Raw genomic sequence first — 83,479 nt, 5'->3', positions numbered from 1 at the left:
GCCGGCGCCGCAGGAATTCATCGCGCGTGAAGTCCACGTGCCCGAGACCATCAGCGTGGCCGACCTGGCGCACAAGATGTCCGTCAAGGCCGCGGAAGTCATCAAGCACCTGATGAAGCTGGGCCAGATGGTCACCATCAACCAGGTGCTGGACCAGGAAACGGCCATGATCGTGGTCGAGGAACTGGGCCACGTCGCCATCGCCGCCAAGCTGGACGATCCGGAAGCCTTCCTGGACGAATCGGCCACCGTGTCGGAATCCGAGCAACTGCCGCGCGCGCCGGTCGTGACCGTCATGGGCCACGTCGACCACGGCAAGACCTCGCTGCTGGACTACATCCGCCGTGCCAAGGTCGCCGCGGGCGAAGCCGGCGGCATCACGCAGCACATCGGCGCTTACCACGTCGAAACCGAGCGCGGCATGGTCACCTTCCTCGACACCCCGGGCCACGAGGCGTTCACCGCCATGCGCGCCCGTGGCGCCAAGGCCACCGACATCGTCATCCTGGTGTGCGCGGCGGACGACGGCGTGATGCCGCAGACCCGCGAAGCCATCCACCATGCGAAGGCCGCCGGCGTGCCCATGGTCGTGGCCATGACCAAGATCGACAAGCCCAGCGCCAACCCCGACCGCGTCAAGCAGGAACTGGTCGCCGAGGAAGTGGTGCCGGAAGAATACGGCGGCGACGTGCCCTTCGTGGCCGTGTCCGCCAAGACTGGCGAAGGCATCGACGATCTGCTCGAGAACGTCCTGCTGCAAGCCGAAGTGCTGGAACTGAAGGCGCCGGTCGACGCCTCCGCCAAGGGCCTGGTCATCGAAGCCCGCCTGGACAAGGGCCGCGGCCCGGTCGCCACCATCCTGGTGCAAAGCGGCACGCTGCATCGCGGCGACGTGGTGCTGGCCGGCGCCAGCTTCGGCCGCGTGCGCGCCATGCTGGACGAGAACGGCAAGCCCATCCAGGAAGCCGGTCCGTCGATCCCCGTGGAAATCCAGGGCCTGACCGAAGTCCCGGCCGCCGGCGACGAACTGATGGTGCTGTCCGACGAGCGCAAGGCGCGCGAAATCGCGCTGTTCCGCCAAGGCAAGTTCCGCGACGTCAAGCTGGCTCGCCAGCAGGCCGCCAAGCTGGAATCCATGTTCGACAACCTGGGCGAAGGCACGCAGACCCTGGCGCTGATCGTCAAGACCGACGTCCAGGGCTCGCAGGAAGCGCTGGTGCAGTCGCTGACCAAGCTGTCCACCGACGAAGTGCGCGTGCAGGTCGTGCACGCCGCCGTGGGCGGCATCTCGGAAAGCGACATCAACCTGGCCATCGCGTCCAACGCCGTGGTGATCGGCTTCAACGTCCGCGCCGAAGCCAGCGCCAAGAAGCTGGCCGAGTCCAACGGCATCGACGTGCGCTACTACAACATCATCTACGACGCCGTGGATGAAGTGAAGGCAGCCATGTCGGGCATGCTGGCGCCCGAGAAGAAGGAAGAAGTCATCGGCCTGGTCGAGATCCGCGAGGTCTACAGCATCTCCCGCATCGGCAACATCGCCGGTTGTATGGTGCTGGACGGTCTGGTCAAGCGCGACTCGCAAGTCCGCCTGCTGCGCAACAACGTTGTCCAGTGGACCGGCCATCTGGAATCGCTGCGCCGCTTCAAGGACGACGTCAAGGAAGTCAAGTCGGGCTTCGACTGCGGTCTTACGCTGCGCGGCAACAATGACATCCAGGTGGGCGACCAGCTGGAAGTCTTTGAAATCAAGGAAATCGCGCGTACGCTGTAAGGCAGCGTCCGTGAGCTTTATCTCTACATGAGCCGTCACAAGTCCAAAGCCATCCCCGGCCGCAATCTGCGGCTGGCCGCCCAGATCCAGAAGGATCTGGCCGGGATCATCCAGCGCGAGATCGACACGACCCGCGCTGGACTGATCACGCTCTCGGGAGTGGAGCTGTCGACCGACTACGCGCACGCGAAGGTGTATTTCACGGTCCTGGGCGCCGAGCCCGAGGCCGCGACCGCCTTGCTGAACGAGAAGGCCGGCTGGCTGCACTCGCAGCTGTACAAGCTGCTGCACATTCATACTGTCCCCACTTTGCGCTTCTTCCACGACGAGCAGATTGCCCGTGGCATTGAAATGTCGATCCTCATCGACCGCGCGAACCGGTCCGGCCCCCATTCGGGCGTGCCTGACGAACCTGAAGACCAGTCCTGATCGGGCTGTCGTCGCTGCTTCAACTTTCCGGATTCCGACGATGGCTAAACGACGCGGGCTTGCGCTCGACGGTGTGCTGTTGCTCGACAAACCTGTGGGTTTGTCGAGCAATCACGCCCTGCAGCGCGCCAAACGCACGGTGGACGCGGCCAAGGCCGGTCACACCGGCACGCTCGACCCTTTCGCTACCGGCCTGCTGCTGTGCTGTATGGGCCGGGCGACCAAGATTTCCGGCGCCATGCTCAACGCCGACAAGACATATCGCGCTACGCTGCAATTTGGCGAGGAAACCGATTCCGGCGACCTGACCGGCAACGTCGTCGCCACGGCCGCGCCCGGCTTCACGGTCACGGAGCAGGCGCTGCGCGATGCGCTGTCACGTTTTTCGGGCACGATCGAGCAGATTCCGCCCATGTACTCGGCGCTCAAGCGCGACGGCAAGCCGCTGTACGAGTATGCGCGGCAGGGTATCGAGCTGGAGCGGCCGCCGCGCCAGGTCACGATTTACCGCATCGAGCTGCTGTCCCTGTCCGGGACGCAGGCAGAGATCGATGTCGCATGCAGTAAAGGCACGTACATCCGCACGCTGGCCCAGGACATCGGGCGCGCGCTGGGGTGCTATGCCCACCTGGCGGCGCTGCGGCGCACGCACGTCGGGCCGTTTTCGCTGGACCGCGCCGTCACGCTGGACGCCTTGCAGGCCATGCCAGACCCCAAGCAGGCATTGCTTGCATTGAACGAATTGCCGGAGGGCCTGCTGCCTTCCAAAACCTTAAAGGACTCGCTATGACTCGCGCCCTGCGCAACGTCGCCATCATTGCCCACGTGGACCACGGCAAGACCACCCTGGTCGACCAGCTGCTGCGCCAATCGGGCACCTTCCGCGAAAACCAGGCGCTGACCGAACGGGTCATGGACTCGAACGACCTGGAAAAGGAACGCGGCATCACCATTCTGGCCAAGAACTGCGCCGTCGAATACCAGGGCACGCACATCAACATCGTCGACACCCCGGGACACGCGGACTTCGGCGGTGAAGTCGAGCGCGTGCTGTCCATGGTGGACGGCGTGCTGCTGCTGGTCGATGCGGTCGAAGGCCCGATGCCCCAGACCATCTTCGTGACCCGCAAGGCGCTGGCCCTGGGCCTGAAGCCCATCGTCGTGGTCAACAAGGTCGACCGTCCGGGCGCGCGCACCGACTTCGTCATCAACGCCACGTTCGACCTGTTCGACAAGCTGGGCGCCACGGACGAGCAGCTGGACTTCCCGGTGGTGTACGCCTCGGGCCTGTCGGGCTATGCCGGCCTGACCCCCGACGTGCGCGAGGGTGACATGCGCCCGCTGTTCGACGCCATCCTGCAGCACGTGCCGCAGCGCGACGACGATCCCAACGCCCCGCTGCAGATGCAGATCATCTCGCTGGACTACAGCAGCTACGTGGGCAAGATCGGCGTCGGCCGCATCAACCGTGGCCGCATGCGTCCCGGCATGGAAATCGCCTACAAGTTCGGCCCCGAAGGCCAGGGCGGTCGTGGCCGCATCAACCAGGTGCTGAAGTTCCATGGCCTGGAGCGCGTGGTGGTGGATGAAGCCGAAGCCGGCGACATCGTGCTGATCAACGGCATCGAGGAAATCGGCATCGGTTCCACCGTGATGGATCCGGTGGCGCAGGAGCCGCTGCCGATGCTGCGCATCGACGAGCCCACGCTGACCATGAACTTCATGGTCAATACCTCGCCGCTGGCCGGCCGCGAAGGCAAGTTCGTGACCAGCCGCCAGCTGCGCGACCGCCTGGACCGCGAACTGAAGTCCAACGTGGCGCTGCGCGTGCGCGACACGGGCGACGACACCGTGTTCGAAGTGTCCGGTCGCGGCGAACTGCACCTGACCATCCTGCTGGAAACGATGCGCCGCGAAGGCTACGAGCTGGCCGTGTCGCGTCCGCGCGTGGTGTTCAAGGAAATCGATGGCGTCAAGTGCGAGCCGTTCGAGTCGCTGACCATCGACGTCGAAGACGCCCACCAGGGCGGCGTCATGGAAGAGCTGGGCCGCCGCAAGGGCGACCTGCAGGACATGCAGCCGGACGGCCGTGGCCGCACCCGCCTGGAATACCTGATCCCGGCCCGTGGCCTGATCGGCTTCCAGAACGAGTTCCTGACGCTGACGCGCGGCACGGGCCTGATGAGCCACATCTTCCACGAATACGCGCCCATCAAGGAAGGCTCGATCGGCGAGCGCCGCAACGGTGTGCTGATCAGCCAGGACAACGGCGACGCCGTGGCCTACGCGCTGTGGAAGCTGCAGGATCGCGGCCGCATGTTCGTGAACCCGGGCGAAGCGCTGTACGAAGGCATGATCATCGGCATCCACAGCCGCGACAACGACCTGGTCGTGAACCCGATCAAGGGCAAGCAGCTGACCAACGTGCGCGCCTCCGGCACGGACGAAGCGGTGCGCCTGGTGCCGCCGATCCAGATGTCGCTGGAATACGCCGTCGAATTCATCGACGACGACGAACTGGTCGAACTGACGCCCAAGTCGATCCGCCTGCGCAAGCGCTACCTGCAAGAGCACGAGCGCAAGCGCGCCGCCCGCGAATCGGCGGTGTAAGCATGGCGCGGGGCCCGGCCCCGCGATGCGCTTCCCGCGTCGGACGTGGACGAGAAAATGCCCCTTGATCGCTCAAGGGGCATTTTCTTTGGCCGGACAATCTGCTCGCAGACGGGCTCCGGGGGCCCGCGCCTCAGCCGTGCTGATGCCGGTATTCCTGCGTCCGGCCGCCATACCCATACGCCGCGGCGCGCGCATCGATCACGTGTACATACGAGCACTCGTGCAGCTCGCCCAGTATGCCCCGGAAGGCATCGTAGATATCCTGGATGTAGCGCGCCTTCTCCGCCTTGGTGTTGGTCTCGTCGGTGACGCTGATGTCCAGGTGGAAGGCGTTCCTGCCCAGTTCGGACAGCGCCTGCCCGCCGATGAACCATTGTTCATGAGGGATGTACTGCAGCGTGATGGCGATGACCGGCAGCTTCTTGCCCAGCACGGACTGCGTCAGGCCGGCGACGGATTCGACGACGCGGCGGCTGATGGCGGGATCTGGCTGGCCGGACAGGTGGACGACGATGTGGGGCATGGCAGGCTCCTTCAAGTGGAGGATCGGATCGGAAAGGCCGGATGGCTGGAGCCAGTCTAGGTGTCGCGTTGACATCGGAAAAGCGGGAATTTACGATCTTATCCATCGTTAAATCCGTTGGATAAGGACTGCCCATGGCCGGTTTCGATCTGGATCAGCTACGCACCCTGGTCGCCGTGCTGGATGCGGGCAGCCTGACCGCCGCCGCCCCGCGCGTGTTCCTGTCGCAATCCTCGGTCAGCGAGCAGATGCGCAAGCTGGAGGAGCGCGCCGGCCAGCCGCTGTTGTTGCGCGGCAAGAATGGCGTGACGGCGACGCCAGCGGGCCTGCGCCTGCTGGAACATGCCCGCGCCATCCTGGCGCTCAGCGACGCGGCCTATCGCGACCTGCGCGGCGTGCCCATGCGCGGCGAGCTGAACCTGTGCATCACTGATTATTTCCGTCCCGGCGATGTGGCGCGCATGCTGCGCCGGCTGAACGAGCAATATCCGCAGTTGCGGCTGTACGTCAGGATCATGAAGAGCGGCGAGATCGAGAGCGCCTATGCGCGTGGCGGCATCGACGTGGGCGTGTCCATGGTCGTCCAGGAGGACGGCGCGGCGGACGGAATCCCGGCAGGCGAGATGCTGCGGCGCGAACCCTTGATGTGGATGGCGGCGCAAGGCGCGCGGCCAGGATGCGACCCGCTGCCGCTGCTGGCCCTGCCCGAGACCTGTGCGTTGCGTCAGTACGCCGAGCGCACCCTGACCCGTGGCGGCATCGCCTATGCCGTGGCGCACGTGGCCTCAGGCGTGGCCGGCCTGCAACTGGCGCTGGCGGCGGGGTTGGGCGTGGCCTGCCTGAACGAGTCGGCGCTGGCGCTGGGCATCGCGCGGCTGGATGCGCCGGACCTGCCGGCGTTGCCGCAGGCGGCGTTCCGGGTGCTGCCTGCCCGGCCCGGCGAGGATGCCTTCGTCGCCAGGGCGCGCGAGGTAATCACGCAGGCCCTGCGCTGACACGACGCCGAAGCGGCGTCCAAGGGGCATCGAAGGGGCAGGTATGGGGCAGGCAAGGCCGCCGCGAGCGGCGGCCTGCCATGCGTCAAGCTGGCAGCGAGGGCGCGTAGCGCGCGTCGGCGTTGCTGACCTGGGCGTGGAATTCCGCCACCTTGCGCACGACCTTTTGCGGATCGTCCTCGATGATGAACAGGTTCAGGTCGTGGGCGCCGATCATGCCGTTGCTCAGCAGCTGCGCGCCCAGCCATTCGACCAGGCCGGACCAGTATTCGCTGCCCACCAGCACGATGGGCGCGGGCGGCACCTTGCCGGTCTGGATCAGCGTCAACGCTTCGAAGAGCTCGTCCAGGGTGCCGAAGCCGCCCGGCATCGCCACGTAGGCGAAGCTGTGCATGAAAAAGGTGGCCTTGCGCGAGAAGAAGTACTCGAATGACAGGCTGATGGTCTGGTATTCGTTGTTGTGGGCCTCGTGCGGCAGGCTGATGTTCAGCCCGATGCTGGTGCCGCCCGCTTCGAATGCGCCCTTGTTGGCCGCTTCCATGATGCCGGGGCCGCCCCCGGCGATGACGGCGAAACCGGCCTGCGCCAGGGCCTTGGAGATGGCGACGGTGGTTTCATAGTGCGGGGAGTTGCGACTGACGCGTGCGCTGCCGAAGACACTGACCGCGGGCCCGATGTGTGCGAGCTTTTCTGCCGCTGTCCGTATCTCTGACATAATCAGCGGAATTTGTTTGCCGGCGGGTGTACTCATATCTGCCTTTGTAACCATGAAAAAAACCTTATTGCTGGTCGACGGTTCAAGCTACTTGTACCGCGCTTTCCACGCTATGCCTGATTTGCGCAACGCGCAAGGCGAACCCACGGGTGCGCTCTACGGCGTGGTGAACATGCTGCGCAAGCTTGTATCTGACCATAAGGCAGAGTATGCCGCATGTATTTTCGATGCGCGCGGCAAGACCTTCCGGGACGACCTGTACCCGGACTACAAGTCCCACCGCCCGCCCATGCCCGAAGACCTGGCGGCGCAGATCGAGCCCATTCACCGCGCCGTGCGCGCGCTGGGCTGGCCGGTGCTGGCCATCGAGGGCGTCGAGGCCGACGACATCATCGGCACGCTGGCCTGCCGCGCGGCGGAGCAGGGCGTGGACACCATCGTCTCCACCGGCGACAAGGACCTGGCCCAGCTGGTCAACAGCCAGGTGACACTGGTCAACACGATGAGCGGCGAAGTGCTGAACGAGGCCGGCGTGCTGAACAAGTTCGGCGTGCCGCCGGATCGCATCGTCGACTACCTGATGCTGGTCGGCGACACCGTCGACAACGTGCCCGGCGTGACCAAGGTCGGCCCCAAGACGGCGGCCAAGTGGATTTCCGAGTACGGTTCGATCGACCAGCTGATCGCCGACGCCGACGGCGTCAAGGGCGTGGCCGGCAACAATCTGCGCGAAGCGATTCCGAACTTCCCGCTCACGCGCCAGCTGCTGACGGTGAAGTGCGACTGCGACCTGACCGGTCATGTCGAGAGCATCGAGGACCTGGCGCCGCGCGAGCGCGACGACGCCACCCTGGTCGAACTGTACGAGCGCTACGGTTTCCGCACCTGGCTGCGCGACCTGACCGGCGACGCCGAGCGCGTGCCGGCGGGCGATGCGCGCGTCGCCGCCGCGCCGCCCGTGGCGCCGGCGGAACAGGATTACCGCATCATCGCCGATTGGGACGCCTTCGACGCCTGGATGGCCAAGGTCGCCGAGGCGCCGCTGGTGGCGCTGGACACCGAAACCACCTCGCTGGATGAAATGCAGGCCCGGCTGGTGGGCCTGTCGATGGCGGTCGCGCCCGGCGTGGCCTGCTACATCCCGGTTGCGCATCGTGGGCCTGACGGCGCGGAACAATTGCCCAAGGACGAGGTGCTGGCGCGGCTCAAGCCCTGGCTTGAAGACGCCTCGCGGTCCAAGCTGCTGCACCACGCCAAGTACGACGCCCATGTGCTCGAGAACGAAGGCATCAAGCTGGCCGGCATCGCCGAGGACACCATGCTGCAGGCCTATGTGCTGGAATCGCACCGTGGCGTGGGCCTGAACGATCTGGCGCAGCGCTACCTGGGCCGCAGCGGCGTGTCATACGAAGACCTGTGCGGCAAGGGCGCCAAGCAGATCGGCTTCGACGAGGTCGCGGTCGACAAGGCCGGCCACTACGCCGCCGAGGACGCCGACTTCACGCTGCAGCTGCATCACGCGCTGCGGCCGCAGGTCGAGGCCGACGCCGGGCTGAACCGCATCTACCTGCTGGAAATGCAGGTGTCGGCGGTGCTGACCATCATCGAGCGCAACGGCGTCAAGGTGGACGCGGCCGAGCTGGGCCGCCAGAGCCACAAGCTGGGCCAGGAAATGCTGCAATTGGAGCAGAAGGCCTATGAACTGGCCGGGCAGCCCTTCAACCTGAATTCCCCCAAGCAGTTGGGCGAGATCCTGTTCGGCCGCATGCAACTGCCGGTGGTGCGCAAGACCGCCGGCGGCGCGCCGTCCACCGACGAGGAAGTGCTGACCAAGCTGGCGCAGGACTATCCGCTGCCGCAGGTGCTGCTGGAATACCGCGGCCTGTCCAAGCTGAAGTCCACCTATACCGACAAGCTGCCGCGCATGGTCAATCCGGCCACCGGGCGGGTGCACACGCATTATTCGCAGGCCGCGGTCATCACCGGCCGGCTGGCCTCGTCGGATCCCAACCTGCAGAACATCCCGGTGCGCACCGAGGCGGGCCGCCGCGTGCGCGAGGCCTTCATCGCCGAGAACGGCATGCTGCTGTCGGCCGACTATTCGCAGATCGAGCTGCGCATCATGGCGCACGTGTCCGACGACGCGAACCTGCAGCGCGCCTTCGCGGCGGGCGAGGACATCCACCGCGCCACGGCATCCGAGGTGTTCGGCGTGTCGCTGGATCAGGTCAGCTCCGAGCAGCGCCGCGCGGCCAAGGCCATCAACTTCGGCCTGATCTACGGCATGGGCGTGTTCGGCCTGGCGTCGAACCTGGGCATCACGCGCGACGCGGCGCAGGCTTATATCGACCGCTACTTCGCGCGCTATCCCGGCGTGGCGATGTACATGGAAGAGACGCGCCGGCTGGCTCGCGAGCAGGGCTATGTGGAAACCGTCTTCGGTCGCCGCCTGCAACTGCCCGAGATCCGCGGCGCTTCGGGCCCGCGCCGCCAGGGCGCGGAACGCACGGCCATCAACGCGCCCATGCAGGGCACGGCGGCGGACCTGATCAAGATGGCCATGGTGGCCGTGCAGGACTGGCTGCAGGCCGAGGGCATGCAGACCCGCATGATCATGCAGGTCCACGACGAACTGGTGCTGGAAGCGCCTGACGCCGAAATCGAGGCGGTGCGCGAGGCGCTGCCGCGCCTGATGTGCAACGTGGCCGAGCTGCGCGTGCCGTTGGTGGCCGAGGTGGGCGTGGGCAAGAACTGGGAGCAGGCGCACTAGCGCGCTCGCGCATTGCCGTCTCTCGAGCAGCGGAAATGGCCGCCCAAGGCGGCCATTTCCGCTTTTTGGAGTGCAACAATATAATGTTGCGCTTCCTCTCCTTCGATCCCCGTTCCCATGTTGCTGCTCTGGATCCTGCTTGCCACCGTCACCGGCGGACTGCTCGCCGTCGTGGTCGCCAGCTGGCTGGCCTACAAGGTCTTTTCGCAGTATCTGCACCACATGGTCAGTCTGTCGGTCGGCGTGCTGCTGTCGGTGGCGCTGCTGCACCTGCTGCCCGAGGCCTTCGAGTCCGGCGTGGCCGACGCACACGTCCTGTTCGGGCTGATGCTGGCCGCGCTGATCGGCTTCTTCGTGCTGGAGAAGATCGCGTTGCTGCGCCACAGCCATCATCATGAAGGCGATGGCCATCATCACCACAAGGGCCATGACCGCCACGAGGCGGGCCGGGGCGGCGTGATGATCCTGATCGGCAGCTCGCTGCACAACCTGTGCGACGGCGTGCTGGTGGCGGCGGCCTTCCTGACCGATCCGCTGCTGGGCGTGCTGACGGCGGCTTCCATCATCGTGCACGAGGTGCCGCACAAGCTGGGCGACTTCGTGGTGCTGCTGAACGCCGGGCTGGCGCGGCGGCGCGCCTTCTCTCTGATCCTGTTCACCAGCCTGTGTTCAGCCGTGGGCGGCATAATAGGGTTCTTCCTGCTGCAACAGGCCCAAGGCCTGGTGCCGTATGTGCTGGTGGTCGCCGCGAGCAGCTTCCTGTACATCTCGGTGGCCGACCTGATGCCGCAGATGCACGAGCGCGTGTCGCTCGCCGATGCCATCCCGCAACTGCTGCTGGTCGGCGTGGGCGTGGCGCTGATCTACAGCGTCACCACCTTGATGCATCATGGCCATGAGCACGATGCCGCGCCCCAGGGCGCGCCCGTTGTGGAGCACGGCCACCGCCATTGAGGCAGCCCGCGACCGTCCGGCGGCGCCCTTACAGGAGTACGCCATGAGCTTTTCCGCCGCCGCCGGCAAGATCGCCCCCACCGTCATTCACACCGACGCCGCCGGGCTGGCCCACGGCGATTTCCAGCTGCCCGTGGATGACGGCGCCATCGCCGCCTACTATGCCGCGCCCGCCGGCAGGCAGAACCTGCCCATCGTGCTGGTGGTGCAGGAGATCTTTGGCGTGCACGAGCACATCAAGGATCTGTGCCGTCGCCTGGCGCACGCCGGCTACCTGGCGGTGGCCGCCAACCTGTACGAGCGTCAGGGCGATGCATCCGCCTATACCGACATTCCCAAGCTGGTCGCCGAGCTGGTCAGCAAGGTGTCCGACGAACAGGTCTACGCCGATCTGGACGCCAGCCTGGCTTGGGCCGCCCGCAACGGCGGCGATCCGGCCCGCGTGGCGGTCACCGGCTTCTGCTGGGGCGGCCGCCTGACCTGGATGTATGCCGCGCACAACCCGGCCGTGAAGGCCGGCGTGGCCTGGTACGGCAAGCTCAGCGTCGGCCACGGCCCGCTCATCAAGCGCTACGCGCTGGACGTGGCGCAAGACCTGCGCGCCCCGGTCCTGGGCCTGTACGGCGGCCGCGACGCCAGCATTCCGCTGGCCGACGTCGACAGGATGAAGGCCAGCCTGGCCGCCGGCAGCGTAGCGGCGCGCCGCTCCGAGATCGTGGTCTACCCCGAGGCCGACCACGGCTTCCTGGCCGACTATCGCCCCAACTACAACGCCCAGGCCGCCCAGGACGGCTGGCGCCGCATGCTGGACTGGTTCCAGAACCACCTCTAATAGCCCGCAGGCAAGAACGCCCTCAGCGGGGCCGCGCGGAGCCGGCTTCGCCGGGCCGCAGCGGCGCCCCCTTGAGGGGGAGCGCGTAGCGCTCGGGGGTGGGGCTTATCCTTCCGGTCCGCTGCGGCGCCCCCTTGAGGGGAGCGCGCAGCGCTCGGGGCTGGGTCTACCCTTCAGACTCTCGCAGTCGGCTCGGCAGCAGCTCGCCGTGGCGGGCCAGCAGCGGGTAGGCCGCCGCGCCCACTAGGTGGGAGTTGATGCCCTTCATGTCGCGCAGGATGTCCAGGTACAGCGCGCCCACTTCGGCGGCGTCGACTTCGCCGGCCTTGATCCGTTGCAAATGCGCGTCCGAGGCCTGGGTCTCGATGCCGCGAAAGCGCGCCTTCTCGCCCGCCAGCGCGCGCGCTTGCCGCAGGTCGTCGTTGACGAACAGGGCGGCGGCCTGGCGCTGGTTGGCGATGAGCTGGCCCAGCGTGTCTTCCAGGCTGGCGCGCTGTTCGGCCGAGAAGACCCAGCCTTGCTTGCGCAGCTTGGCGACATGGCCGAGCAGGCCGTGGTGGGCGATGTCGCCGGCATGGCCGACGTTGCTGATGAAGGCCAGGATGTCGTCCATGCGCTGCAGGTCTTCGCGCGTCATGTTCTCCTGGTCTAGCGTGGCCAGGTAGGTGGTGATGGCGTTCTCCAGCTTGTCCAGCGCGCCGTCCAGCTGGCGCGCCTGCACCATGCGGTGGCGGTTGTCGCGCTTGAAGCCGGCGCGCGCATACAGCAGCAGGGTCTGCAGCATGTCGGCCATCCGCAGCGCCTCGCGCGCCGCGTTGCCCAGGGCCACGGCCGGCACGTCGTGGGCCCATTCGTCCAGGTACTGCGGTCGCGACGGATCGTTCGGGTCGGCGCGCTTGGGCAGCCAGCGCGTGAGCAGGGCGGCGTAAGGCGCGAGCACGGGCAGGAACACCAGCGCGATCACGGCGTTGAACAGCGTGTGGAAGTTGGCCACGGCGCGGGCCGGATCGGCTTCCAGCAGGTTCATCAGCGGCTGCACCAGCGGCAGCGCGACCAGCCCGGCCAGCACGCCCAGCGCGCGCGTCAGCAGATTGCCCAGCGGCAGCCGGCGGGCGGCCGGATCATCGCCGGTGACGCCCTCGATCATGGGATTGATGGCGGTGCCCAGGTTGGCGCCCAGCACCAGCGCGAAGGCCACGTGCGGCGCCACCATGTGATGGCTGGCCAGCGACATGACCAGCACCACCACGGCCACGCTGGAGTGCGCGGCCCAGGTGAAGATCGCCGACAGCAGCACGGCCACCACCGGCTGGGTGGACAAGGCTTCCAGCACCATGCCCAGCATGGGCGCGCTCTGGAACGGCTCGAACAGCTGCACCAGCTGGTGCAGCGACAGCAGCAGCAGGCCCAGGCCGATGAAGACGCGGCCCAGGTCGCGGGTGCGGCCGGGCGGGTAGCGACGGAACATCCAGACGCCGGCCAGGATCAGGATGGGCGCCAGCGAGGTCAGGTCGAAGGACAGCAGCTGGACGATCAGGGTGGTGCCGACGTTGGCGCCCAGCATGGCGGCCAGGGCCGGGACCAGGCCGACCACGCCGCCGGCGGCGAAGCCGGTGATCATCAGGCCGGTTGCGGTGCTGCTCTGCAGCGCCGCGGTGATGCCCAGGCCGGCGGCGAAGGCCCGCAGGCGGGTGCCCAGCGCACGCCCCAGGGCAGCGCCCAGGGCCGCGCCGAAGGCGCGCTGCACACCGGTCTGGACCATGTGCACGCCCCAGAGCAGCAGGGCGACGTAGCCGGCGAAGTCGAGCAAGGTGATGAGTGCGGACATCCTGGCGTGTTCTTTCTATGACAAGTAATAATTTTGTAATGATCGCATGCCCGGCGCCTGCCGGGGCAAACCGTCCCTGATAGAGCATACGCCCGCCAGGGCCATGCTGCCCGCCGGCGGGGCTTGCGCGTATCATTGCCGCATCTTCTAGATTGCATTGGGGTGTGGGGTGGCAGTTTCCGTATTCGATCTGTTCAAGATAGGCATAGGCCCGTCCAGCTCCCACACCGTGGGGCCGATGCGGGCGGCGCTGCTGTTCGCCCAGGGCCTGGAACGCGACGGCCTGATGGCGCGCGTGGCTTCGGTGCGGGCCGAGCTGTACGGTTCGCTGGGCGCCACCGGCAAGGGGCACGGCACCGACAAGGGCGTGCTGCTGGGCCTGATGGGCGAAGCGCCCGACACGGTGGACCCGGCCGCCATCGCCGGCCTGCTGGCCTCGGTGCGCAGCAGCCGCCAGCTGTCGTTGCTCGGACGCCACACCGTACCCTTCATCGAGAAGGAACACATGATGTTCTACCGGCGCGAAGCGCTGGCCGAGCATCCCAACGGCATGAAGTTCCACGCCTACGACGCCGAGGGCGAGTCGCTGCGCGAGTCGCGCTACCTGTCCGTGGGCGGCGGTTTCGTGGTCACGGCCGGCGCGTCCAACAGCCAGGTCATCGCCGCCCATGACCAGCTGCCGTTTCCGTTCCGCACCGGCCGCGAGCTGCTGACCATGTGCAAGGAAAGCGGGCTGACGGTGGCCCAGCTGATGATGAAGAACGAACTGACCTGGCGTGACGAGGCCGAGGTCAACGGCGGCCTGGATCGTATCTGGCAGGTCATGCAGGACTGCGTGGCGCGCGGCTGCGGCATCAATTACCCCGAGGCCGATGGCGAGCTGCCCGGCCCGCTGCGGGTGCGTCGCCGCGCCCCCGAGCTGTACCGCAACCTGACCCAGCGCGCCGAGCGCACGCTGTCGGATCCGCTGTCGGTGATGGACTGGGTCAACCTGTACGCCATGGCCGTCAACGAGGAAAACGCCGCCGGCGGCCGCGTGGTCACGGCGCCGACCAACGGCGCGGCCGGCATCATCCCGGCCGTGCTGCACTATTACGACCGCTTCATTCCCGGCTCGAACCGCGAGGGCGTGCGCGCCTTCCTGCTGACCGCCGCGGCGGTGGGCCTGCTGTACAAGTACAACGCCTCGCTGTCCGGCGCCGAAGTCGGCTGCCAGGGCGAGGTCGGCGTGGCCTGTTCCATGGCGGCGGGCGGTCTGGCCGCGGCGCTGGGCGGCACGGTCGAGCAGGTCGAGAACGCGGCCGAGATCGGCATGGAGCACAACCTGGGCCTGACCTGCGATCCCGTCGGCGGGCTGGTGCAGATTCCCTGTATCGAACGCAACGCCATGGCCTCGGTCAAGGCGGTCAACGCCGCCCGCATGGCGCTGCGTGGCGACGGTCAGCACTACGTGTCGCTGGACTCGGTCATCAAGACCATGCGCGAGACCGGAGCCGACATGAAGACCAAGTACAAGGAAACCGCGCGCGGGGGGCTGGCGGTCAACATCGTCGAGTGCTGAGGCATGGCGAGCGGCAAGGGAACGGGTTCCGTCACGGTCGATGATGTGGCAGCCCAGGCGGGCGTGTCCATCAAGACCGTGTCGCGCGTGCTCAACAACGAGCCGAACACCAGCGAGAAGACGCGCGCCAAGGTTATGGCCGCGATCGAGCTGCTGAAGTACCAGCCCAATCCATCCGCGCGCCGGCTGGCCAGCAAGCGCTCCGACCTCATCATGCTGGTGTACGACAATCCCAGCGATAACTACCTGATCAACATCCAGCAGGGGGCGCTGGACGCGTGCCGGCGCTATTTCTACAGCCTGCTGCTGCAGCCCTGCGACTACCGCGCCGAGGGCCTGGCCGAGCAGATCGCGCAGGCGGCGCGCCAGCGCGCCTGCGCCGGCGTGGTGCTGACGCCGCCGGTGTCCGACGTGCCGGCGCTGATCGACGCGCTGGACCGAGGCGACATGCCCTATGTGCGGCTGGCGCCCAGCTATCCGAGCGTGAAAGGGTTGGAAGTCAGCACCGACGACCGTTCCGCCGCGCGCGACATGACCCGTTATCTGATCGGCCTGGGGCATCGACGCATCGGCTTCGTCGCTGGCCATCCGGACCACGGCGCCGCCCACGAGCGCCTGCGCGGCTATTGCGATGCGCTGGCCGAGGGGGGATTGCAAGTCGACGACAGCCTGGTCGAGCAGGGCCTGCATTCCTTTGATTCCGGCGTGCATTGCGGCGATCGGCTGCTGGATCGCGCCGACCGGCCCAGCGCCATTTTCGCCGGCAACGACGACATGGCGGCGGGCGTGCTGTACGCGGCGCATGCGCGCGGCATCAAGGTGCCCGACGAATTGTCGGTGGCCGGCTACGACGACACGCCCTTGTCCCGCCAGACCTGGCCCAAGCTGACCACCTTGCGCCAGCCGATCCGCGACATGGCCTACGCGGCCGTGGAACAGCTGGTCTCGCGCGAACCGCAGGCGCGGGTGCGCACGCTGGGCTACGAGATCGTTGTGCGCGATTCGACGCGGGCGCTGGGCTGAGTCCGCCGGCGCGCCGCGCCCGACGCGGACCTCGACGCAGCGCGAGCTGTCAGGGCGCGGCGCGCAGCCGTTCCTGCACGTCGTCTTGCGGGTCGTAGCCGATGCTGGCGCGTCCGCCAGCGACATCCCAGGCGCTGCCCCGGTTGGCGGAGACTCCGTTGACGATGACGCTGCCGCCTTCCCAGTTGGACGAGTCGGCCGTCAGCGCGGCGATCAGCAGCCGTTCCAGGTCGCCGTTGGACAGCCACATGTCGCGGAACCAGGTCAGGGCGCGGCGGCTGGGTTCATCCAGCGCGCCGTCCGCGGGCGCGCGCTGGTGCGCCACGCCGGAATAGGTGATGTCGCGCGGGTCGTTGCCGTCGGGCAGGATCCAGCCGATGCGCGCCGCTACCGTCGACAGGCGGCCTTCGGTCACGGCCGAATAGGCGCGGCACAGGCGCTCTCCCATCACCTTGGAGGTGCCGTAGGCCAGCGAATGCACATCGCGCTGGCCATCGAACCAGCGCGTGCCGGGCGCCGGCTCGGTCTGCGCGGTGAGCTTGCCGGGGCCCATGCGCGCGGCCAGCGGCTGGTCCTTGTAGCCACCCATGGCATGGTTCGACGATGAGAACACCAGCCGGCGCGCGCCATGCGTGGCCGCCGCCGTCAGCACGTTCAGCGTCATGTTGTAGGAGCCCAGCGCCTCTTCCCAGCTGGCGTCGGGCGTGGAATGGCGGGCGGCCAGGTGCAGCACGGCGTCGACGCCCTCGAAATGGCGGGTCCATGCGCCATCGGGATCCTCGAGATCGGCGGCGACCAGCGTCAGGCGTTCGCGCAGCTCGGGCCCGAACAGGGTGTCGTCCGCGTGCAGGTCGATGCCGACCAGGTGTTCGCACCAGACCTGGCGCGCCAGGATGGCCAGGGCCTTGCGGCCGATCTGGCCGGTGGCGCCGGTGACGACGATGCGGGCGGGAGGAAGGGATGCAGTCACGTTGAGGGTTTCCGGTTCAGGGCAGCAGGGGGCACAGGCTGACGGGCGAGCGCAGCGCGAAGGACGCGCCGGCGCGTTCGGGCATGCCGGTGACGGGGTCGATGCGCAATGCGCGGATGAGATGGTCGTCCTGCGATGCGATCAGCAGGAAGGCGCCGTCGGGCGTGAAGGCGATGTCGCGCGGCGTGCGCCCGCCGGCGGGGAAGTGGCCCAGCGGCTCCAGCCAGGGCGCGTCGCGTCGCAGGCGGAAGGCGGCGATGCTGTCGTGGCCGCGGTTGGAGACCATCAGCAGCCTGCCGTTCGGGTGCAGCCGGAGCGCCGCGGCCCAACTGGCGCCGGTCCAGCCGGGCGGCAGCGTGCTGGCGTGCGCCAGTTCGCGGGGCGGGGTTCGCGCATCCTCGGCCTGCCCGTAGACGCTGAGCGTATTGGACAGCTCATTGACCGCGACGATCAGCGCGCCGGCCAGGACCAGATGGCGCGGCCCCGAGCCGGGCCGCGCACGCAGCGTCCAGTCGGGCTCCGGCGCCAGGCCGTCGGCCTGCACGCGATGGCGGACGATCGCGTCGGTGCCCAGGTCGCACAGGTACACATGCGCGCCGGCGGCATCGGGCATCGCGAAATGCGCGTGCGGGCCGTCCTGGCGGTCGGCGCGCGGCCCCGAGCCCTGGCGCCTGAGGGCCTGCGGCTCGCCGTCGGGCAGGCCCTTGTCGTCCAGCGCGTAGCACAGCAGTTCGCCCGAGCTGTAGTTCGAGACGTACAACTGGCGCGCCACCGGATTCACGCTGACGTGGCAGGGGTCGGCGCCCGGCACGGCGGCGCGGCCGATGGGGCGCAGGCGCGCGCCGCCGTCCTCGATGGCGCTGATGTCCAGTGCCGCGTCGCGGCTGCGTTCGCTGACGCTGTAGAGCCGGTCGCCCCATGCGCACAGGTAGGAAGGATTGACCGGGCCGGCCAGGATCTGGCGTTCGCGGAACGTGGCGGATTCGCCGTCGAATTCCAGCAGGTGTATGCCCAGGCCGCGTCCCTGCACATGGGGCAGGATTTCCGTATAGGTGCCTACCGCCAGCAGGCAGCTGCCCGGCGCGGAGGAATGTTGGGATTTATGCACGTTCGGACCTCGTCGCTACGTCTATCCAGACCGCCAGCACCAGCACGGCGCCCTTGACGATCATTTGCCAGGAAGTATCCACGTTCATCTGCTGCATGCCGTTGTCCAGGCTGGCCATGACCAGCGCGCCGATCAGCGCGCCGTACACGGTGCCCGAGCCGCCGCGCATGGACGTGCCGCCGATGAAGCAGGCGGCGATGGCGTCCAGCTCGCCGCCCACGCCGGCCGACGGCGAGCCCGCCGCCGCGCGCGCCGTGGTGACGATGCCGGCGAATGCGCACATCAGGCCCATCAGCATGAACACCATCAGTTTCACGCGTTTGACGTTCACGCCGGACAGCCGGCTGGCCTCGACGTTGCCGCCCACCGCGTAGACGTGGCGGCCGAACACCGTCTGGCTGGTGATCCATGAGAATACGCCAAGCAGCGCCAGCAGGATGAGCACCGGCAACGGCACGCCGTGGGCCTGGTTCAGCACCAGCACGAAGCCCGCGGCCGTGGCGGCGATCGCGCCGACCTTGAGTCCGTCGGCCCAGGCCGGCGCCAGCGCCAGTCCCAGCCGGCGACGCTGGCGCCGGCGCGACAGGGCCAGGCCGCAGGCCAGCGCGATGATCAGCGCCACCATCAACCAGGACAGCGCCGGCGGCACGAAGGCCTGGGCGATGGCGCCCAGATCGTCGGGCACGGGGGCGATGGTGACGCTGTCCGTGCTCAGCTGCAGCAGTCCGCGATAGGCCAGCATGCCGCCCAGGCCGACGATGAAGGACGGCACGCGCAGCCGCGTCGTGAGGCAGCCGTTGACCAGGCCCAGCGCGGCGCCGGCGGCCAGCACGGCGGCCACCGCCAGCCAGGTGTTCCAGCCCAGGTTCACCGTCAGGATGGCGGCCAGGCCGCCCAGCAGGCCCAGCAGCGATCCCACCGACAGGTCGATCTCGCCGGCGATGATGACCAGCACCATGCCGCAGGCCAGCATGCCGGTGACCGACATCTGCAGGAACAGGTTGGAGATGCTGTTGGGGCGCAGGAAGGTGCCGCCGGTCTGGTGCCAGAAGAACAGCCAGATCAGCGCCAGGGCCAGCACCATCGCCAGCAGCTTGTGGCGGGCGAAGAGCTGGCGCAGGGGCTGGCGCGCGGCCTTGGGGCGGGGTTCGGCATAGGAAGAGGCGAGGGTCTGCTTCATGGCGTTCAGGCGGCGTGCCGCAGCGGTTCGGTGTTCAGGGCGGCGGCCAGCACGCGTTCCTGCGTCAGGCCCTGGATGGGGAATTCGGCGGCGACGCGGCCGGCGTTCATGACCAGCACGCGGTCGCTCATGCCCAGAATCTCGGGCAGCTCGGAGGACACCATGACGATGGCCACGCCGCGGTCGGCCAGATCGAAGATCAGCTTGTAGATGTCGTACTTGGCGCCGATGTCCACGCCGCGCGTCGGCTCGTCCAGGATCAGCACCCGGGGGTTCTTCAGCGCCATCTTCGCCAGCACCACCTTCTGCTGGTTGCCGCCGGACAGGCTGGCCACGGGCAGGCCGGGGCTCGCGGTCTTGATGCGCAGGCGCGCGATCTCGCGCTCGACCGCGGCCAGTTCCGACTGCGCGTCGACGCGGGTCGCGCGCGCGTGGTCGGCCAGGGTCGCCAGCGTGATGTTCTCGGCCACGCTCATCTGCGGCACGATGCCATGGCGCTTACGGTCCTCCGGCACTAGGCAGATGCCCTGCGCGATGGCGTCGGCCGGCGAGCCGATGCGCACGGGGCGGCCCTGCACCCAGACCTGCGCCTCGCTGCGGCCGGCATAGGCGCCGTAGATCGCGGACACGAGTTCGGTGCGGCCCGCGCCCACCAGGCCGGCGATGCCCAGGATCTCGCCGGCGCGCACCTGCAGGCCGGCATCGTCCACCCGCTTGCGGCGCGGGTTGGTGACGTCCCAGCAGGTCACGCCGCGCGCTTCCAGCACCACCTCGCCGGGCTGGCGCTCGGTGCGGGGAAAGCGCGAGGTCAGTTCCCGGCCCACCATCAGGCCGATGATGCCGTTCTCGTCCAGCGCCGCCGCCGGCCGGGTGGCGACATGCTCGCCGTCGCGGATCACGGTGATGGTGTCGCAGACCCGCTTGACCTCGTCGAGCTTGTGCGAGATGTAGATGCAGGCCACGCCGGCGCGCTTCAGGTCCTCGATGATCGCCAGCAGCACCTCGATCTCCTTGGCGCTGAGGGAGGACGTGGGCTCGTCGAAGATCAGCAGGCGCGCCTGCTTGGCCAGGGCGCGGGCGATCTCGAACAGCTGCTGATGGCCGTTGCCATAGTGCATCACTGGCGCGCCCACGTTGACGTCGTCCAGCTTGAGCCGCGCCAGCAGCTCGGCCGCGCGGCGGTGCATGGCCGGGTAGTCCATGCGCCCGCCAGGCAGCTTCAGCTCATTGCCGAGGAAGATGTTCTCGGTCACGCTCAGCTCCTGCACCAGCATCAGCTCCTGGTGCAGGATGACGATGCCGGCGCGCTCGCTGTCGCGGGTGGAACGCGAGCGCAGCTCGCGGCCTTCCCAGAGGATCTGGCCTTCGTAGCTGCCGTGCGGATAGACGCCCGACAGCACTTTCATCAGCGTGGACTTGCCGGCGCCGTTCTCGCCGCACAGGCCCAGGCATTCGCCCGGCCGCACGGCCAGGCTGACGCCGGACAGCGCGCGCACGCCCGAGAATTCCTTGACGATGCCGCGCATTTCAAACAGGGGCTGCTGTTCCATCACCCATCTCCTGTCGCGGCTACTTGCCCGCGATCTGTTCCGCCGTATAGAACCCGTCCTTGACCAGGATGTCCAGGTTGTCGCGCGTCAGCAGCGTGGGCTTGAGCAGGATGCTGTCCACCTGGCCCTTGCCGTTGTCGAGCTTGGCGTTGAACGCGGGCTGCTTGCCCTGCACCAGTTCCACGGCCACCTGCGCGGCGGTACTGGCGATGCTCTTGAGCGGTTTGTAGATGGTCATGGTCTGCGTGCCCGCCGCCACGCGGCGCACGCCCGCCAGGTCGGCGTCCTGGCCCGACACCGCGACCTTGCCGGCCAGCTTCTGGCTGGTCAGCGCCTGGATCGCGCCGCCGGCCGTGCCGTCGTTCGAGGCGACGATGGCCTGGATGTTGTTGCTATTGGCGTTCAGCGCGTTCTCGATGATGGCCTGGGCCTTGGACGGATCCCATTCCGGCGTCCATTGCTCGCCCACGATCTTGATGTCGCCCTTGTCCGCCAGTGGCTTGAGCACGTTCATCTGTCCTTCGCGGAACAGGCGAGCGTTGTTGTCGGTGGAGGCGCCGCCCAGCAGGTAGTAATTGCCCTTGGGCACCACGTCGATCACGCCCTGCGCCTGCATTTCGCCGACCTTGACGTTGTCGAACGAGACATAGGCGTCCAGCGGCGCGCCCAGGATCAGGCGGTCGTAGGCGATGACCTTGATGCCGCTCTTGCGTGCCTTGGCGATCACGTTGCTCAGCACCTTGGAATTGAAGGGCACGATCACCAGCGCGTCCACGCCCTCGGCGATCAGGTTCTCCAGCTGTGCGATCTGGCGCGCCTCGTTGGCGTTGGCGGATTGCACGCTGACCTTGGCGCCCAGGGCGGTCGCGGCCTGCACGAAGTAATCGCGGTCGCGGGTCCAGCGCTCGACGCGCAGGTCGTCGATGGAAAAGCCGATCACGGGCGCTTCCTTGCTGGCGTGGGCGGCGGCGCCGGCGTACAGGGCGGCGGGCAGCGCCAGGGCGCAGGCCAGCAGGCGGCGGAAAGATAGGGTCATGTCTGTCTCCTCGTTGCGCTCAGAAGGTGATGCCGGTCTTCAGCCCGATGATGAAGGCGTCGTGGTTGCTGGACGTGCCACCCGGATGTCGGATGTACTGCAGGTTGGGCCGCAGGTAGATGGACGGAACCGGCGACCAGCTGTAGTAGGCCTCGGCCACGTACTCATAGCCGTCGCCCACCGTGGTTCGCGTGTCCAGCCGCTGGTCCTGCTGCCTCACGTAGCGCGCGTAGCGGCCATTGTTGTGGGTTGCGCCGATGGCCACGCCGACCACGTCGCGCGGCTGCCCGAAAGGCCCTTTGTACTGCAGGCCCAGCGCGAGCTGGTGATCCTGCGCCGCGGTGGCACGGTCGGCCTGCGAGAAGTTCAGGAACACCGAGGCGCCGCGCGCGCCGGCGGCGCCGCTGACCTGCTGCTCGAAGTTCAGGTAGAAGCCATACTGGCCGTTGCGTTCGCGCGGCGCCAGCCCGGTGAGGCCGCGCGCGTCGCCGTTCACGTCCTGGTACAGATCCTTGCCCTGCGAGGTGTTGTACCAGGCGCCGAACTTGTAGGAGCCGGGCAGTCCGTTCCAGGACGGCAGCACGCCGAATTCCAGCGGGATCAGCGCGCCGGTGGTGCCGCCGGGATTGTCCAGCGACAGCCCGTGGCGGCGGGCGTAGCCGTCGTCCACGTACTTCGGGTTGACCTGATAGACGCCGGCCTGCAGATAGGTCTGTTCCGACGTGCTGACCTTCAGGCGCGTGGCCCACTGGCTGGTTGGCCAGTTGACCCAGTAGCTGCCCACCAGATTGCCGGGCTGCGAGCCGCAGAAGGTCAGGTTCTGGAAGTCGCAGGAGAAGCTTGCGAAATCCTCGCCTACCGTCATGCGGCCGAATTTCCATTGCACCCGGTTGTCCAGGAAGGACTGGTTGAGCCAGAACTGCGTCATGTGCCAGGTTTGGCCACGGCCGTAGACCTCCTGGATCAGCATGTTGTTGCCGATGCCGGCGTCGGCGCCCAGATTGCGGCCGTTGCGGTCGGTGATGGTCATCTGGAAGGTGCCGCCGCGCCAGCCCCAGAGCTTGTCCAGGTTCAGCGTGGCGCCGAAGACCCACTGGTCGGTGTAGCGGGTCAGCTTGTCCTTGCCGCCGCTGAAATTGTGCGCGGCCTCGCCGGTATAGCCGAGGTTGAGGTCGATGCCGCGCTCGGACAGGCTGGTGCGCAGGCCGCCCCAGTCGCCGAACAGGTGCGGGCTGGTGGTGATGTCATACGCCTGGGCCGCGCCGGCGGCGCTCAACAGGCCGGCCATGAGCAGCGGCCGGAGGAAGGGCAGGCGCATGGGGGAGCGATGCCGGAGGCGCGCGCCAGCGCCGTCCGCTGCCGGGGGGCAGGGAGGTGTTGCCATGACTTGTCTCCTGTCGCCGCGTGCCGCGGGTGGGCGGGTCGGCTTGTATGTCGTTGGCCGACGGCTTGTCGGCGAAGCTAGTTTCAGTGTAATTGACAGCGCTGTCAATTCACTTGGCACCTAGGGATTTCGCTAGGAACGGGGCAGGGGACCTTCGGCGCCGCAAGGGCTGGATGCGTGCGTATCGCAGGCGCGCCGTGGCTTGCGGGCAGGAAAAAGCCCGCTTGCGCGGGCTTTTTTTCTGTGGACCATCAGCGCCCTCGCGGGCGCCGGAATCAGGCCGGACGGGCTTGCTGCAGCGCCGCGATGCGGGCCGGGATCGGCGGGTGCGAGGCGAACATCGCGGCCAGGCCGCCCTTGCCGGTGATGCCCGAGGCCTCGAAGGACTTGGGCAGTTCGCCGGCTTCGACGCCGCCCAGGCGGGCCAGGGCGCGGATCATGGGTTCGCGGGCGCCCATCAGGTGGGCCGAGCCGGCATCGGCGCGGTATTCGCGCTGGCGCGAGAACCAGGCGACGATGATCGACGCCAGGATGCCGAAAATGATCTCACAGACCAGCACGGTGACGTAGTAGCCGATGCCCATGCCGCGCTCGTTCTTGAGCACGACGCGGTCGATGAAGTAGCCGACCACGCGCGCCAGGAACACCACGAAGGTGTTGACCACGCCCTGGATCAGGGTCAGCGTGACCATGTCGCCGTTGGCGATGTGGGCCACTTCGTGGGCCAGCACGGCGGCGACTTCCTCTTCGGTCATGCTTTCCAGCAGACCGGTGGATACCGCGACCAGCGAGTCGTTCTTGAACGCGCCGGTGGCGAAGGCGTTCGGCGCGCCTTCGTAGATGGCGACTTCGGGACGGCCGATGCCGGCGCGATCGGCCAGTTGGTGCACGGTATCGAGCAGCCAGGCCTCGCGCTGATTGCGCGGGGCGTTCGGATCCAGCACTTGCGCGCCGGTGCTCCATTTGGCCATGGGCTTGCTGATGAGCAGCGAGATGATCGCGCCGGTGAAGCCGACGACGACCGAGAACACCAACAGCGCCTGCAGGTTCAGGCCCTGCGCGGTGATGTATCTGTCCACCCCGAGGATGCGCAGCGTGGCCGACAGGACCAGCATCACAGCCAGGTTGGTGATGACGAACAAGACGATGCGTTTCATGCTTTTTATGTTCCTCTGCGAGCAGGATAGTTCGGCTTGGACTGCAAGGCGGGCCGCCAGTTCCCCGACCGCCGGCGCCGCCTCCGGTGACGGGGAGTATAGTATCGCTTTCCCTCGGTTCCCTTCACTTTTTACCTAGCGCAGGTCCCCATGCAGGCTCTCTGGATGTTGGTGGCGTCAGCCATGTTCGCCATCATGGGGTCGTTCGTGAAGCTCGGCACCGAGCACGGCGCGTCGCTGCCGCTGGTGGTGCTGTTCCGCGGCCTGCCTTCGGTCATCCTGCTGCTGATCTGGGCGCGCGCCGGACGCCAGTCCATCGTGCCCACCAGCTGGAAGCTGCACCTGTGGCGCAACCTGTCCGGCGTCACCTCGATGTGGCTGGGCTTCTATGCCATCGCCCACCTGCCGCTGGCCACCGCCACCAGCCTGAACTACACCGCGCCGCTGTTCATCGCCTGCTGGATGCTGGGCTGGGGCGGCGCGCAGCGCGACGCCGTGCGCATCACCGCCGTGGCGCTGGGCTTCCTGGGCGTGATCGCCGTGCTGCGTCCCAGCATCAACGACGACCAATGGCTGGCGGCGCTGCTGGGGCTGACGGCCGGCGCGATGTCGGCCGTCGCCATGATGCAGATCCGTCAGCTCGGCCGCATCGGCGAGCCCGAATGGCGCACGGTGCTGTTCTTTTCCGTGGCGGTCTGTCTGTCCAGCGCCGCCGGCCTGGGCTTCGACGGCTGGGGCCAGGCCGACTGGCCCGGCTATGCCGCACTGGTGGGCGTGGGCGTGGCCGGCCTGTTCGGCCAGCTGGCGATGACGCGGGCCTTCGGCCTGGGCTCGGCGCTGCTGACCGCCGCCCTGCAGTACTCCACCATCATTTTCGCGGCGCTGCTGGGCATGGGCCTGTGGGGCGACCGCCTGGACGGCCTGGCCTGGGCCGGCATGGCGCTGATCATCTTCGCCGGACTGCTGTCGGTCTGGCGCACCATGCGCGATCCCAAACCGGCCTGAGTCCCGGCCGTCCATCCGAATTCAGCAAGAGGAGTCCGACCGATGACGATGACCCTGATTTCCGCCGCCGAACTGGCCGAGCGCCTGGGCGGCGCCGACCTGCGCGTGTTCGACGTGCGCCACGACCTGATGAACCATGCCGCCGGCCGCCAGGCCTATGAGGCCGGCCATATCGCCGGCGCCCGCTACCTCGATCACGAGACCGAGCTGGCCGCCCCCCGCACGGGCAAGAACGGCCGCCACCCGCTGCCGTCGCGCGCGGAATTCGGCGCGCTGATGGCCGCTCACGGCGTCACGCCGCAGACCCTGGTGGTGGCCTATGACGCCAGCGGCGGCATGTACGCCGCCCATCTGTGGTGGATGCTGCGCTGGCTGGGCCATGAGCGCGTGGCGGTGCTGGACGGCGGCTGGCAGGCCTGGACCGCGGCCGGCCTGCCCGTTTCGACCGAGCCGGGCGTGGCGGCGCGGCCGGGCCAGCCCGTCGAGCCGGGCGCGTCGCTGGCCGCGACGGTGGATGCCGCCACGGTGCTGGCCAATATCGCCCAGCCCGCCTTTACCGTGATCGACGCGCGCGCCGCCAACCGCTATCGCGGCGAGGTCGAACCCATGGACCCGGTGGCCGGCCACATCCCGGGCGCGCTGAACCGCCCCAACGGCGAGAACCTGCGGACCGACGGCCGCTTCAAGGCGCCGGAGCAGCTGCGCGCCGAGTTCACGGCGCTGCTGGCGGGCCGCGATCCGGCCGCCATCGTGCATCAGTGCGGCTCGGGCATCACCGCCTGCCACAATCTGCTGTCCATGGAAATCGCCGGCCTGTCCGGTTCGCGCCTGTATCCGGGCTCGTGGAGCGAGTGGTGCAGCGACCCGTCGCGTCCGGTGGCCACGGGCGCCGTGGCCTGAGGGCGGGGCGCCGGTCCTTGCCGGCCGGCATGAAAGAGAAAAGCCAGGGCGATGCCCTGGCTTTTTTTTGCTGCGTCCGGCCGGTCTTGCAGAGCGCCGACGCCGACCCGGGCGCGAGGCAGGCGCGGTTTTCTAGTGGATCGCCGCCAGCTTCGCCCGCGTCGACACGCTCTCGGCGATCTCCAGGTAATGCTCCAGCGAGGGCGTGATCAGCCCCGGCACCTTGGCCATGTCGTCCCAGCGTCTCAGCCGAATCGCATCCGGCGCGCCCGGCAGGCTGGCGAAATCCAGCGCCTGGCCCGCATCGAAGCTGCCCCCCTGAAGCGCCAGGCTGCGCTTCGAGTCCTCCGAGAGCGACGCTTCATAGTGGGGCTCCAGATAGCAGAGGTAGCGCTTGGCCTCGACGTGCAGCCGGATCGGCTCCAGCACGCCCGGGCCGAACAGGCCGCGCAGGAAGGGCAGCACGAAGTACTGGTGCTTGTCGTCCAGGCCGCGCAGCGTGGGCGTGCCGGGCCGGTCGGCGATCAGGTGCCCCAGGTCGTGCAGCAGGCAGGCGGTGATCAGTTCGGGGCCGGCGTGGTGGCGCTCGGCCAGCGCGGCGGTCTGCAGCGCGTGGCGCAGGTGGCTGACGGACTCGCCGTCGTAGGAGCGATGTCCGCGTTCAAGGAACAGCTGCTCGATGTCTTGCAAGGTCAAGGCCATGGTTGTCTCCTGAGTGGCCGCAAGGGGGAAGCGCTCGACGGCCGGGCTCAGCCGGCGGCAGGCGCCATCTCCAGAAAGCGCGCGATCAGCTGCACCGGTTGGCGCTCGCGCAGGCAGTACAGGTATTCGTGCATCACGATCTCGGCGCCCTCGATGTCGAGGGCGGCCAGGTCCGGATGGGAAGGGATTTCGCGCGAGGGGATCAGGCTGATCCCCAGGTCGCTCAGGATGGCCTGCCGGATCGACTCGCGGCTGCCGATCTCCAGCGTGCGGCGCACGCTGACGCCGGCCTGTCGCAGCGCTTCCTCGGTGAGCTGGCGCGTCATCGAGCCGGGCTCGCGCAACAGCAGGGCGTGTTCGGACAGGTCGGCCAGCGACACACGGCCGCGCCGCGCCAGCGGGTGGTCGCGGTGCGTGACCACGCGAATGGGGTCGGCGGCGATCAGGCGCCGATACAAATGCTTGTCATCCATCAGAAACGAGGACGTGGCAATCTCGATCTGATAGTCGTGCAGCGCCTGCAGCATGCTCTGCGAATTGCCGATGACCAGCGTCAGGTCGATGCCCGGATAGCGCTGGTTGTACCGCCGCACCGTGTCCATGATGTAGAACGGTCCGGTGGCGCCGACCCGCAGGTTGCCTTCGCGCAGGTCGCTGGCGTCGCGCAGCCGGAAATCGATCTCGGTTTCCTGCTGCACCAGCTTCTCGACCATCGGCATCAGGCTGTGGCCGGCGTCCGACAGCCGCATGCCGCGCCCTTGCCGGTGGAACAGCTCGACGCCGTAGCGCGATTCGAGCTGGCGCAGCTGGCCCGTCACCGTGGGCTGGCTGACGCCCAGCTGGGCGGCGGCCTTGGTGACGGTTCCGCAGCGGGCCACGGCATAGAAGGATTTGAGTTCGGCGACGAGCACGGTACAGGCGAGGGGAGCGCGGATTTCGCAGGATCGCCAGTACACCAAAATAATTTGATGTTTTTATTACTACCTTTGTGCGAAGTGTCATAAACGCACAATAAGCCGCTCCCATACTGCCGCTGTTCCCCTACCGGAGGCGTCATGCCCCAACACGACAGCGACTCTATTTCGGCGGCAGCGTCCCCGGAAACGCCGCCCTCGGCGCGCAGCGGCCAGCCCGGCGCGCGCGGCGGCTTCCTGACGGTACGCAACCTGGTCAAGCGCTTCGGCGCCCACACCGCATTGGCCGATGTGTCGCTGGATATCCGCGCCGGCGAGCTGGTCTGCCTGCTGGGCCCCTCGGGCTGCGGCAAGACCACGCTGCTGCGCGCCATCGCCGGGCTGGAACGCCAGGACAGCGGCGTCATCACGCTGTCCGGCCGCGACATCTCCCATGCCGAGCCGCAGGAACGCGACTACGGCATCCTGTTTCAGTCCTATGCCCTGTTTCCCAATCTGACCGTGGCGCAGAACGTCGCCTACGGCCTGAGCGGCAAGCGCGCGCATCGCAAGCACGTGGCGGGCAGGGTCGAGGAAATGCTGACGCTGGTGGGCCTGGCCGGCGCCGCCAATAAATATCCGGGACAGATTTCCGGCGGCCAGCAGCAGCGCGTGGCCCTGGCCCGCGCGCTGGCGCCGTCGCCGTCCCTGCTGCTGCTGGACGAACCCATGTCGGCGCTGGACGCCCGCGTGCGCGAGCACCTGCGCATCGAATTGCGCGCGCTGCAGAAGCGCCTGTCCATCACCACGCTGATGGTCACGCACGATCAGGAAGAGGCCATGGTCATGGCCGACCGCATCGCCGTCATGAACGGCGGCGTCATCGAGCAGTTCGGCACGCCGCGCGAACTCTACCGCCAGCCCGGCTCGGCCTTCATCGCCGACTTCGTGGGCGAGGCCAACTGGCTGCCGTTCGAGCGCATCGACGCGCACCGCGCCCGCGTGGGCCGTCAGGAACTGGCCGTGGACGAGGCGCTGGGCGCCGCGTCCGGCCGCCTGTTCGTGCGCCCCGAGGCCGTGCGCGTCAGCGCCGTGCGGCCGGAACAGCCCAACGCCATGCTGGCCGACGTGCTCGACGGCGTGTTCCTGGGCCGAGGCTACCGCCTGGCCTTGCGCCTGGAAGGCGTGCCCGGCGCTACCGTGCATTCCATCGTGTCCCCCGAAACCGGAGACGCCCTGCTGGGCCCTCACGCCGCCAGCCGCTGCTGGGTGGAGCTGCCGCGCCATGCGATTCGCGCCTACGCTTGACGCGGGTTCCGCGCCCGCCGCCGACGCCGCGCCCGCCGCCGTGAGCCAGCCGCCCCTGACGCCGGCGCCCCCGGTGACGCCCGCCGCCTCGTTCCCCGCGCTGGGCCGCCGCCCGCTGCCGCGCTGGGTCGGCTCCGCCGGCCTGGGCCTGGGGCAGGGCGCGCTGGTGCTGGGGCTGGCGCTGTTCCTGGCGCTCCCGCTGCTTGCCATCCTGATCAAGTCCGTGACCGACGGCGACGGCGCCTGGGTCGGGCTGTCCGTGATGACCGGCATCATCGCCGGCGACGGTTTTCTCGCCATGGTCGGGCGCAGCCTGGCCGTGGGCATGGTCACCACGCTGCTGGTGGTGCCCGCCGCCTACGCCTTCGCCTACGGCCTGACGCGCACCCGCCTGCCCGGCAAGGGCCTGTTGCGCATCACGGCGCTGCTGCCGCTGCTGGCGCCGTCGCTGCTGCCCGGCATCGCGCTGGTGTACCTGCTGGGCAACCAGGGCCTGCTCAAGGGCCTGACCGGCGGCGCCACCATCTATGGTTTCTGGGGCATCGTGGTCGGCGAGGCGTTCTATACCTTCCCGCATGCGCTGATGATCCTCCTGACCGGCCTGGCCCTGGCCGATGGCCGGCTCTACGACGCCGCCCGCGCCATGGGCGCCGGACACTGGCGCACCTTCATGACCGTGACCCTGCCGGGCACGCGCTATGCGGTGTTCTCGGCCTGCTGCGTGGTGTTCACGCTGACCGTCACCGACTTCGGCGTGCCCAAGGTGGTGGGCGGCGATTACAACGTGCTGGCGATGGAAGCCTACAAGGCGGTGGTCGGCCAGCAGAACTTCTCCAAGGGCGCGGCCATCGGCCTGATGCTGCTGCTGCCCGCCGTGCTGACCTTCGTGCTGGACCGCCGCCTGCGCGCCCGCCAGGGCGCCCAGATGAGCGGTCGCGCCCAGCCCTACGCGGCGGGCCCGAACCGCCGGCGCGACGCGGCCTTCCTGGCGCTGGCCTGCGTCATGGCGGCGCTGATCCTGCTGATAGTGGGCGTGGCGGTGTGGGCCTCGTTCGTGAAGATGTGGCCGTACAACCTGTCCATGTCGCTGCGTTCCTATGACTTCGACAACATGGACGGCGGCGGCTGGCTGGCCTGGCGCAACAGCCTGGAGTTGGCGTTCTGCACGGCCCTGCTGGGCACGGCGGCGGTGTTCAGCGGCGCCTGGATGATGGAAAAGGTGCCGGCGCGCGGCGCCGCCGCCCGTGGCCTGCGCGGCCTGGCCGGCATGCTGGCGCTGATGCCCATGGCGGTGCCGGGGCTGGTGCTGGGCCTGGGCTACATCTTCTTCTTCAACAGCCCGTCCAATCCGCTGAACCTGCTGTACGGCACCATGCCGCTGCTGGTCCTGTGCACCATCGTGCACTTCTACACCAGCGCCCACCTGACCGCGACCACGGCGCTCAACGCGCTGGATCCGGAGTTCGAGGCCGCCTCGGCCTCGCTCAAGGTGCCGCGCCTGACCACGTTCCTGCGCGTCACGCTGCCGATGTGCCTGCCCGCGGCGCTGGACGTGGCCCGCTACCTGTTCGTGTCCGCCATGACGACGGTGTCCGCCGTGGTGTTCCTGTACAGCCCCAAGACCGTGCTGGCCGCGGTGGCGGTGCTGAACATGGATGACGCCGGCTTCATCGGCCCGGCCGCCGCCATGTGCGCCGTGATCATGGCCAGCTCGGCGGTCGCCTCGCTGGCGCTGCATTTGGCCAGCCGCGCCATGCTGGCCCGCACTCAGGCCTGGCGCCGCCCGGCCGCCGCCTGACCGCAACGATTCAAGACAAGGATGACTACATGACTGCCAAAACCCTGCCCGTCCGCCTGGAGGCGGTGATCTTCGACTGGGCCGGCACGCTGGTCGACTTCGGCTCCTTCGCGCCCACCAAAGTGTTCGTCGACGCTTTCGCGCAGTTCGGCGTGGAGATGTCGCTGGAAGTGGCCCGCGGCCCCATGGGCATGGGCAAGTGGGACCACATCCGCACGCTGTGCGACCTGCCCGCCATCGCGTCCCAGTACGAGGCGCGTTTCGGCCGCCTGCCGACCGATGACGACGTCACCGCCATCTACGAGCGCTTCCTGCCCATGCAGCTGGAAAAAGTGGCGCAGTACTCGGCCGCGATTCCCGGCGCCGCCGAGCAGCTGCGCGCATTGCGCCAGCGCGGCCTGAAGATCGGTTCGTGCTCGGGCTACCCGGCCAGCGTGATGCGCCGCGTGATCGAGCGCGCCGCCACCGAGGGGCTGGAGCCCGAATGCATCGTCGCCAGCGACGAGGTGCCGCGCGCGCGTCCCGCGCCGGCCATGGCGCTGAAGAACGTGATCGAGCTGGGCCTGTCCGACGTGGCCGCCTGCGTCAAGGTCGACGACACCGCCCCCGGCATCGAGGAAGGCCGCCGCGCCGGTATGTGGACGGTGGGCCTGCTGCTGTCCGGCAACGCCGCCGGCCTGACGCTGGAGGAATACCTGAGCCTGGACGAGGCTGGTCGCGACGCCGCCCGCGCCCGGGCCGACGCCGAGCTGTCCGGCGCCGCGCCGCATTACCTGATCGACACGGTGGCCGACCTGCCGGCCGTGATCTCCGACATCGAACGCCGGCTGGCGGCGGGCCAGCGTCCCTGAGCCTGCCTGCGCCGGATCCCCTTACCACGACGTTTTCGCACGACCTGCGCGGCGGCCATCCGGCCAGCCGCGTGACCTTCATCAGTCTTTTTTCCGCTCATCCACGGAGTACACACATGAATCGCTACAAGCTGCTTGCCCTGGCCGCCGCCCTGTCGGGCGTGATGGGCGCCGCCTCCGCCGAGACCACGCTGACGGTCTACACCGCGCTGGAAGCCGACCAGATCAAGGCCTATCAGGCCGCGTTCGAGAAGGCCAATCCCGACATCAAGATCCAGTGGGTGCGCGATTCCACCGGCATCATCACCGCCAAGCTGCTGGCCGAGAAGAACAACCCCAAGGCCGACGCCATCTGGGGCCTGGCCGGCACCTCGCTGGGCCTGATGGACAAGGAAGGCATGCTGCAGCCCTACGCCCCCAAGGGCCTGGACCAGATCGCCGCCAACATGCGTGACGCCAAGGCCGAGCCCTCCTGGGTCGGCATGGACGGCTTCGCCGCCGCCATCTGCTTCAACACCGTCGAGGCCGAAAAGCAGAAGCTGCCCAAGCCCACGTCGTGGCAGGACCTGACCAAGCCCGAGTACGCCGGCAAGATCGTCATGCCGAACCCGGCCTCGTCGGGCACCGGCTTCCTGGACGTCAGCGCCTGGCTGCAGATCTTCGGCGAAGAGAAGGGCTGGGCCTACATGGACGCCCTGCACAAGAACATCGGCTCTTACACGCACTCGGGCTCCAAGCCTTGCAACCTGGCCGCCTCGGGCGAGTTCCCGATCGGCGTCTCGTTCGACTACCGCGCCGCCAAGCTGAAGGCCGACGGCGCGCCGGTCGAAGCCGTGTTCCCGTCGGAAGGCCTGGGCTGGGAAGTCGAAGCCACCGCCATCGTCAAGGGCACCAAGAATCTGGAAGCCGCCCGCAAGCTGGCCGACTTCTCCGCCAGCCGCGAGGCCAACGAGCTGTACAAGGCCAACTTCGCCGTGCTGGCCATCCCGTCGATCGCCACGTCCAACCCGAACCTGCCGGCCGATCTGACCAAGCGCATGATCAAGAACGACTTCACCTGGGCCGCCACCAACCGCGACCGCATCATCGCCGAGTGGACCAAGCGCTACGACGGCAAGTCCGAGCCGAAGAAGAAGTAAGCAGGCAGGCGGCAGGGCAGCGCCGCGAGGGCGCTGCCCGCTTCATCCCGGTTCACCTTTCAGTTTCACCTTTCCGTTCTTCGTCGCGTTGAAACGCTTCCCGCCGAAGCCGGGCGGGGCCGCACGGAACCGGCTTTGCCGGTCCGTCGCGGCGCCCCCTTGAGGGGGAAGCGCGCCAGCGCTTCGGAGGTGGGTTCTCTACACATGAAGAATTTTGACGTAATCGTGGTGGGCGCGGGCATGCTCGGCATCGCGCATGCCTGGGCGGCCGCCAAGCGCGGGCTGTCGGTGGCCGTGATCGAGCGCAGCCGCCAGGCGCACGGCGCCACGATCCGCAACTTTGGCCAGGTGATCGTGACCGGCCAGGCGCCCGGCATGATGCTGTCGCATGCGCAGCAGGCGCGCGAGCTGTGGCTGGACCTGGCCGCCAAGGCGGGCTTTCATGTGCGCGTCAACGGCGCGCTGGTGCTGGCGCGCAACGCCGACGAGGCCGACGTGCTGCAGGAGTTCGCCGACACGCGTCTGCGGCAGGAAGGCTATCGCGCCGAGCTGCTGTCGGGCCGCGAGGTCGCCGCGCTGTACGACGGCCGCCTGGCGCACCACTGCGCCGCGCTGCGCGGCCTGGACGATCTGCAGATCTATTCGCGCGAGGCGCTGCCCGCCATCACCCGCTATCTGGCGGAATCGCTGGGCGTGACCTTCATCACCGGCACGCTGGCGCGCGCGGTGGAGCAGGGCCGGGTGGCGACCACTGCCGGCGAGTTCCGTGGCGATCATGTGTTCGTCTGCCCCGGTCATGATTACCTGACGCTGCTGCCGGAACGCTTCGCGCCGCTGAACCTGGAAGTCACGCGTCTGCAGATGCTGCGCGCGGCCTTCGAGTCGGCCCCGTTCGCGCTGGACCGGCCGCTGTTGACCGGTCTGTCCTGCGTGCACTACGGCGCGTTCTCGGACCTGCCGTCCGCGCTGGCGCTGCGCGAGGTGATCCAGGCGCGCACGCCCATGCTGCTGGATAACGGCATCCACCTGCTGGTCAGCCCCACGCCCTATGGCGAGCTGATCATCGGCGATTCGCACCAGTACGGCCAGGACGCGCCCCCGTTCAACGACGAGGCGGTCGACAACGCCATGCTGGACCTGGCCTCGCAGGCGCTGGGCGCGCGGCTGCGCGTGGTCGAGCGCTGGCAGGGCGTGTATGGCGCGCACGGCCCGGCGCCGTTCTCGGTCATGCCGGTGGACGATGCGACCACGGTCGCCGTGATGCACTCGGGCGTGGGCATGACGGTGGGCCTGGCGATCGGCGAGCGCACGGTGGCGGGCATCACCGGACGCTGAAGCCGGGCCACGGGCCGCAAACGCGCAGGGAAAAGACAAGGGCCTCGCGGATATCCGCGAGGCCCTTGTGCGTGAGGCGGCTCGGAAGCAGGCTTGGGGGCGGGCTTCAGGGCTCTCCCATGGTGCGCCGGTACCATTCATGGAAGTGCTGCATGCCGTCTTCCATGGGCGACTGGTACGGGCCGGTCTCGTTCACGCCGCGCAGCATCAGGGCCTTGCGGCCGGCGTCCATGCGCTCGGCGATCTCGTCGTCCTCGATCGCCGTTTCCATGTAGGCCGCGCGCTGCGCCTCGACGAACTCGCGCTCGAAGGCGGCGATTTCCTCGGGGTAGTAGAACTCGACCACGTTCACCGTTTCCTGCGGGCTCTTCGGGTACAGCGTGGACAGCACCAGCACGTGCGGATACAGCTCGATCATGTGGGTCGGGAAATACGTGACCCAGACCGCGCCGAAATCGGGCGCGTCGCCCTCGCGGAACGACAGCAGCCGGTCATGCCACTGCTTGTAGACCTCGGAACCCGGCTGGGCCAGCGCATTGTGCACGCCGACCTTCTGCAGGCTGTACCAATCGTTGAACTCCCAGGTCAGGTCGTCGCAGGTGACGAAGCGGCCCAGGCCCGGATGGAACGGGCCGACGTGGTAGTCCTCGAGGTAGACCTCGATGAAGGTTTTCCAGTTGTAGTTGCACTGGTGCACTTCCACATGGTCCAGCACGTAGTCGCCGAAGTCGAACTCCGGCCGCGCGAACAGCGGCGCCATGTCCGAGGCGGGATCGCGCGGGCCTTCGAACAGCAGGCCGTGGCAATCGCGCAGGCGGAACTTCTGCAGGTTCATGCAGGGCGTGGTGTCGAACTGAGGCGCGCCCAGCAGCTCGCCCTGGTTGTTGTAGGTCCAGCGGTGCAGGGGGCAGACGATGTTGCCCCCGGTGGCCTTCAGGCTGCCGTGCGTGTTGCAGTTGCCGGCCACGTTGCCGGTTTCTCCGCCAAGCATCAGCGCCTGACGGTGGCGGCAGACATTTGAGATGAGATCGACGCCTTGCTGGTTGCGAACCAGCACACGCCCTCCGTTTTCCTGGACCAGGGTACGCCAATCCCCCACTTCGGGCACCAGCTTCTGGTGGCCGACGTACTGCGAGGATTGCTTGAAAATGAGTTCTTGCTCGCGGGCAAAGAGGGCTTCGTCAAAATACGCGCTGACGGGTAGCTGGGTGCGAGCTGGCACGACATGTGCCATCCGACCGATGTCGGTCATGATTCCCTCCGCTCGGGTAAAAAAGCCAGGCGGGCTGAGCTTTGCCTGCAGCCCTGGCCGTATCCCACCTTGGGATCGCCCCGGGCCTCGCGGGTTCCCCCAAGGTGCCGGGGAAGCGGCGGATGCCGTCGTTGCTGCCGACGCTTACCGCCGATGTTTCCGCTATCAGGGTCCGCAATGTGCCCGTTCTGGCGCGAAGAAAAATCGGTGTCTGGCCGATCAAATAAGGCGTGAATTGTACCCCAACCCTTTTTCCCGCGCCCATGATGGCGCAAGGGACTTGGCGGGGCGAGACGGGGTTGCGCTTGACCTGGCGCAAACGGGCTCGTTCTGGGCGCCTGGCGGCGGGCGTCGATCCATTCGGCCTACGCCTTTCAGACCAGCCTGCGGGTCGCGGGATGACGTCGCAACAGCCAGCTGCTCGCGGCCGACAGGGCGAACACGGCCGCCGTCAGCAAGGGCAGCGTCCAGGCCGTGCCGTGGCCGCCGCGCAGCAGGCCCGCGCGCTGCGCCAGGTCCAGGAACACCGGATGGATCAGGTAGACGCCGAAGGTCAGCGGCGCCAGCCGCGCGAGCCGGGGCAGGCGCGGCGCGTCCACGATCAGCTGGAACACGGCCAGCGACATGAACGGCACGGTCAGGCTGAAGTAGTCATAGAAGTAGGTGTTGAGCATCCGTGAGCTGGACAGCAGGTACACGCCCAGGGCCGTGGCGGCCACGCTGGCCGCCAGCATCAGGCCGGGGCGGGGAATGCGCAGCTCGCCCGCGTGGATCATGCGTCCGGCGACGAAATACCCCAGATAGGGCAGGAACCAGGTCAGGAAGAAGCCGGGCGGGGCGTCCAGCGCGCGGCGGTACAGCGCGTCCAGGATCGCCAGGCCAAGGATGCCCACGACCCACAGGGCGCGGGCCTGGCGCGAACTGCGCGCCGCCAGCGCGCGCACCAGCGGCGCGAACAGGTACAGGCCCACGATCATGTACAGGTACCACAGGTGATAGTAGGGCTCGCCATGGGCCAGCTTGCGCGGCCAGAAGGACAGGTCCAGCCGGCCGTCGTCGATCCAGTCCAGCGCCGTGCGCCAGAGCAGGTAGAACAGCGTCCAGAACAGCAGCGGCGCGCAGATCCGCGCCACGCGGCGGCTGTAGAAGCGGCGCGCGTCCTGCGGCCGTTCGGAGTCCAGCAGCAGGGCGCCGCTGATCATCACGAACACCGGCACGCACCAGCGGGCCGCCGAGTCGTACAGGTTGGCCGCCAGCCAGGCGCCGCTGCCGTAGGCTGCCGGGTCGCTGACCACGGTCGCGGCGCCATGCAGCATCACCACGGCCACGGCGGCCAGCCAGCGGGCGGCGTCCAGGCGGGCGTATCGATCGTCGGATTCGGGCATCGGGCTCCTTGCGCGGACAGGGAAAGGCGTCCGCTCGCGGGGCCGCGGCGCGGGCCGCAGCCTGCCTACACCCTAGCAGCCGGCGGCGCGCGCGTGCTGTATCGAGGCGTTAGCCCGCGCGTCAGGGTGTTCCTATTGCAGGGCGACGCCGGCCTGCTTGATGAGCTGCGAGACGATGGGCTGCTCGTTGCGGATCTGGGCCTGCAGCTCGGCGGGCGTGCCCGAGCGCGGATCGATGCCCATGCCGAGCAGGCGCTGCTTCACGGCATCGTCCGCCAGCGCGTCCGCCAGCGCCTTGCGCAGCCGTTCCAGCACCGGCTCGGGCGTGCCGCGCGGCGCCACGAAGCTGAACTAGGCCGTCATGTCGAAGCCCTGGTAGCCCTGCTCGGCCAGCGTGGGCAGCGCCGGTTCGGTCGCCAGCCGTCCGGGGCTGGTGATGGCGAAGACCTTGACCTTGCCGGCCGCGGCCTGCGGCATCCCGGTGGCGACCATGTCGAAGAACAGGTCCACGTCGCCGCTGATCAACGCGGGCAGCGCCTGGGTCGCGCCCTTGAACGGCACATGCAGGATGTCGATGCCGGCGCGCTGCTTGAACAGTTCGCCGGCCAGGTGCGACGAGGTGCCGGGGCCGAAGGTGGCGAAGGTCAGCTTGCCCGGGTTCTGCTTGGCGTAGTCGACCAGATCCCTGGTGCTGGCGAAGGGCCGCTTGGGGCTGGACAGCAGCACCAGCGGGCCGACGCCCACCATGCCGATCGGCGCGAAGCCGTCCGGGTCATAGGGCAGTTCCTTGTACAGGTAGCGGTTGGTGACCAGCGTCGAGTTGGTCGCCATCAATATGGTGTAGCCGTCAGGCGCCTCGCGCGACACGAAGGCCGCGCCGATGGAGGTGCCGGCGCCGGCCTTGTTCTCGACGATCATGGGCTGGCCCAGATCCTTGGCCATGCGTTCAGCCAGCACCCGGGTCAACACATCGGTGGCGCCGCCCGCCGGGAACGGCGAGACCACCTTGATCGGACGAGACGGATAGGTGTCGGCCTGCGCGCTCAGCGCGGCCGCGCCGAGCAGGGCGGCGGCAAGCAGTTTGATGCCAGTGCGAATCATGTTTTCCCCATGAAGTCAGTCGGACGGATCCTGGTCGCGAGACCGGGGCGGCGGCCGGACGCCCCATGGGCCGGGGCGTTGCGGATGGCTTGCCAGATCTTTCGCGCCGTACTAAATTTCGCTTACTGAATTTCGATTAACGGAATTATGTTTTGTTATTCGAAATAAACTATAAAAACGAAGCGCACGAAAATGCAATCCTTTTCTGACCGCAAGCGCATCCCCCATCCTGCGTCCAAGCCCGACGAGAAACTCGCGCTCAGCCAGCCCGCGCGGCGCAAGCGCGCGGCCGTGACGGGCGAGGGCGGGGCCTCGCCGGACTTCATCACCGCGCTGGCGCGCGGGCTGGACGTGCTGCGCTGCTTCCGCCATGGCGTGAACGCGCTGGGCAACCTGGACCTGGCCCGCCTGACCGGCCTGCCCAAGCCCACCATCAGCCGCATCACCTACACGCTGACCGAGCTGGGCTATCTGCGCTATCACCCGGACACCGGCAAGTACTCGCCGGGCTACGGCGTGCTGGCGCTGGGCTACGGCCTGCTGGCGGGCCTGGAAGTGCGCGAGCTGGCCAAGGCCTCGATGACCGAGCTGGCCCGTCAGACCGGCGGCGCCGTGGCCCTGGGCGCCTTCGACGGCGACGCCATGACCTACGTCGAGGCCGTCCACGGCTCGTCCGCGCTGTATCTGCGCCTGCCGGTGGGCTACCGCGCCAGCCTGGACAGCGCCATGGGGCGCGCCTACCTCGCCAGCCTGCCGGAAGACGAATGCGCCGCGCTCGCGGCGCGCATGGGCGAGGCCGCCCCCGACGATGCCGTCATCTGCCGCGCGCGCGCCGAGCTGCGCGAGACCGGCTGCTGTTTCGCCATCGGCGAATGGCAGTCGGACATCAACGCGGTGGCGGTGCCGTTCGTCTCGCTCACGGGCGAGGGCGTGTTCGTGATGAGCTGTGGCGGTCCCGCCAGCCTGCTCAGCGAGGCCGAGCTGCGCGGGCGCGTCGCGCAATCGCTGGCCGATGCCGTGGAAGGGCTGGCCGGCGGCGCCTGAGGCGCGCGCGGCCGTCGCCGCGCGGGGCCGGCCCGCAAGCGCTGCGGCCGGCGGTGGGTATCTCGTACAATCCACGGATTGATCCACCCGATTGCGTTCCCGGAGGCCCTTTTGGCCAAACCTTCACAAGCCGATCCGCAGGTCGACGACCGCCCCTTGCCCCAGGATTTCGAAACGGCGCTGGCCGAGCTGGAGTCGCTGGTCGCGGCCATGGAAGACGGCTCGCTGCCGCTGGAGCAGTCGCTGGCGGCCTACCGCCGCGGCGTCGAGCTCACGCGCGTCTGCCAGGACCGCCTGGCGCAGGCCGAGCAGCAGGTGAAAGTGCTGGAGGGCGACTTGCTGCGCCCGCTGGATCCGGCGGCGCTGGACGACGAATAAGACTCGGATGAAGCAGACTCAACTCGCATTTCCGGAATGGCTGCAGGGCCGTGTCCGCCACGTCGAAGACGTCCTGGACGACCTGCTGCCCCCGGCCGACGCGCTGCCCGCGCGCCTGCACGAAGCCATGCGCTACGCCACGCTGGGCGGCGGCAAGCGCGTGCGCGCGGCGCTGGTCTACGCGGCCGGCCAGGCCTGCCCCGTCAGCGGCAGCGTGCTCGCCATCGAGGCCTCGCTGGACCGCGCGGCCGCGGCCGTGGAACTGATCCACGCCTATTCGCTGGTGCACGACGACCTGCCCTGCATGGACGACGACACGCTGCGCCGCGGCCGTCCCACCGCCCACGTGCAGTTCGACGAAGCCACCGCCATGCTGGCCGGCGACGCCCTGCAGCCGCTGGCGTTCGACCTGCTGGCGTCGATGCCGATCGCGCCCGCGCTGATCGTGCAGGCCACGCAGTCGCTGGCGCGCGCCGCCGGCAGCCAGGGCATGGCCGGCGGCCAGGCCATTGACCTGTTCAGCGTCGGCCGTGCGCTGTCGCGCGACGAACTGCAGACCATGCACAGCATGAAGACCGGCGCGATGGTGGCGTGCAGCGTGGCGCTGGGCGGCATCGTGGCCGGCGCCAGCTCGGCCTCGCGCCAGGCGCTGGATGTGTACGCGCAGGCCATGGGCCTGGCCTTCCAGGTGGTGGACGACATCCTGGACGTGACGGCGGACAGCGCCAGCCTGGGCAAGACGCCGGGCAAGGACGCCGCCGAGAACAAGCCCACCTACGTGTCCCTGCTGGGCCTGGACGAGGCGCGCGCCTTCGCCGGGGAACTGCGCTCGACCGCGCTGGCGGCGCTGGAACCGCTGGGCGACGCGGGCTTGCGCCTGGCCCAGCTGGCCGATTTCATCGTACTTCGGGATCGCTGATCCCTGACATGCCCGGCCTGGCTGCAGGCCGGGGCAACGAACCGCAACAACAGCATGACGACAGGCATGACGACAGAACTTCTGGACAGCATCCAATCCCCGGCCGACCTCAGGCGCCTGGACCGCCGCGAGCTGAAACGGCTGGCCGAGGAGCTGCGCGGATTCGTGCTGGAATCGGTCTCCAAGACCGGCGGGCACCTGTCGTCCAACCTGGGCACGGTGGAACTGACGCTGGCCTTGCATCAGGTATTCGACACGCCGCATGACCGCATCGTCTGGGACGTGGGCCATCAGTCCTATCCGCACAAGATCCTGACCGGCCGCCGCGCCGGCATGGCCAAGCTGCGCCAGCTGGGCGGCATCTCCGGCTTTCCCAAGCGCAGCGAATCGGAATACGACGCCTTCGGCACCGCGCACTCGTCCACCTCGATCTCGGCCGCGCTGGGCATGGCGGTGGCCTCGCGCAACGCCGGCGTGCAGCGCCAGCACATCGCCGTGATCGGCGACGGCGCGATGTCCGCCGGCATGGCGTTCGAGGCCATGAACAACGCCGGCGTCACGCCCAATATCAACCTGCTGGTGATCCTGAACGACAACGACATGTCGATCTCGCCGCCGGTGGGAGCGTTGAACCGCTATTTCGCGCGGCTGATGTCGGGCCGCTTCTACGCCGCCGCCAAGAACGTCGGCCGCGCCGTGCTGCAGCACGTGCCGCCGGTGCTGGAACTGGCACGCCGCTTCGAGGAGCACGCCAAGGGCATGGTCACGCCGGCCACGCTGTTCGAGGAATTCGGCTTCAACTACGTAGGCCCGATCGACGGCCACGACCTGGACGCGCTGGTGCCCACGCTGCAGAACCTGAAGGCGCTGCAAGGCCTGCAGTTCCTGCACGTCGTCACCAAGAAAGGACAGGGCTACAAGCTGGCCGAGGCCGATCCCGTGCTGTACCACGGTCCCGGCAAGTTCGATCCGGCCGTCGGCATCCAGCAGGCCAAGGGTCCGGGCAAGCGCAGCTTCACCCAGGTCTTCGGCCAGTGGCTGTGCGACACGGCCGAGGCCGATTCGCGCCTGGTCGCGATCACGCCCGCCATGCGCGAGGGCAGCGGCCTGGTCGAGTTCGAGCAGCGTTTCCCGCAGCGCTACTTCGACGTGGGCATCGCCGAGCAGCACGCCGTGACCTTCGCCGCCGGCATCGCCTGCGAGGGCCAGAAGCCAGTGGTCGCCATCTATTCCACCTTCCTGCAGCGCGGCTACGACCAGCTGATCCACGACGTGGCGCTGCAGAACCTGGACGTCACCTTCGCGCTGGACCGCGCCGGCCTGGTGGGCGCGGACGGCGCCACGCACGCGGGCAACTACGACATCGCCTTCCTGCGCTGCATTCCCAACATGGTGGTGGCCACGCCGTCCGACGAGGCCGAGGCGCGGCTGCTGCTGTCCACCTGTTATCAGCATCCCGGCCCGGCCTCGGTGCGCTACCCGCGCGGCGCCGGCCGTGGCGCGGCCGAGGCGCCCGGCCTGGAAACGGTCGAGCTGGGCCGCGGCGTGGTGCGCCGCGAGGGCCGCAAGATCGCCATCCTGGGCTTCGGCACGCTGCTGCCGGCCGGGCAGGCCGCGGCCGAGGCGCTGGACGCCACGGTGGCCGACATGCGCTTCGTCAAGCCGATCGACCGCGAACTGATCCTGGACCTGGCCAGCCGCCACGACGCCCTGGTCACGCTGGAAGAGGCCTGCATCATGGGCGGCGCCGGCAGCGCCGTGCTGGAAGTGCTGAGCGCGGCCGGTGTGCTGATCCCGGTGTTGCAGCTGGGCCTGCCCGACGAGTTCATCGACCACGGCGAACAATCCGCCCTGCTGGCCGGCGTCGGCCTGGACGCTTCCGGCATCGAGCAGTCGATCCGCACCCGGTTTTCCAGCCTGCTGGGCTGAGGCCGGAGGGGTTGTGCGGCCGGCTGGAACAGTCTGTTCCGGCCCCGCCAACCTATAAAGAGAAGGGTTTTCCCGGGCGCTTGCCGGTGTATGGGCGATAATGGCTCCCTTCCAAAAGACTCCTGGGCCGGGCACGGCAGCGCCGCCCCGCCTCCCAGACAGGTAAGCCGAAATGAATTCTCCGATTGATCCCGCCATCGTGATGCCCGATGTCCAGAGTTCCACGGACACGCGTCACATCCCGATCCAGCGCGTCGGCATCCGCGGCGTGCGCCATCCCATGCTGGTCGAAAGCGCCGACGGTTCGCCCCAGGGCACCGTGGCCAACTGGACCCTCACGGTCGCCCTGCCGCCCGAGGAGAAGGGCACCCACATGTCGCGCTTCGTGGCCCTGCTGGAAAAATACCGCAGCACGCCCATGACGCCCAAGCTGTTCCGCCAGATGGCGGCCGACATGTTGCCGCTGCTGCACGCCGAACGCGGCGACATCACCGCGGCCTTCCCGTACTTCATCAACAAGTCCGCCCCCATCTCGGGCGTGCAAAGCCTGCTGGACTACGAAGTGCAGTGGATCGCGCGCGCCCAGGGCGACAGCGTTGAATTCGAACTGATCGTGCAGGTGCCGGTCACCAGCCTCTGTCCCTGCTCGAAGGCCATCTCCGAGTACGGCGCGCACAACCAGCGCTCGCACGTCACGGTCTCGGCCATCCTGGGTTCGGACATCAGCATGGACGGCGTCATCCGCCTGATCGAGGACGAAGGCTCCTGCGAGCTGTGGGGCCTGCTCAAGCGCCCGGACGAGAAGTACGTCACCGAACGCGCCTACGACAATCCCAAGTTCGTCGAGGACCTGGTGCGCGACGTGGCCGCCCGCCTGAACGCGCACCCCGGCATCGCCCGCTACCGCGTCGAGGCCGAGAACTTCGAATCCATCCACAACCACTCGGCCTACGCCGTGGTCGAAGGCTGATTCCTCCATGATGCATCCGGCGGCCTCCGACTGGCCGCTCATCGCAGGATTGCAGCAATGGGAAGCGCGGCTGGCCGGGAAACTGGCCGGCCGCGGCCGTTTTGGCGTCGCGCTCTACGAATTCTTGCGCTTCGGCGCGAAGCAGGCCTGGGCCTGTCTGTTCGGCGGCCTGATGTGCGCGCTGCTGCTGGGTACGCACTGGTGGTATCCCAAGGACGCGCTGCTGGCGCGTTACGACTTCCTGACGCTGGCCGCGCTGGGCATCCAGGCCGCGCTGTTGCTGCTGCGCATGGAGACCTGGGCCGAGGCCAAGGTGATCCTGATGTTCCATGCGGTCGGCACCGTCATGGAGATCTTCAAGACCTCGGCCGGCTCCTGGATCTATCCCGAGGCCAATCTGCTGCGCATCGGCGGCGTGCCGCTGTTCACCGGCTTCATGTACGCGGCGGTGGGCAGCTACCTGGCGCGGGTCTGGCGGCTGTTCGATTTCCGCTTCCGCGCCCACCCGCCGCTGGCGGCCACGCTGGCGCTGTCGGCGCTGATCTACGTGAATTTCTTCGCGCACCATTTCATCGCCGACTTCCGCCTGCTGCTGTTCGCGCTGACGGCGCTCCTGTTCGGCCGCGCCTGGGTCTATTTCCGCATCTGGCGCGAGTACCGCCGCATGCCGCTGCTGCTGGGCTTCGTGCTGGTGGCCTTGTTCATCTGGTTCGCCGAGAACATCGGCACCTTCGCCAACGCCTGGCGCTATCCCAACCAGTCCGGCGGCTGGGAAATGGTGTCCATCGCCAAGCTGGGCTCCTGGTTCCTGCTGATGATCATCAGCTATGTGATGGTCAGCGTGGTGAACCGCCCCGAGGACATCTCGGCCGCCCCTGTTGCCGAAATGCCGCGCGAGGGCGGGGAATCGGGCGGATCTGGCGCGTCCCTTATTTCTTGAGCCGGTCTGGCTTGCGTCTGGCAGGCCAATAGGCGATAATCGAGAGCTTTCTTGCTCGACCGCTCATGTTTTTGAGCAGCGGGCTGCCCCTTGCAAGCTTGGCGTTTCACTTTCAAGCGCGTTGAAAAGCGCGCTGAATGGCGAAGCCAGGCGAGCAGGACATCCTCAAGGAGTTTTACTCATGCGTCACTACGAAGTGGTGTTTATCGTTCACCCCGACCAAAGCGAGCAAGTGCCCGCCATGGTCGAGCGTTACCAAGCGCTGGTCACGGGCCAAGGCGGCTCGATCCATCGCCTGGAAGACTGGGGCCGCCGTCAACTGGCCTACCCGATCCAGAAGCTCGTCAAGGCTCACTACGTCTGCCTGAACATCGAGTGCGGCCAAGCCACGCTGGATGAGCTGGAGCACTCGTTCCGCTACAACGACGCCGTGCTGCGCCACCTGGTCATCAAGACCAAGAAGGCCCAGACCACCCCCTCGATCATGATGAAGTCGGTCGAGCGCGAGGAAGCCCGCAAGGCGTCGGCTGAAGCCGCTGCCGCCCAGGCTGAGTAAGCAGGGCTAGCGCGACCGCACCCGCGCAAGTCCGACAGGCACCGGCAGGATGAATAGACTGGAACTCAGCGCCCGCGTTCTCGAATGCGAGCCTTTGCGCCACACTCCCGCTGGATTGCCCGCGCTGGAATTGCTGCTGGCGCACGAGTCCGAAGTGATCGAGGCAGGCCTTCCGCGCCGCGTCGAACTCACGCTTCAGGCCGTTGCGCTGGGCGACCTGGCACTGATGCTCAAGGGCATCGCGCTGGGCACCGAACTGCAGGTAGTGGGCTTTCTGGCCCCGACCCGCAAGGATTCGGTGAAGGTCAAGCTGCATTTGCAGCAAGCGCGCAAGACCGGCGGCAGTGCAGGGCACGATCCGCTGGTGGCATGACGGGACAGGAACGGGGCGCATAGCGCCTTCTGACAAACGGATAGGTTATGGGGCCGACGGCATGGCCAGGCCCCTCAAACATAGAGGTACACATCATGGCTTTCTTCGGAAAACGCAAGGAAAAACGCAAGTTCACGCAGCAGAACCCGCTGTTCAAGCGTCGCAAGTTCTGCCGCTTCACCGCCGCCGGCGTCGAAGAGATCGATTACAAGGATCTGGACACCCTGCGCGACTTCGTGCAAGAAAACGGCAAGATCATCCCGGCTCGTCTGACCGGCACCAAGGCTATCTACCAGCGTCAGCTGGACACCGCCATCAAGCGCGCGCGCTTCCTGGCTCTGTTGCCTTACACCGACAACCACAACTAATCCGGGGCACTGAAAATGCAAGTCATTCTGCTCGAAAAAGTCGTCAACCTGGGTAACCTGGGCGAAGTCGTGCGCGTGCGCGACGGCTATGCCCGCAACTTCCTGATCCCCCAGAAGAAGGCCCGTCGTGCCACCGACGCCGCCCTGAAGGAATTCGAAGCCCGCCGCGCTGAACTGGAAAAGCTGCAAGCCGAGAAGCTGGCCGCTGCCCAAGCCCTGGGCGAGCGCCTGAACGGCTACCAGCTGAAGATCGTCCAGAAGGCTGGCGTCGACGGCCGCCTGTTCGGTTCCGTGACCAACGGCGACATCGCCGAAGGTCTGAAGAAGGCTGACTTCGCGGTCGAAAAGGCCCAGGTCCGCCTGCCCAACGGCCACCTGAAGGCCATCGGCGAGTACCCGATCCAGGTCGCTCTGCACGCCGACGTCGTGTCCGACGTGACCGTTCTGGTCGAGGGCGACCTGTCCTGATTCCAGGACGGCTTCGCTGAAAAAAAGCCGGCCCGCGCGCCGGCTTTTTTTCTTTTTGCATTTGCATCAAAGCGTGTAGCCTGTCGGGCTTTGGCCGCAGACCGCGCGCATTCCGGCGTTCCCGCCCGCCGTTCCATCTCGAGGATCCATTGACACAGCCGCCCGTTCACCACAACGCGCCGCCCGGCCTGCGCGCCTGGCTAGACAGCGTGGACGCGTCGCGCGAGCCCTCGGTGCGGGAAGTGACCATAGATGGCGTGCGCTGTGTCATCAAGCGGCGTCGGCCCAGCCTGGGCGGCGGCCTGTCATATGCGCTGCGCTACGCGCGCGCCCTGTTCCTGGGCCTGGGCTGCAAGCTGTTCCTGGGCGAGTTTCCCCGCCCCGGCGTGGTGCTTCGGAACGGCCTCGAGCACGAGGCCGAACGGCTGTCGGCGCTGTTGCAGGCCGGCTGCCGCGTGCCGGAAGTCTGGTGGCGGGAGCGGGGCCTGCTGGTGCTGGAATACGTGGGCGAAGACCTGGCGGACCTGATCCGCAACGAGGATTCCACCACGCGCCTGTGGCTGGCTCGCGCCGCCGCGGCGGATCTGGCGGCCTTTCACGCGCGCGGGCTGTGGCACGGCGGCGCGCAGATCCGCAACATCACGCTGCGCGAAGGCGAGCTGTGGCGCATCGACTTCGAAGAGAACATCGGTTCGGCCCTGTCGCGTCCGCTGACCCAGGCTTATGATCTGTTCCAGATGCTGGCCTCGATCACGTCGCTGCGCACGCTGCCCGATGACGTGGGCCGCTCGCTCGGTAAACTGGCGCTGGACGTCTATTTCGAGCATCACCCCGACGCCGAAGTCAAAAAATGCCTGAGGCGGCTGGCGCGCGTGCTGCGCGTCATCGCCGCGCCGCTGCGCCCGCTGCTGGGCCGGCTGCCGTCGCGCGACGTGCAGGGCTTTTTCCGCGTCGCGGATATCTTGCAGCCTTTACTTTTGAAGCCATGACCAATCCTGCCGATTCCCAGCTCGAATACCTGCGCGTTCCCCCCCATTCCATCGAGGCGGAGCAGTCGGTGCTGGGCGGCCTGTTGCTGGACAACAGCGCCTGGGACCGCATCGCCGACGTCCTGATCGAGGAAGACTTCTACCGCCACGACCACCGTCTCATCTGGCATCACATCGCGCGCCTGATCGGCCTGGCCCGTCCGGCCGACGTGATCACGGTGAACGAGTCGCTGGTCAGCGCCGGCAAGGCCGAGGACGCGGGCGGGCTGGCCTACCTGAACGCCCTGGCGCACAACACGCCGTCGGCCGCGAACATCCGCCGCTACGGTGAGATCGTGCGCGAGCGCGCCATGCTGCGCAAGCTGGTGTCGATCGCCGACGAGATCTCGTCGGCGGCCATGAACCCGCAGGGCAAGGAAGCGCGCCAGCTGCTGGACGAAGCCGAATCCAAGGTCTTCCAGATCGCGCAGGAAGGGGCGCGCGGCGCGGCCGGCTTCCAGGAAATCCAGCCGCTGCTGACGCAGGTGGTCGAGCGCATCGACGAGCTCTATCACCGCGAAGGCAGTTCCGACGTGACCGGCGTGCCCACGGGCTTCACCGATCTGGACAAGATGACGTCCGGCATGCAGGGCGGCGACCTGATCATCGTCGCGGGCCGTCCCTCGATGGGCAAGACCTCGTTCTCGATGAACATCGGCGAGCACGTCGCCATCGAGCAGGGCCTGCCCGTGGCGGTGTTCTCCATGGAAATGGGCGCGGTGCAGCTGGCCATGCGTATGCTGGGTTCGGTCGGCCTGCTGGACCAGCACCGCATGCGTACCGGCAAGCTGATCGCCGAGGACTGGCCGCGCGTGACCCACGCGGTGCAGCTGATGCAGGACGCGCAGGTCTACATCGACGAATCGCCCGCGCTCAGCCCCATGGAAGTGCGCGCCCGCGCGCGGCGCCTGGCGCGCCAGTGCGGCCAGCTCGGCCTGATCATCATCGACTACCTGCAGCTGATGTCGGGCAACGGTTCGGGCGAGAACCGGGCCACCGAAGTGTCGGAAATCAGCCGTTCGCTCAAGGGCCTGGCCAAGGAGCTGAACTGTCCGCTGATCGCGCTGTCGCAGCTGAACCGCAGCCTGGAACAACGCCCCAACAAGCGCCCCGTGATGAGCGATCTGCGCGAATCGGGCGCCATCGAACAGGACGCCGACGTGATCCTGTTCATCTACCGCGACGAGGTCTACAACCCCGATTCGCCGGACAAGGGCACGGCCGAGATCATCATCGGCAAGCAGCGTAACGGTCCCATCGGCACCGTGCGCCTGACCTTCCAGGGCTCCAGCACGCGCTTCCTGAACTTCTCCGGCGCGCAGCCGAAGGACATGTACTGAGCGGGCCCGGCCCTGATGCTGGAACAGGAAACCACGCCGAGGCGTGGTTTTTTTGTTGGCGGAAGGCGCCCGCCAGGTTGTCGCGGGCAGCGCGGGCGCGCTGCCGCGACTCGCGCTTGCCGTCCTCAGGCCGGCTGGTTTTCCGTCAGCGTCGGATAGTCGGTATAGAACTGGGCCGTGCCGCCATAGAAGCCTTCCTGGCGCGGCGCGTTCAACGGCGCATTGGTCTTGATCCGCTCGACAAAATCGGGGTTGGCCAGGACCATCGTGCCGTAGGCTTCCAGATCGGCCACGCCGGACGCGACATCCGCGCCCACCTGATCGCGCGGCCGGCCCGGGCGGTTGACGATCAGCGCGTTCTTCCAGAGCCTGCGCAGATCAGCGAGCAGGGGATCGTTGCCCAGATGCATGATGTGCAGGTAGGCCAGCCCCAACTTGTCCAGCTCCCCGACCAGGTATCGGTACAGGTCTGGTCCTTCGGGGCCTTCGTCGATTCCCCACATCGTGTTGCCGGGCGACAGGCGGATGGCCGTGCGGTCGGCGCCGATCTCGGCGGCGACCGCCTGCGCGACCTCGATGGCGAAGCGGGCGCGGTTGGCGATGGCGCCGCCGTATGCGTCGGCGCGGCTGTTCGCGCTGGGCGCAAGGAACTGCTGGACCAGATAGGCGTTCGCGCCGTGGATTTCAACGCCGTCCGCGCCTGCTTCGACGGCGCGGCGCGCGGCCAAGGCGAAGTCGGCGACGGTCTGGCGGATTTCCGGGAGGGTCAGCGCGCGCGGCGCCGGGATGGCCTGCATGCCCTTGGCGGTGTACATGTCCGTGCCGGGAGCGATGGCCGATGGCGCAACGCCTTGGCGCTGGTGCGGCGTGTTTTCCGGATGCGACATGCGGCCGACATGCATGAGCTGGATGAAAATGCGGCCGCCCTCGGCGTGCACGGCGTCCGTCGTGTCTTGCCAGCCCGCGACATGCGCGTCGGTGTAGATGCCGGGCGTGGCCAGATAGCCCTGGCCGTCGGCCGAAGGCTGCGTGCCTTCGGTGATGATCAGGCCCACGCTGGCCCGCTGCGCGTAGTAGGTCGCCGAGAGCGCGCCCGGCGTTCCGTCGAATTGGGCGCGGGAGCGGGTCATCGGCGCCATGGCCAGGCGGTTTGCCAGGCGATAGCGACCGACCTGGATGGAATCGAACAGTGTGCTCATGATGAAATCCTCATGGTTGCCAAGTGAGTAGCGGCTTGGCCTGATGCTTGAAGCCGCTCGTGGAATGCCCGCCCATGCCGCCGCTGATCAGGACGCGGCCATGGTGGCTGCCGGGGCTGTCAGCGGAACACCGGGATCGTTCCGGATGCCGTGCGCCTATCCCCGGCTTGCTTGAGCCTGAGCCCGAGTTCGGCAATGCGGCGCTCACCCATTTCCAGCGCTTGCGCCGAGGTGTGCACCGAGTAAGAGCCCAGGTACAGGGGGTGCGGATGCGGCACGGCGGAGCCCAGGACGAAGACGGCCCCATCCGTGCCCGACGCCGTGAGCGCGATCGGATCTTCCCCGGGGCCGAAGACCGCCATTTCGCCCGCCGTGAGCGCATCACCCGCGTCGACGGCGCCTTTGGCGAGCGCCAGCCAGGCGATGGAATGTCCGGCGGGAGGCTGGTAGGTCCAGCGCTCGCCGGGACGCAGCGTGACGAGCAGGTAATTGATGCCTGGCGGCGCCGGCACCGGGCTTTGCATGCCTTCGTACTGGCCGACAATGACCCGGGCGGGGCCGCTCTGGGGCGTGTGCGTGGCTTCCAGATAGCGGCTCTCGGGTTCGCCGTTCTCAAGCTCGGCGGGCAGGGCCAGCCAGAGCTGGAAGCCCAGGATGCGGGGCGAGCCGGCTGCGGAGAGTTCCTTGCCGTGCCAGATGCCGTTGCCGGCGCGCATCCATTCCACGCCGCCGTATCCGAGCGTGCCGGAGGCGCCGCTGGCGGGGTCGTCGTAGCGGAACTCGCCTTCGACCGGTACCGTCACGGTGGCGATGCCTGAGTGCGGGTGCAGGGGCATGTCGGCCATGGCGCGCACGGTGTCCCGGCTTGCGTCGAACAGGTCGAGGAACACGAAAGGCTTGACCAGCTGGCCCGCGTCCGACGGGCTCATCAGGCGGGTGATCGGCCCATGACCGCGGCCGCGGGTGCGCAGCGCGATCGGCCGGACGACCGGGTCGATCGTCGGGGTATCGGTAGCGGCATGAAGAAGTGCCATTGCCAGACCTCACAGTATAAAATTGTGACTGAGGCTAGCAATGTAACTACCCCTTCAAGGGCTGACAATAAGGCACACGAATGGAACGCGGTATAGAAAATGTGACCCGCCCACCCCACGATCTACAGGATGCGGACTGTCAGAAGATCAGCCAGGTACTGGCGCGGGTCGGAGAGAAGTGGAGCGTCCTCATCATCATGCTCCTGGCCGACGGCCCCCGCCGTTTCACTGAAATCAAGCGCGCCATCAACGGCATATCACAGCGGATGCTGACCCTGTGCCTGCGCGGACTTGAGCGTGACGGCCTCATCAAGCGTACCGTCATCGCGGTGATGCCGCCGCATGTGGAATATGAATTGACGCCACTGGGCTGCTCGCTCACCGAGCCGGTGACGGCGCTGGGAATGTGGGCAAGCAAGCACCTTTCGGACATCGACGCTGCCAGGGAGGCATTCGATGAGCGCGAGCGCGACCAGGGACTTGCGGCAAGCCGAAAGGTCAGATAGGGCCACGCGCGGCGGCGGCGTCGCGCACAGTTGGCGGCCCGGCGCTTGCGGTCAGGCGCGATGATCGGATGCGATGGTCAGGCCGAGGTTTCCGGCCGCTTGCCGTAGCGCGCGGCCAGCACGCCGCAGACCATCAGCTGGATCTGGTGGAACAGCATCAGCGGCAGCACGATGGCGCCCACCGCATGGCCCGCGAACAGCACCTGGGCCATCGGGATGCCGCTGGCCAGGCTTTTCTTGGAGCCGCAGAAGAGCAGGGTGATGCGGTCTTCGATGTTGAAGCCCAGCGCCTTGCCGGCCAGCGTCGACAGGCCCAGCGCCAGCGCCAGGATCAGCGCGCAGGCCGCCACCAGCCCGGCCAGCGCCGGCAGCGGCGTGCTGCTCCACAGGCCTTCGTTGATGGCTTCGGAGAAGGCGGTGTACACCACCAGCAGGATCGAGCCCTGGTCCACGAACTTCAGCATGGCCTTGCGCCGGTGCACCCAGGCGCCGATCCAGCGGCGCGCGAACTGGCCCAGCACGAAGGGCAGCAGCAGTTGCAGCATGATCTTGAGCACGGCGTCGAACGAGATCGGCGCGCTGCCGGCGTTGGCCACTACCGTGCCCACCAGCAGCGGTGTGAGGAAGATGCCGAGCAGGCTCGATGCCGACGCGCTGCACACGGCCGCCGGCACGTTGCCGCGCGCCATGGATGTGAACGCGATCGCCGATTGCACCGTGGCGGGCAGGCAGCACAGGAACAGGATGCCCAGGTACAGCTCGGGCGTGACCAGCGGCTCCAACACCGGCTTGAGCGCCAGGCCCAGCAGCGGAAACATCAGGAACGTGGCCGAGAAGATGGTCAGGTGCAGCTTCCAGTGCGTCAGCCCGGCGATGACGGCCTCGCGCGACAGGCGCGCGCCATGCAGGAAGAACAGCAGGCCGACCGCGATATTGGTGATCCAGCCGAACACGGCCACGCCCTTGCCGTGCGCGGGCACGATGCTGGCGATGATGACGGTGCAGATCAGGTAGAGGGTGAAGCGGTCGGGCAGGAGGCGTGCGAGGCGTTGCATGGGGACGTGACGGGGGAAAAAGGCCGGCGGCCACAGGGGCCGCCGCGAGGTCCGTATTGTAGTCCCGCAAGGCGGGGCGTCGCCGGCGCCGGCTCCGCCGGTGTCCACGGGGCGAGGCGCGCCGCTATGGCGTCATCGCCAGCGCCAGGTCGAAGGCGGCGACCAGCGAGGCGTGGTCGGCCACGCCCTTGCCGGCGATGTCGAATGCCGTGCCATGGTCCACGCTGGTGCGCACGAAGGGCAGGCCCACCGTGACGTTGACGCCATGGTCCAGGCCCAGGTACTTCACGGGGATCAGGCCCTGGTCGTGGTATTGCGCCACCACGATGTCGAACTCGCCGCGCCGCGCGCGCATGAAGATGGTGTCGCCCGGCCAGGGACCGCTGGCATTGATGCCCTCGGCGCGGGCCTGGGCGATGGCGGGCTCGATGACCTCGATTTCCTCGCGGCCGAACTTGCCGCCTTCGCCGGCGTGCGGATTCAGGCCCGCGACCGCCACGCGCGGCCGCGCGATGCCCATCTGGCGACAGGCCCGGTCGGCCAGGCGCAGCGCGCTCAGCTCGGCCTGCGGCGTGATGCGCGCGATGACGTCGGCCAGCGCCACGTGGATGGTCACCAGCAGCACGCGCAGCTCGTCATTGGCGAGCATCATGGCGAAGTCCGTCGTGCCGGAGCGTTCGGCCAGGATCTCGGTATGGCCGGGATAGTCGATGCCGGCCAGGTGCATGGAATGCTTGTTCAGCGGCGCGGTGACGATGGCGCGGATGGCGCCCGCCTGGGCGTCGTCGATGGCGGCGCAGACGTAGTCGTAGGCGCCGCGTCCGGCCTGGGCGCTGAGTTGCCCGGGCGGCAGGTCGGCGGGCAGGGCAGGACCGCGGCCGATGACCTCGATCAGGCCGGCGCGCAGGCTGGCCTGGGCGGGCGAAGTGATCTCGACCACGTCCAGGCGCGCGCCCAGCGCGGCGGTCGCGCGGCGCAGCGCGCCGGCGTCGCCGTACACCACATGCGGCGCGCGCAGGCCCTGCGCACAGGCTTGGACGACGATTTCAGGGCCGATGCCGGCGGCATCGCCCATGGTGATGCCCACGGGCAGCTTGGTGTTCACGATATGCGTAGGGAAAGGCTTGCTTGGGCAAATGCTACACCCGGGAGCGCCGGCGGCTTACTGCTGCGTCTTCCCGTTGCCGTTGTCCTTGGGCTCGACGGCGGCGCATTCGAAGGTCACGGTCGCGCGTTTGGGCGTCAGGCCGGTGGCGCTGTTGGATGTGATCTTGGGCTTGACCAGCTTGCTGTTGATCGACTGGCAGTATTCATCGGCGCGCTGCAGGGTCTGGTTCTTCAGCTCGACCCAGGTCAGCCAGCGCGCGCCCGCGCTGTTGGTGACGCTGTAGGTGTGCTTGTCGACCTGCGTCACTTCGCTCATGCCCGCGCAGGCGGACAGCAGAACGAGCAGGGCGGCGGCGGGAGCAAGGCGTGCGAGCATGGGGATGGAATGTCCGGTTGGGAGTGTTTCCCAGATTACAACACGGCGCGGGCCGCGCCGCGCGGCGTCCGGCGCGGCCAATGACCGCGCCGATGGCCTCAGGGCGCGGCCACGGCGCTGCGGCGGTCGACCTTGCGGCTCAGCACGATGGACGTCTGCGTCTGCTTGACGCCGTCGATCAGGCCGATGCGGTCCAGCAGCGCGTCGAGCTGCTCATGCGTTTCGCAGCGCAGGAAGATCAGGTAGTCGTAGGGGCCGCTGACCGAGGATACTTCCTCGACCTCGGGCATGCGCTCCAGCTCGCGGATCACGGCGGCGGGCGTCTTGGGCAGCACGCTGATGAAGCAGTAGGCTCGCACCGCGGCTTCTTCGAGCAGGCGGCCCAGCCGCACGCCGTATCCCGCGACCACATGCTCGCGTTCCAGCCGCGCGATGCGTGCCACCACGGTGGTGCGGGCCAGCCCGAGCTTGCGCGCGAGGATCGCGGCGGGTTCGCGCGCGTTGGCCTGCAGCAGGCTGAGCAGTTGCCGGTCTATGGCGTCGAGTCGTTCGTTCATGCGCGGAAACGTCGCTGGCGGCCGGCCGGTGCCGGGCGGAGTGACGAACTTACAGGGCGGGCCGGCGCGCGTCAATGCGCCTGGCGCGGCTGCGATCCCGATCGTCCGGGCGCGTCCGGGCGGGCCCAGGCGCGCGACGCTGCCTCGGCCCGCCCGGTTCAGCCATCCGACTCCGGCGGGATGCCGCCCTGGTAGATGCGACCGCCGAATTCGAAGCGGGTGATGGTCTTGCGCGCGGCATCGAAGATGCGATCGCGCGCCGCTTCGCCGGTCGTGGGATCGTCGGCCAGCGTGAAGCGGCACAGGTCGATGCCGCTGTCGTAGTAGGCCCGGCGCACCAGGCCGCTGACGCCGGCCTCGTGGGCGAAGTGCGCGAACTCGCGCAGCTGCTCCATTTCGTGGAAGGCGCCGCCGCCGCTGACCAGCAGCATGCCGAATTTGTGCTCCTCGGCGGCCTCGGGCGGCGCGGGATCGCCGGATGCCGGGGCGCTGGCGGGCGCGGGATCGTCGTAGTCGAAGCGAGCGCCGGCCTCGCGCATCGCCGCCAGCACGCGCCGCCACTGGGCTTCGTCCAGCACCTGGCGCGCCATCATGTAGAACAGCCGCTGGCGACCCAGGGCGCGCGGCTCGGGGCCGCCGATGTAGCTGCGCCAGGGGACGGCCGCGTCCAGTCCGGCCAGTTCGGCCATTTGCGCGTCGCCATGGCCCAGCCTGTCCTGCAGGCGCCGCAGCGCCTGGGCATCCGGGGGAAGATAGTTCTGGATCGTCTTCATGCGCGCCTCCATGCCTGGTGTGCTGTCCCGCAGGATGAATTTCGTCATGCGGACGTACGGGACAGCACACTAGCCTTGCGGCCGCTGCGGGCCCGGCCGCGCCGTGTTCATGCTAGCGCGGCATCGCGGCCTTGCCCAGGGGGCCGGCCGGCGCCGGGCGCCGTGCTAGGATTTGCGCCGACCCCAATACCGCCAGGAGCAAGCGCCATGGATATCCAGGAACAAATCGCCGTCATCGTCCACACCATTTCCCACCAGGGCGGACGCATCGACGCCTTGAACGCGACGCTGCTGTCGATGCTGCATCTGGCCAAGTCCTCGCCCGGTCTGCGCGAGGCCATCGAGGCGCAGCTGGAGCAGAACTATTCCAGTCTGCTGGCCCGTTCCGAGAACCCGCAGTACGTGGCCGGGTTCGAGAGCGTGCGCGACCAGATCGTGGCCGCGCTCAAGTGATGGCGCGGCGCGCCGGATCCACGGCCGCTGTCCCTGGCCCGGCCCTGCCGCAGCCACGCGGCATAGTTACCCACATCTTTTGTGGACAAGCCTTGGGATAGTGCGGGTACAGCCTGGAAAAACCCTTTCATTACAAGCGCTTGACCGCACTGCTCAACAATGGCGTCGGCCGGGCGCCAGAGGGAGCCGCCATGCGGGCCTCAAGCCGGGTAATATGCGCCCCCATGCGGAATCAGTATCGATTGGAAACACCGGGCCGGGCGTCCTACGCCAGGATCTCGGAAGCGGCAAAGCTGGCGGCGTTCGACCCCGGCAAACTCTCTCCCGAGGCGCGCCAGAGCTGGGAGCGCCTGGAGCATGACTTCAAGGCCTGGCATGACTTCGACCAGCGCCATCCCATCCTGCGCCGCCTGGCGCTGCTGCCGTTGATCGGCGGCTGGTATCGCAAGGCCCGCCGCCGCCATGTGCTGCGGGTCGGCGGCAGGTTGCTGGTGTGAGGGGGCGCGCCTGAGTCGCCCTGGACGGTCAAGGCATGGCGCCTTCCGCTTCATCAGCGGCGGCGTTTCGCCAGCCAGCGATGGACCAGCCACACCACCGCCGCCACGGCCAGCGCGGCCGCGAGCTTGGTTTCGACGCCATGCAGCCGCCCCAGCAGCGACTCGATGGTCTGTCCGAACAGATAGCCCAGCAGGCTGAAGCACACGGCCCAGATGGCCGCCGCCACCACGTTGAGCACCAGGAAGCGCGGCGCCGGCACGTTCGACACGCCCAGCGCGATCGGTCCCACCGTGCGCAGCCCGTACAGGAAGCGCAGGCTGAGGATGAAGCCGTCGGGATGCCGGTCCACCGCCGCCAGCGCCTTGGCGAAGGCCGGCTTGGCGCGCAGCCGCAGCACCAGCCTGTGATCGCGCCAGCGCCGGCCCAGGTAGAACAGCGCCTGGTCGGCGATCAGCGAGCCGGCGAAGGCGCACAGCATCACGCCCGGCAGGCGCAGCAGGTGCTGGTGCGCCAGGAATCCGGCGAACACCACTACGCTTTCGCCTTCGAGCAGCGTGCCGCCCAGGACCGCCCACAGGCCGTAGTTGGCGATGAACTCGTGCAGCGCCGGGCTCATGGCGAGGGCCTCCCAGGGGCGCGCGTCACGCCCGCCCCGCTTCGACGATGCGCGCCAGCGTGAGCAGGGCGCGGTCGATCTCGGGCGTGTGGCGCTGGCCACAGCTGATGCGCAGGAAGTGTTCGTAGCGGCCGCTGTTGGAGAACATCGCTCCCGGCGCTACGCGTATGCCCTGACGCAATGCCTCTTCGAACACGCGCATGCCGGAACGGCCGCCGGGCATCTCGACCCACAGCAGCATGCCGCCGCGAGGCATGCTCAGGCGCGTGCCAGGCGGAAAGTGCGAGGCGATGAGTTCGGCGCTGCGGTCACGTTGCGTTTTCAGTTCGCGCCGCAGCCGGATCAGGTGCCGGTCATAGGCGCGCGATCCCAGGTAGTCGGCCACGGCGATCTGCGCCAGCGGTTCGTTGGGACGGCTTTGCGCGAATTTCAGCATGGCGATGCGCGCCTTCCAGCGCCCGCCCAGCAGCCAGCCCAGCCGCATGCCCGGCGCCAGCGTCTTGTGCAGGGACGCGCAATAGATCACGTTGCCGGTAGGGTCCCAGGACTTGGCCGCGGGCAGCGGTGCGTCATCGTCGGTCAGCGCGCCATAGGTGTCATCCTCGATCAGCGGCACCTGCTGGCGTTCGCACAGCGCCACCAGCCGGGCTTTTTCCGCGTCCGGCATCACGCAGCCCAGCGGATTCTGGAAGTTCGGCACGACCACCACGGCGCGGATGTTGCCGTGGGTCTGGAAGGCCAGGTCCAGCGCCTCGATCGACAGGCCATGCTGCGGGCTGGTGGGGATTTCCAGCGCGCGCATGCCCAGGCTTTCCAGGATCTGCAGCAGGCCGAAGTAGCAGGGCGATTCCACCGCGATCGTGTCGCCCGGCCGCGCGACCGCGCGCAGCGCCAGGTTCAGCGCCTCGATGCAGCCATGCGTGACGATGACATCATCGGCGCTGGCGTTGATGCCGTTGGCCAGCGCGCGGCGGGCCAGCACGGCGCGCAGTTCGGGATGCCCCTGCGGCGGCACCGGACTGACCAGCATCTGTGGCGATTGCCGCAGGGCGCGGATCATCGCCTGCTTCAGCTCTTCCATGGGGTAGGCCTCGGGCACGGCCGCCGCCAGCGCGAAGTTGGCGCTGACAGGATGGGCCTCGCATTTGGCGATGAAGTCAGAGACGCGGTCGTGGATGCCCACGTACTGGGCGGCGCCCAGCGCCTGCCGGATGTCCGGCTCGGCCACCGGCGGTATGCCGTTGCGCCGGGGCTTGAGCACGAAATAGCCGGAACGCGGCCGCGCCTCGATCAGGCCGTCGTCTTCCAGCAGGCGGCAGGCCTGCAGCGCCGTGGACAGGCTGACATGGTGGGTGCGGACCAGGGTGCGGACCGAGGGCATGCGCTGGTCCGGCGCAAGCACGCCGTTCTGGATGGCGCGCCGGTAGTGATTGGCCAGGCGGAGATAGAGCGGTTGCGATTCCATGCGCCGATCATGCTCCCCGTGTGTGGATGGCGGCTAGGCACAGATGCAGCCAAAGTACACCATAACAGCAAGGAAATCGAGCTTCTGCATCGGTACAGAAAGCCGGGATGTGTGGCTGTTGCGCATAGCAGGGCCGGCGTAGCCTGTCAGCATCGACAGGAGATGATCATGAACCCCAATTCCCCGCCCGGGCCGCACACGACGCGCCTGGATCTGGCCAGCGGCGCCTCGCGGACATTCCTGCTGCGGGCCGGCGCCAACATCGTCTGCCTGAGCGGCAGCCTGCTCATCGATGCGCCGCGCCTGGCCGAAAACGGCGCGCCGTGCCCGCCGCTGCGCCTGAATGCGGGCGAGGCGCAGGGCGTGGGGCACGGCGGCGTGTTGCGCATCACCGCCATCGGCGCCGCCCAGCTGGTATGCCTGAATCCGCCGGGCTGGATGGCCCGTCTGGGGCATCTGCTGCGGGGTGGGCTGGCGCTGCTGACGGGCGTCGCGGCGCGTCAAAAAACCGGGGGCGGAGTCGATGCGCTGCACAACATTTCAAAATGATGTATGATTCACACATCAGACGCGGGGTGGAGCAGTCTGGCAGCTCGTCGGGCTCATAACCCGAAGGTCGTAGGTTCAAATCCTGCCCCCGCAACCAGTTTCAGCAGCGTCGCCATTTGATGGCCGCGCGATAAAAAGCCCCGAATGCGCAAGCGTCGGGGCTTTTTGCTATCCGCGTTCCGGCCAGGGCCAGCTTGTCCTTCGCGTCGTCCCGGGCGGAACCGGTCCGCGCAGGCTCATGCCGCCGGGCGATGATCAAGCAATGCCCGCGCGCAGGCGCTCGGCTTAGGCTCATCGCCTGGATGAGCCGCTTGCGTTGCCGTCATTCCGAGTACTCGCCGTCGGCGACGCGATTCATGTGCAGGGCCGGCTCCGCCAGGAAATCCTGGAACGTGGCGATATCGCCGTACTCCTCGTGTTCGATATCCCAGTAGCCGATGCGCCGGGTCTTGGGATTCCAGACCAGTAGGGTGTCGGAATAATCGCCGGACGAGCGGCTCAGGCGCAGCACCTTCTTGCGGCCGGCCTGCATCGGCACCGTGTCCGTCAGCGCGAAGAACTCCACGAAACCGAAATCGCAGTCCGGCAGTTCGATGCGTCGCTGCGCGCCTTGCAGGAAATCGAGCAGGTCCGGCGGCAGCTTGTAGGGCTTGAGTTCATGCAGCCGGTTGGCCAGGCTGTGCAATTCCGGGGGTTCCAGCGATTTGAAGTACGCCGCCAGCGCCGCGTCGTCCTGCTCGACCGCGACGGTATAGGGGCGGTCGCCGTCGCGATTGCTCAGCGATACGTCCGCGCCATGCTCCACCAGCAGGCGGCACAGGTTCAGGTCGCGATTGCGGGCGGCCACCAGCAGGGGCGTCGCGCTATCGGAGAACACCTGGTCGCGGGCGCGGAAATTGATGTCCACGCCATGCGCGAGAAAGAAATCCACCGCCTGCCGGTTGCGATTGAATACCGCCGAGCGGAAGGCTTCCCCGCCATGCATGGCCACGGTGTGCCCGAGCGCCTCGATGACCGGCAGGTGCTTGAGCTTCTTTCCGTACAGCGCCTGCTGGTAGGCGTCGCCGCCGACCTTGCGCCGGGCGTGGATGTCGGCGCCGTGGGCCGCCAGATACCGCATCAGGTCCGGCGTGCCGTAGCGGGCGGCCAGCGGAAACGCGGGCGCGTCCGCGCGGTTCAGGTCGGCGCCGCGCTCGACCAGCCAGTGCACGGACGCGGTGGCATGGGCGGCCAGCGCCAGCATGAGCGGGGGTTCCCTGGTGTGCGGGCCCAGCACGATGGCGGTCTCGATATCGCAGCCTTCGGCCAGGGCGCTGTCCAGCGCGGCGACGTCGCCCGCCAGCAGCGCCGCCACGAACGGCGGCACGGTCTCGAAATTGCCGATGTCGGCGATCTTCACCATCAGGCGGAACTCCAGTCGTGTCATGGGCGCGCGCCGTGCAGGGCGCGCGGGTGGCGGGCCATCCTAGCACGCGCGTCGCGGGTCCCCGGCTGCCTCGCCGCTTGCGCCAGGTCAAGCGCAAGCGTGGTCCGGAGTTTCCCCGATACCTTGCGGGCGCACGGCGGGGCGGTGCTGAGCTACCATGGTTCCAGCCTGCGGCTTGGCCGCGAACAAGGAGGGTGCATGGGTACTGCAAAATACGATCATCCCGGTTATGTCGCCGACACGGGCGATGCAGGCAAGTATCACGTGGGCATCTGGTGCCCGCACGGCTATCCCGCCCATATTCATATCGGCAGGCCGGCCGATGGCGGCGACCCCCTGGCGCTGCTGCGCCTGCGCATACCGGACGGCGTGTTCCAGTCGCTGGCCGACGATCCCGAGACGCTGTGCAGGCGGGCGCTCGGACAGGCGCTGGGCGCGGGCCTGCTGCGCACCGTGGCGGTGGACGGCGACTACCAGGAGATCCGTTTCGAACTCGACGCCGAGCCCTGGGGCGGCCCCATGCAGGCGGCGCGGGCCTGACGAGTTGCCCACAGCGGTTGTGGAAAAGCCTTGGGATAGCCGCTGTGCATGTGTAAATAGTGACGTAATAACAAGGGCTTGGCGCCGGCGCTCAATAAGTGTCCGATCCGGCGCCCGGTCCCTGTTCACCACCCCCATGCGACAATCGCAGCCGCCGCGACGCCCGCGGCGCTTTTTTTTGTTTTTCCCACGCCATGATTCCGCCACGTTGCTCCGCATTTCCGTGCCTGTTCCGCCATGACTGCTCGCGGGCGTTCGTCGCTCGCGACGGACGCGCGGGGGCGGGACGATGAGCGTGGTGACGGGCGACGCCAGGCCCGGGCGCGTGGCCGTGATCGGCGGCGGTCCTGCCGGCCTGATGGCGGCCGAGGGTCTGGCCGCCCGGGGCTGCAGCGTGGATGTGTATGACGCCATGCCGTCGGTCGGCCGGAAGTTCCTGATGGCGGGCCGGGGCGGATTGAACCTGACGCACAGCGAGCCGGCCGGGCCGTTCCTGGCCCGCTATGGCGATCGCGCCGCGCAGGTCGCGCCATGGCTGGCGCGGATGGATGCCGCCGCCTTGCGCGACTGGGCGCATGGCCTGGGCGTGCGCACCTTCGTCGGCACGTCGGGCCGCGTGTTCCCCGAGGAAATGAAGGCCGCGCCCCTGCTGCGCGCCTGGCTGGCGCGGCTGCGCGCGGCCGGCCTGCGCTTTCACATGCGGCACCGCTGGCTGGGCTGGCCCGAGGATGCGGCGGGCGGCGCCGCGGATCTGCGTTTCGATACGCCCGAGGGCGAGCGTCGCGCCTCGGCCGATGCCGTCGTGCTGGCCCTGGGCGGCGGCAGCTGGGCCCGCCTCGGTTCGGATGGCGCCTGGGCGCCGGGCCTGCGTGCGCGCGGCGTTGCCGTGGCGCCGTTGCGGCCGGCCAATTGCGGGTTCGACGTGGACTGGTCGGAACATTTCCGCGAGCGCTACGCGGGCCAGCCGGTCAAGCCGGTGTCCATGCGCTGCGGCGATGACGCGAAGGCGCGGCAGGGCGAGTTCGTGGTCACGCGCAGCGGCATCGAGGGCAGCCTGGTCTATGCGCTGTCGGCGGCGTTGCGCGATCGCCTGCAGGCCGATGGCCGCGCGACCGCGGTGCTGGATCTGCTGCCAGACTGGCCGCAGGAAAAAGTGATGGCGGCGGTGACGCATCCGCGCGGCTCGCGTTCGCTGTCCAGCCATTTGCAGAGCCGGCTGGGCCTGACCGGCGTGAAGGCGGGCTTGCTGCGCGAATGCGCGGGCGAGCAGGCGCTGCGCGATCCCGCCCTGCTGGGCGTGCGCATCAAGGCGCTGCCGGTGCCGTTGCAGCGCGCGCGTCCGATCGACGAGGCGATCAGCACGGCGGGGGGCGTGAGCTTCGATGCGCTGACGCCGGGCCTGATGCTGCGCGCCATGCCCGGCGTGTTCTGCGTTGGCGAAATGCTGGATTGGGAGGCGCCCACCGGCGGCTATCTGCTGACTGCCTGCATGGCGGGCGGGCTGGCGGTGGCGGATGGCGTGGCGGCCTACCTGGGCGCGCCACGCGGGGATTGAGGCTTCAGGAACTGGTGAGGATGGACGGACTCGCCGGCGCGGCGCGCGGGGCCAGGTCGCTGACCACCTGGCCGACCACGGGCGGCGCGCCGTCCTGGGCCAGGATGCCGATGACCCGGGTAACCGAACTGGCTTCCACGCGGGAACCCTGGCCCGGATCCTGAACCAGCTGCCAGATCACCGCGTCCGCGGCCTCGATGTCGGTCAGGCTGGCGTTGGATTCGTCCAGGCAGCCACGGGTGAATGCGGACCAGTCGGCCGCGCTGCAAGGCAGCCCGTGCGCCGTGGCCAGGCGCGCCAGCGCCAGCGGCGCGTCGCGCTGGCTCGCGGCCTGCTGGGCGGCGGCGCCCAGCGACACGTCCAGCGACAGCTGGCGCAGAAATTCCACGACGTTATCCGTATTCATCTTGCGGTCTCCCTCTCAAGCCGTTCAGGTTGGCGGGCGTGGTGGTGTCAGCTGGGCTTGCCGCCCAGCATCGACACCAGCGATTGCTTCAGGCGCGGCGAAAAAATAGGCACGGTGTGGGACACGCCGCTGCGGTCCACGCCTTCTTTCAGTTCGACGGACTGCCCCTGGAACACTTCCGGCGCGCGGGCGATGTCGTTGTAGCGCGCGAGCAGCGCGTCCACCTGGGACTGGGCGTCCGCCAGCGTGCTGCACGAAGCCAGTTTGCCGGCCGCGTGTTCCTGCAGGATGCGATGCAGGTCGTCGATGAAAAGGGCCAGCGCCGCCGGACCCCGGCAGCCAGGCTGTTCCCAGCCCCAGCTTTTCGGGGCCGTAGCGCCGGCCGTCGATGCGTATGTCTTGGTCATTCGTGCATCCTAATGCATTGCCGTGAAATGCGCGACAAGGGCAAGCGAGCGTCGGCCGGGGGCGCTTCGGCCGGGGGCGGCGAGCCCGCTTTCGCGGGCGGATGGCCGATGCTCAAGACGCGGGCTTTGCGGTATGCTGGGCTCGGTTTTCAAGCTAGGAAAGGAGAACTCCATGAAGAACAAAGTCTTTCTCGTCATGCTGCTTTCGATCGCCGCGCTTTCGGCGGGCTGCAATACCGTCGCGGGCGCGGGCAAGGATATACAGCGCGGCGGAGAAAAGATCGAGGACGCCGCCAAGAAGTAGGCAGCCTCGCCAGCGTCTGTTCGCGCGGCGCAGGGCCGCGTCCGGGATGCCCAGGCATGCCGGACGCGGTTTTTTTATCGCCGGGCGGCTCCCGGACGGCGCGCCGCCTTGACGGCCCCAAGCGGGCGCCGCATGTCGTGCCCGGCCGGTCACGAATGCGGGGCTGGCATAATCGCGGGAATCCGAAAGTCTGAAACGGGAACGATGATGCGCAAGTCTGTATGGATGGTGGGCGCGATGCTGGCGGCGTCGCTGGGCGGGTGCGCGAGCACCGGCGTGTACGAGGCCGAAACCGCGCTGCACGAAACCTTCATCGTCGACACGAATTCGCAGGCCGCGTTCCGACGCGCGGGCGAGTACGTGCGCGCCTGCCACGTGAACGTCGCCCATCCCTACAACGTCGCCTATGCCTGGAAGCCCAAGCTGGGCGAGAAGGGCGCGCCCGACGAGGTGCAGGTCTACAAGGTGGGCGAGCAGGCCAAGGTGCTGGAACTGATCACGTCCGAAGCCGAAAGCCCGAGCAAGGCCAAGGTGACGATCACCGTGGTCGGCGAAGGCCGCTGGGACAAGGCCGAGATCGCCGCCGCCCGCGCCTCGATCGAGAGCGCCACGCCGGCCTGCCGCCAGGGCGGCTGATCATGGAGCCGCGCTCGGGGCAGGGTCGGGCAGGCGCGATGGCGTTCGCGCTGTTCGCCGGCGCGTTCCGCCTGCTGGCCTGGATCAACGGCGGCGCGGCGCTGGTGCTGGTGTTCTTCATGCTGGGCGTGATCGGCTCGGACGTGGCCGCGCCCGATCTGCAGGCGCCGCTGGCGCTGTACCTTGCGGGTTTCCTGGGCGCCTGCGGCGGCCTGCTGTTCGGCTGGCTGGCGCAGGCCAGCCTGTTGCGGCAGGGCGACATCCTGCGGCCCGGCCGGCGGCACTGGCCGGCCCAGGCGCTGGCCGTGCTTTTCTATGTCGTGAGCGCGCTGTGCTTCTGCGCCGCCTGCTGGCTGGCCGCCGGTTCCGCCGCCACGGCCGATGCCTCGGTGACGACGGGCTACACCGGCGTCTAGGAAAAATCACGGGTAAACCCGTGTGCGCAAAAGTGTTGGACTTGCACTTGCGTTGAGAATAATATGCGCAGTGCGTATATAAATCCTCTTCCTCGGGGCCTGTCATGACCATCTCCCAGCAAGCTTTCCTGCGCGACGCCATGCGACGCCTGAACCTGACGCGCGACGTCTTCGCCACCCGCATCGGCGTCAAGCGCCGGGCGCTGGATACCTGGCTGCTGCCCGAGGGTTCGCAGGAATTCCGCGCCATGCCGGAAGTGGTGCAGCGCTTCGTCAGTGAAATCGTGCAGAACGGCGTGCTGCTGGAAAAATATACGCAAAGCGTACAAGATGGCCCGCTGCGTGACCGTATCGCCGTCGAAGGCAAGCATCAGCTGGTATCGGTGGATCAGTTCACCCGCGAATCGGTGGAAGACCTGTTCCGTGTGGCCGACATGATGCAGCCCATCGCGCGTCGCCAGAAGATCTCGCGCGTGCTCGAGGGCGCGGTGCTGGGCAACCTGTTCTTCGAGGCCAGCACCCGTACCCGCGTCAGCTTCGGCTCGGCCTTCTGCCGCCTGGGCGGTTCGGTCTGCGACACCACCGGCTTCACGTTCTCGTCCATGGCCAAGGGCGAATCCATCTACGACACCAGCCGCGTCATGAGCGGCTATGTCGACGCGATGGTGATCCGTCATCCCGACCAGGGCTCGGTGGCCGAATTCGCGCGCGCCACCAACATTCCGGTGGTCAACGGCGGCGACGGTCCTGGCGAACACCCCAGCCAGGCGCTGCTGGACCTGTACACGATCCTGACCGAGTTCTCGCGCCTGGGCAAGCTGCTGGACGGCGCCCACATCGCCATGGTCGGCGACCTGAAATATGGCCGCACCGTGCACTCGCTGATCAAGCTGCTGGCCCTGTACAAGGGCGTGAAGTTCTCGCTGGTGTCGCCGCGCGGCCTGGAGATGCCGTCCTACATCATCGAACAGGCCAGCCGCAACGGCAACGTCATCGAGCAGAAGAGTTCGCTGGGCGAGGGCCTGGCGGGCGCCGACGTGATCTACGCCACGCGCGTGCAGAAAGAGCGCTTCGCCAACGAAGAGAACGAAGGCTACACGCCCGACTTCCAGATCAACCGCGCCATCATCGATGAATACTGCGGTCCGGACACCATCGTGATGCACCCGCTGCCGCGCGACAGCCGTCCCGGCGCCAACGACCTGAGCGTGGACCTGAACCACGATCCGCGCCTGGCGATCTTCCGCCAGACCGACAACGGCATCCCCATCCGCATGGCGATCTTCGCGGTGCTGCTGGGCGTGGAAGGGCTGGTGCAGCACTCGATGCGCGACGTGACGTGGCAGCATCCCACCCACATCGGTCCCGACGACTCGGCCTTCCACGGCCTGGACTGATCCGCGCCGTTCCGATTTCCTCACAAGGCGGCCGCGCTTGCGGCCCGCCCCGGGCGATTTGAAGCATAATCCGCGCTGGTTTTGCCGTCGGGATGTCCCCGCGGCGAGTTTGTGTCGCGCGCCGCTGCCGGGCGCGCTTCGGGGCTAGCGGCCCTGATCCGGTCGGATGGTCCCCTATGTCTTCGAGCAGCAGCGCAATCCCCGTCACTCCCGCCGTTGCCGGCCAGGCCTGCTATCTGAGCGCATCGAATGCGCAGGCCTGGCAGGCGGTCTACCAGTCCGTGGACGCCTACACCCGGGGGCAGGTCGCCGCCGTGGTGTCCGACAGCGCCACCGCGCTGGTCGACGCCTTCTATTCCACGCTGTTGTCCGATGCCGAGGCGGGGCCGCGCCTGTCGCACGAGATCGTCTCGACCCGCCTGAGCAGCGCCATGAAGGGCTGGCTCAAGGGCCTGCTCTGCGTGCGCGACCAGGGCGATATCGCGGCGCTGATGGCGACGCAGAAAAAGGTCGGCGAGGTCCACGCGCGCGTGCACATCCCCATTCATCTGGTGATGGCCGGCGCGCGCATCCTGAAGAACGAGATCGCGCTGCGCCTGCGCGCCAGCGACCTGGACGGCATGGCCGCGTCGGTGGCCACGCAGTACGTCTGCAATCTGTTCGACCTGGCGATCGAGCAGATGAGCCGCGCCTTCATGCGCGACGTCAACCGCGGCGCGCGCAACGACGAGGCCTACCGGCTGTTCGCGCTGGGGCAGAACATCTCCACCGAGCGCGAGCGGCAGCGCGCCGCGCTGCTCGAATGGAGCCAGGCCGTGCTGATCGGCCTGCACTACCGCGCGCCGGAGCAGGTGCTGCCGCGCCTGGCGGCCTCGGAGTTCGGCCTGTGGCTGCACCACAAGGGCGGCGTGCTGTTCGAAAGCGCGCCCGCGCTGCGACAGATCATGGAAGCGGTGGCGCGGCTGGATGATGTGGTGCTGCCCGGACTGATGCGCGGCGCCGAGGGACAGGGCGCCATGCCGGACCTGGTGCGCGAGCTGCAGGAACTGGTGGCGCGCATCAAGCACCTGCTCAACGGTCTGTTCGACATGGTGGCGGAAATCGAGAGCGGCAGCGATCCGCTCACCAACGTGTTGAACCGGCGCTTCCTGCCCTCGGTCATCGGCCGCGAGATCGCCATCGCCACGCGTCAGCATTCCGCGTTTTCCGTGCTGCTGCTGGACATCGACCACTTCAAGTCCATCAACGATCAGTATGGGCACAGCGGCGGCGATCAGGTGCTGCGCCAGTTCGCCGAGGTCGTGCACCAGGCCTGTCGTTCCAGCGACTTCGTGTTCCGCTACGGCGGCGAGGAATTCCTGGTGGTGCTGGTGGACACGGGGCTGGAGGCCGCGATGCTGGTCGCGCAAAAGCTGGGCGCGGAAATCCGCCGCCACGCCTTCTCGGTGTCGGAGGCCGCCAATCTGAAGATCACGGCCAGCATCGGCGTGGCCTCGTTCGACGGCCATCCCGACTACGCCTACCTGATCGAGCGGGCCGACAAGGCGCTGTACCGCGCCAAGCAGGCCGGACGCGACCAGGCCGTCGCGGCCTGAGCGGCGGGGGCCGCCGCGCCCCCTGGGCCGCCGTGGGCCCAGACCTTGGCGGCCACGCTGTTCCGGCGCGCGCCGGATGTCGGATCGCACAATGCAGAACCCCCGGAAGGCTGGATCGGAATCCAGCTTCCCGGGGGTTTTGGCATTCAGGCTTCGGTCATCCCGGGCTGTCCCGGGATGCGGCGCTCAGACGCGCTTTTCGCCGCCCAGCGCCTCGACCAGCTCGGCCATCAGCTTGGCCAGCTCGCCCGTCATCAGCATCATGTCGGAATCGAACTTCTCGTCGTCGTTCGCGGCGATGGCTTCGTTGCCTTCCTTGAGCACGTCCAGCGGCGCGACGCGCTTGACGTCCAGGTTCTCGGTCAGCACGAAGGAGATGCGGTCGGCCCAGGTCATGGCCAGGCGCGTGCACTGCTTGCCGGACTGGATGTGGCGGCGCACGTCGTCGGCGTCGATGGAGTGCTTGACGTATCGGATCGCCGCGCCGCTTTCGCCGGACGAGCGCAGCTCGGTGTCCTGGTCGATGGTGAAGTTGGACGGCGCCTCGTCCTCGGCCAGCCAGCCGGTCATGGCCGAGGCGGGCGACTGGGCCACGTACAGGTTTTCCAGCGGGAACGGGTCGATGCACTTGGCCAGCAGCCCGATCACTTCATCGGCCTTGGCGGAAGCGGCCGCGTCGATCACCAGCCAGTGGTTCTGCGGGTCGATCCAGACGCGGGTGTCGCGGTACACGCTGAAGGCGCGCGGCAGCAGCTCGTCGGTGACGCGCTCCTTGATTTCCTTCATCTGCTTGCGGCCCGGCTTGTAGCCTTGCTGCTCTTCGATTTCCTGGGCGCGCGCCTTGGCGACCTGGTTGACCACGGTGCCGGGCAGCAGCTTCTTCTCGGCGCGCAGCGTCAGCAGGATCTGCCCGCCCACCACGTGCGCCAGCCCGCCGTTCTCGCGCGGCGGCACCCAGCCCAGGCTCTGCATTTCGAGGTTGTTGGCGCCGGCGCTGCCGCTGGCCTGATAGGCATGCCGCGCGAGCGTTTCTTCCAGCTGCTCGCCCACGAGCGTCCACGGCGAGGAAAGGCGGTAGATCTTAAGGTTCTTGAACCACATGTGCGTCGGCCAAAAGGGTTGATTCTATACGACCCGGCCCACCCGGATCGACCTTGCGCTGCGCGCGCGCGACGCGACACGATCTGTCACTGACAGCCCGGAGCGCATGCGGTAACGTCCGCCGCAACGCTCATCGACACAAGGAGAATGGCATGAAATTGTCGACAATCATTGGCGCAGTGCTGATCGTGCTGGGCGTGGCCGCGCTGGCGTACAAGGGCTTCAACTACAAGTCCGAAGAGACCGTGCTGCAGATCGGCTCGGTCAAGGCCACCGCGGAAACGGAGAAGTCCGTGGCCATTCCGTCCTGGGCGGGCATCGCCGCCATCGTGGTCGGCGTGCTGGCGGTCGGCGTGGGCATGCGCCGCTGACACGACGCCAAGGTATTTTCCGAAGGCCCGCGCTTGCGCGGGCCTGTTCGCGCGCGCAAAAAAAAAGCGGCCCGGCGCTATGCAGGCCGGGCCGGTACGGGAGCACGCAATGCCGCGTCATAAAAGGCTCGCGGGGAACGCGACATTGGTGTCAGAGCAGCAGCCCTGCAAATCGTCTGGCAGGGGGATCAATCGCCAGGTGATTTGGCGCAAGGCCGTAATCTGAGGCGCCAGTCTAAGGGCAGGGGTCTGACAGCGTCCTGAATCGAACAGGGCGCGCGCGGAACACAGAATTCCATGCGCGGCATGGCGAAGGGGCCCGTCCCGCGACGTGTCTGCCGGCGCGGGTCCGGCGCGCGCCGGCAGGCCTTGGCGGTTCGACGCGGACAGGGCAAAAAAAAAGCTCCCGAGGGAGCTTTGTGAAAGGCCGGGCAGGCGCAGCAGTCCCGCCCGGCGGGGGATGGATGGTTTACTCGTTGATGTCGTTGTCCTTGGTCTCGCGCACGAACAGCGTGCCGATGACCAGCGTCATCACGGCGATGATGATCGGGTACCACAAGCCATCGTAGATGTTGCCGGTGGCGGCGACCACGGCGAAGGCGACCGGGGGCAGGAAGCCGCCGAACCAGCCGTTGCCGATGTGGTACGGCAGGCTCATCGAGGTGTAGCGGATGCGGGTCGGGAACATTTCCACCAGCATGGCCGCGATCGGGCCGTACACCATGGTCACGTAGATCACCAGGATGGTCAGCAGCAGCACGACCATGACGTTGTTGCTCTGGGCCGGATCCGCCTTGGCGGGATAGCCGTGCGTGCGGATCGCGGTGGTCAGGGCCTTGTCCAGCTCGGCGGCCTTGGCCTTGAACTCGGCCGGCGCCAGCGTCTTGCCGTCGAACGAGGCGAACTCGTCGTTGCCGATCTTGACCTTGGCGACCGAACCGGCGGGCGCCGCTTCGTTCTTGTAGTTCACCGAGTTGCGGGCCATGAAGGACTTGACCACGTCGCAGGAGCTGGTGAACGAGGCCGTGCCCACGGGGTTGAACTGGAACGAGCAGGTCGCCGGATCCGCGATCACCGTCACCGGGGCCGAGGCCTGGGCCTTTTCCAGCGCCGGGTTGGCGAAGTGGGTCAGACCCTGGAAGATCGGGAAGTAGGTCAGCGCGGCGATCAGGCAGCCCGCCATGATGATGGGCTTGCGGCCGATCTTGTCCGACAGCGCGCCGAACACGACGAAGAACGGGGTGCCGATCAGCAGCGCCACGGCGATCATGATGTTGGCGGTGTTGGCGTCGACCTTCAGCGTCTGCGTCAGGAAGAACAGCGCGTAGAACTGGCCCGTGTACCAGACCACGGCCTGGCCGGCGGTCAGGCCCAGCAGCGCCAGCAGCACGACCTTCAGGTTCTTCCACTGGCCGAACGATTCGGCGATCGGCGCCTTCGAGCCCTTGCCTTCTTCCTTCATGCGCTGGAAGGTCGGCGATTCATTGAGCTGCATCCGGATCCACACCGAGATGCCCAGCAGCACCACCGAGATCAGGAACGGAATGCGCCAGCCCCAGGCCTTGAAGTCGTCTTCGCCCATGAACGTGCGGATGCCCAGGATCACCAGCAGCGACAGGAACAGGCCCAGCGTGGCGGTGGTCTGGATCCACGACGTGTAGAAGCCGCGGCGGCCATGCGGCGCGTGTTCGGCCACGTAGGTGGCCGCGCCCGCCGTATTCGCCGCCCAGCGCCAGGCCTTGCAGCAGGCGCAGCACGATCAGGATCGCGGGAGCGGCCAGGCCGATGCTGGCGTAGCTGGGCAGCACGCCCACCAGGAAGGTGGACAGGCCCATGATCACGATGGTGACCAGGAACGTGTACTTACGGCCGACCAGGTCGCCCAGGCGGCCGAACACCAGCGCCCCGAACGGACGCACGGCGAAGCCCGCCGCGAACGCCAGCAGGGCGAAGATGAAGCCCGCGGTGGGGTTCACGCCGGAGAAGAAGTGTTGCGCGATGATGGCCGCGAGCGAGCCATACAGATAGAAGTCATACCATTCGAAAACCGTGCCCAGCGAGGACGCGAAGATGACGCGGCGTTCATCCTTGGTCATCGGGCGCGGATCCGCGGAGGGACCGCGGCCTGCCACAGTGGTTGTGCTCATGATGTCTCCTCGTTTTTGTCGCCGGCGGTTTCTCCGCCGTGCCTGACCCTCCGCCGGCGAGGCCGACATCGAGCTATACGCAAGGTAGGGAACGAGACTGACTCGGTTCTGACGTAACCCTTACCTGAGGCTTAAATTTGCAACAAAAAGAAACCGCCTCATAGGGAGGCTAGGGATAGCACTTAGGAACCAAAAGCGTGGGCGTCGCGCTGTTTTGGGCTTTCGGCAAGCCGCCGCGGCCATTGGAAGGGATGCATGCGCGGGCATATCCGCGCAGCGACGCGCTAGGCGTCGGCGGACGGGTCCGGTTCCGCGTACAGCGGGAAGGCGACGCGGATGCGGGTGCCCGGCAGGTCGGAATAGGGGCTGGGATGGTCGCTGATGACGACCGTGGCCTGGTGGGTCTGCGCGATCTCGCGCACGATCGCCAGGCCCAGGCCGCTGCCGTCGGACAGCGTGCCCAGCACGCGGTAGAAGCGGTCGAAGACCCGCTCGCGTTCTTCCGGCGCGATGCCGGGGCCCGAGTCCTCGACCTCAAGCACGCCTTGCTCGCCCAGGCTCTGCACCCGCACCGTGATATGGCCGCCGCGCGGCGTGTAGCGCAGCGCGTTGTCCACCAGGTTGTTCAGCAGCTCGGCCAGCAGCAGCGGGTTGCCGTTGATCTCGACCGGCGTCTCGGCGCCCTCGAAGCCCAGGTCGGTGCTGAGCGACAGCGCGTGCGGCACCCAGTGCATGGCCTGCTCGTAGGCGATGGCGTTCAGGTCGGTGCGGGCCAGGCCGATGGCGGCGGGGTTCTCGGCGCGCGCCAGCAGCAGCAGCTGGTTCACCAGGCGGGTGGCGCGCTCCGATCCGGTGACCAGCTGGCGCAGGCTGGATTGCATTTCCTCGGGACTGGCGTCGCGCAGCGCCAGCTCGGCCTGCGTGCGCAGCCCGGCCAGCGGCGTCTTCAGCTGGTGCGCGGCGTCTGCCACGAAGCGGCGCTGCGCCTGCACGTTGGACGACAGCCGGTCCAGCAGGTCGTTCATGGCCGCCAGCAGCGGCGCGATCTCGGACGGCGCGGCGCGCTCGTCGATCGGCGACAGGTCGTCGGGCCGGCGCGCGCGCAGCCGCTGTTGCAGCGCGTTCAGCGGCGCCACGCCGCGCGACAGCCCGAACCACACCAGCAGCACCGCCACGGGCAGCACCACGAACTGCGGGATGATCACGCCCTTGATGATGTCGTTGGCGAGCTGGGTGCGCTTTTCCACCGTTTCGGCCACGATCAGCAGCGCCGGCTGCGTGCCGGGCAGGTTCAGGTCGACCCAGGTGTAGGCCATGCGCACGCCGAAGCCGCGCAGCGTGTCGTCCTCGTACAGCACCTGGCCGGGGCTGGGCTGGCCCACGCTGGCCGGCAGCGGCAGGGCGCGGTCGCCCCCCAGGTACTCGCCGCGGCTGCCCAGCGCCAGCCAGAACACGCTGTCGGTCTCGTCGGCGCGCAGCACCTCGCGCGCGGCGTCGGTCATCTTCAGCGTCGCGCGGCCGTCCTGCGCGTGGACCTGGCGCGTCAGCACGTGCAGATTGTTGGCCAGCGCGCGGTCGTAAGGCACGTTGGCGATGTTCTGGGCGACCACATAGGTGATGGCCACGCTCATGGGCCACAGCAGGAACAGCGGCGCCAGCATCCAGTCCAGGATCTCGCCCAGCAGCGACCGTTGCGGCGGCGCGAAGCTGGGGCCCTTGGCCCCCGCCCGCATGACATCCAGTGCTTCTTGATTGAGCTTTTCGGGATGCTGCGGGGAATCAGCTGGCGAGGTAGGCCGCACCCTGGTCCCGTTCAAGGCAATAGCCCAGGCCGCGCACGGTCACGATCTTCACGCCGCTGGGCTCGAGTTTCTTGCGCAGGCGGTGCACATAGACCTCGATCGCGTTGGTGCTGACTTCCTCGCCCCATTCGCACAGGTGATCGACCAGCTGGGTCTTGCTGACCATGCGGCCGCTGCGCGTGAGCAGGATTTCCAGCAGGCTGACCTCGCGCGCGGACAGGTCCAGCGTCTGCTCGTCGACCATCGCCACGCGGCCGGTCTGGTCGAACACCAGGCGGCCATGCTTGAGCAGCGTGGCGCCGCCGCCGGCGCCCCGGCGGGTCAGCGCGCGAACGCGCGCCTCCAGCTCGGACAGCGCGAAGGGCTTGGCCATGTAGTCGTCGGCGCCCAGGTCCAGGCCTTTGACGCGCTGCTCGATGCTGTCGGCGGCGGTCAGGATCAGGACGGGCAGGGAGGAATTGCGCGCGCGCAGGCGCCGCAGCACTTCCAGGCCCGCCAGATGGGGCAGGCCGAGGTCCAGGATGAGCAGATCGAAGGCCTGGGCGGCCAGCGCGGAATCGGCCGCGAGGCCGTCGCGCACCGCGTCGACCGCGTAGCCATTGTGCCGGAGCGAGCGGGACAAGCCGTCTGCCAGGATACTGTCGTCTTCGGCGATCAGGATACGCATGGGCTGCTGCTAGTGTTGTACGTCCCCCGCGCGATGCCGGTTGCTGCCCTGTCGCCCGCGCGGATTTTTTCTTCTGTCGCGGGCGGTCCGGCGGCGCAATGGGGACGAATCACCGGGGGCGTCTGGAATTCTGTCACAGGGCGCGGCGCTTGCCACTCAGGGTATACGTGGAAAACTCTGGCACACTGTTTTTTTGTACAGTACAATCCGATGCCATAATCTCGACCGCAACCCGACCCGCAACCCGATACGTTACACAGACAGGACTTCACATGGACGACAAAACCACCAAGGCCGCTGCCGCGGAAAAGGCCAAGGCGCTCGCCGCCGCGCTCTCGCAGATCGAAAAGCAGTTCGGCAAGGGCTCGATCATGCGCTACGGCGACAACGAAGTCTCCCACGACATCCAGGTGGTTTCCACGGGTTCGCTGGGTCTGGACATCGCGCTGGGCGTCGGTGGCCTGCCGCGCGGCCGCGTGGTCGAGATCTACGGTCCGGAATCGTCGGGCAAGACCACGCTGACGCTGCAGGTGGTCGCTGAAATGCAGAAGCTGGGCGGCACCTGCGCCTTCGTCGACGCCGAACACGCGCTGGACGTGCAGTATGCGTCCAAGCTGGGTGTGAACCTGGCCGACCTGCTGATCTCGCAGCCGGACACGGGCGAGCAGGCGCTGGAAATCACCGACGCGCTGGTGCGCTCGGGTTCGGTCGACCTGATCGTCGTCGACTCCGTCGCCGCGCTGGTGCCGAAGGCCGAAATCGAAGGCGAAATGGGCGATTCGCTGCCCGGTCTGCAGGCCCGCCTGATGAGCCAGGCGCTGCGCAAGCTGACCGCCACCATCAAGAAGACCAACTGCATGGTCATCTTCATCAACCAGATCCGCATGAAGATCGGCGTGATGTTCGGCAACCCCGAAACCACCACCGGCGGCAACGCGCTCAAGTTCTACGCCTCGGTGCGCCTGGACATCCGCCGCATCGGCTCCATCAAGAAGGGCGATGAGGTCGTCGGCAACGAAACCCGCGTCAAGGTCGTCAAGAACAAGGTCGCGCCGCCGTTCAAGCAGGCCGAGTTCGACATCATGTACGGCGCCGGCATCTCGCGCGAAGGCGAAATCATCGATCTGGGCGTGGCCGCCAACGTGGTGGACAAGTCCGGCGCCTGGTACAGCTACAACGGCAACCGCATCGGCCAGGGCAAGGACAATGTCCGCGAATACCTGAAAGAGCACCGCGAGCTGGCGATCGAGATCGAAAACCGCGTGCGCGAGAACCAGGGCGTGGTCAGCCGCGCCGCCGAGTTCGTGCCCACGGCCGAAGACGCCAGCGAAGACTGAGCGTCCTCGTTGCGCCCGGGCTCGCGCGAGCGGGCGCCGGGCGTGTACGGCAGTCGGGCGACGGCAGGTTCCTGGTTCGGGAACCTGCCGTTGTCGTTTTCCTGTCTACACTTCATGCCATGAGCTGGAAACCTTCCGCCAAATCCTCCGAGCATCTGCGCGCCAAGCTGGATGACGAGTTCGAGACCGTGGCCAAGCCGCAAGGCCTGCGCCGCAGCTCCGACGCGCGCCGCGCCGCCGAGCCCGCCGCCGCGCCGGACGAATGGCAGCGCACGTCCGAGCAGCGCGTCCGCGCCGGCGCGCGCCAGACCCGGGCGGATCGCGAGGGCGCCCGCGACGATGTGCGGGACGACGATGGAGCGGACAGCGATCGGACGGGCCGCGACAGGAAGGAGGGCGGTGCGCAGGCCGATGGCGGCAAGCCCGAGCGCAAGGGGCCGTCGCTGAAGATGCGCGCCGTGGGCTATCTGTCGCGCCGCGAGCATGCGCGCGCCGAATTGGCCCGCAAGCTGGCGCCTCATGCCGAAGATCCGGCCGAGATCGAGGCGGTGCTGGACGCGCTGGAAAAGGAAGGCTGGCTGTCCACCGAGCGTTTCGCGCAGAGCCTCGTGCATCGGCGCGCGTCGCGCCAGGGGGCGGCGCGCATCGTGCAGGAGCTGCGCCAGCATGGCGTGGACGACGGCCAGGTGGCCGAATTGCGCGATCAGCTTCGGTCCACCGAGCACGAGCGCGCGCTGGAGGTCTGGCGCAAGCGCTTCGGCGAAAAGCCGGCCGACCGCGCGGCCTATGCCAAGCAGGCGCGCTTCCTGGCCAGCCGCGGCTTCGCGCAGGATGTCATCCGCCGCATATTGGGCGGCGCGGGCGACGAAGAGTAGACCTGGCCGGCGAGTCGGGCCAGGACCGCAAACGCCAGGCCCCAAACGCCAGGTCTCAAGCGCCAGGTCCCAAGCGCCAAGTTTCCGGCCACAGGCGCCAGGCGTATTGCGCGCAACCATTGCGACCCTGACGGCCCGCTCGCGCGGGCCATCGCCGCCTCCGCGCCTATTTCGCCGACTTGATCCCGCTCAGCGTCTTGAAGCAGACGTCGCGCGTGATGGTCAGGAATTCATCGATGTACGAGGCGTCTGTGTCCTCGCTGCGCACCGTGGCATAGAGCGTGCGCCATACCCCCTGCGGCCCCAGCCGGCACTGCCGCAGCCAGCCCTGGTTCATGTATTCCGTCAGCGCCCAGTTCGGCAGCGCCGCCACGCCGCGGTTGCTGGCGACCAGCTGCGCGATGATGGGGGTGAGTTCGGCCTTGCGTATCGCGGCCGGCTCCACGTCGGCCGGGTCCAGGAACGCGGTGAAGACGTCCAGGCGCTGCTTGTCCACCGGGTAGGTGATCAGCGTCTGGTCCGCCAGCTGGTCCGGCATGACGAACTTGCTGCCGGCCAGGGGATTGGATTCCGATACCGCCAGCACCAGTTCGTACTTGAACAGGGGCAGGTAGTCGACCGCGTCCAGCGGCTGCGGATCGGAGGTGATGACCAGGTCCAGGTCGCCGCGCACCAGCGCGGGCAGTGGCGCGAAGGAGAACGCCGCCGACAGGTCCAGCGCCACGTCCGGCCATTGCGCGCGGAAGGCGTCCAGCGCCGGCATCAGCCACTGGAAGCAGGAGTGGCAATCGATGGCCAGGTGCAGCCGACCGCTGCGGCCCGCCGCCAGGCGCTGCAATTCCCGTTCAGTGGCGCGCATGCGCGGCAGCACTTCGTCGGCCAGCGCCAGCACGCGCAAACCGGCGGTGGTCAGGCGGGCAGGGCGGGTGCGGCGGTTCAGCAGCGGCGTGCCCAGCCGGGTTTCCAGGTCGCGCAGCTGGTGCGACAGGGCGGATTGGGTCAGGTGCAGCCGTTCGGCGGCTTCCTGCAGGCTGCCGCCATCGCGGATGGCGGTCAGGGTTTCCAGGTGACGAATTTCCAGCATGGGGGGCGTTCAGACCAAAAAAGGGCGCGGAAAGAATGCGCGGGAGACGGGCGGACGGGCGGACGGGCGCCGGAACCGGCTATCCCACGGAAGGCTCATGTGCTTATATTTTATGAGATTCTCTCATATTATGAATGTAGACATTGATTTTGACTCAAATTGATTGTGCGCCAGAATAGCCGTCACTTGAACAAATTTTGTCTTCGGGCCTTATCGACATGACGACTATTCATAATCTGGGGTTCCCCCGCATTGGCGCCCATCGTGAACTGAAGCGCGCGGTCGAGGCCTACTGGGCCGGCAAGCAGACCGCCGAAGCACTGGAACAGACCGGCCGCGAGTTGCGCGCCCGCCACTGGCAGCTGCAGGCCGCCAACGGCCTGGCCTTCGTGCCGGTCGGCGATTTCGCCTGGTATGACCAGATCCTGGAATGGACCACGCTGCTGGGCGCCGTGCCCGCGCGCTTCGGCCAGAAGGACAACGAATCCGTGTCGCTGGACACGCTGTTCCGCATGGGCCGCGGCCGCGCGCCCAGCGGCAAGCCCGCCGCCGCCTGCGAAATGACCAAGTGGTTCGACACCAACTACCACTACATCGTCCCCGAGCTGACGCCGGGCCAGACCTTCCGCGTCGCCCGCGAATCGCTGTTCGAGCAGATCAAGGAAGCACAGGCGCTGGGCCTGGCCGTCAAGCCCGTGATCCCGGGTCCGCTGACCTGGCTGTACCTGGGCAAGGGCGATGCCTATGCCGACGGGGCCGCCGACGCCGCCAAGCTCAAGCTGCTGGAAAACCTGCTGCCGGTCTACCAGGCCGTGCTGGCCCGCTGCGCCCAGCAGGGCGTGCAATGGGCGCAGATCGACGAGCCCATCCTGGCGCTGGACCTGCCGCAAGCCTGGCGCGACGCGTTCAAGCAGGTTTACGCCGCGCTGTCGTCCAGCCCGCTGAAGCTGCTGGTCGCGACCTACTTCGACGGTCTGAAGGACAACCTGCCCACCGCGCTGGCCCTGCCTGTGGCCGGCCTGCACGTGGACCTGGTGCGCGCGCCGGAACAGCTGGCCGAGGTCGTTGCCGGCCTGCGCGCCGACCAGGTGCTGTCGGCGGGCGTGATCAACGGCCGCAACATCTGGCGCACCGACCTGGATGCCGCCGCCGCGATGCTGGCACCGATCAAAAAGCAGCTGGGCGAGCGCCTGTGGCTGGCGCCGTCGTGCTCGCTGCTGCATGTGCCTGTGGACCTGGACAATGAAACCGAACTCGATGCCGAGTTGAAGAGCTGGCTGTCCTTCGCCGCGCAGAAGCTGCAGGAACTGAACCTGCTGGGCCGCGCGCTGGACGGCGCCACCGATGCCGCCACCCAGGACGTGCTGGGCAGGCAGCGCGCCGCGCTGGCCGCGCGCCGTTCCTCGACCCGCATCCACAACCCGGCCGTGGCCGCCCGCATGGCCGCCGCCGGCGGCGTGTCGCGCGACCGCGCCCCCTTCGCCGGCCGCATCGCGCGCCAGCAGGAAGAGCTGGGCCTGCCCGCCTATCCCACCACCACCATCGGTTCCTTTCCGCAGACCGCCGAAATCCGCGCGCTGCGCCGCGACTGGAAATCCGGCGCGCTGACCGACTCGGCCTACGAGGCCGCGATCCGCAAGGAAATCGAGGAAGTCATCCGCTTCCAGGAAAAGGTCGGCCTGGACGTGCTGGTGCACGGCGAACCCGAGCGCAACGACATGGTGGAGTACTTCGGCGAGCTGCTGGCCGGCTTCGCCTTCACCAGGAATGGCTGGGTGCAGAGCTACGGCTCGCGCTGCGTCAAGCCGCCGGTCATCTTCGGCGACGTGGCCCGCCCCGCGCCGATGACGGTGGGCTGGTCGTCCTACGCCCAGTCGCTGACCGACAAGCCGGTCAAGGGCATGTTGACCGGACCGGTCACGATCCTGCAGTGGTCCTTCGTGCGCGACGACCAGCCGCGCGAACAGACCTGCCGCCAGCTGGCGCTGGCGCTGCGCGACGAAGTGGTGGACCTGGAAGCCGCCGGCATCAGCGTGATCCAGATCGACGAGCCCGCCATCCGCGAAGGCCTGCCGCTGCGCCGCGCCGACTGGCAGGCCTATCTGGACTGGGCCGTGGACTGCTTCCGCCTGTCGACCGCCGGTGTGCGCGACGAGACGCAGATCCACACGCATATGTGCTATTCGGAGTTCAACGACATCATCGAATCCATCGCCGCCATGGATGCCGACGTCATCACCATCGAGACCTCGCGTTCCAACATGGAACTGCTCAAGGCTTTCGAGGACTTCCGCTATCCGAACGACATCGGCCCGGGCGTATACGACATCCACTCGCCCAACGTGCCTGAAGTCGACTGGATGGTCGGCCTGATGCAGAAGGCGGCCGCGCGCCTGCCCAAGGAGCGGCTGTGGGTCAACCCTGACTGCGGCCTGAAGACCCGCGCCTGGCCCGAGACCGAGGCCGCGCTGATCGGCATGGTGCAGGCCGCCCGCGCACTGCGCGAAGCCGCCTGAACAAGCCGGCGGCCGGCGCGTCCGGCAACGCCCGTCCTCGGCTTGGCCCGCGCCTGCGATGCATGCGCGGGTTTTTGTTTTTCGGGGTATGCCCGCGTGAAATTGGCGTGAAGCCGCCGGCGCGCGGACGCCCGCGCGGCATGGGCACAACGCGCGCGACCTCTTTGCGATGTTTTTGTGCGCGGCCCTTGAACGAATTCCGCTGGTATGGGTCAATAAGCGAAAAATCCCCTTTGCCGGATTGTCGCCTTACCTATGATTCTCCATGGCTCTGACCGGCCGGATCTGCTGATCGCGGAAACGCTGCCGGATATTCTCGAAGCCACGATCCTGCGTCATCCCGACGCCGTCGCCATCCATTGGCAGGATCAGTCCATCACCTACGAAACGCTGGGCCGGCGCGCCGACCTGGCCGCGCACCACCTGATCGAGGCGGGCGTGCGGCCGGGCGATATCGTCGGCCTGTGCCTGCCGCGCGGGGACGAGCTGCTGCTGATGCAGGCCGCCATCGCCAAGGCCGGCGCGGCCTGGCTGCCGTTCGAATCCGATACCCCGCCCGAGCGCATGCAGGCCTGCCTGCAGGACGCCGGCGCGCAGTACATCGTCGCCGGCGGCGAGGTCCAGCTCGACGGCATCGCCACCTGTACGCCCTGGCAGCTGTCGCAGCCGGCGGCCGATTCGGCGCCGCTGCGCCGGCGTGCGGGGCTGCTGCCCGAGCATCCGGCCTACGTCATCTACACCTCCGGTTCCACTGGCAAGCCCAAGGGCGTGCCCATCACCCAGGCCAGCATCTGCCACTTCCTGCGCAGCGAGAACGAAGTGCTGGGCGTGCGCCACGGCGACAAGGTCTACCAGGGCTTTTCGGTGGCCTTCGACATGTCGTTCGAGGAAATCTGGATCAGCTACCTGGTCGGCGCCTCGCTCTGGGTCGCGCCCAAGATGCTGACCACCGACCCCGAGGGACTGCCCGAGGCGCTGGCGCGCGAGGGCGTGACGGTGCTGCACGCCGTGCCCACGCTGCTGGCCCTGTTCAGCCGCGACGTGCCCAGCCTGCGCATCATCAACCTGGGCGGCGAGATGTGCCCGGAGTTCCTGGCGGCGCGCTGGGCCGCGCCGGGCCGGCGCATGTACAACACCTACGGCCCCACCGAGACCACGGTGTCGGCCAGCCTGGCCGAGCTGTTGCCCGGTCAGCCCGTCACCATCGGCACGCCGCTGCCCAACTACGGCATGCTGATACGCGGCGAGGACGGCGCAGTGCTGCCGCAAGGGCAGGTGGGCGAGCTGTGCATCACCGGGCCGGGCGTGGCGGGCGGCTACCTGGGGCGGCCCGAGCTGACGGCCGAGAAGTTCCTGGCCAATCCGCGTCCGCGCGGCGAGCACGATACGCGCATGTACCGCAGCGGCGACCTGGCGCGCATCGACGAGCAGGGCCAGATCCAGTGCCTGGGCCGCAGCGACGACCAGGTGAAGGTGCGCGGCTTTCGCGTCGAGCTGGGCGAGATCGAGGCGGCGCTCTATCGCCAGCCGGGCGTGGGCGCGGCCGCCGTCGTGCTGCGCGATCTGGCCGGCATCGAACAGCTGGTGGCCTTCCTGGCGCCCGAGGGCGAGGCGCGGCCCGATCCGCATGCCCTGCGCGCGGGCCTGGCGCAGGAACTGCCGGCTTATATGATCCCGGCGCGTTTCGAACTGGTGGCCGAGGTGCCGCGCCTGACGTCCGGCAAGATCGACCGCAAGGCGCTCAAGGCGCGCGAGCTGGCCACGGCGGCCGAACCCAGCGGCGAGGACGACCTGCCCGCCACCGCCGGCGAGCAGGCGCTGTTCGAGGCGCTGCGTCCGCTGTTCCCCGGCCAGCCGCTGCGCCTGGCGAGCGATTTCTTCCGTGACCTGGGCGGCCATTCGCTGCTGGCCGCGCGGCTGGTGTCCTCGCTGCGCAAGCATCCGCATTTTTCCGCGCTGACCATGCACGAGCTGTACCAGCATTCCACGCTGGCGGCGCTGGCGGGGCGGCTGGACGCGCTGGCGGCCGAGGCGGCAGTGGCCGGCGCCGGCGCGGCGCGCGAGGCGGTGCCCGAACGCGCGCCCGAGTGGCGGCGCTGGGCTTGCGGCCTGGCGCAGCTGGCGGCGCTGCCCATCCTGATCGGCGTGCGCATGCTGATCTGGCTGACGCCGTTCTTCACCTATCACTACTTCACCGGCGACGAGGGCGATTCGGTCTGGCTCGCGGTGACGCTGTCGATCAGCAGCTACCTGGCCTGCAACCTGCTCAGCTTCGGCGTGGCCGTGGCTGGCAAGTGGGGCATCCTGGGCCGGCTCAAGGCCGGCCGCTATCCGCTGTATGGCTGGATGTTCTATCGCTGGTGGCTGGTCGACCGCATCATGGACATTCCGCCGGCGCACCTGCTGGCCGGCTCGCCGCTGCAGGCCTGGTACCTGCGCGCGCTGGGCGCGCGGATCGGGCAGGACACCGCCATCAGCCGCATCTCGGTGCGGGCTCCGGACCTGCTGTCCGTGGGCGACGGCGCCAGCATCGGCGCGGCGGTGAACCTTGAGAACTTCGAGGTGCGCGGCGGCGTCTGGGAGGTGTCGCCGATCCGCGTCGGCGCCAATGCATACATCGGTTCCTACGCGGTGCTGCAAGGCGATGTCGAGATGGGCGACGAGGCGCGCCTGGACGGCCTGTCGTCGCTGGCGCGCGGCGCGCGCATTCCCGCCGGGCAGATCTGGAGCGGCGCGCCCGCGCGCCACGATCCACAGGCGCGCGCTCCCGAGCTGCCGCCCAGGCCCGAGCGCCACGGCCGCTGGCGGCGCCTGGACATGCTGGCCTATGCGCTGGGCGGCGCGGCCATCGCCGGCCTGTTCTTCATGCCGGTGTTCCCCAGCTTCGTGCTGATCGACTGGATCGACGCGCGCTGGCTGGACCTGATGGGCGCGCGCGCGTCCTGGCCCTATGCCTTCCTCTGCTACCTGTTGCTGGCGCTGCCGGCCAGCGCGCTGCTGCTGATGCTGACCATCCTGGTCTCGGCCCTGCTGCGCTGGGCGCTGCTGCCGCGCCTGAGCGGCGGACGCTGGCCGGTCTATGGCCAGATCTATCTGCGGCGCTGGCTGACCAACCAGATCCAGGAATCCAGCCTGAGCGTGCTGCACGGGCTGTACGCCTCGATCTACGCCGGCACCTGGTACCGCCTGCTGGGCGCCAAGGTCGGCCCTGGCACCGAGATCTCGACGGCCATGGGCATCGTGCCGGACATGCTGACGCTGGGCCGCGACAGCTTCATCGCCGACGGCGTGATGCTGGGCGACGAGGAAGTCGACCGGGGCTGGATGACCATGCGCCCGACGGTGATCGGCAACCGCAGCTTCGTCGGCAACGGCGCCTACGTGCCGGACGGTTCCGAGCTGCCCGACGACGTGCTGATCGGCGTGCAGAGCCGCGCCCCGGCCAATGCCCGCATGGCCAGCGGCCAGACCTGGCTGGGCAATCCGCCGCTGGCCCTGCCTGCGCGCGAGCAGACCGCCGGCTTTCCCGAGCACCTGACCTTCCGCCCCAGCCTGGGCCGCAAGCTGGCGCGCGGCGCGGTCGAGGGCATGCGCATGATCCTGCCGCTGGCGGTGGTCATCGCCGTGGGCTATCTGACGGTGATGAAAGTGATCCCGATGGCGGTCAAGCACGGCTTCGTCGCCGCTTTCGACGAGCTGATGCTGGCTGGCGTGCTGTACGGCATCGGCGCCTTCCTGTTCCTGGTGCTGCTCAAATGGACGCTGATCGGCCGCTACCGGCCGCGCGCCGAGCCGATGTGGACGCCCTTCGTCTGGAAGAGCGAGGCCGTGACCAGCCTGTACGAGTCCATCGCGGTGCCGAACTTCTTCAATTTCCTGCGCGCCACGCCCTGGCTGCCGCTGGCGCTGCGCTGCATGGGCGCGCGCATCGGCAAGCGCGTCTTCATGGACACCACCGACGTCACCGAGTACGACTGCGTGGCCATCGGCGACGACGCCGTGCTGCACGCCTGGTCCGGCCCGCAGACCCATCTGTTCGAGGATCGGGTCATGAAGATCGGCCAGGTCCGGATCGGGGCCGGGGTCAGCGTCGGGCCCCGCACCACCATTCTTTACGATACGCGGGTGGAGCAGGGCGCCGTGCTGGGGCCGCTGACGCTGGTACTCAAGGGCGAGACCATCCCGGCCGGCCAGGCCTGGATGGGCAGTCCGGCCACCCCGTGGACGGGGCGCTGAGGCCGGCAGAGCCGCCCGCAACCTGTCCCCGATCCTGGCGGCGGGGCCTTTGCGGCCCCGTTTCCCCCTGCCGTCAGTGGGGGCGGGGG

Annotated in this window: 75 protein-coding genes, 1 tRNA gene and 2 pseudogenes; 46 read left to right on the top strand and 32 right to left on the bottom strand. The window is 68.1% G+C overall.

Annotation, left to right across the window (positions count from 1 at the left end):
• The 4 genes from infB to typA all read left to right on the top strand — a co-directional run.
• Positions 1–1,774: translation initiation factor IF-2 (gene infB / locus AC6LJ5_RS09795; RefSeq protein WP_498140352.1), on the top strand; the 1,774-nt coding region annotated here is incomplete at its 5' end.
• A 27-nt stretch (positions 1,775–1,801) separates the two neighbouring features.
• Complete coding sequence (gene rbfA, locus AC6LJ5_RS09790) at positions 1,802–2,203, top strand: 30S ribosome-binding factor RbfA (protein WP_498140351.1); 402 nt, start codon at positions 1,802–1,804, stop codon at positions 2,201–2,203.
• 40 nt (positions 2,204–2,243) lie between these two features.
• Entirely contained in the window at positions 2,244–2,993 is a 750-nt protein-coding gene (gene truB / locus AC6LJ5_RS09785; protein ID WP_103273400.1) for a tRNA pseudouridine(55) synthase TruB, read from the top strand.
• Positions 2,990–4,813 (top strand): translational GTPase TypA, encoded by a 1,824-nt coding sequence (gene typA, locus AC6LJ5_RS09780; RefSeq protein WP_103273401.1) that lies wholly within the window; start codon positions 2,990–2,992, stop codon positions 4,811–4,813. Before truB ends, typA begins: the two co-directional genes overlap by 4 nt.
• A 133-nt stretch (positions 4,814–4,946) precedes the next feature.
• On the opposite strand, the gene AC6LJ5_RS09775 is transcribed toward typA, so the two are convergent.
• A complete protein-coding gene (locus AC6LJ5_RS09775) occupies positions 4,947–5,339 on the bottom strand; it encodes a tautomerase family protein (protein WP_498140350.1) in 393 nt (130 codons plus the stop codon).
• A gap of 134 nt (positions 5,340–5,473) precedes the next feature.
• Here AC6LJ5_RS09775 and AC6LJ5_RS09770 point away from each other — a divergent pair, with 134 nt between their 5' ends.
• Entirely contained in the window at positions 5,474–6,334 is an 861-nt protein-coding gene (locus AC6LJ5_RS09770) for a LysR family transcriptional regulator (RefSeq protein WP_103273403.1), read from the top strand.
• Positions 6,335–6,419: 85 nt separating this feature from the next.
• On the opposite strand, the gene AC6LJ5_RS09765 is transcribed toward AC6LJ5_RS09770, so the two are convergent.
• Entirely contained in the window at positions 6,420–7,103 is a 684-nt protein-coding gene (locus tag AC6LJ5_RS09765) for an LOG family protein (RefSeq protein WP_498140349.1), read from the bottom strand.
• On the opposite strand from AC6LJ5_RS09765, the gene polA reads away from it, so the two are divergent.
• The 3 genes from polA to AC6LJ5_RS09750 all read left to right on the top strand — a co-directional run bounded on the left by polA (position 7,102) and on the right by AC6LJ5_RS09750 (position 11,605).
• A complete protein-coding gene (gene polA, locus AC6LJ5_RS09760; protein WP_498140348.1) occupies positions 7,102–9,819 on the top strand; it encodes a DNA polymerase I in 2,718 nt (905 codons plus the stop codon). The two genes, AC6LJ5_RS09765 and polA, sit on opposite strands and share 2 nt — an antisense overlap.
• 117 nt (positions 9,820–9,936) lie before the next feature.
• Complete coding sequence (locus tag AC6LJ5_RS09755; protein ID WP_103273406.1) at positions 9,937–10,773, top strand: ZIP family metal transporter; 837 nt, start codon at positions 9,937–9,939, stop codon at positions 10,771–10,773.
• Between the two features lie 43 nt (positions 10,774–10,816).
• Positions 10,817–11,605 carry a dienelactone hydrolase family protein gene (locus AC6LJ5_RS09750; protein ID WP_498140347.1) on the top strand — a complete coding sequence of 263 codons (789 nt, stop codon included), beginning with the start codon at positions 10,817–10,819 and terminating at the stop codon, positions 11,603–11,605.
• A 166-nt stretch (positions 11,606–11,771) separates the two neighbouring features.
• Here the strand turns inward: AC6LJ5_RS09750 and AC6LJ5_RS09745 are convergent, their stop codons facing one another.
• Positions 11,772–13,433, bottom strand: a complete 1,662-nt coding sequence (locus AC6LJ5_RS09745; RefSeq protein WP_103273408.1) for a Na/Pi cotransporter family protein — start codon at positions 13,431–13,433, stop codon at positions 11,772–11,774.
• A gap of 169 nt (positions 13,434–13,602) precedes the next feature.
• On the opposite strand from AC6LJ5_RS09745, the gene AC6LJ5_RS09740 reads away from it, so the two are divergent.
• Together AC6LJ5_RS09740 and AC6LJ5_RS09735 are read left to right on the top strand one after the other, a co-directional pair.
• The gene (locus AC6LJ5_RS09740; RefSeq protein WP_392409644.1) at positions 13,603–14,994 is read left to right on the top strand and encodes an L-serine ammonia-lyase; all 1,392 of its coding nucleotides are present in this window, start codon (positions 13,603–13,605) and stop codon (positions 14,992–14,994) included.
• A gap of 3 nt (positions 14,995–14,997) precedes the next feature.
• A complete protein-coding gene (locus tag AC6LJ5_RS09735) occupies positions 14,998–16,017 on the top strand; it encodes a LacI family DNA-binding transcriptional regulator (RefSeq protein ID WP_392409642.1) in 1,020 nt (339 codons plus the stop codon).
• Positions 16,018–16,066: 49 nt separating this feature from the next.
• On the opposite strand, the gene AC6LJ5_RS09730 is transcribed toward AC6LJ5_RS09735, so the two are convergent.
• The 7 genes from AC6LJ5_RS09730 to htpX all read right to left on the bottom strand — a co-directional run bounded on the left by AC6LJ5_RS09730 (position 16,067) and on the right by htpX (position 24,402).
• On the bottom strand, positions 16,067–16,987 hold the full coding sequence (locus tag AC6LJ5_RS09730) for an NAD-dependent epimerase/dehydratase family protein (protein ID WP_498140346.1): 921 nt from the start codon (positions 16,985–16,987) through the stop codon (positions 16,067–16,069).
• Between the two features lie 16 nt (positions 16,988–17,003).
• Positions 17,004–18,095 (bottom strand): lactonase family protein, encoded by a 1,092-nt coding sequence (locus AC6LJ5_RS09725; protein ID WP_498140345.1) that lies wholly within the window; start codon positions 18,093–18,095, stop codon positions 17,004–17,006.
• Positions 18,088–19,275: a sugar ABC transporter permease gene (locus AC6LJ5_RS09720; RefSeq protein WP_103273413.1), complete on the bottom strand. Its 1,188-nt coding sequence runs from the start codon at positions 19,273–19,275 to the stop codon at positions 18,088–18,090. The genes AC6LJ5_RS09725 and AC6LJ5_RS09720 overlap by 8 nt, the downstream gene beginning before the upstream one ends.
• 5 nt (positions 19,276–19,280) lie before the next feature.
• Positions 19,281–20,825 (bottom strand): xylose ABC transporter ATP-binding protein, encoded by a 1,545-nt coding sequence (locus tag AC6LJ5_RS09715; RefSeq protein WP_103273414.1) that lies wholly within the window; start codon positions 20,823–20,825, stop codon positions 19,281–19,283.
• A 19-nt stretch (positions 20,826–20,844) separates the two neighbouring features.
• Positions 20,845–21,861, bottom strand: coding sequence for a D-xylose ABC transporter substrate-binding protein (xylF, locus tag AC6LJ5_RS09710; protein ID WP_103273415.1), 1,017 nt, complete (start codon positions 21,859–21,861; stop codon positions 20,845–20,847).
• Positions 21,862–21,880: 19 nt separating this feature from the next.
• On the bottom strand, positions 21,881–23,179 hold the full coding sequence (locus AC6LJ5_RS09705; protein ID WP_498140344.1) for a carbohydrate porin: 1,299 nt from the start codon (positions 23,177–23,179) through the stop codon (positions 21,881–21,883).
• 341 nt (positions 23,180–23,520) lie between these two features.
• Entirely contained in the window at positions 23,521–24,402 is an 882-nt protein-coding gene (gene htpX, locus AC6LJ5_RS09700) for a protease HtpX (RefSeq protein WP_103273417.1), read from the bottom strand.
• A gap of 150 nt (positions 24,403–24,552) precedes the next feature.
• Here htpX and AC6LJ5_RS09695 point away from each other — a divergent pair, with 150 nt between their 5' ends.
• Positions 24,553–25,407, top strand: a complete 855-nt coding sequence (locus tag AC6LJ5_RS09695) for a DMT family transporter (RefSeq protein ID WP_103273418.1) — start codon at positions 24,553–24,555, stop codon at positions 25,405–25,407.
• A gap of 42 nt (positions 25,408–25,449) precedes the next feature.
• On the top strand, positions 25,450–26,307 hold the full coding sequence (locus tag AC6LJ5_RS09690) for a sulfurtransferase (RefSeq protein WP_392409633.1): 858 nt from the start codon (positions 25,450–25,452) through the stop codon (positions 26,305–26,307).
• A 132-nt stretch (positions 26,308–26,439) separates the two neighbouring features.
• On the opposite strand, the gene AC6LJ5_RS09685 is transcribed toward AC6LJ5_RS09690, so the two are convergent.
• Together AC6LJ5_RS09685 and AC6LJ5_RS09680 are read right to left on the bottom strand one after the other, a co-directional pair.
• Positions 26,440–27,009 (bottom strand): phosphonate degradation HD-domain oxygenase, encoded by a 570-nt coding sequence (locus AC6LJ5_RS09685; protein ID WP_103273420.1) that lies wholly within the window; start codon positions 27,007–27,009, stop codon positions 26,440–26,442.
• A 47-nt stretch (positions 27,010–27,056) separates the two neighbouring features.
• Positions 27,057–27,920: a LysR family transcriptional regulator gene (locus AC6LJ5_RS09680; protein ID WP_103276376.1), complete on the bottom strand. Its 864-nt coding sequence runs from the start codon at positions 27,918–27,920 to the stop codon at positions 27,057–27,059.
• Between the two features lie 144 nt (positions 27,921–28,064).
• Between AC6LJ5_RS09680 and AC6LJ5_RS09675 the strand changes: the two genes are divergently transcribed.
• The 5 genes from AC6LJ5_RS09675 to AC6LJ5_RS09655 all read left to right on the top strand — a co-directional run bounded on the left by AC6LJ5_RS09675 (position 28,065) and on the right by AC6LJ5_RS09655 (position 34,333).
• Positions 28,065–29,210 carry a putative 2-aminoethylphosphonate ABC transporter ATP-binding protein gene (locus tag AC6LJ5_RS09675; RefSeq protein WP_392409632.1) on the top strand — a complete coding sequence of 382 codons (1,146 nt, stop codon included), beginning with the start codon at positions 28,065–28,067 and terminating at the stop codon, positions 29,208–29,210.
• Positions 29,188–31,008, top strand: a complete 1,821-nt coding sequence (locus tag AC6LJ5_RS09670) for a putative 2-aminoethylphosphonate ABC transporter permease subunit (RefSeq protein ID WP_103273421.1) — start codon at positions 29,188–29,190, stop codon at positions 31,006–31,008. The genes AC6LJ5_RS09675 and AC6LJ5_RS09670 overlap by 23 nt, the downstream gene beginning before the upstream one ends.
• 29 nt (positions 31,009–31,037) lie before the next feature.
• Complete coding sequence (phnX, locus tag AC6LJ5_RS09665; protein WP_103273422.1) at positions 31,038–31,859, top strand: phosphonoacetaldehyde hydrolase; 822 nt, start codon at positions 31,038–31,040, stop codon at positions 31,857–31,859.
• A gap of 116 nt (positions 31,860–31,975) precedes the next feature.
• Positions 31,976–32,998: a putative 2-aminoethylphosphonate ABC transporter substrate-binding protein gene (locus AC6LJ5_RS09660; protein WP_498140343.1), complete on the top strand. Its 1,023-nt coding sequence runs from the start codon at positions 31,976–31,978 to the stop codon at positions 32,996–32,998.
• Positions 32,999–33,202: 204 nt separating this feature from the next.
• The gene (locus AC6LJ5_RS09655; RefSeq protein WP_498140342.1) at positions 33,203–34,333 is read left to right on the top strand and encodes a TIGR03364 family FAD-dependent oxidoreductase; all 1,131 of its coding nucleotides are present in this window, start codon (positions 33,203–33,205) and stop codon (positions 34,331–34,333) included.
• 106 nt (positions 34,334–34,439) lie between these two features.
• Here the strand turns inward: AC6LJ5_RS09655 and AC6LJ5_RS09650 are convergent, their stop codons facing one another.
• The 3 genes and pseudogenes from AC6LJ5_RS09650 to AC6LJ5_RS09640 form a co-directional block, all read right to left on the bottom strand.
• On the bottom strand, positions 34,440–35,585 hold the full coding sequence (locus AC6LJ5_RS09650) for an aromatic ring-hydroxylating oxygenase subunit alpha (RefSeq protein WP_103273425.1): 1,146 nt from the start codon (positions 35,583–35,585) through the stop codon (positions 34,440–34,442).
• Positions 35,586–35,959: 374 nt separating this feature from the next.
• Positions 35,960–36,970 (bottom strand): acyltransferase, encoded by a 1,011-nt coding sequence (locus tag AC6LJ5_RS09645; RefSeq protein WP_498140341.1) that lies wholly within the window; start codon positions 36,968–36,970, stop codon positions 35,960–35,962.
• A gap of 132 nt (positions 36,971–37,102) precedes the next feature.
• A pseudogene (locus tag AC6LJ5_RS09640) lies at positions 37,103–38,071 on the bottom strand (Bug family tripartite tricarboxylate transporter substrate binding protein).
• Between the two features lie 192 nt (positions 38,072–38,263).
• On the opposite strand from AC6LJ5_RS09640, the gene AC6LJ5_RS09635 reads away from it, so the two are divergent.
• The 12 genes from AC6LJ5_RS09635 to AC6LJ5_RS09580 all read left to right on the top strand — a co-directional run bounded on the left by AC6LJ5_RS09635 (position 38,264) and on the right by AC6LJ5_RS09580 (position 48,384).
• A complete protein-coding gene (locus AC6LJ5_RS09635; RefSeq protein WP_103273428.1) occupies positions 38,264–39,115 on the top strand; it encodes an IclR family transcriptional regulator in 852 nt (283 codons plus the stop codon).
• A gap of 111 nt (positions 39,116–39,226) precedes the next feature.
• A complete protein-coding gene (locus AC6LJ5_RS09630) occupies positions 39,227–39,493 on the top strand; it encodes an exodeoxyribonuclease VII small subunit (RefSeq protein ID WP_103273429.1) in 267 nt (88 codons plus the stop codon).
• 7 nt (positions 39,494–39,500) lie between these two features.
• Positions 39,501–40,412, top strand: coding sequence for a polyprenyl synthetase family protein (locus tag AC6LJ5_RS09625; RefSeq protein WP_103273430.1), 912 nt, complete (start codon positions 39,501–39,503; stop codon positions 40,410–40,412).
• Between the two features lie 66 nt (positions 40,413–40,478).
• Positions 40,479–42,341 (top strand): 1-deoxy-D-xylulose-5-phosphate synthase, encoded by a 1,863-nt coding sequence (gene dxs, locus AC6LJ5_RS09620; protein ID WP_498140340.1) that lies wholly within the window; start codon positions 40,479–40,481, stop codon positions 42,339–42,341.
• A gap of 172 nt (positions 42,342–42,513) precedes the next feature.
• The gene (gene folE2 / locus AC6LJ5_RS09615) at positions 42,514–43,311 is read left to right on the top strand and encodes a GTP cyclohydrolase FolE2 (RefSeq protein ID WP_103273432.1); all 798 of its coding nucleotides are present in this window, start codon (positions 42,514–42,516) and stop codon (positions 43,309–43,311) included.
• Between the two features lie 7 nt (positions 43,312–43,318).
• Complete coding sequence (locus tag AC6LJ5_RS09610) at positions 43,319–44,251, top strand: DUF817 domain-containing protein (protein WP_498140339.1); 933 nt, start codon at positions 43,319–43,321, stop codon at positions 44,249–44,251.
• Positions 44,252–44,432: 181 nt separating this feature from the next.
• Positions 44,433–44,807, top strand: a complete 375-nt coding sequence (gene rpsF, locus AC6LJ5_RS09605) for a 30S ribosomal protein S6 (protein WP_063952835.1) — start codon at positions 44,433–44,435, stop codon at positions 44,805–44,807.
• Positions 44,808–44,856: 49 nt separating this feature from the next.
• Positions 44,857–45,180 carry a primosomal replication protein N gene (priB, locus tag AC6LJ5_RS09600; protein ID WP_103273434.1) on the top strand — a complete coding sequence of 108 codons (324 nt, stop codon included), beginning with the start codon at positions 44,857–44,859 and terminating at the stop codon, positions 45,178–45,180.
• A 95-nt stretch (positions 45,181–45,275) separates the two neighbouring features.
• Positions 45,276–45,548 carry a 30S ribosomal protein S18 gene (gene rpsR, locus AC6LJ5_RS09595; RefSeq protein WP_006218308.1) on the top strand — a complete coding sequence of 91 codons (273 nt, stop codon included), beginning with the start codon at positions 45,276–45,278 and terminating at the stop codon, positions 45,546–45,548.
• A gap of 15 nt (positions 45,549–45,563) precedes the next feature.
• Positions 45,564–46,016, top strand: coding sequence for a 50S ribosomal protein L9 (gene rplI, locus AC6LJ5_RS09590; RefSeq protein WP_103273435.1), 453 nt, complete (start codon positions 45,564–45,566; stop codon positions 46,014–46,016).
• Positions 46,017–46,165: 149 nt separating this feature from the next.
• On the top strand, positions 46,166–47,005 hold the full coding sequence (locus AC6LJ5_RS09585) for an RIO1 family regulatory kinase/ATPase domain-containing protein (protein WP_103273436.1): 840 nt from the start codon (positions 46,166–46,168) through the stop codon (positions 47,003–47,005).
• Positions 47,002–48,384: a replicative DNA helicase gene (locus AC6LJ5_RS09580; RefSeq protein WP_103273437.1), complete on the top strand. Its 1,383-nt coding sequence runs from the start codon at positions 47,002–47,004 to the stop codon at positions 48,382–48,384. The genes AC6LJ5_RS09585 and AC6LJ5_RS09580 overlap by 4 nt, the downstream gene beginning before the upstream one ends.
• A gap of 125 nt (positions 48,385–48,509) precedes the next feature.
• Here the strand turns inward: AC6LJ5_RS09580 and AC6LJ5_RS09575 are convergent, their stop codons facing one another.
• Positions 48,510–49,583 carry an alkene reductase gene (locus AC6LJ5_RS09575; RefSeq protein ID WP_498140338.1) on the bottom strand — a complete coding sequence of 358 codons (1,074 nt, stop codon included), beginning with the start codon at positions 49,581–49,583 and terminating at the stop codon, positions 48,510–48,512.
• 119 nt (positions 49,584–49,702) lie between these two features.
• Positions 49,703–50,617, bottom strand: coding sequence for a pirin family protein (locus AC6LJ5_RS09570; protein ID WP_498140337.1), 915 nt, complete (start codon positions 50,615–50,617; stop codon positions 49,703–49,705).
• 80 nt (positions 50,618–50,697) lie between these two features.
• On the opposite strand from AC6LJ5_RS09570, the gene AC6LJ5_RS09565 reads away from it, so the two are divergent.
• Entirely contained in the window at positions 50,698–51,123 is a 426-nt protein-coding gene (locus AC6LJ5_RS09565) for a winged helix-turn-helix transcriptional regulator (protein ID WP_498140336.1), read from the top strand.
• Between the two features lie 77 nt (positions 51,124–51,200).
• Here the strand turns inward: AC6LJ5_RS09565 and AC6LJ5_RS09560 are convergent, their stop codons facing one another.
• From AC6LJ5_RS09560 to AC6LJ5_RS09540, 5 genes are all read right to left on the bottom strand, one after another.
• Entirely contained in the window at positions 51,201–52,178 is a 978-nt protein-coding gene (locus tag AC6LJ5_RS09560) for a bile acid:sodium symporter family protein (protein WP_498140335.1), read from the bottom strand.
• A 124-nt stretch (positions 52,179–52,302) separates the two neighbouring features.
• Complete coding sequence (gene pdxA, locus AC6LJ5_RS09555) at positions 52,303–53,283, bottom strand: 4-hydroxythreonine-4-phosphate dehydrogenase PdxA (protein ID WP_498140334.1); 981 nt, start codon at positions 53,281–53,283, stop codon at positions 52,303–52,305.
• Positions 53,284–53,340: 57 nt separating this feature from the next.
• Positions 53,341–53,661, bottom strand: coding sequence for a hypothetical protein (locus tag AC6LJ5_RS09550; RefSeq protein ID WP_392409609.1), 321 nt, complete (start codon positions 53,659–53,661; stop codon positions 53,341–53,343).
• A gap of 98 nt (positions 53,662–53,759) precedes the next feature.
• Positions 53,760–54,218 carry an Lrp/AsnC family transcriptional regulator gene (locus tag AC6LJ5_RS09545; RefSeq protein ID WP_103273441.1) on the bottom strand — a complete coding sequence of 153 codons (459 nt, stop codon included), beginning with the start codon at positions 54,216–54,218 and terminating at the stop codon, positions 53,760–53,762.
• A 158-nt stretch (positions 54,219–54,376) separates the two neighbouring features.
• Positions 54,377–54,991: a hypothetical protein gene (locus AC6LJ5_RS09540; protein WP_103276378.1), complete on the bottom strand. Its 615-nt coding sequence runs from the start codon at positions 54,989–54,991 to the stop codon at positions 54,377–54,379.
• 207 nt (positions 54,992–55,198) lie between these two features.
• Here AC6LJ5_RS09540 and AC6LJ5_RS09535 point away from each other — a divergent pair, with 207 nt between their 5' ends.
• Positions 55,199–55,444: a hypothetical protein gene (locus tag AC6LJ5_RS09535; RefSeq protein WP_103273442.1), complete on the top strand. Its 246-nt coding sequence runs from the start codon at positions 55,199–55,201 to the stop codon at positions 55,442–55,444.
• A 224-nt stretch (positions 55,445–55,668) separates the two neighbouring features.
• Positions 55,669–55,941: a hypothetical protein gene (locus AC6LJ5_RS09530; RefSeq protein WP_498140333.1), complete on the top strand. Its 273-nt coding sequence runs from the start codon at positions 55,669–55,671 to the stop codon at positions 55,939–55,941.
• 53 nt (positions 55,942–55,994) lie between these two features.
• Here AC6LJ5_RS09530 and AC6LJ5_RS09525 read toward each other — a convergent pair whose 3' ends face one another.
• Both AC6LJ5_RS09525 and AC6LJ5_RS09520 read right to left on the bottom strand, forming a co-directional pair.
• Positions 55,995–56,558: a DedA family protein gene (locus AC6LJ5_RS09525; protein WP_103273444.1), complete on the bottom strand. Its 564-nt coding sequence runs from the start codon at positions 56,556–56,558 to the stop codon at positions 55,995–55,997.
• Between the two features lie 25 nt (positions 56,559–56,583).
• Positions 56,584–58,023 carry an aminotransferase-like domain-containing protein gene (locus AC6LJ5_RS09520; RefSeq protein WP_103273445.1) on the bottom strand — a complete coding sequence of 480 codons (1,440 nt, stop codon included), beginning with the start codon at positions 58,021–58,023 and terminating at the stop codon, positions 56,584–56,586.
• Positions 58,024–58,191: 168 nt separating this feature from the next.
• Between AC6LJ5_RS09520 and AC6LJ5_RS09515 the strand changes: the two genes are divergently transcribed.
• The gene (locus AC6LJ5_RS09515; protein WP_103273446.1) at positions 58,192–58,572 is read left to right on the top strand and encodes a hypothetical protein; all 381 of its coding nucleotides are present in this window, start codon (positions 58,192–58,194) and stop codon (positions 58,570–58,572) included.
• Between the two features lie 20 nt (positions 58,573–58,592).
• Positions 58,593–58,669 (top strand) — tRNA-Met (locus AC6LJ5_RS09510).
• Between the two features lie 225 nt (positions 58,670–58,894).
• On the opposite strand, the gene AC6LJ5_RS09505 is transcribed toward AC6LJ5_RS09510, so the two are convergent.
• Complete coding sequence (locus tag AC6LJ5_RS09505; RefSeq protein ID WP_498140332.1) at positions 58,895–59,998, bottom strand: ankyrin repeat domain-containing protein; 1,104 nt, start codon at positions 59,996–59,998, stop codon at positions 58,895–58,897.
• 198 nt (positions 59,999–60,196) lie between these two features.
• Between AC6LJ5_RS09505 and AC6LJ5_RS09500 the strand changes: the two genes are divergently transcribed.
• Positions 60,197–60,538, top strand: a complete 342-nt coding sequence (locus AC6LJ5_RS09500; protein ID WP_103273448.1) for a hypothetical protein — start codon at positions 60,197–60,199, stop codon at positions 60,536–60,538.
• A 289-nt stretch (positions 60,539–60,827) separates the two neighbouring features.
• Entirely contained in the window at positions 60,828–62,093 is a 1,266-nt protein-coding gene (locus tag AC6LJ5_RS09495) for a TIGR03862 family flavoprotein (RefSeq protein ID WP_498140331.1), read from the top strand.
• A 4-nt stretch (positions 62,094–62,097) separates the two neighbouring features.
• Here AC6LJ5_RS09495 and AC6LJ5_RS09490 read toward each other — a convergent pair whose 3' ends face one another.
• Both AC6LJ5_RS09490 and AC6LJ5_RS09485 read right to left on the bottom strand, forming a co-directional pair.
• A complete protein-coding gene (locus AC6LJ5_RS09490) occupies positions 62,098–62,499 on the bottom strand; it encodes a hypothetical protein (protein WP_103273450.1) in 402 nt (133 codons plus the stop codon).
• Between the two features lie 47 nt (positions 62,500–62,546).
• Positions 62,547–62,906: a hypothetical protein gene (locus AC6LJ5_RS09485; RefSeq protein WP_103273451.1), complete on the bottom strand. Its 360-nt coding sequence runs from the start codon at positions 62,904–62,906 to the stop codon at positions 62,547–62,549.
• Between the two features lie 172 nt (positions 62,907–63,078).
• Between AC6LJ5_RS09485 and AC6LJ5_RS09480 the strand changes: the two genes are divergently transcribed.
• From AC6LJ5_RS09480 to AC6LJ5_RS09460, 5 genes are all read left to right on the top strand, one after another.
• On the top strand, positions 63,079–63,210 hold the full coding sequence (locus AC6LJ5_RS09480) for an entericidin A/B family lipoprotein (protein WP_103273452.1): 132 nt from the start codon (positions 63,079–63,081) through the stop codon (positions 63,208–63,210).
• 207 nt (positions 63,211–63,417) lie between these two features.
• On the top strand, positions 63,418–63,846 hold the full coding sequence (locus AC6LJ5_RS09475) for a BPTD_2524 family lipoprotein (protein WP_103276379.1): 429 nt from the start codon (positions 63,418–63,420) through the stop codon (positions 63,844–63,846).
• A gap of 2 nt (positions 63,847–63,848) precedes the next feature.
• A complete protein-coding gene (locus AC6LJ5_RS09470) occupies positions 63,849–64,262 on the top strand; it encodes a hypothetical protein (RefSeq protein ID WP_498140330.1) in 414 nt (137 codons plus the stop codon).
• Between the two features lie 104 nt (positions 64,263–64,366).
• Entirely contained in the window at positions 64,367–65,659 is a 1,293-nt protein-coding gene (locus tag AC6LJ5_RS09465) for an aspartate carbamoyltransferase (protein WP_103273454.1), read from the top strand.
• 176 nt (positions 65,660–65,835) lie between these two features.
• On the top strand, positions 65,836–67,254 hold the full coding sequence (locus AC6LJ5_RS09460) for a diguanylate cyclase (protein WP_498140329.1): 1,419 nt from the start codon (positions 65,836–65,838) through the stop codon (positions 67,252–67,254).
• Positions 67,255–67,440: 186 nt separating this feature from the next.
• Here the strand turns inward: AC6LJ5_RS09460 and AC6LJ5_RS09455 are convergent, their stop codons facing one another.
• Positions 67,441–68,355, bottom strand: coding sequence for a recombination-associated protein RdgC (locus AC6LJ5_RS09455; protein WP_103273456.1), 915 nt, complete (start codon positions 68,353–68,355; stop codon positions 67,441–67,443).
• A 152-nt stretch (positions 68,356–68,507) separates the two neighbouring features.
• Here AC6LJ5_RS09455 and AC6LJ5_RS09450 point away from each other — a divergent pair, with 152 nt between their 5' ends.
• Entirely contained in the window at positions 68,508–68,726 is a 219-nt protein-coding gene (locus AC6LJ5_RS09450; RefSeq protein ID WP_103273457.1) for a hypothetical protein, read from the top strand.
• A 469-nt stretch (positions 68,727–69,195) separates the two neighbouring features.
• Here AC6LJ5_RS09450 and AC6LJ5_RS09445 read toward each other — a convergent pair.
• The 3 genes and pseudogenes from AC6LJ5_RS09445 to AC6LJ5_RS09435 all read right to left on the bottom strand — a co-directional run bounded on the left by AC6LJ5_RS09445 (position 69,196) and on the right by AC6LJ5_RS09435 (position 73,342).
• Positions 69,196–70,822: pseudogene (locus AC6LJ5_RS09445) on the bottom strand (MFS transporter).
• A 335-nt stretch (positions 70,823–71,157) separates the two neighbouring features.
• A complete protein-coding gene (locus tag AC6LJ5_RS09440) occupies positions 71,158–72,534 on the bottom strand; it encodes a sensor histidine kinase (RefSeq protein WP_392409651.1) in 1,377 nt (458 codons plus the stop codon).
• A gap of 118 nt (positions 72,535–72,652) precedes the next feature.
• Positions 72,653–73,342, bottom strand: a complete 690-nt coding sequence (locus AC6LJ5_RS09435) for a response regulator (RefSeq protein WP_103273459.1) — start codon at positions 73,340–73,342, stop codon at positions 72,653–72,655.
• 272 nt (positions 73,343–73,614) lie between these two features.
• On the opposite strand from AC6LJ5_RS09435, the gene recA reads away from it, so the two are divergent.
• Entirely contained in the window at positions 73,615–74,679 is a 1,065-nt protein-coding gene (recA, locus tag AC6LJ5_RS09430; protein WP_103273460.1) for a recombinase RecA, read from the top strand.
• Between the two features lie 119 nt (positions 74,680–74,798).
• Positions 74,799–75,554, top strand: a complete 756-nt coding sequence (gene recX, locus AC6LJ5_RS09425; protein ID WP_103273461.1) for a recombination regulator RecX — start codon at positions 74,799–74,801, stop codon at positions 75,552–75,554.
• A gap of 166 nt (positions 75,555–75,720) precedes the next feature.
• On the opposite strand, the gene AC6LJ5_RS09420 is transcribed toward recX, so the two are convergent.
• On the bottom strand, positions 75,721–76,638 hold the full coding sequence (locus tag AC6LJ5_RS09420) for a LysR family transcriptional regulator (protein ID WP_103273462.1): 918 nt from the start codon (positions 76,636–76,638) through the stop codon (positions 75,721–75,723).
• A 218-nt stretch (positions 76,639–76,856) separates the two neighbouring features.
• Here AC6LJ5_RS09420 and metE point away from each other — a divergent pair, with 218 nt between their 5' ends.
• Both metE and AC6LJ5_RS09410 read left to right on the top strand, forming a co-directional pair.
• Positions 76,857–79,154 carry a 5-methyltetrahydropteroyltriglutamate--homocysteine S-methyltransferase gene (metE, locus tag AC6LJ5_RS09415; RefSeq protein WP_498140328.1) on the top strand — a complete coding sequence of 766 codons (2,298 nt, stop codon included), beginning with the start codon at positions 76,857–76,859 and terminating at the stop codon, positions 79,152–79,154.
• 255 nt (positions 79,155–79,409) lie between these two features.
• On the top strand, positions 79,410–83,390 hold the full coding sequence (locus AC6LJ5_RS09410; protein WP_498140327.1) for a Pls/PosA family non-ribosomal peptide synthetase: 3,981 nt from the start codon (positions 79,410–79,412) through the stop codon (positions 83,388–83,390).
• Positions 83,391–83,479: the final 89 nt, after the last annotated feature.

Source organism: Achromobacter sp. 1011791174, from assembly GCF_059760925.1.
This window is presented reverse-complemented; position numbering and strand designations above follow the sequence as displayed.

Excerpts from the sequence above, each read along its gene's own strand:
- AC6LJ5_RS09435 (WP_103273459.1), bottom strand. The coding sequence starts at position 73,342 with ATGCGTATCCTGATCGCCGAAGACGACAGTATCCTGGCAGACGGCTTG.
- AC6LJ5_RS09450 (WP_103273457.1), top strand. The coding sequence starts at position 68,508 with ATGAAATTGTCGACAATCATTGGCGCAGTGCTGATCGTGCTGGGCGTG.
- AC6LJ5_RS09755 (WP_103273406.1), top strand. The coding sequence starts at position 9,937 with ATGTTGCTGCTCTGGATCCTGCTTGCCACCGTCACCGGCGGACTGCTC.
- AC6LJ5_RS09775 (WP_498140350.1), bottom strand. The coding sequence starts at position 5,339 with ATGCCCCACATCGTCGTCCACCTGTCCGGCCAGCCAGATCCCGCCATC.
- metE (WP_498140328.1), top strand. The coding sequence starts at position 76,857 with ATGACGACTATTCATAATCTGGGGTTCCCCCGCATTGGCGCCCATCGT.
- AC6LJ5_RS09650 (WP_103273425.1), bottom strand. The coding sequence starts at position 35,585 with ATGACCGACATCGGTCGGATGGCACATGTCGTGCCAGCTCGCACCCAG.
- AC6LJ5_RS09715 (WP_103273414.1), bottom strand. The coding sequence starts at position 20,825 with ATGGAACAGCAGCCCCTGTTTGAAATGCGCGGCATCGTCAAGGAATTC.
- AC6LJ5_RS09465 (WP_103273454.1), top strand. The coding sequence starts at position 64,367 with ATGACCATCTCCCAGCAAGCTTTCCTGCGCGACGCCATGCGACGCCTG.
- rpsF (WP_063952835.1), top strand. The coding sequence starts at position 44,433 with ATGCGTCACTACGAAGTGGTGTTTATCGTTCACCCCGACCAAAGCGAG.
- AC6LJ5_RS09500 (WP_103273448.1), top strand. The coding sequence starts at position 60,197 with ATGGGTACTGCAAAATACGATCATCCCGGTTATGTCGCCGACACGGGC.
- AC6LJ5_RS09685 (WP_103273420.1), bottom strand. The coding sequence starts at position 27,009 with ATGGCCTTGACCTTGCAAGACATCGAGCAGCTGTTCCTTGAACGCGGA.
- AC6LJ5_RS09475 (WP_103276379.1), top strand. The coding sequence starts at position 63,418 with ATGCGCAAGTCTGTATGGATGGTGGGCGCGATGCTGGCGGCGTCGCTG.
- AC6LJ5_RS09480 (WP_103273452.1), top strand. The coding sequence starts at position 63,079 with ATGAAGAACAAAGTCTTTCTCGTCATGCTGCTTTCGATCGCCGCGCTT.
- AC6LJ5_RS09770 (WP_103273403.1), top strand. The coding sequence starts at position 5,474 with ATGGCCGGTTTCGATCTGGATCAGCTACGCACCCTGGTCGCCGTGCTG.
- AC6LJ5_RS09550 (WP_392409609.1), bottom strand. The coding sequence starts at position 53,661 with ATGCTCGCACGCCTTGCTCCCGCCGCCGCCCTGCTCGTTCTGCTGTCC.
- AC6LJ5_RS09745 (WP_103273408.1), bottom strand. The coding sequence starts at position 13,433 with ATGTCCGCACTCATCACCTTGCTCGACTTCGCCGGCTACGTCGCCCTG.
- AC6LJ5_RS09470 (WP_498140330.1), top strand. The coding sequence starts at position 63,849 with ATGGAGCCGCGCTCGGGGCAGGGTCGGGCAGGCGCGATGGCGTTCGCG.
- AC6LJ5_RS09515 (WP_103273446.1), top strand. The coding sequence starts at position 58,192 with ATGAACCCCAATTCCCCGCCCGGGCCGCACACGACGCGCCTGGATCTG.
- htpX (WP_103273417.1), bottom strand. The coding sequence starts at position 24,402 with ATGAAACGCATCGTCTTGTTCGTCATCACCAACCTGGCTGTGATGCTG.
- AC6LJ5_RS09670 (WP_103273421.1), top strand. The coding sequence starts at position 29,188 with ATGCGATTCGCGCCTACGCTTGACGCGGGTTCCGCGCCCGCCGCCGAC.
- AC6LJ5_RS09675 (WP_392409632.1), top strand. The coding sequence starts at position 28,065 with ATGCCCCAACACGACAGCGACTCTATTTCGGCGGCAGCGTCCCCGGAA.
- AC6LJ5_RS09695 (WP_103273418.1), top strand. The coding sequence starts at position 24,553 with ATGCAGGCTCTCTGGATGTTGGTGGCGTCAGCCATGTTCGCCATCATG.
- AC6LJ5_RS09690 (WP_392409633.1), top strand. The coding sequence starts at position 25,450 with ATGACGATGACCCTGATTTCCGCCGCCGAACTGGCCGAGCGCCTGGGC.
- priB (WP_103273434.1), top strand. The coding sequence starts at position 44,857 with ATGAATAGACTGGAACTCAGCGCCCGCGTTCTCGAATGCGAGCCTTTG.
- truB (WP_103273400.1), top strand. The coding sequence starts at position 2,244 with ATGGCTAAACGACGCGGGCTTGCGCTCGACGGTGTGCTGTTGCTCGAC.
- AC6LJ5_RS09610 (WP_498140339.1), top strand. The coding sequence starts at position 43,319 with ATGATGCATCCGGCGGCCTCCGACTGGCCGCTCATCGCAGGATTGCAG.
- AC6LJ5_RS09460 (WP_498140329.1), top strand. The coding sequence starts at position 65,836 with ATGTCTTCGAGCAGCAGCGCAATCCCCGTCACTCCCGCCGTTGCCGGC.
- AC6LJ5_RS09490 (WP_103273450.1), bottom strand. The coding sequence starts at position 62,499 with ATGAATACGGATAACGTCGTGGAATTTCTGCGCCAGCTGTCGCTGGAC.
- AC6LJ5_RS09540 (WP_103276378.1), bottom strand. The coding sequence starts at position 54,991 with ATGAAGACGATCCAGAACTATCTTCCCCCGGATGCCCAGGCGCTGCGG.
- rplI (WP_103273435.1), top strand. The coding sequence starts at position 45,564 with ATGCAAGTCATTCTGCTCGAAAAAGTCGTCAACCTGGGTAACCTGGGC.
- rpsR (WP_006218308.1), top strand. The coding sequence starts at position 45,276 with ATGGCTTTCTTCGGAAAACGCAAGGAAAAACGCAAGTTCACGCAGCAG.
- AC6LJ5_RS09455 (WP_103273456.1), bottom strand. The coding sequence starts at position 68,355 with ATGTGGTTCAAGAACCTTAAGATCTACCGCCTTTCCTCGCCGTGGACG.
- polA (WP_498140348.1), top strand. The coding sequence starts at position 7,102 with ATGAAAAAAACCTTATTGCTGGTCGACGGTTCAAGCTACTTGTACCGC.
- AC6LJ5_RS09420 (WP_103273462.1), bottom strand. The coding sequence starts at position 76,638 with ATGCTGGAAATTCGTCACCTGGAAACCCTGACCGCCATCCGCGATGGC.
- AC6LJ5_RS09495 (WP_498140331.1), top strand. The coding sequence starts at position 60,828 with ATGAGCGTGGTGACGGGCGACGCCAGGCCCGGGCGCGTGGCCGTGATC.
- folE2 (WP_103273432.1), top strand. The coding sequence starts at position 42,514 with ATGAATTCTCCGATTGATCCCGCCATCGTGATGCCCGATGTCCAGAGT.
- rbfA (WP_498140351.1), top strand. The coding sequence starts at position 1,802 with ATGAGCCGTCACAAGTCCAAAGCCATCCCCGGCCGCAATCTGCGGCTG.
- AC6LJ5_RS09635 (WP_103273428.1), top strand. The coding sequence starts at position 38,264 with ATGCAATCCTTTTCTGACCGCAAGCGCATCCCCCATCCTGCGTCCAAG.
- typA (WP_103273401.1), top strand. The coding sequence starts at position 2,990 with ATGACTCGCGCCCTGCGCAACGTCGCCATCATTGCCCACGTGGACCAC.
- AC6LJ5_RS09410 (WP_498140327.1), top strand. The coding sequence starts at position 79,410 with ATGATTCTCCATGGCTCTGACCGGCCGGATCTGCTGATCGCGGAAACG.
- AC6LJ5_RS09520 (WP_103273445.1), bottom strand. The coding sequence starts at position 58,023 with ATGGAATCGCAACCGCTCTATCTCCGCCTGGCCAATCACTACCGGCGC.
- AC6LJ5_RS09625 (WP_103273430.1), top strand. The coding sequence starts at position 39,501 with ATGAAGCAGACTCAACTCGCATTTCCGGAATGGCTGCAGGGCCGTGTC.
- AC6LJ5_RS09575 (WP_498140338.1), bottom strand. The coding sequence starts at position 49,583 with ATGAGCACACTGTTCGATTCCATCCAGGTCGGTCGCTATCGCCTGGCA.
- AC6LJ5_RS09565 (WP_498140336.1), top strand. The coding sequence starts at position 50,698 with ATGGAACGCGGTATAGAAAATGTGACCCGCCCACCCCACGATCTACAG.
- recX (WP_103273461.1), top strand. The coding sequence starts at position 74,799 with ATGAGCTGGAAACCTTCCGCCAAATCCTCCGAGCATCTGCGCGCCAAG.
- phnX (WP_103273422.1), top strand. The coding sequence starts at position 31,038 with ATGACTGCCAAAACCCTGCCCGTCCGCCTGGAGGCGGTGATCTTCGAC.
- AC6LJ5_RS09560 (WP_498140335.1), bottom strand. The coding sequence starts at position 52,178 with ATGCAACGCCTCGCACGCCTCCTGCCCGACCGCTTCACCCTCTACCTG.
- AC6LJ5_RS09645 (WP_498140341.1), bottom strand. The coding sequence starts at position 36,970 with ATGCCCGAATCCGACGATCGATACGCCCGCCTGGACGCCGCCCGCTGG.
- AC6LJ5_RS09570 (WP_498140337.1), bottom strand. The coding sequence starts at position 50,617 with ATGGCACTTCTTCATGCCGCTACCGATACCCCGACGATCGACCCGGTC.
- AC6LJ5_RS09705 (WP_498140344.1), bottom strand. The coding sequence starts at position 23,179 with ATGCGCCTGCCCTTCCTCCGGCCGCTGCTCATGGCCGGCCTGTTGAGC.
- AC6LJ5_RS09735 (WP_392409642.1), top strand. The coding sequence starts at position 14,998 with ATGGCGAGCGGCAAGGGAACGGGTTCCGTCACGGTCGATGATGTGGCA.
- AC6LJ5_RS09525 (WP_103273444.1), bottom strand. The coding sequence starts at position 56,558 with ATGAGCCCGGCGCTGCACGAGTTCATCGCCAACTACGGCCTGTGGGCG.
- AC6LJ5_RS09545 (WP_103273441.1), bottom strand. The coding sequence starts at position 54,218 with ATGAACGAACGACTCGACGCCATAGACCGGCAACTGCTCAGCCTGCTG.
- AC6LJ5_RS09485 (WP_103273451.1), bottom strand. The coding sequence starts at position 62,906 with ATGACCAAGACATACGCATCGACGGCCGGCGCTACGGCCCCGAAAAGC.
- AC6LJ5_RS09655 (WP_498140342.1), top strand. The coding sequence starts at position 33,203 with ATGAAGAATTTTGACGTAATCGTGGTGGGCGCGGGCATGCTCGGCATC.
- AC6LJ5_RS09750 (WP_498140347.1), top strand. The coding sequence starts at position 10,817 with ATGAGCTTTTCCGCCGCCGCCGGCAAGATCGCCCCCACCGTCATTCAC.
- AC6LJ5_RS09530 (WP_498140333.1), top strand. The coding sequence starts at position 55,669 with ATGCGGAATCAGTATCGATTGGAAACACCGGGCCGGGCGTCCTACGCC.
- AC6LJ5_RS09765 (WP_498140349.1), bottom strand. The coding sequence starts at position 7,103 with ATGGTTACAAAGGCAGATATGAGTACACCCGCCGGCAAACAAATTCCG.
- AC6LJ5_RS09535 (WP_103273442.1), top strand. The coding sequence starts at position 55,199 with ATGGATATCCAGGAACAAATCGCCGTCATCGTCCACACCATTTCCCAC.
- AC6LJ5_RS09720 (WP_103273413.1), bottom strand. The coding sequence starts at position 19,275 with ATGAAGCAGACCCTCGCCTCTTCCTATGCCGAACCCCGCCCCAAGGCC.
- AC6LJ5_RS09660 (WP_498140343.1), top strand. The coding sequence starts at position 31,976 with ATGAATCGCTACAAGCTGCTTGCCCTGGCCGCCGCCCTGTCGGGCGTG.
- AC6LJ5_RS09440 (WP_392409651.1), bottom strand. The coding sequence starts at position 72,534 with ATGCTGGCGCCGCTGTTCCTGCTGTGGCCCATGAGCGTGGCCATCACC.
- AC6LJ5_RS09580 (WP_103273437.1), top strand. The coding sequence starts at position 47,002 with ATGACCAATCCTGCCGATTCCCAGCTCGAATACCTGCGCGTTCCCCCC.
- xylF (WP_103273415.1), bottom strand. The coding sequence starts at position 21,861 with ATGACCCTATCTTTCCGCCGCCTGCTGGCCTGCGCCCTGGCGCTGCCC.
- dxs (WP_498140340.1), top strand. The coding sequence starts at position 40,479 with ATGACGACAGAACTTCTGGACAGCATCCAATCCCCGGCCGACCTCAGG.
- recA (WP_103273460.1), top strand. The coding sequence starts at position 73,615 with ATGGACGACAAAACCACCAAGGCCGCTGCCGCGGAAAAGGCCAAGGCG.
- AC6LJ5_RS09505 (WP_498140332.1), bottom strand. The coding sequence starts at position 59,998 with ATGACACGACTGGAGTTCCGCCTGATGGTGAAGATCGCCGACATCGGC.